Origin of the sequence: Clostridium pasteurianum (genome assembly GCF_001705235.1) — a bacterium.
GTDB classification, from domain to species: domain Bacteria; phylum Bacillota; class Clostridia; order Clostridiales; family Clostridiaceae; genus Clostridium_S; species Clostridium_S pasteurianum_A.
The window spans coordinates 1,441,788-1,557,130 of record NZ_MCGV01000001.1 but is presented as its reverse complement, the minus strand read 5'-3'; the positions used below and the strand labels follow the sequence as shown (position 1 = coordinate 1,557,130).

98 protein-coding genes, 1 tRNA gene, 1 pseudogene, 2 riboswitches and 2 other annotated features (2 of these 104 cut by a window edge) are annotated in these 115,343 nt (G+C 29.6%); of the genes and pseudogenes, 72 read left to right on the top strand and 28 right to left on the bottom strand.

The features are described 5' to 3' along the window. From ribD to pdxT, 6 genes are all read left to right on the top strand, one after another. Positions 1-953, top strand: partial view of a bifunctional diaminohydroxyphosphoribosylaminopyrimidine deaminase/5-amino-6-(5-phosphoribosylamino)uracil reductase RibD gene (gene ribD, locus BEE63_RS06785; protein ID WP_066023185.1) — the 3' portion only. Its footprint begins 130 nt before the window's first position; only the last 953 of its 1,083 coding nucleotides appear in the window; its start codon lies beyond the left edge, outside the window; it ends in the stop codon at positions 951-953. Between the two features lie 4 nt (positions 954-957). Beyond that, positions 958-1,599: a riboflavin synthase gene (locus BEE63_RS06780; RefSeq protein ID WP_066020662.1), complete on the top strand. Its 642-nt coding sequence runs from the start codon at positions 958-960 to the stop codon at positions 1,597-1,599. 58 nt (positions 1,600-1,657) lie between these two features. Next, positions 1,658-2,857, top strand: a complete 1,200-nt coding sequence (locus BEE63_RS06775; protein WP_100369874.1) for a bifunctional 3,4-dihydroxy-2-butanone-4-phosphate synthase/GTP cyclohydrolase II — start codon at positions 1,658-1,660, stop codon at positions 2,855-2,857. Positions 2,858-2,908: 51 nt separating this feature from the next. Continuing rightward, the gene (gene ribH, locus BEE63_RS06770) at positions 2,909-3,376 is read left to right on the top strand and encodes a 6,7-dimethyl-8-ribityllumazine synthase (protein ID WP_066020660.1); all 468 of its coding nucleotides are present in this window, start codon (positions 2,909-2,911) and stop codon (positions 3,374-3,376) included. A gap of 124 nt (positions 3,377-3,500) precedes the next feature. Next, on the top strand, positions 3,501-4,376 hold the full coding sequence (gene pdxS, locus BEE63_RS06765) for a pyridoxal 5'-phosphate synthase lyase subunit PdxS (RefSeq protein ID WP_175400884.1): 876 nt from the start codon (positions 3,501-3,503) through the stop codon (positions 4,374-4,376). Position 4,377: 1 nt separating this feature from the next. Further along, positions 4,378-4,938 (top strand): pyridoxal 5'-phosphate synthase glutaminase subunit PdxT, encoded by a 561-nt coding sequence (gene pdxT, locus BEE63_RS06760; RefSeq protein ID WP_066020658.1) that lies wholly within the window; start codon positions 4,378-4,380, stop codon positions 4,936-4,938. Positions 4,939-4,999: 61 nt separating this feature from the next. Here the strand turns inward: pdxT and BEE63_RS06755 are convergent, their stop codons facing one another. After that, positions 5,000-7,033: a methyl-accepting chemotaxis protein gene (locus tag BEE63_RS06755; protein ID WP_066020657.1), complete on the bottom strand. Its 2,034-nt coding sequence runs from the start codon at positions 7,031-7,033 to the stop codon at positions 5,000-5,002. Positions 7,034-7,350: 317 nt separating this feature from the next. Here BEE63_RS06755 and BEE63_RS06750 point away from each other — a divergent pair, with 317 nt between their 5' ends. From BEE63_RS06750 to BEE63_RS06720, 7 genes are all read left to right on the top strand, one after another. Next, positions 7,351-7,728 carry a GntR family transcriptional regulator gene (locus BEE63_RS06750; protein ID WP_066020656.1) on the top strand — a complete coding sequence of 126 codons (378 nt, stop codon included), beginning with the start codon at positions 7,351-7,353 and terminating at the stop codon, positions 7,726-7,728. 15 nt (positions 7,729-7,743) lie between these two features. Next, positions 7,744-8,871: a DUF1648 domain-containing protein gene (locus BEE63_RS06745; protein WP_066020655.1), complete on the top strand. Its 1,128-nt coding sequence runs from the start codon at positions 7,744-7,746 to the stop codon at positions 8,869-8,871. A 1,005-nt stretch (positions 8,872-9,876) separates the two neighbouring features. Continuing rightward, positions 9,877-11,460, top strand: coding sequence for a WG repeat-containing protein (locus BEE63_RS06740; protein ID WP_066020654.1), 1,584 nt, complete (start codon positions 9,877-9,879; stop codon positions 11,458-11,460). A 75-nt stretch (positions 11,461-11,535) separates the two neighbouring features. Next, positions 11,536-13,407 (top strand): ATP-dependent zinc metalloprotease FtsH, encoded by a 1,872-nt coding sequence (gene ftsH, locus BEE63_RS06735; RefSeq protein ID WP_066020653.1) that lies wholly within the window; start codon positions 11,536-11,538, stop codon positions 13,405-13,407. Beyond that, positions 13,356-15,539, top strand: coding sequence for a HelD family protein (locus tag BEE63_RS06730; protein ID WP_066020652.1), 2,184 nt, complete (start codon positions 13,356-13,358; stop codon positions 15,537-15,539). Before ftsH ends, BEE63_RS06730 begins: the two co-directional genes overlap by 52 nt. 102 nt (positions 15,540-15,641) lie before the next feature. After that, positions 15,642-16,307 carry an FMN-dependent NADH-azoreductase gene (locus tag BEE63_RS06725; RefSeq protein WP_066020651.1) on the top strand — a complete coding sequence of 222 codons (666 nt, stop codon included), beginning with the start codon at positions 15,642-15,644 and terminating at the stop codon, positions 16,305-16,307. Positions 16,308-16,336: 29 nt separating this feature from the next. Further along, entirely contained in the window at positions 16,337-17,200 is an 864-nt protein-coding gene (locus BEE63_RS06720) for a phosphatase PAP2 family protein (RefSeq protein WP_066020650.1), read from the top strand. 522 nt (positions 17,201-17,722) lie between these two features. Here the strand turns inward: BEE63_RS06720 and BEE63_RS06715 are convergent. Beyond that, positions 17,723-18,910, bottom strand: a complete 1,188-nt coding sequence (locus BEE63_RS06715) for a cation diffusion facilitator family transporter (RefSeq protein ID WP_066020649.1) — start codon at positions 18,908-18,910, stop codon at positions 17,723-17,725. 207 nt (positions 18,911-19,117) lie between these two features. On the opposite strand from BEE63_RS06715, the gene BEE63_RS06710 reads away from it, so the two are divergent. From BEE63_RS06710 to BEE63_RS06660, 11 genes are all read left to right on the top strand, one after another. Beyond that, positions 19,118-19,606: a DUF134 domain-containing protein gene (locus BEE63_RS06710; RefSeq protein WP_066020648.1), complete on the top strand. Its 489-nt coding sequence runs from the start codon at positions 19,118-19,120 to the stop codon at positions 19,604-19,606. After that, positions 19,587-19,934 carry a NifB/NifX family molybdenum-iron cluster-binding protein gene (locus tag BEE63_RS06705; RefSeq protein WP_066020647.1) on the top strand — a complete coding sequence of 116 codons (348 nt, stop codon included), beginning with the start codon at positions 19,587-19,589 and terminating at the stop codon, positions 19,932-19,934. Before BEE63_RS06710 ends, BEE63_RS06705 begins: the two co-directional genes overlap by 20 nt. Positions 19,935-20,123: 189 nt before the next feature. Next, positions 20,124-20,537, top strand: a complete 414-nt coding sequence (locus BEE63_RS06700; protein ID WP_066020646.1) for an NUDIX hydrolase — start codon at positions 20,124-20,126, stop codon at positions 20,535-20,537. A gap of 72 nt (positions 20,538-20,609) precedes the next feature. After that, entirely contained in the window at positions 20,610-21,413 is an 804-nt protein-coding gene (locus BEE63_RS06695) for an MBL fold metallo-hydrolase (RefSeq protein ID WP_066020645.1), read from the top strand. A gap of 203 nt (positions 21,414-21,616) precedes the next feature. After that, positions 21,617-22,918 (top strand): M18 family aminopeptidase, encoded by a 1,302-nt coding sequence (locus tag BEE63_RS06690; RefSeq protein ID WP_066020644.1) that lies wholly within the window; start codon positions 21,617-21,619, stop codon positions 22,916-22,918. Positions 22,919-23,401: 483 nt separating this feature from the next. Continuing rightward, positions 23,402-23,582: riboswitch (Lysine riboswitch) on the top strand. A 76-nt stretch (positions 23,583-23,658) separates the two neighbouring features. Continuing rightward, the gene (lysA, locus tag BEE63_RS06685; protein WP_066020643.1) at positions 23,659-24,954 is read left to right on the top strand and encodes a diaminopimelate decarboxylase; all 1,296 of its coding nucleotides are present in this window, start codon (positions 23,659-23,661) and stop codon (positions 24,952-24,954) included. A gap of 267 nt (positions 24,955-25,221) precedes the next feature. Then, positions 25,222-33,813, top strand: a complete 8,592-nt coding sequence (locus tag BEE63_RS06680) for a GH36-type glycosyl hydrolase domain-containing protein (RefSeq protein WP_066020642.1) — start codon at positions 25,222-25,224, stop codon at positions 33,811-33,813. A 144-nt stretch (positions 33,814-33,957) separates the two neighbouring features. Beyond that, entirely contained in the window at positions 33,958-35,109 is a 1,152-nt protein-coding gene (locus tag BEE63_RS06675) for a pyridoxal phosphate-dependent aminotransferase (RefSeq protein ID WP_066020641.1), read from the top strand. A 550-nt stretch (positions 35,110-35,659) separates the two neighbouring features. Further along, on the top strand, positions 35,660-36,169 hold the full coding sequence (locus BEE63_RS06670; protein WP_066020640.1) for a S4 domain-containing protein: 510 nt from the start codon (positions 35,660-35,662) through the stop codon (positions 36,167-36,169). Between the two features lie 159 nt (positions 36,170-36,328). Continuing rightward, on the top strand, positions 36,329-37,159 hold the full coding sequence (locus tag BEE63_RS06665; RefSeq protein ID WP_066020639.1) for an ATP-binding cassette domain-containing protein: 831 nt from the start codon (positions 36,329-36,331) through the stop codon (positions 37,157-37,159). 8 nt (positions 37,160-37,167) lie between these two features. After that, positions 37,168-37,875 carry a hypothetical protein gene (locus tag BEE63_RS06660; RefSeq protein WP_066020638.1) on the top strand — a complete coding sequence of 236 codons (708 nt, stop codon included), beginning with the start codon at positions 37,168-37,170 and terminating at the stop codon, positions 37,873-37,875. 718 nt (positions 37,876-38,593) lie between these two features. Here the strand turns inward: BEE63_RS06660 and BEE63_RS06655 are convergent. The 6 genes from BEE63_RS06655 to ppx form a co-directional block, all read right to left on the bottom strand. Then, positions 38,594-38,890, bottom strand: a complete 297-nt coding sequence (locus tag BEE63_RS06655) for a spore coat protein (protein WP_066020637.1) — start codon at positions 38,888-38,890, stop codon at positions 38,594-38,596. 20 nt (positions 38,891-38,910) lie between these two features. Next, on the bottom strand, positions 38,911-39,138 hold the full coding sequence (locus BEE63_RS06650; RefSeq protein WP_066020636.1) for a hypothetical protein: 228 nt from the start codon (positions 39,136-39,138) through the stop codon (positions 38,911-38,913). 102 nt (positions 39,139-39,240) lie between these two features. Then, positions 39,241-40,035, bottom strand: coding sequence for an ABC transporter permease (locus tag BEE63_RS06645; protein ID WP_066020635.1), 795 nt, complete (start codon positions 40,033-40,035; stop codon positions 39,241-39,243). Further along, positions 40,019-40,786 carry an ABC transporter ATP-binding protein gene (locus BEE63_RS06640; RefSeq protein WP_066020634.1) on the bottom strand — a complete coding sequence of 256 codons (768 nt, stop codon included), beginning with the start codon at positions 40,784-40,786 and terminating at the stop codon, positions 40,019-40,021. The genes BEE63_RS06645 and BEE63_RS06640 overlap by 17 nt, the downstream gene beginning before the upstream one ends. A gap of 19 nt (positions 40,787-40,805) precedes the next feature. After that, positions 40,806-41,822 carry an ABC transporter substrate-binding protein gene (locus BEE63_RS06635; RefSeq protein ID WP_066020633.1) on the bottom strand — a complete coding sequence of 339 codons (1,017 nt, stop codon included), beginning with the start codon at positions 41,820-41,822 and terminating at the stop codon, positions 40,806-40,808. A 68-nt stretch (positions 41,823-41,890) separates the two neighbouring features. Next, positions 41,891-43,387, bottom strand: coding sequence for an exopolyphosphatase (ppx, locus tag BEE63_RS06630; protein WP_066020632.1), 1,497 nt, complete (start codon positions 43,385-43,387; stop codon positions 41,891-41,893). Positions 43,388-43,654: 267 nt separating this feature from the next. On the opposite strand from ppx, the gene BEE63_RS06625 reads away from it, so the two are divergent. The 8 genes from BEE63_RS06625 to BEE63_RS06590 all read left to right on the top strand — a co-directional run bounded on the left by BEE63_RS06625 (position 43,655) and on the right by BEE63_RS06590 (position 55,048). Further along, positions 43,655-45,751, top strand: coding sequence for an RNA degradosome polyphosphate kinase (locus tag BEE63_RS06625; RefSeq protein WP_066020631.1), 2,097 nt, complete (start codon positions 43,655-43,657; stop codon positions 45,749-45,751). Between the two features lie 161 nt (positions 45,752-45,912). Continuing rightward, positions 45,913-47,502, top strand: coding sequence for a histidine kinase N-terminal 7TM domain-containing diguanylate cyclase (locus BEE63_RS06620; RefSeq protein WP_066020630.1), 1,590 nt, complete (start codon positions 45,913-45,915; stop codon positions 47,500-47,502). A gap of 195 nt (positions 47,503-47,697) precedes the next feature. Continuing rightward, complete coding sequence (locus BEE63_RS06615; RefSeq protein WP_066020629.1) at positions 47,698-47,889, top strand: DUF1858 domain-containing protein; 192 nt, start codon at positions 47,698-47,700, stop codon at positions 47,887-47,889. A gap of 18 nt (positions 47,890-47,907) precedes the next feature. After that, positions 47,908-48,534, top strand: coding sequence for a hypothetical protein (locus BEE63_RS06610; RefSeq protein ID WP_066020628.1), 627 nt, complete (start codon positions 47,908-47,910; stop codon positions 48,532-48,534). Positions 48,535-48,538: 4 nt separating this feature from the next. Continuing rightward, entirely contained in the window at positions 48,539-49,093 is a 555-nt protein-coding gene (locus tag BEE63_RS06605; protein ID WP_066020627.1) for a hemerythrin domain-containing protein, read from the top strand. Between the two features lie 396 nt (positions 49,094-49,489). After that, entirely contained in the window at positions 49,490-50,188 is a 699-nt protein-coding gene (locus BEE63_RS06600) for an ABC transporter ATP-binding protein (protein WP_066020626.1), read from the top strand. Positions 50,189-50,197: 9 nt separating this feature from the next. Beyond that, on the top strand, positions 50,198-52,456 hold the full coding sequence (locus tag BEE63_RS06595; RefSeq protein WP_066020625.1) for an ABC transporter permease: 2,259 nt from the start codon (positions 50,198-50,200) through the stop codon (positions 52,454-52,456). A gap of 879 nt (positions 52,457-53,335) precedes the next feature. After that, a complete protein-coding gene (locus BEE63_RS06590; RefSeq protein ID WP_066020624.1) occupies positions 53,336-55,048 on the top strand; it encodes a methyl-accepting chemotaxis protein in 1,713 nt (570 codons plus the stop codon). A gap of 564 nt (positions 55,049-55,612) precedes the next feature. Here the strand turns inward: BEE63_RS06590 and BEE63_RS22550 are convergent. Together BEE63_RS22550 and BEE63_RS06585 are read right to left on the bottom strand one after the other, a co-directional pair. Beyond that, positions 55,613-55,729 (bottom strand): annotated as a pseudogene (locus BEE63_RS22550) (IS3 family transposase); the annotation flags it as partial. A 613-nt stretch (positions 55,730-56,342) separates the two neighbouring features. Next, entirely contained in the window at positions 56,343-56,528 is a 186-nt protein-coding gene (locus BEE63_RS06585; protein WP_066020623.1) for a hypothetical protein, read from the bottom strand. Positions 56,529-56,675: 147 nt separating this feature from the next. Between BEE63_RS06585 and BEE63_RS06580 the strand changes: the two genes are divergently transcribed. The 4 genes from BEE63_RS06580 to BEE63_RS06565 all read left to right on the top strand — a co-directional run bounded on the left by BEE63_RS06580 (position 56,676) and on the right by BEE63_RS06565 (position 60,798). Next, a complete protein-coding gene (locus BEE63_RS06580; protein ID WP_066020622.1) occupies positions 56,676-57,050 on the top strand; it encodes a desulfoferrodoxin in 375 nt (124 codons plus the stop codon). Positions 57,051-57,109: 59 nt separating this feature from the next. Continuing rightward, positions 57,110-57,352 (top strand) — a binding site (T-box leader). Between the two features lie 70 nt (positions 57,353-57,422). After that, positions 57,423-58,430, top strand: a complete 1,008-nt coding sequence (gene trpS, locus BEE63_RS06575; RefSeq protein ID WP_066020621.1) for a tryptophan--tRNA ligase — start codon at positions 57,423-57,425, stop codon at positions 58,428-58,430. 142 nt (positions 58,431-58,572) lie between these two features. Beyond that, positions 58,573-59,013 carry a MarR family winged helix-turn-helix transcriptional regulator gene (locus BEE63_RS06570; RefSeq protein ID WP_242874714.1) on the top strand — a complete coding sequence of 147 codons (441 nt, stop codon included), beginning with the start codon at positions 58,573-58,575 and terminating at the stop codon, positions 59,011-59,013. Positions 59,014-59,217: 204 nt separating this feature from the next. Then, positions 59,218-60,798 carry a peptide chain release factor 3 gene (locus BEE63_RS06565; RefSeq protein WP_066020619.1) on the top strand — a complete coding sequence of 527 codons (1,581 nt, stop codon included), beginning with the start codon at positions 59,218-59,220 and terminating at the stop codon, positions 60,796-60,798. A gap of 39 nt (positions 60,799-60,837) precedes the next feature. Here the strand turns inward: BEE63_RS06565 and BEE63_RS06560 are convergent, their stop codons facing one another. After that, on the bottom strand, positions 60,838-61,479 hold the full coding sequence (locus BEE63_RS06560) for an HAD family hydrolase (RefSeq protein WP_066020618.1): 642 nt from the start codon (positions 61,477-61,479) through the stop codon (positions 60,838-60,840). A 125-nt stretch (positions 61,480-61,604) separates the two neighbouring features. After that, positions 61,605-62,567, bottom strand: a complete 963-nt coding sequence (locus BEE63_RS06555) for a phosphatase PAP2 family protein (protein ID WP_066020617.1) — start codon at positions 62,565-62,567, stop codon at positions 61,605-61,607. 596 nt (positions 62,568-63,163) lie between these two features. Here BEE63_RS06555 and BEE63_RS06550 point away from each other — a divergent pair. Further along, entirely contained in the window at positions 63,164-63,721 is a 558-nt protein-coding gene (locus BEE63_RS06550; protein ID WP_066020616.1) for an ECF transporter S component, read from the top strand. A gap of 81 nt (positions 63,722-63,802) precedes the next feature. On the opposite strand, the gene BEE63_RS06545 is transcribed toward BEE63_RS06550, so the two are convergent. Further along, positions 63,803-63,973 (bottom strand): zinc-ribbon domain-containing protein, encoded by a 171-nt coding sequence (locus BEE63_RS06545; RefSeq protein ID WP_066020615.1) that lies wholly within the window; start codon positions 63,971-63,973, stop codon positions 63,803-63,805. A 307-nt stretch (positions 63,974-64,280) separates the two neighbouring features. Between BEE63_RS06545 and BEE63_RS06540 the strand changes: the two genes are divergently transcribed. From BEE63_RS06540 to BEE63_RS06520, 5 genes are all read left to right on the top strand, one after another. Then, positions 64,281-65,369, top strand: coding sequence for a sensor domain-containing diguanylate cyclase (locus tag BEE63_RS06540; RefSeq protein WP_066020614.1), 1,089 nt, complete (start codon positions 64,281-64,283; stop codon positions 65,367-65,369). Positions 65,370-65,400: 31 nt separating this feature from the next. After that, the gene (gene tyrS, locus BEE63_RS06535; RefSeq protein WP_066020613.1) at positions 65,401-66,621 is read left to right on the top strand and encodes a tyrosine--tRNA ligase; all 1,221 of its coding nucleotides are present in this window, start codon (positions 65,401-65,403) and stop codon (positions 66,619-66,621) included. A 287-nt stretch (positions 66,622-66,908) separates the two neighbouring features. Continuing rightward, a complete protein-coding gene (locus BEE63_RS06530; protein ID WP_066020612.1) occupies positions 66,909-68,816 on the top strand; it encodes a hypothetical protein in 1,908 nt (635 codons plus the stop codon). A gap of 68 nt (positions 68,817-68,884) precedes the next feature. Then, complete coding sequence (locus tag BEE63_RS06525) at positions 68,885-69,157, top strand: EscU/YscU/HrcU family type III secretion system export apparatus switch protein (RefSeq protein WP_066020611.1); 273 nt, start codon at positions 68,885-68,887, stop codon at positions 69,155-69,157. A gap of 4 nt (positions 69,158-69,161) precedes the next feature. Beyond that, entirely contained in the window at positions 69,162-69,851 is a 690-nt protein-coding gene (locus tag BEE63_RS06520) for a metallophosphoesterase (RefSeq protein ID WP_066020610.1), read from the top strand. 86 nt (positions 69,852-69,937) lie between these two features. Here the strand turns inward: BEE63_RS06520 and BEE63_RS06515 are convergent, their stop codons facing one another. Then, a complete protein-coding gene (locus BEE63_RS06515) occupies positions 69,938-70,819 on the bottom strand; it encodes a DUF2225 domain-containing protein (protein ID WP_081312481.1) in 882 nt (293 codons plus the stop codon). A 196-nt stretch (positions 70,820-71,015) separates the two neighbouring features. Between BEE63_RS06515 and BEE63_RS06510 the strand changes: the two genes are divergently transcribed. Then, on the top strand, positions 71,016-71,795 hold the full coding sequence (locus BEE63_RS06510; protein WP_066020609.1) for a GTP pyrophosphokinase: 780 nt from the start codon (positions 71,016-71,018) through the stop codon (positions 71,793-71,795). 532 nt (positions 71,796-72,327) lie between these two features. Here the strand turns inward: BEE63_RS06510 and BEE63_RS06505 are convergent. Next, positions 72,328-73,425 carry a GerAB/ArcD/ProY family transporter gene (locus tag BEE63_RS06505; RefSeq protein WP_242874712.1) on the bottom strand — a complete coding sequence of 366 codons (1,098 nt, stop codon included), beginning with the start codon at positions 73,423-73,425 and terminating at the stop codon, positions 72,328-72,330. Positions 73,426-73,520: 95 nt separating this feature from the next. Between BEE63_RS06505 and BEE63_RS06500 the strand changes: the two genes are divergently transcribed. Both BEE63_RS06500 and BEE63_RS06495 read left to right on the top strand, forming a co-directional pair. Further along, positions 73,521-74,924 carry a spore germination protein gene (locus tag BEE63_RS06500; protein WP_066020607.1) on the top strand — a complete coding sequence of 468 codons (1,404 nt, stop codon included), beginning with the start codon at positions 73,521-73,523 and terminating at the stop codon, positions 74,922-74,924. Beyond that, a complete protein-coding gene (locus BEE63_RS06495) occupies positions 74,921-76,033 on the top strand; it encodes a Ger(x)C family spore germination protein (protein ID WP_066020606.1) in 1,113 nt (370 codons plus the stop codon). The genes BEE63_RS06500 and BEE63_RS06495 overlap by 4 nt, the downstream gene beginning before the upstream one ends. 891 nt (positions 76,034-76,924) lie before the next feature. On the opposite strand, the gene leuS is transcribed toward BEE63_RS06495, so the two are convergent. From leuS to BEE63_RS06465, 6 genes are all read right to left on the bottom strand, one after another. Next, the gene (leuS, locus tag BEE63_RS06490) at positions 76,925-79,363 is read right to left on the bottom strand and encodes a leucine--tRNA ligase (RefSeq protein ID WP_066020605.1); all 2,439 of its coding nucleotides are present in this window, start codon (positions 79,361-79,363) and stop codon (positions 76,925-76,927) included. Positions 79,364-79,482: 119 nt separating this feature from the next. Beyond that, positions 79,483-79,680: a binding site (T-box leader), on the bottom strand. A 96-nt stretch (positions 79,681-79,776) separates the two neighbouring features. Further along, positions 79,777-79,853, bottom strand: a tRNA-Gln gene (locus BEE63_RS06485). A gap of 68 nt (positions 79,854-79,921) precedes the next feature. After that, positions 79,922-80,428: a hypothetical protein gene (locus tag BEE63_RS06480; RefSeq protein ID WP_066020604.1), complete on the bottom strand. Its 507-nt coding sequence runs from the start codon at positions 80,426-80,428 to the stop codon at positions 79,922-79,924. Between the two features lie 17 nt (positions 80,429-80,445). Further along, on the bottom strand, positions 80,446-81,039 hold the full coding sequence (locus BEE63_RS06475; RefSeq protein ID WP_066020603.1) for a J domain-containing protein: 594 nt from the start codon (positions 81,037-81,039) through the stop codon (positions 80,446-80,448). A 27-nt stretch (positions 81,040-81,066) separates the two neighbouring features. Beyond that, entirely contained in the window at positions 81,067-81,918 is an 852-nt protein-coding gene (locus BEE63_RS06470) for a DUF5685 family protein (protein WP_066020602.1), read from the bottom strand. Continuing rightward, positions 81,918-82,463 (bottom strand): class IV adenylate cyclase, encoded by a 546-nt coding sequence (locus tag BEE63_RS06465; protein ID WP_066020601.1) that lies wholly within the window; start codon positions 82,461-82,463, stop codon positions 81,918-81,920. Before BEE63_RS06465 ends, BEE63_RS06470 begins: the two co-directional genes overlap by 1 nt. A 180-nt stretch (positions 82,464-82,643) precedes the next feature. Here BEE63_RS06465 and BEE63_RS06460 point away from each other — a divergent pair, with 180 nt between their 5' ends. The 15 genes from BEE63_RS06460 (at position 82,644) to BEE63_RS06390 (ending at position 99,519) form a co-directional block, all read left to right on the top strand. After that, a complete protein-coding gene (locus BEE63_RS06460) occupies positions 82,644-83,684 on the top strand; it encodes a nucleoid-associated protein (protein ID WP_066020600.1) in 1,041 nt (346 codons plus the stop codon). Positions 83,685-84,012: 328 nt separating this feature from the next. Continuing rightward, positions 84,013-84,759 carry a LytR/AlgR family response regulator transcription factor gene (locus BEE63_RS06455; protein WP_066020599.1) on the top strand — a complete coding sequence of 249 codons (747 nt, stop codon included), beginning with the start codon at positions 84,013-84,015 and terminating at the stop codon, positions 84,757-84,759. Between the two features lie 922 nt (positions 84,760-85,681). Then, positions 85,682-87,244 (top strand): radical SAM protein, encoded by a 1,563-nt coding sequence (locus tag BEE63_RS06450; protein WP_081312646.1) that lies wholly within the window; start codon positions 85,682-85,684, stop codon positions 87,242-87,244. Between the two features lie 11 nt (positions 87,245-87,255). Beyond that, positions 87,256-88,602, top strand: a complete 1,347-nt coding sequence (locus BEE63_RS06445) for a M16 family metallopeptidase (protein WP_066020597.1) — start codon at positions 87,256-87,258, stop codon at positions 88,600-88,602. Between the two features lie 91 nt (positions 88,603-88,693). Next, positions 88,694-88,888, top strand: coding sequence for a CA_C0660 family putative sactipeptide bacteriocin (locus tag BEE63_RS06440; protein WP_066020596.1), 195 nt, complete (start codon positions 88,694-88,696; stop codon positions 88,886-88,888). Between the two features lie 81 nt (positions 88,889-88,969). After that, complete coding sequence (locus BEE63_RS06435) at positions 88,970-90,814, top strand: ABC transporter ATP-binding protein (RefSeq protein WP_066020595.1); 1,845 nt, start codon at positions 88,970-88,972, stop codon at positions 90,812-90,814. A 199-nt stretch (positions 90,815-91,013) separates the two neighbouring features. Continuing rightward, entirely contained in the window at positions 91,014-91,202 is a 189-nt protein-coding gene (locus tag BEE63_RS06430; RefSeq protein WP_066020594.1) for a CA_C0660 family putative sactipeptide bacteriocin, read from the top strand. 187 nt (positions 91,203-91,389) lie between these two features. Then, complete coding sequence (locus tag BEE63_RS06425) at positions 91,390-92,061, top strand: response regulator transcription factor (RefSeq protein ID WP_066020593.1); 672 nt, start codon at positions 91,390-91,392, stop codon at positions 92,059-92,061. Next, a complete protein-coding gene (locus BEE63_RS06420) occupies positions 92,049-93,248 on the top strand; it encodes a sensor histidine kinase (RefSeq protein WP_066020592.1) in 1,200 nt (399 codons plus the stop codon). Before BEE63_RS06425 ends, BEE63_RS06420 begins: the two co-directional genes overlap by 13 nt. A gap of 230 nt (positions 93,249-93,478) precedes the next feature. Further along, entirely contained in the window at positions 93,479-94,843 is a 1,365-nt protein-coding gene (locus BEE63_RS06415; RefSeq protein WP_066020591.1) for an extracellular solute-binding protein, read from the top strand. Between the two features lie 13 nt (positions 94,844-94,856). After that, the gene (locus BEE63_RS06410; RefSeq protein WP_066020590.1) at positions 94,857-95,345 is read left to right on the top strand and encodes a hypothetical protein; all 489 of its coding nucleotides are present in this window, start codon (positions 94,857-94,859) and stop codon (positions 95,343-95,345) included. A 64-nt stretch (positions 95,346-95,409) separates the two neighbouring features. Then, positions 95,410-96,264, top strand: coding sequence for a carbohydrate ABC transporter permease (locus tag BEE63_RS06405; protein WP_066020589.1), 855 nt, complete (start codon positions 95,410-95,412; stop codon positions 96,262-96,264). 12 nt (positions 96,265-96,276) lie between these two features. Then, on the top strand, positions 96,277-97,104 hold the full coding sequence (locus BEE63_RS06400) for a carbohydrate ABC transporter permease (RefSeq protein WP_066020588.1): 828 nt from the start codon (positions 96,277-96,279) through the stop codon (positions 97,102-97,104). 8 nt (positions 97,105-97,112) lie between these two features. Next, positions 97,113-98,261: an efflux RND transporter periplasmic adaptor subunit gene (locus BEE63_RS06395; protein ID WP_066020587.1), complete on the top strand. Its 1,149-nt coding sequence runs from the start codon at positions 97,113-97,115 to the stop codon at positions 98,259-98,261. Beyond that, entirely contained in the window at positions 98,248-99,519 is a 1,272-nt protein-coding gene (locus BEE63_RS06390) for an ABC transporter permease (protein WP_242874710.1), read from the top strand. Before BEE63_RS06395 ends, BEE63_RS06390 begins: the two co-directional genes overlap by 14 nt. Before the next feature lie 105 nt (positions 99,520-99,624). Here BEE63_RS06390 and BEE63_RS06385 read toward each other — a convergent pair whose 3' ends face one another. From BEE63_RS06385 to BEE63_RS06375, 3 genes are all read right to left on the bottom strand, one after another. After that, positions 99,625-99,849, bottom strand: coding sequence for a (2Fe-2S)-binding protein (locus BEE63_RS06385; protein ID WP_066020585.1), 225 nt, complete (start codon positions 99,847-99,849; stop codon positions 99,625-99,627). A 99-nt stretch (positions 99,850-99,948) separates the two neighbouring features. Beyond that, positions 99,949-100,329: a DUF4363 family protein gene (locus tag BEE63_RS06380; RefSeq protein ID WP_066020584.1), complete on the bottom strand. Its 381-nt coding sequence runs from the start codon at positions 100,327-100,329 to the stop codon at positions 99,949-99,951. A gap of 2 nt (positions 100,330-100,331) precedes the next feature. Continuing rightward, positions 100,332-101,018, bottom strand: a complete 687-nt coding sequence (locus BEE63_RS06375) for a YetF domain-containing protein (RefSeq protein ID WP_066020583.1) — start codon at positions 101,016-101,018, stop codon at positions 100,332-100,334. Between the two features lie 151 nt (positions 101,019-101,169). On the opposite strand from BEE63_RS06375, the gene BEE63_RS06370 reads away from it, so the two are divergent. The 4 genes from BEE63_RS06370 (at position 101,170) to BEE63_RS06355 (ending at position 105,055) form a co-directional block, all read left to right on the top strand. Next, positions 101,170-102,831, top strand: coding sequence for a nucleoside kinase (locus BEE63_RS06370; RefSeq protein ID WP_066020582.1), 1,662 nt, complete (start codon positions 101,170-101,172; stop codon positions 102,829-102,831). A gap of 218 nt (positions 102,832-103,049) precedes the next feature. Beyond that, positions 103,050-103,733: an L-serine ammonia-lyase, iron-sulfur-dependent subunit beta gene (sdaAB, locus tag BEE63_RS06365; protein WP_066020581.1), complete on the top strand. Its 684-nt coding sequence runs from the start codon at positions 103,050-103,052 to the stop codon at positions 103,731-103,733. A 1-nt stretch (position 103,734) separates the two neighbouring features. Further along, a complete protein-coding gene (sdaAA, locus tag BEE63_RS06360; RefSeq protein ID WP_066020580.1) occupies positions 103,735-104,607 on the top strand; it encodes an L-serine ammonia-lyase, iron-sulfur-dependent, subunit alpha in 873 nt (290 codons plus the stop codon). Between the two features lie 73 nt (positions 104,608-104,680). After that, positions 104,681-105,055, top strand: coding sequence for a hypothetical protein (locus BEE63_RS06355; protein ID WP_242874708.1), 375 nt, complete (start codon positions 104,681-104,683; stop codon positions 105,053-105,055). 43 nt (positions 105,056-105,098) lie between these two features. Here the strand turns inward: BEE63_RS06355 and pssA are convergent, their stop codons facing one another. Continuing rightward, complete coding sequence (gene pssA / locus BEE63_RS06350) at positions 105,099-105,638, bottom strand: CDP-diacylglycerol--serine O-phosphatidyltransferase (RefSeq protein WP_066020579.1); 540 nt, start codon at positions 105,636-105,638, stop codon at positions 105,099-105,101. A 179-nt stretch (positions 105,639-105,817) separates the two neighbouring features. Between pssA and BEE63_RS06345 the strand changes: the two genes are divergently transcribed. The 5 genes from BEE63_RS06345 to BEE63_RS06330 all read left to right on the top strand — a co-directional run bounded on the left by BEE63_RS06345 (position 105,818) and on the right by BEE63_RS06330 (position 108,903). Further along, a complete protein-coding gene (locus tag BEE63_RS06345) occupies positions 105,818-106,492 on the top strand; it encodes a TVP38/TMEM64 family protein (protein ID WP_066023183.1) in 675 nt (224 codons plus the stop codon). A gap of 90 nt (positions 106,493-106,582) precedes the next feature. After that, positions 106,583-107,011: a CBS domain-containing protein gene (locus BEE63_RS06340; RefSeq protein WP_066020578.1), complete on the top strand. Its 429-nt coding sequence runs from the start codon at positions 106,583-106,585 to the stop codon at positions 107,009-107,011. Beyond that, positions 106,977-107,177 carry a hypothetical protein gene (locus BEE63_RS21620; protein WP_175400815.1) on the top strand — a complete coding sequence of 67 codons (201 nt, stop codon included), beginning with the start codon at positions 106,977-106,979 and terminating at the stop codon, positions 107,175-107,177. Before BEE63_RS06340 ends, BEE63_RS21620 begins: the two co-directional genes overlap by 35 nt. Before the next feature lie 139 nt (positions 107,178-107,316). After that, the gene (locus tag BEE63_RS06335) at positions 107,317-108,204 is read left to right on the top strand and encodes a YegS/Rv2252/BmrU family lipid kinase (protein WP_066020577.1); all 888 of its coding nucleotides are present in this window, start codon (positions 107,317-107,319) and stop codon (positions 108,202-108,204) included. A gap of 48 nt (positions 108,205-108,252) precedes the next feature. Further along, on the top strand, positions 108,253-108,903 hold the full coding sequence (locus BEE63_RS06330) for a hypothetical protein (RefSeq protein WP_066020576.1): 651 nt from the start codon (positions 108,253-108,255) through the stop codon (positions 108,901-108,903). Between the two features lie 128 nt (positions 108,904-109,031). Here the strand turns inward: BEE63_RS06330 and BEE63_RS06325 are convergent, their stop codons facing one another. Both BEE63_RS06325 and BEE63_RS06320 read right to left on the bottom strand, forming a co-directional pair. Beyond that, positions 109,032-109,397 carry a P-II family nitrogen regulator gene (locus BEE63_RS06325; RefSeq protein ID WP_066020575.1) on the bottom strand — a complete coding sequence of 122 codons (366 nt, stop codon included), beginning with the start codon at positions 109,395-109,397 and terminating at the stop codon, positions 109,032-109,034. Positions 109,398-109,504: 107 nt separating this feature from the next. Next, positions 109,505-110,722 carry an ammonium transporter gene (locus BEE63_RS06320; protein WP_066020574.1) on the bottom strand — a complete coding sequence of 406 codons (1,218 nt, stop codon included), beginning with the start codon at positions 110,720-110,722 and terminating at the stop codon, positions 109,505-109,507. A 393-nt stretch (positions 110,723-111,115) separates the two neighbouring features. After that, a riboswitch (M-box (ykoK) riboswitch) is annotated at positions 111,116-111,281 on the top strand. Positions 111,282-111,548: 267 nt separating this feature from the next. On the opposite strand from BEE63_RS06320, the gene BEE63_RS06315 reads away from it, so the two are divergent. Further along, positions 111,549-112,820, top strand: coding sequence for a magnesium transporter (locus BEE63_RS06315; RefSeq protein ID WP_066020573.1), 1,272 nt, complete (start codon positions 111,549-111,551; stop codon positions 112,818-112,820). A 13-nt stretch (positions 112,821-112,833) separates the two neighbouring features. Beyond that, positions 112,834-114,060 (top strand): Nramp family divalent metal transporter, encoded by a 1,227-nt coding sequence (locus BEE63_RS06310; protein ID WP_066020572.1) that lies wholly within the window; start codon positions 112,834-112,836, stop codon positions 114,058-114,060. 246 nt (positions 114,061-114,306) lie between these two features. On the opposite strand, the gene BEE63_RS06305 is transcribed toward BEE63_RS06310, so the two are convergent. Beyond that, positions 114,307-115,083, bottom strand: coding sequence for a methyltransferase domain-containing protein (locus tag BEE63_RS06305; protein WP_175400834.1), 777 nt, complete (start codon positions 115,081-115,083; stop codon positions 114,307-114,309). Between the two features lie 167 nt (positions 115,084-115,250). On the opposite strand from BEE63_RS06305, the gene sleB reads away from it, so the two are divergent. Beyond that, a protein-coding gene (gene sleB / locus BEE63_RS06300; RefSeq protein WP_066020571.1) for a spore cortex-lytic enzyme crosses the window boundary here: on the top strand, positions 115,251-115,343 show its 5' portion. It continues 612 nt past the right edge of the window; the window shows 93 of its 705 coding nt (coding positions 1-93); it begins with the start codon at positions 115,251-115,253; its stop codon lies off the right edge, out of view.

Here is a 115,343-nt window from a genome sequence, read left to right as displayed (position 1 = left end):
ATGCTGAGATAAATGCTTTAAATTCAGCTGGTGAAAATGCCAGAGGGGCAGAAATTTATGTTACTTTAGAACCATGTTCTCATTTTGGCAAAACTCCACCATGCGCGCGGACTTTAGTTAAAGCAGGATTAAAAAAAGTAATAATTGCAATGAAAGATCCAAATCCAATAGTTAGTGGAAGAGGAATAAAAATATTAAGGGAAAATGGCATAGAAGTTGTTTTAGATGTTATGAAAGATGAAGCAGAAAAATTAAATGAAGTTTTTATAAAATATATAACAACTAAAAGACCTTTTGTACTTATGAAAAGTGCTGTATCTTTAGATGGTAAAATAGCAACAACTTTAGGTGAATCTAAGTGGATAAGTGGGGAAGTTTCAAGACAATATGTGCATAAGTTAAGAAATAATTTTATGGCAATAATGGTTGGCATAGGTACAGTTATTTCTGATGATCCACTACTTACAACTAGAATTGAAAACAAAAAATCAAAGAGCCCTATAGCCATAATTCTGGATTCAAAGCTTAAGGTTCCACTAAATTCTAGGATCTTTACCACATTAAGTGAAAGAAAAATTATAATTGCAACTACTGAATATTCAGATAAAGCTAAAATGGCAGAATTAAAAAAGATGGGCATTTTAGTAATTGAAATTCCAAGTAAATGTGGACATGTAAATTTAAAGTATCTTATGAATGAGATTGGGAAAATGGGCATAGATAGCATTTTGCTTGAAGGGGGAAGTAAGCTTAATTTTTCATGTATTAAAGAAAATATTGTGGATAAAGTAATGTATTTTGTGGCGCCTAAATTAGTTGGAGGAGAAAAGGCTAAAACTTCAATTGAAGGTGAAGGAATAAAAAGTTTAAGTGATGCTGTTAAAGTAAATAATATGAATTCTGAAAAAATAGGACAGGATATTCTTTTAACAGGATATGTAGAGAAGGGATGATTTAATGTTTACGGGACTTATAGAGGAAATCGGTGAAATTAGGACTGTAAAAAAGCACAGCGATTCAATAAGATTATCTATAAAAGCACCTAAAATAATAGATAAAGTTAAATTGGGAGACAGCATAGCTATAAATGGTGTTTGTCTTACTGTTGTATCTTGTGAACATGGTGAGTTTGATGTTATGCCAGAAACCTTTAAAGTAACTAACTTAAGAAATTTAACTGCTGGAAGTAAGGTGAATCTTGAAAGAGCTTTGGCATTAGGAGATAGATTTGCTGGACATATAGTGAGTGGACACATAGATGGCACAGGTATTATACAGAGTATAAAAGAGGACAGCATAGCCATTGAATACATCGTAAAAGCAGACAAGGAAATTATAAATAATCTTGTTTATAAAGGATCTGTTGCCGTGGATGGGGTAAGCCTTACATTGGGTGAAGTAAAAGAAAATTATTTTAAATTTTATCTAATTCCACATACGCAAGAAAAAACTACGCTAACTGAAAGACGAGAAGGGGATATTTTAAATATAGAGTGTGATATTTTAGCGAAATATATTCGGAATTTTATGAATATAGAGACTATTAATAATGGTAACCAGATTACAGACGTATTTTTAAGAGAAAATGGTTTTATGTGAGTAAAAGAGTTCACAAGGTATAACCTAATAGCTCAATTGTGAACTATCTGAGGAGGAGATTTATATGAAATTTGATAGCATAGAAGAAGCAGTTAAGGATATTAGAGATGGGAAAATGGTTATTGTGGTTGATGACGAAAACAGAGAAAATGAAGGCGATTTAATAGCAGCAGGTGAAACTATAACTGGTGAGACAATAAATTATATGGCAAAATATGCTGGTGGGCTTATATGTACCCCTATGGATGGCAAAACTATGGACAGACTTAAAATAAATCAAATGGTGGAGAAGAATACAGAATATTTTGGGACAGCTTTTGGTGTTTCTGTAGATGCAGCAAGTACAACCACAGGAATTTCGGCTTATGAGAGAGCAGAGACTATAAAAAAGCTTTCAGATAAAAATTCTAATGTAAATGATTTTGTAAGACCAGGTCATACATTTCCGTTAAGAGCCAAAGAAAATGGTGTTTTAGAAAGAAATGGGCATACAGAGGCTACTGTTGATATGGTGAGATTAGCTGGTTTTAATCCTCCAGTTGGTGTGTGCTGCGAAATTATGAAGGAAGACGGTCACATGGCGAGATTACCGGAGCTTATTGAATTTGCAAAGGAAAAAAATATAAAAATAATAAGCATAGAAAAGTTAGCCGAATATAGAACAAAAAATGAATTTTTATTGACAAAAGAAGCGGAGGCAAAGCTTCCAACTAAGTATGGATGCTTTAAAGTTGTTGGTTATAGAAATAAGATAAATGGTAAAGAAAATTTAGCAATAGTTAAGGGAAATATTCAAAATGAAAAAGAGGTACTTGTTAGAGTGCATTCTAAATGCCTTACGGGTGATGTATTTGGTTCACTTAGATGTGACTGCGGAAATCAACTTTCTGCTGCGCTTAAGGCAATAGAGAAGCATGGTAGTGGTGTGCTTTTGTATATGGATCAAGAAGGTAGAGATATTGGGCTTTTAAACAAGTTAAAGGCTTATGAGCTTCAAGAGAAAGGGATGGATACTGTTGAAGCAAATCTTGAGCTTGGATTTCCACCTGATTTAAGAGATTATTGGGGAGCTGCGGAAATACTCAAGGATTTGGGTGTAAAAAGAATAAAACTCATGACAAATAATCCTGATAAAATAGAGAAGTTACAAAAGTATGGAATTGACGTAGTGAAGAGGGTTCCAATTAATACCGAACATTACAGGGAAAATGAATTTTATTTAAGAACTAAAAAGGAAAAAATGGGACACTTGATTTAAGTGATTTTTGGGGTAATGAAATTATAATTATTAAAAGGAGAATAAATTATTATGAAAATATATGAAGGTAAATTAGTAAGTGAAAATTTAAAATTTGCGATTATAGCAAGTAGGTTTAATGAATTTATAGTATCAAAATTACTATCTGGTGCTATAGATGCGCTTAAAAGGCATGGAAGCCAGGAAGAAGATATAGAAGTAGCATGGACGCCTGGAGCTTTTGAAATACCTTTAATAGCAGAAAAAATGGCTTCTTCAGGTAAATATAATGCTGTAATTTGTGTTGGTGCAGTTATAAGGGGAGCAACCCCTCATTTTGATTATGTAGCTTCTGAAGTATCAAAGGGAATAGCACAGACTTCACTTAAAACTGGATGCCCTGTAATATTCGGAATACTCACAACAGATAATATTGAGCAAGCAGTTGAGAGAGCTGGGACTAAATCTGGTAATAAGGGATTTGATGCGGCAGTAACTGCAATTGAAATGGCAAATTTAGTTAAAAATATAGAAAAATAAGTCAAAACATATATTAATGTATCCATACACTTTTCAAATTGCTATAGTTAGATTATTATAAAAATATATTATGAGATCTCAGATATAATTTTATATTTTAAAACAAAGATTTTTTAAAAGGAGAATTAGTATGGATAGGGTTAATATAAATAAAAATCTTGCTCAAATGTTAAAGGGCGGGGTAATAATGGATGTTGTAAATAAGGAGCAGGCTATAATTGCTGAAAAGGCGGGAGCATGTGCAGTTATGGCGCTTGAAAGGGTTCCAGCTGATATAAGAAAACAAGGTGGAGTTGCAAGAATGTCTGATCCTAAGATGATAAAGGAAATAAAAGAGGCTGTATCAATACCTGTTATGGCAAAGGTTAGGATAGGACATTTTGTAGAGGCTCAGATACTTCAGCAAATAGGAATAGATTTCATAGATGAAAGTGAAGTTTTAACTCCAGCAAATGATTCATGTCATATAAATAAAAAAGATTTTAAAGTTCCTTTTGTGTGTGGAGCAAGAAATTTGGGAGAGGCACTTAGGAGAATTGGAGAAGGTGCTTCCATGATTAGGACAAAGGGAGAAGCAGGTACTGGAAATATTATTGAAGCTGTAAGACATATGAGAACTGTTATGGGTCAAATTAGAAGGGTTAAGAATTCACCTAAAGAAGAGCTAATGAGTATGGCTAAGGAAATACAGGCTCCATATGAATTAGTTAAGTATGTTTGGGTTAATGGAAAATTACCTGTAGTTAATTTTGCAGCAGGTGGTGTTGCGACTCCAGCTGATGCAGCTCTTATGATGCAGCTTGGAGCAGAAGGAGTATTTGTAGGTTCTGGTATATTTAAATCTCAAAATCCTGAAAAACGAGCTAAAGCAATTGTTATGGCTACAACTTATTATGATGATGTAAAAGTTCTTGCAGAGGTATCAGAAGATCTTGGAGAGTCGATGCTTGGTCTTGAAATAAGTGAGATAAAAGACAGATATGCAGAAAGAGGTTTATAGCATGAAAGTTGGAGTACTTGCTTTTCAGGGTGGAGTAATAGAGCATGTAAATCACATAAAAAAGCTTAAGCAAGAAGTAATAATGGTTAAGAAAGCTTCTGATTTAGATGAGATTGATAGACTTATAATTCCAGGCGGTGAGAGCACAACTATAGGTAAGTTTCTAATAAAGACAAATATGATTGAACCTTTAAGAAAAAAAATTAATGAGGGAATGCCTGTATGGGGTACTTGTGCGGGTATGATAATTCTTGCAAAACGTATAGAAAATAGCGAAGTTAATTATATTGGTGCCATAGATATAACTGTTAGAAGAAATGCTTATGGGAGTCAAATTGATAGTTTTACCTCAGAAGCTTTAATTCCGGAAGTGTCACCACAAAAGATACCACTTGTATTTGTAAGAGCTCCTTTTATAATTTATATTGGAGATAAGGTAAAGTGTTTGTGCAGGGTACAGAATAATATAGTTGCAGCTAGGTATAGAAATGTTCTTGTAACGGCATTTCATCCTGAACTTACAGATAATTTAGAATTTCATAGATATTTTTTAGAAATGTAAAATAAACTTTTATAGTTAAAGGTATTTTCCCAAGTTTTAATGGGAAAATACCTTTAGTTTTTTATAAATTAAACTTGTTAATTATTTCTTGTAATTTTTGAGCATTAACTTCATTTTGCTCGGCAGATTGAGAAATTTCCTTAAAACTTTCAAGCATATTAGAATTTTTTTCTGCAATATTGGATAAACCGTAAGCACCATCACTTGAGGTTTTTGCTACATTATTAATTGCAGTAGAAATTCCTGTAATAGATGCATTTAATTCTTCCGAAATGGCACTAAAATCCATCATAATGTCGCCCATAGTTTTAGCATCAATATCATATTGTTTAGCGGTGTCCATAAAACTTTCATAGTTAGGTAGAACATCCTTATCTATAAAATCCAATATTTTTTTTGAATTTAGGGTCAAACTTTTCACTGAAGTTATAACTATATTTACAATTTTCTGTATTTCTTTAGTGGTTTCAGAAGATTGTTCTGCAAGTTTACCAACTTCATCTGCTACAACGGCAAAGCCCTTTCCGGCTTCACCTGCTCTTGCCGCTTCTATAGAAGCATTTAAAGAAAGTAAATTTGTTTGTTCAGTAATTTCAAGTATTGACTTAGTTAAATTATTTATTTCATATACAGACGATGAAGATTTTATTGACTCCTCAAGCTCATCTTTAACTTTTTTGTAAACCTCTTTTGTTTCAATACTGGATTTACTGAAGGAAGTCATTAGATTATGAGCTCTATCTGCTACTTTATCTGCTTCATGTGAACCGTTTTGAGCTTTTAAAGACATGGAATTTACCGCTTTTGTGATTTCATTCGAGGAAGCTGATACCTCTTCAGTAGATGCAGCTGTTTCTTCCATGCCGGCAGAAAGAGTTTCTGTTTCACTACTTGTTTCTTCTGAAAAACTTCTGAGTTTGCTAGTTAACTTTTTCACTAAATCAGCATTATTATTTAAGTCGGAGGAAGATTCACTGAGGAGATTAACAACGTCTCTTAAAGCAGATCTCATAGAGCCTACGGACAATGCTATATCTCCAACTTCATTATTTAAATGTAATAAATAATCATATTTTGAATCCTGTTTAAAGTCTAAAGAAGCAGTTTTATTTACAAGTTCTTTTAGTTTGAGTATAGGTGTAGTAATGGTTTTTGATAGTATAGTACCTATTATAATGGCTATGATAGTTAATAATAGTGATATTAGCACTATTTTTAAAATCATGTTGCCTATAAAAGAAGTTACATCATGTTTGTCAACAGATACTACTAGTACCCAATGTGTACTTGGAATTTCACCATAATAAGATAGTTTTTTAGCACCATTAAAAGTATATTCTATAGAAGAAGCAGGTATATAATCACCTTTTTTAATTCTATTAATTACGTTTTTTATTGCATCATTTTCTACTGGTTTGCCTATTTTGGATTTTGTAGGATGATAGATAACATTACCTTTTTCGTCAACTAAATAAATATAACTTGAAGCTAAATTTTGAAGTTTAGTACTTTTTATGTACTTTGAAAAACTTTCAGCACGTACAGTAGAACCTACAAAACCGATTACACTACCGTTATACTTAATTGGACTTGCAAATACTATGGTTTGTGCGCCTGTGTCTTTTGAAATAAGAGTTTCACTTATAGCATCATTTCCGTTAAGTGCTTCTTTGCAATAACTTCTATCGGCTATGCTTTTGCCAATAAGTTTTTGGGAACTGTCTGAATAAATTGTTGAATTTGTATCAACTATAAAGGTATGTTCTATATAATTGTGTTCTTTTACATATTGAATCAAAGTATTATTCATTTCATTAGTTGAATTATTGTAATCCTCACTATTATTTTGAGTTTGTCTTTTTAAAGCTAATTCAACAACATTTTTACTTTGAGCAAGTTTCTGTATTTCTGATTTTTCCTTTTCTATCATGCTACTTATAGTGTCATTAGAGCCTTTTTCAGATAAATACATTTCTGAATTAACTTGTTTTAGCATAACATTGTTTGTTTCATAATACATGATTGCGCAGGTTATAATTGTTGAAATTATAGTAATGCTTATTATTACTAAAGGAATTTTTTTTGTAAGTTTCATACACTCTCACCTCTGTGTTTTATTATTGTATTAATTATATCGTTTTAATTGGTTCACATATTAGAATAATATTTAAAAAAGTTAAAATATTATGAAAATTGTCTAGCTTTTTAGGATAAATATAAGAATGTTCAAAATTTAAGTGCTTTTTGTATGTATATTGTATAATAAAAAAATATGTATTAAAATAATGTAGCAGCATAAGAGATTAATTAATGTTGAAGTAAATATTGACAATTTAAAAAAAATGTTGATTTAAAAAATTCCATTTGTTATATTATAAGTATAATAAATCAATCTATGAAGAAGGTGATTTTTTGTTAATAAAAATAGATTTTGATTCAGATACGCCGATATATGAGCAATTAAAAAACCAATTAGTTAAAGGTTTAGCCAGTGGTGAAATAAGTAAGGGAGAGAGTCTTCCTTCAGTTAGACAAATGGCAGAGGATATAGGAATAAATCTTCATACGGTTAATAAAGTATATAATATATTAAAACAAGAAGGATACCTTAATATAGATAGAAGAATTGGGGCTGTAATAAATGAAAATATGCCTCAAGATACTGAAGAATTTAGAGAAAAATTGCAAGATACGCTTGAATATATTATTGCTGATTGCAAATGTAGGGGTATTGATAGAGAAAAATTTTTGTATTTGTGTAGTAAAATTTACGATAAGTACAATGTATAAGTTGAGGTGATTTTTATGCAGGATGAGTTGATGTTAAGCTTATTTTCTTTCATATTTATGATAATTCTTATTGCATGTCAGGTAGTGTCATTATACGTATCTAGAAAAGATATATATTTAGGTATTAGAATTCCACAAGATGAAAGGAAAAGCTCTGAGGTTAAAGCTATTGGCAAAAGTTATGTAAGAGCCAATTTTATTATTGGAGTACCCACTGCTATCATACTTTCATATTTAGTATATAAATTCATGTATACATTTGTTTATACAGCAAGTATATTTGTGTTTATTTTTATAGATTTTATTATTTACTATTTTTATAATAGAAAGATGGCAGAACTTAAACGAGAAAAAGGATGGCTTAAGACAAAAAAGCAGATTGTTGTAATTGATACTTCGTTTAGTAAATTGAATGGTGAAAAAATAATTTCAGGTTCTAAATGGTTTGCTATATCGATTATTTTCATTATTGTATGTATAATTATCAATATTAAACAGTATCCAAGCCTTCCCAAGGTTTACCCAACACACTGGGCTATGAATGGAAAACCTAATGGATACACATATAAGTCTTATATGTCAATTTTTTCTGTTCCAATACAACAAGTTGTTTTAACTGTAATTATGTTTATTTCGTATAAAATGATAGTTTGGAGCAAACGTGAAATAGATGCTAAAAATCCAGAAGAATCTAAAAATAAAAATATAAAATGTAGAAACATATGGATAATGTACACGGTATTAGTTACATTTGTAATGCAAATTATATTTATGATTGAAGATTTTCAAGTTATGCAGATAGTTAAAGTAAATACTGTATTTATAACTATTTTTGTTCTTGCAATTTCATTTGGAATAGGAATAGTTTCTATAATTATAGCTATAAAGGTTGGTCAAGGAGGAAGCAGGCTTAAGGAGAAGCCAAGTGATAAAAATTTTGAGACCAATGTAAGAGATGATGACAAATATTGGAAGCTTGGAAATACAATATATTATAATAAAAATGATCCTTCTATTTTTATTGAAAAGAGATTTGGAATAGGATGGACTGTAAATGCTGGAACTAAGATAGGAATGCTATTTTATATAGCAACAGTTGCGATAATTATTGTAGCTATTGCTATGAGTATTTTTGAAAAATAATTTAGAAAGCTGTCCTTTAAATGTAAGTATTGGTTACAATTTCAGGACAGCTTTCATGTCTAAAAGAACCTAAAGCCATCTTAATTATGACCTACATACATAGCTGCGTACCCAAGTAAACCTTCTATTTTGTTACATGAGCATTTTGTTACATACATAAGTTTTCATTCGATTTATTAATATATTTATAAGAACCATGCCAATATCTCAATTAACATGACCTAAATAAACAAACCAATAAATCTTCGCTCGACTATTGTAAATACATATATAACCTTTCATAGTTTATCCTATAAAAAGCTGTATACAAACTTATAACAGCCTTCCTCCGACATACATAGAACCGCGCGGTCAGAGTTAAAGACGATTGTGATCCTATATACATCTTTGGTCGAATAATTTTGAGCCCGTGTGTTAATAAGACCCTCATTACTCTTCGCTCAACAACTTTAAATCCTTCGACAATATTTATAATGCCCCATAAAAATTTTTATATGCATTAAATATAAAAAAATTGCGAAATAATAGTATTTTGAAACATTAAATAAAAATCATAAGACTAAGCCTCAAATTATAAAAAGACTAAGGAATTTTAATAACTCGCTGAAAAAAAACTCAGACAAATTAAAATTTCTAAGTCTTTTTATAATTTGAAGCAAGTCTTATTGAATTTTATTTAAATCGTTTCCAAAATACTATTACTCCGCTTAGAATAAAAGTAAGGTAAATTTTTCTCCGATTCTCTGCGAAAAATAATATATTAACTTATTTAAAGATCAAATAATATAGATATTAAATTAAATCAATTATTTAAATTTCGCAAGCTTTGCGAGTTATTAAAACTCTTAGGATTTTATGATTTTTTTACCTTAGCTTTATAGAATTTTTTTAATGTTACTTCATCGATGTTAATTCACAAATGTATAAAAAAGGAATTTTAATAATAGTATATAAAGACGAATAAGATATTCACTGTAGTATTTATTTAAAATGGGGGATGAGAGAATGATGGATAGTAAAATCGAGCTTAGTAAACTTCAGGAATCGCTCAAAAGAGATGCTTTTGAAAAATATGATGATTATGAAAAACGCATAAAGAGTATAAAGTCTGTGAATATAGGAAAAGCTGCGCTTGAGGAGGAAAGTTATGACAGTGAATACGGTTTTTGCTATGTTAAAATTGAGTGGTATGGCATTGATTCAGTAGAAAAAATGAAAAGTCAATATTTTTTTTGTATGATAAGTAGCAGTACTTTAAATGGTAACATTGATTTTAATGACAAATATGATGTGTACTGTAAATTTGTTTCTATAGGTGAGAAAGTATATATTGATAATGAAAGTTTAAATATAGGCATTAATGGAGAGAATTATAAAATATATTGTGTAAATTTATATAGACAAGCATTTGAAAGTTGTGATGAGTTCAAAAACAGGATAACTAATATAAAACCTATTCCTCTTGGTAAAATTAAATTTAGCAAGGATAATTACGATATAAAAACATCTTCAATTATATTAAACAATGATTGGAATATAATAAAGGAAATAAATGTGCCTAAAGTATACGGATTATTTTCAATCATTGATAATTTACATGTAAAAGAGATATGTGAAAAAGATAGGGAATATGTTTTATATGGTAAACTTATGCTAATGGATAAAATTATAAGCATTGATATGGGGAGTTTATTTATAATGGCAGATGACAATTTTATGCCCATTTATTCAATTTGTGTTAATAAATTTGATTTTCATGATGAAGATAAATTTAATGAAAATATTAAAAACATTTCACTAATTAGTGCAGGAAAAATAAGATTGAATCCTAGTAAATACGATTTTGAAAAAGAAATATTTCTGGCAGATGTTATATGGAAAAAGTGGGCTGTACGATTTACAGCACAGTTATGTTCATTTTCAATTAATGTGCCGAGAAATGATGCTAAGGAATTGTATAGAGGAGGAGGAATTTATGACACATATATAAGTTTTTTAGTTGATGATGATAAGGTTTCTATTGATAAAATAAAGGCTATTACTTTTAACAAAACTATAAGTTTAGATTATAAGTCACAAAATAGCGAGGTAGTTATTTCTAGGGTAACAGAAAACGACAATTCAAACGATATGAATTTTGATACTAATATGGAACTTAATCTTATGAGATATATAAGTGATAAGGGTAAATATGGATATATGGATAGTTCAAAGCGAAAAATTATTATAGAACCAAAGTATGATTATATAGGAAGTTTCTATGATGGAGTTGCACGAGTTAATATAAATGGTAAATGGGGATTTATAAATTTAAATGGTGAAATTGTAATACAGCCTAAATTTAATATGGTAAAAGACTTTCATGATGGTCTTGCAGCATTTAACGTAGGAAAATTTGGAACTAAAAAATGGGGATATGTAGATTTAAGTGGTAAAATTGTAATTGAGGCTAAGTTTTCTGAGGCTGGTGATTTCTACAATGGAATTGCTAATGTTAAATTACATGGCTTTTTAGCGGCTAAAAAAAATGTTTATATAAACAATGTAGGGAAAGTAATTAATTATAAAAAGGTTATTGTTGCAAAATAGTATAATTTTAAAATTATTAATAACTTTTGGACGTAAATTGTGTTATTATAGTATAACAAGCAAGGAGGAAGTGGGATGTTTGATAATAAAGATTTTAAAGATAAAAAATTTAAATATGCCATTTATTATACATTAGGTGTGATAGTTTTCGTTTTATTGTTTAATTATGCGGCATCCTCTATAAGAACAGAAGAAATAAGTTATAACAAATTTCTTGATTTACTTAAGGCAAAAAAGATTTCGCAGGTTAACGTGTCGCAGCAGAAAATAGTGATAGTACCTAAGGATAATGCAGGATATCAGAAAAAGATTCTTTATACTGGAAGAATAGACGATTCAGATTTAAAGAATGAGCTTAAAGATTCTGGGGCAGAAATTAAGCCTCAAATACAGAATGATGATCCTATAAAAAGTTTTGTTATTAATTGGATTTTGCCAATAATTTTATTGACATTTTTGGGGAAAATATTATTTGGAAAGCTTGATAAAAAATTTGGCGGCGGTGTCATGTCATTTGGCAAAAATAATGCAAAGCTTTATGCTGAAAATGAAACCGGGAAAACCTTTGATGATGTTGCGGGTCAGGAGGAAGCCAAAGAATCTTTAATTGAGATTGTAGACTTTCTTCATAATCCTAATAAATATACTGAGATAGGTGCTAAACTGCCTAAAGGAGCACTTTTAGTTGGACCGCCAGGAACAGGTAAAACCCTTTTAGCTAAAGCAGTAGCAGGAGAAGCTAAAGTACCATTTTTTTCAATGTCGGGTTCTGATTTTGTTGAAATGTTTGTAGGAATGGGAGCTGCAAGGGTAAGAGACTTATTTGAGCAGGCTCAAGAAAAGGCACCATGCATAATATTTATAGATGAAATAGATGCAATAGGTAAAAGTAGGGAAAGCGCAGTTGGTGGCTCAAATGATGAGAGAGAACAGACTTTAAATCAACTTTTGGCTGAGATGGATGGTTTTGATTCGTCAAAGGGAGTTGTAATTTTAGCTGCAACTAATAGACCAGAAGTACTTGATAAAGCTCTCTTAAGACCTGGCAGATTTGATAGAAGAGTTATTGTTGATAGACCTGACCTAAAAGGTAGAGAGGCAATTCTTAAAGTTCACTCTAAAGATGTAAAAATGTCCGAGGATATATCTCTTGAAGATATTGCTAAGGCAACTTCAGGTGCAGTTGGAGCAGATCTTGCTAATATAGTAAATGAAGCTGCACTTTTAGCTGTAAAGAGGGGCAGAAGTAAAGTTATACAGGAAGATTTAGATGAGGCAGTTGAAGTTATAGTTGCAGGCAAGGAGAAAAAAGATAAAATATTATCAGATCAGGATAAGAAAACTGTTGCATATCATGAAGTTGGTCATGCACTTGTAGCTGCTCTTTTAAGACATACAAATCCAGTACATAAAATAACGATTATACCTACAACAATGGGAGCCTTGGGATATACTATGCAGCTTCCAGAAGAAGAGAAGTATTTAGTAACTAAGGAAGAGATGTCAGATCAAATATGTGTTATGCTCGGTGGAAGGTCTTCAGAAGAAGTTGTTTTTGGAACTATTTCTACAGGAGCATCTAATGATATAGAAAAGGCTACACAAACAGCTAGAAATATGGTCACAATATATGGAATGACTGATAAATTCGATATGATGGCACTTGAATCAGCAGGCAATAGGTACTTAGATGGAAGACCGGTTAAAAATTGCAGCAATGAGGTTGAATATGAAGCTGATAAAGAAGTATTAAGAATAATAAAAGAAGCACATAATAAGGCAAAAGATATTTTGCAGACTAATAGGGAACTTCTTGATAATATTGCAGAAATTCTTCTTGAAAAAGAAACATTAAGTGGGGATGAATTTATGAAAATTGTAAAGGAGAGTTCGGCGTGGAAAGAAATGATGAGCGAGGAAACAGAAACACAGAAATTAACAGAATAGTAGAAGAAAAAAATAAAGTTGAAGAATATGAAAAGGAATCCTTAAAATTAAAAGGTGTTCTTGATATTATAAATAGGGAAATAATTCAGTGTGTAAATAAGAAAAAAGAAATTTCTGAGTACATAGTTAAAGAGAGAGAGAGGAAAGTAGAAGATTACGAGGATGATGAAGATAAGGTAATAGACTACTTTGATCATGAAACTTATGTAAAAGAAGAAACTTATAAAATAATATACAAAAAGCTTAAGGAAATGAATGTTTTATTGGGATCACCTTACTTTGGAAGAATTGATTTTGATGAAAATGATGAAGCTAAAGACACAATATATATTGGTAGATTTGGTGTAACGCCAGTAGACAGCTATGAACCTCTTATAGTTGATTGGAGAGCTCCCATAGCATCAATTTTTTATACTTCTTCTTTAGGCAAAGCTAAGTATAAGGCACCTATGGGTGAGGTAGAGGTTAATATAGATAAAAAAAGGCAGTATGTAATAAAAAAAGGTATACTTCAAGGCTTTTTTGATTCAGAAGTAGATGTTAAGGATGAAATACTTCAAATGGTTCTCAGCAAGAACTCAGGCGATAAGCTTCGTGATATTATAATGACAATACAGTCAGAGCAGGACAATATAATAAGACAGGGAAGAAATAAAATTTCGGTTGTAAATGGAGTTGCAGGAAGTGGAAAGACCACTATAGCTCTTCATAGGGTTGCATATCTTTTATATAATTACAGGAATATACTTCAGGACAAAGTTTTAATTATAGGACCAAATCCTGTGTTTATGGAATATATAAAGAATGTACTTCCAAGCCTTGGAGAAGAAAATGTAAGGCAGGAAACTTTTTTGGATTTTGCCCTTGAGATGCTTCCACTAGATACTTATGATGTTATGAGTACTAAAAATTATATGGAGAAAATTCTGCAAAATAATAGTGAGTTTATAGAAGACATTAAGTATAAAACTTCTGATAGATACATAGAGGTTCTTAATAAACTTATTTCTGAAGTAGAAGAAAGCTATAAAAATAATATAAAAGATGTTTTTTATGGAGATAGAAAGGCCTTAAGCCGTGAAGAAGTGATGGAACTTTTTACTGATTATTATGGATATATGTCCCTTTATAGAAGAAATAACAAGATAAGAAGAATAATCTTTGGAAAGCTTAAGGATATAAGAGATGAAATATTTAGAAAAATACAAAAGGATTATGAAGAAGCAGTCAAAAATTGTTCTAAAGAAGAACTTAATGTAAAGGGAAATGAACTTATTTTCCAGAGAAAGTTGAAAATACGTGAAACTATAAAGAAACTTATGGAAACTAAAAAAGAATTGACATGGCTTGATAATATGAATATTTTAGAGGTATATAAAAAGATTAATGGTGACAAAATGTATACAATAGACGATTTAGCACCTCTAATATATATAAAGATAAGGTTAGATGGTTTAAAATTTGAACATGAAATAAAGCATGTTGTAATAGATGAAGCTCAAGATTATAGTAAATTACAGTTTATTATAATAAGGAAATTAACAAAATGTCTTGGGATGACTGTGGTTGGCGATACTAATCAAAGACTTATACCTAAATTTCAAGATAAACTTGCAATGGAAGAAATAGATAGTATATTTGATGATATTCCTGTTGAAATGTTTAAATTGAATAAAAGTTATAGGTCTACAGCAGAAATAATGAAATATGCTAATGATTTTATAAATGAAGACAGCTCAGTTCCAATGGTTAGAAGCGGTGATAAGGTTGAGAGAACCTATGTTAGTAGCAAGGAACAATTTATAGATACAGTAGCTGATGAAATATCTAAGATGAAAAAAGAAGGACTTGAAACTATAGGTATAGTTTGTGAAAATATGACTGATACAGAATACTGTGGTAAACTTCTAAAAACGAAGATACATGTAAATATAATAGATAAGGAAAACCAAATTTATACTGGTGGAGAGACTGTTATGCCTTCATATTTTGCTAAAGGACTTGAGTTTGATGGCGTAATTATTGTAGATAGAGGTAAGCGAGAAAAAGAAGATAGGACTTTATATGTAATGGCAACTAGAGCGCTTCATAGGCTGCATGACATCATTCTGCCGGAAAAATTTGAAGATTAACTAAATATAACGAATTAAAGTTCTAACATTGTGTCTTATAAAATATTCCTCTAGAATAATTTTTATTTTGAACGGTAAAAATAATTCTGGAGGTGTTTTTTGATGAAGAAATTATTGTATATTTCCGTAAATAGTAAGCCTGAAAATATATCTGTAAGCAAAACTGTTGGAAGAGAATTTGTAAACAGATTTATGAGAAAGTATCCTGAATATCAACTCATTGAAAGAGATATATGCAATGAATATATTCCTGAACTTAATCATAAGTATTTTAAGGAAAAAGGAGATATTGTATCTGGAAAAGATTATGATTCTCTAGATGAAAATGATAAAAAAGCTGTAGATAAAATAAATGAGCTTTGCAGTGAGTTTATAAGTGCAGATGTGTATGTCATTGCGTATCCAATGTGGAGTTCTCTTTTTCCACCAAGACTTAAAATGTACATTGATTGTATTATGCAAAACGGTAAGTCTATTAAAATTTCTGAGGATGAGGCTCATGGTCTTTTAAATGATAAAGAGAGAAGTATGCTTTGTGTACAGTCTTCTGGAGGAGCGTATCCCAAAATAATTTCATGGAAGCTAAATCATGGAATAAATTATCTTCATGATATTTTTAAATATGTAGGAATAAAAAAATTTGAGAAACTACTTGTTGAAGGAGTAGATACAGCTGATATAGGAAAACAAAAGGCTATGGCAAAAGCTTTTAATGAACTAGATGATTTAGTAAGCAAAATGGAAGTAAGAGAACTTATAGAGCGTTAATTTTTATAAATAGGATGGAGGATTGAAGATTGTTACTTAATATTTTAACTGCACAATTTAATATAACTACAATAAAGTTTTTGCAGCAATTCTCTAATCCTTTTTTAGATAAATTAGCACAAGCTATAACAATGACTGCGGAGGAATACTTCATAATTATATTTATAGGGATAGTGTATTTATGTATTGATAAAAAGCTTGGGTACTTAATGGCTGTAACATTATTATTTAGCAGCACTATTAATTATTTTGTAAAATGTATTTTTAAAGTCAAAAGGCCAATAGGAACTCCAGGGGTGCGTTCTCTTAGACTTCAGACAGCAGACGGATACTCATTCCCAAGTGGACATACCCAGGGAGCTGCTGTTTTTTGGTGCTCCCTTATGAAACGTTTGAAAAAGATGATTGTATATATAGTTGGGGCTGTTATGATAGTTTTAGTTGCACTTTCTAGATTATATTTAGGAGTGCATAGACCTGTTGATGTTGTGGGAGGATTTGTATTTGGAATAATTTGTGTAATAGTTTTGAATAGGATATTTCAATATGATGGATATAAAAAGAACTTAATTGTGTTTCTCTTTATTATTTTGCCAATGATTGTAATTACAGTGTATATTAATGATTCTAAGTTATACAAGGAATTAGGAGCCATAATTGGTTTTGTAATTGGATACAATATAGAAAATAAGTACATAAAATTCAATCCTAAAACCAGTGTGTGTAAGAACCTAATAAAAGTCATTATTTCTGTTTCAGGCCTTTTAATAGTAAGTATACTTTTCAAAACATTTCTACCACATGGACATGTACTTGATTTAATTACATATTTTTGTGGAGTATTGTGGTTTACTGCTGGAGATGGCTTAATTATAGTAAAGTTAAGCTTGTAAATGAGAAAAGATAGTGAAGAGTATGTGCTATTTTGTATCTCATGGAGTAAAAATTGGAGATAGTTGTGTAATTGGTGATGGAAGTGTAGTTACAAAAAATATACTAGATAATCTAACAGCATAGTGAAATCCTGCGAGAATTGTGGATAAGTAGAGCTGAAAATACATCAAGATTAGGCGCTTTGTTTATGTGATATAGCATTTTATATTTGAAGAATGCTAATGGTTGATAAGGTAGGATAATAGTATATATATATAATAATGGGGGAAAGCTCTTGATCCTAGATTTTCGGGAGCAAAGCAGAAGAAAATCATCATTGCTTTTATTAAATTAAACGAAGTAATAATATTATGGAAACGATTTAAATAAAACTCAATAAGTCTTGCCCCAAATTATAAAAAGACTTAGAAATTTTAATTTGTTTGAGACCAAAGTCGAGTTATTAAAATTCCTTAGTATTTTTATAATTTGGGGCTTAGACTTATGAGTTTTATTTAATGTTCCATAATATTATTACTTCGTTATGCGCCGGTATAGTCTCTGTCTACTGTAATTACGCAGTTGTAATGAGGGTGTTCTTTTTGTATGTCATTTTTTATAGCATCGACTAAATCATCAAATTTTTCAGGCGTTATTTTTTTATCAAAAGGAACTACTACATCAAAAATTAATTTTTTGTCCTCGCCGCTTCCGACTATTCTAAAATCATGAAATGAACCTACAGCTGGAAAATCATTTTTTAATATTTTTGATACGTATTTTTTGGCTTCATCAACTTCAGGAGATCCAATTAACAGAGGATCCATATGAACTACTACAAATATTCCTAAAGTTTCAGAAATCTTGTTTTCGACTTCATCTATTTTACTATGTAAAGTCATAATTGGAATATTGTATGGAACTTCAGCATGGAAAGAAATCATAATTCTGCCTGGTCCATAATTGTGTATAATTAAATCGTGTATACCTAAAATCACATCACATTCAAGTGCCATTTTCTTTATGGCCTTTACGAGAGCAGGATCAGGAGCTTGACCTAGTAGTGGATCAATAGTTTCTCGCATTGATGATACACCAGACCAGATTATCATTGCACCTATGAAAATACCAACATATCCATCTATAGATATTGTAGAAAAAACAGATACTAAAAGTGATAAGATTACACTTGAAAGTATGTAAACATCGTTTAAAGCATCAGCACCTGAAGCTTTTAGAGCTGAGGAATCGATTTCTTTCCCGATGGTTTTATTAAAATAACTTAACCATAATTTAAGAGGTATTGCAATTAAAATTATTATAAATGAAATCATATTAAAATTAACTGCTTCTGGTTTTAAAATTCTTGAAAATGAAGTTTTAACGAATTCAACACCAACAAGAATTATTATTGCAGATATTAATAGCGAAGATAGATATTCTATTCTGCCATGACCAAAAGGATGTTTTTTATCTGCTGGTTTATTTGATAATTTAAACCCTATAAGTGTTATAACTGAAGCACTTACATCTGCAAGATTATGAAAAGAATCGGCTATTACAGCTATACTATTTATTAAAATACCAATAGTAAGTTCTATTATAAAAAGAATAGAGTTTATTATGAGGCCCATTATACTGCTGAGGATTCCATAATTTTCTCTAACTTTTTTATTATCTATATTGCTATAATCTTTTATAAATTTTGAAACTATAAATTTTACAAGCATTGCGTTCACTCCCTATACTTTTAAAAGCATAATTGAAAATTGCAAATCAAATATATTATATCATATCTTACCAATAGTGGTATTAACATTATTATTTCTTTTGTATTGCGGTTAAATATATTTAATTAAGTAATTGGCATTTGACAATAACTAAATTTAAATATATAATAATGGCAAATGCCAATTATATTTTAAGGAGGGATTTAAGTGCCAAGGCCAATTAAATTTAGGAAAGTTGAAAGCTTGCCGAAATATACATATTTTGTGCCAGAGGGAATAAGGAAATGTGAACTCCATGAAATACTTATAAAGGTTGAAGAACTTGAAGCTATGAGACTTAAGGATATAGAAGAACTAAATCAAGAAGAGTGTGCGGAAAAAATGCATGTTTCAAGGCAAACCTTCCAAAATATAATAGATAGTGCAAGAAAAAAAGTTGCTTTAGCACTTACGGAGGGAAAAGCAATAAATATAAGTGGTGGAAATTATACTAGAAATTTGTGTAAGTTTAAATGTATAGCTTGTGGCAATGTTTATGAAATAAAGTATGAAGAAGATAAAAGTGTGTGTCCGGTATGTGGTTCAAATAAAGTCATGTGCAGCAAAAAAAGTGATTTTTGTCGTAAGGTGTGCCATAAGAAGTGCAAAAATAATAAATGTATTGGAGGAGATTTAAATGAAAATAGCAATACCTAATAATGGAACTGAATTAAATCACCATTTTGGTAAAAGTAAAAGTTTTATAATTGGAACAATAGAAAATAGCAAAGTTGAAAAAATGGAGGAAGTATCTACAGATCAGCTTGCACATCAGCATGAAGGCCTTGCAGATTTACTTGTTAAACATAATGTAGATGTAGTTATAACTGGAGGAATAGGAATGGGTGCGCTTGAAGCTTTAAAAAGCAAAGGTTTTAAAGTTATAAGAGGAGCTCAAGGTGAATGCAAGGATGTTATGGAAAGTTATATTAATGGTAAATTGGAAGATAAAAATGTAATGTGTAATCATCATTGCAATCACTAAAGATAAACATTTTTATTATAAAAGTTTCTAGGATATATAAATTTAAAGTTAAATTTGTATATCCTAGAATTTTTTTATATAAAATTATGGCAAATGATATAATATTAATATAGAACGTGGGAGATTGAAATTGTTAATAACAAATTTATATTGGTAAGCCAGACCATAAAGTAAGGGTGATGATTTTAATTGAAAACTGAAGTATATAATTTAGGAATTATTAAAGATGAAGAATTAAAATTTGCGGTTATAGTTTCAAAATTTAATGGAAAATTTGTATATGCAAAACATAAAAAGAGAGAAACGTGGGAAATTCCAGGTGGACATAGAGAATTAAATGAGGATATTGATAAGACGGCAGAAAGAGAACTTAAAGAAGAAACTGGAGCGATTAAATTCACAATAAAACCTGTATGCGATTATTCTGTAAAAAATGACGGACAGTCACAGGATTATGGTAGAGTATATTATGCACAAATTGAAGAACTTGGAAAACTTCCTGATTTTGAAATTGGAGAAATTAAACTATTTGATTATATGCCAGAAAAACTTACATATCCAGAAATTCAACCAATTTTATTTAAATATGTTCTAGAATATTAAATAATAGCTCTGATTTTAATCTTCCCTATATAACATAAAAAAAGAAAGATAAAATTTAAATTGGAGGATAAAATGAGTTATACTGAAATTAAAAATTCAAATGATAATGAGTGGTTTACGATTGAGAAAATAGACAATGAAACTTATGCTATAAGTGAATATGGACATTGGGAAAAAGCTCACTCTTATTTACTTATAGGCAAAAACAATGCTCTTTTAATTGACACGGGGTTGGGAATTGGAAATATAAAAAAGAAAGTTCAAAAGTTAACGGATTTGCCTATAATAGTGGTTACTACTCATATTCATTGGGATCATATAGGTGGTCATGATTTATTTAATACTATTTATGTTTATAAAGATGAAGCAGATTGGTTGAAAAACGGTATAGGTATACCTCTTAACGTTGTTAAGAAAAATATTATGGCTCGCCCTTTTACTAAACAGTCTCCAGCTGAGTTTAATATTAACAATTATAAAATTTATACAGGAAATCCAAGTAGAATATTAAATGATAACGATATAATAGATATTGGATCAAGAAAGATAAGAGTTATACATACGCCAGGACATTCTCCAGGACATATTTGCCTTTTTGAAGAGGATAGAGGATATCTATACACGGGAGATTTAATTTATAAGGGAACTTTATATGCCTTTTATCCAACTACAGATCCTGTGCTTTTTAAAGAATCAGTTGATAAAATTAGTAGGCTTAAAGGTATATCAAAATTATTGCCAGGACATAATGAAATAAGTATACAAGTTGATTTTATATATAGAGTAAAGGAAGCATTTCAAAACATTAAAGACAGAAACATGTTAAGGCAAGGTAATGGAGTATTTGACTTTGATGAGTTCAAAATAAAATTGTAATTGTATATGAGGTTTGGCTTAAGGCTTATTATTCTTCTATTAATAATTTACTGGAAAAAAATAAATAAGTTTTGTATACTATAAAATGTAGAATTATAAACTCAACTTTAGCATACAAAAATTAGCTTTAAGGTCTTGATTTTTAATGAATATTTGGCTAATTCATAAGTTGAGTTAAATATTTATAATTGGAGGAACAACTAATGCAAAATGAAATTAAATTTGCCAAGGAACTAATAGATTTTATATATGATAGTCCATCACCATTTCACTCAGTTAGAAATATTGAAAAAACACTAAAAGATAGTGGTTTTACTGAACTAAGTGAGGAGAATAAGTGGGAGCTTAATAAAAATGGAAAATATTTTGTTAAAAGAAATGACTCAGCTGTAATTGCTTTTAACGTAGGAAGTGGTTTAATAGCTAAAAAAGGATTCAAAATAGTAGGGGCACATACGGATTCACCTACGTTTAGGATAAAACCAAATCCGGAAATTATTTCTGAAAATTCATATATAAAGTTAAACACAGAGGTATATGGTGGACCAATATTAAATACATGGTTTGATAGACCACTTTCTATAGCTGGAAGGGTTATGATAAAGGGCAACAATGTACTTTTTCCGCAAACAAAATTAATTAATATAAAAAGACCTTTAATTATAATTCCTAATTTAGCCATACATATGAATAGAAGTGTAAATAGTGGTGTAAATATCAATCCTCAAATTGATACTTTACCAATTTTGGGGCTTATAAGTGAAAAGTTTGAAAAGGAAAACTATCTTCTTAAAATTATTGCAAATGAACTTCAGGTTGATGTTTCTGATATACTTGATTTTGATCTGTTCCTGTATGAGTATGACAAGGGATGCATTATGGGAGTAAATAATGAATTTATATCCAGCAGTAGACTTGATGACATGGAAATGGTGCATGCTGGTCTTACGGCTATGATAAATGCTAAAACTTCCGAATCCACTAATGTTTTAGCATGCTTTGATAATGAGGAAATTGGAAGTGCAACTAAACAAGGAGCTGATTCTCAGTTTTTATCTGATACCTTAGAGAGAATTGTTTTAGCATTTGGAGGAGATAGGGAAGACTTTTTTAGAGCTCTTTATAAATCCTTTATGATATCAGCAGATTCTGCACATGCAGTACATCCTAATAAAGGAGAAAAAGCAGATCCAGTTTTAAGACCACATATAAATGAAGGACCAGTTATAAAAATAAGTGCTGCTCAAAAGTATACCTCAGATAGTAGCTCAATAGGTGTATATGATGAAATATGCAAAATGGCAGGAGTACCATGTCAAAAGTTCACAAATAGATCAGATGAAAGAGGTGGAAGTACCATAGGACCTATAACTTCTACTCACACTGCAATAAGAACTGTGGATATTGGTACTGCACTTTTGGCTATGCATTCAATAAGAGAATTGTGCGGAGTTTCAGATCATGTTTATGTAGAAAAATCATTTGAAGAATTTTTCAATTTGTAAACGAATCTAAATAACAATGCTTTGTAACATTATTTATTAGAGCTTTTTTAATGTTACAAAGCACTGTTATTTAGATTTAGGAGTAAAGCAAGGAAAAAATTCCTCCGTACCTACGGAATTTTGGACATCAATTACATAGAGTTAGTTTGATGTCTATACTATTTTTCGCAGGGAAGCGGAGAAAAATTCACCTTGCTTTTATTTTAAGCGAAGTAAATAGTATTTTGGGAACGATTTAAATAAAAGTCAATAAGACTTGCTTCAAATTATAAAAAGACTTAGAAATTTTAATTTGTCTGAGCTTTTTTTCAGCGAGTTATTAAAATTTATTAGTATTTTTATAATTTGAAGCTTAGTCTTATGATTTTTATTTAATGTTTCAAAATACTATTACTTCGCAATATTATTAGATTATGAATGAAGTTAAAAAAACGTATTGTATATTTATGCATTGTGTGGTAGAATTAAAAACAATAGAAATAGACCTTTTGTAGAGGTGCTTTAAGTTAAGAGTAACTGTTTGGAGTTGGCAAATTATGATAAGCAGTGAAAGGGACTTTTAGCCGAAGCAAATAAATTGGCAAATTTATTCGCTGGCTTTTCACAAAATATGTGAAGGGTTGTCACTTAATTGTCATTAGGTAAGTGGAGCGCTACAAGGTACACAAGATTGCAGTTAAGACGGCAAGGGTGTTCCTTTGCCGTTTATTTTTATATAAAAAAATAAAGAGGTGTTTTATTTGAAATTATTTGGAAGTATGAATGTTGAAAGTAATGAGTTATATATAGGGGGCATAAGTTGTAAGAAACTTGCAAAAGACTATGGTACGCCTCTTTATGTAATTGATGAACAATTAGTGAGGGAAAATTGTAGAAGATATTATAAAAATTTTAAGGCAGAAAAAGATGGAAATAGAGTTGCATATGCTGGTAAGGCATTTTTACCTATTGCAATGTGTCAAATTGTTAGTGAAGAGGGGCTTAGTCTAGATGTAGTTTCAGGGGGAGAACTTTATACCGCTTACAAAGCTGGATTTAATATGAATAATATTTTATTTCATGGAAATAATAAAACAATAGATGAAATGGAAATGGGGATAAAATTAAACGTAGGAAGATTTGTAGCAGATAATTTTTATGAAATAGAAAAAGTAAATGAAATAGCTGAAAGAATGGGTAAGGTTCAAAAAGTATTTCTTAGAATAACTCCTGGAATAGAAGCACATACACATGAGTATATAAAAACAGGACAAATCGATTCTAAGTTTGGATTTACTTTAGCTAATGGAGATGCACTCAAAGCTGTTAAAGAAGTTCTAAAATTTAAAAATGTAGAGCTTGTAGGTATTCATGCACATATAGGTTCTCAAATTTTTGAAATAGGACCTTATGAAGAAGAAACGAAGGTTATGCTTAAATTTGTTAAGACTATTAAAGATGAGTTGAATTATGAAATAAAAGAGCTTGATTTAGGTGGTGGCTTTGGAATTTACTATAAAGAAGGAGATAAACCAAAATCAACTGAAGATTTTTGTAATGCCATATTAGAAGAAGCTCAAAGAAGTGCTGACGAATTTAATATAAAACTTCCAAAGCTCATAATAGAGCCTGGTAGATCTATAATAGGAAATGCAGGAACAACTATTTATACTGTAGGTTCTATAAAAGAAATACCAGGAATAAGAAAATATGTATCCGTAGATGGTGGTATGACTGATAATATAAGACCTTCTCTTTATAAGGCCGAATATGAATGTGAAATTGCAGATAAATTTAGAAATTCAAAAGAAACGGTTACTGTATCAGGTAAGTGCTGTGAATCTGGAGACATACTTTTAAATGATATAAGCATGGCGAAGGCAGAGAGTGGTGATATTTTAGTTGTAGCTACTACTGGAGCTTATGGCTATTCCATGAGTAATAATTATAATAAGATTCCTAAAGCAGCAGTTGTTTTAGTCAATGATGGAAAAGCTAAGTTAATATGCAAAAGGGAAAGTTATGAAGATATGCTCATGAACGAAGTTTTGCTATAAAAATATTTAGGGGGCTCAATATAAAGGCTGATTTTATTGATCAGCTGCTTCTAAGTTAAATGTGGGTTATTGGTAAAAGCACTTGATCATGTTGGGGCACAAGGTCATGTTTTTACTAATAACCCACGATTTTTTTTGATGGTAAATTTAAATAGTTAATATAAATCTGTAATTTGTAACTTTAAAATTTTGTTTAAAAAAATATATATGTGGGAATAATAATCGAAGTTAAATTAATGAGTATATTTGCTGAAAGGATTGATTATTATGCTTTATGTATATATTTTTCTTCTATGTTTAGTTATTGGTTCTATATACATGTTACGTTATGTTGGTAGAAGAAAAAGTTATCATTATCATGAAAACATTATAGAAAATGATGATTTAAGTCATGATAAAAGCTACTTTGAAATACCGAGGGGAAGCAGAAGAGGAATTCTTATAAAAAAGCTGGATAGAAGTTATAATAGGATTCTTAAAGGATATGAATACTTCGACAGGGAAATAAGAAATAAGAGAGAAATACCAGCTGCATCCGAGTGGCTTCTTGATAACTTGTATCTCATAGAAAAAGAATATAAGGATATAAAACATAATATGTCCGGAATATGCTATAGAAATATGCCGGTTATAAGTAAGGGGGCATTTAAGGGCCTTCCAAGGGTATATTATCTTGGAACTAAAATAATAAATAAATTGGATGGAAGGATAAATGAAGGGGCTTTAGTTTCGTACATAGGAGAATATGAAAAGAGAGCTGTCTTAACCAGTGCAGAGCTTTGGGCACTGCCTACTATGTTTAGAATGGCGGTTATTCAAAATATAAGTAAAATCACTGAAAGTATAGTATTTTCTCAAATTGAAAAGTCGAAAGCAGATAAGTATGGAGATGACATAATAAATTCAGAAAATATTAGTTTTAAGAAGGTTAAAAGAGCATTAAAAAGTGAAAAAATATTAACCTCACATTTTGTAGAAAGATTTCTTAAAATTTTAAGAGACAGCGGCGTTGATAATAAAGAAATTTATGATTATATAGATACAAGGCTTGAAATGCAGGAAACTACAAGCAATGAAATGATAATATTGGAGCATCAAAGACAGGCCAAGTTTCAGGTATCTATGGGGAACTCAATAAATGCTATAAGGGAAATTGAAGCCTTAAATTGGAAAGAATGTTTTGAAAGGCTTAGCTCCGTAGAGAGCATATTGAGAAAAGATCCATCTGGAATATATAATCACATGGATTTTCTATCAAAAGATTATTATAGACATAATATAGAGAGAATTTCAAACGGAATGAACTTGCCTGAGTCTTATGTTTCTAAGATGGCGGTTAAATGTGCAGAGGAGTATTCGGGAAAGGGTATAAGAAAGCATGTTGGATATTACATTGTAGATTGTGGAATTGAAGAATTAAAAGATAAAATTGGATTAAGGAAACGTGTAAATAAGTTATTATGGAAAATTTTAAATGAAAATAAAGTTGGATTTTATATAGGTGTTAATGTAATTGGAACTATTATGTTAGATGTCTTTTTGCTATACCTTATTTTTAGAGGAAGAAATTATAGTAACCTACCCCAATACGTAATAGGATTTTTTGTTATTTTAATTCCATGCTCAGAAATAGTGAATTCTATTGTTAATTGGAGTGTAAATAACTTAACTATACCTAAATTTGTACCCAAGATTGATTTATCAAAAGGTATCCCGGATGAGGCTAGAACAGTAGTAGTAATTCCAGCAATTTTGAATAATGAAAAAGAAGTAAAAAAATTAATTAGCGATATGGAAATTTATTACCTTGCTAATAGAGAAAAAAATCTTTACTTTGCACTTTTAGGTGATTTTAAGGACAGTAAAAATGAGACACAAGATGATGATTATAAGATAAATAGAACTGCACTTAATAGCGTAAAAAGGTTAAATAGAAAATACTGTGATAATGAAGAAGAAATCTTTTTCTTTCTTAATCGAAAAAGAAAATTTAATTCAAGTGAAAATATGTGGATCGGCTGGGAAAGGAAAAGAGGAAAGCTAATTGAATTCAATTCACTTTTAAAAGGTGATAAGAATACTAGTTATAATGTGATAAGTGGCAGCTTAAAAAATCTTTATAATGTTAAGTATGTTATTACACTTGATGCGGATACTAAGCTTCCAAGGGATACAGCAAAAAAGCTTGTAGGTGCTATGGTTCATACTTTGAATAGAGCTGTCATAAAAAATGATAGAGTTGTAAGAGGTTATGGGATTATGCAGCCTAGAGTAAGCATAAATTCTCTTAGCGCTAATAAAACGATTTATTCTAAGATTTTTTCCGGAGAAGCAGGTATTGATACATATAGTACTGCTGTTTCAGATGTATATCAGGATTTATTTGGTGAAGGAATCTTCGCTGGAAAGGGAATATACGATATCGATGTTTTTCAGAGTATGTTGAAAAATCAAATACCTGAAAATACTATATTAAGTCATGATTTATTGGAAGGATCATATGTAAGAACAGCGTTAGTTACGGATGTTGAATTTATTGATGGATATCCTGCATATTATAATTCAAGCTGTAAAAGATTGCATAGATGGGTTAGAGGAGATTGGCAGCTTTTGCCTTGGATATTAAAAAAATCTCCTATAAACGCTTTGTCTAAGTGGAAAATTTTTGACAATTTAAGAAGAAGTATGATAGCACCTTCAATCATGCTTTTAATATTTTTATCTATAACCATACTTCCATACAATATAGATAAATGGCTTTCTATAGCTTTTTTATCATTAATATGTCCATGGCTTTTCGATATATCCGAAATGGTAGTATCGCCTATAAGGGGTATGAATTTATCAGGGAAAATTGATAGCAGTAAGGTTGTAATAGAGCAGATGTTTTTAATATTTAGTTTCCTTCCGTATAAAGCATATCTTATGGTTGATGCTATAGTAAGAACGTTATATAGATGTTTTATAAGTAAAAAGAATCTACTTGAATGGCAAACTTCTGCGGATTCAGAGGCTTCTAGTAAGAGAGAATTTAGAGATTTTGCATATTCTATGTGGATAGGAAGTTTGATTGCAATTATTGTATGTACTGAGGCTTTTTATAGGGAAACAGCAATTGGATTCATAATGTTCCCAATGGCAGTACTTTGGTTTATAAGTCCATTTACAGCATACTTTATAAGTAAAGAGAATAAAAATAATATAAGTATAAAGAGCATTGACATGAAATTTCTCCGAATGATGGCAAGAAAAACATTTGCATATTTTGAGGATTTTGTGAATGAAGAATCAAATTTTCTTCCTCCAGATAATTATCAAGAATATGGAGATAAGGGAGTTGCTTTCAGGACTTCACCAACTAATATGGGAATGGGATTAACTTCAAATTTGTCTGCATATGATTTGGGGTTTATAGGTATAACTGAATTTCTAAGTAGAACGAACAAAGTGCTTTCAAGCATGGAGTCACTTCCTATGTATAGAGGGCATTTTTATAATTGGTATGATATAAAGACTAAAAGGCCGCTCAAACCGGAATATATATCAACTGTAGATAGTGGAAATCTTGTAGGATATATGTGGCTTTTAACCAGTTCTATTGAAGAATTTAAAAAATCTTCGGTCTTTAATAAAAATTTGATAAGAGGATTAATTGATAATATAAATTTAGCAGAAAAGGAGCTTAAGACTACTGATATAAAAAGAGAAAACTACTATGGAGAAATAAGAAATGTACTTCAAAATGAAAAAATCAATTTACTGTTATTTCATAAAATACTTTGGGGTCTAATTGAAAAAGAAGAATTAGTGGAAAGTGAGGAAGACAAATCAAGAATATATTGGAATCTTAAACTTAAAAATGCTTCTTTGAATTTAAAAGATGAATGTAATAAATTAATGCCGTGGATAAATACATTTATGAAAAATGTAGAAAGCGAATATTATATTTTTGAAACGCTTAATACGGCAATTTTTGAGGTACCTCTTAGTGTTCTTCCTAAAAAGTTAGAGGAAATAAAGGTATTTATTCAAAATAAGATTAATAGCAGTGACAGAATAGATAGAGATATTTATCGAAAACTAATTAAAGATATCAGTGATGGAAAAGCTGAAATTGAAAAACTTATATATGGTTTAAATGATTTGCATAATAGGCTAAGTAGGATTATAGATAATACTGATTTTAGAATGCTTTTTGATAATAAGAGGGAATTGTTCGCTATTGGTTATGATATAGAAAGTGACAGTTTGGGAAAAAGTTTTTATGATCTTTTAGCATCTGAAGCTAGACAGGCAAGTTTTATAGCTATAGCTAAAGGTGAGGTTAATCAAAATCACTGGTTTAAACTAGGAAGGGCAATAACAAATGTCTATAAAAGAAAATGTCTAGTTTCCTGGAGTGGAACTATGTTTGAATATCTTATGCCAATTATAATAATGAGGAATTATCCAGAAACGCTTTTAAGTCAGACTTACAAGACAGTAGTTGAAAGTCAGAGAAGATATTGCAAGAAAAGGAAACTTCCATGTTGGGGAATTTCAGAATCAGCATTTTCAAGATTAGATGCTGATAACAACTATATGTATAAAGCTTTTGGCGTTCCAGGTATAGGTCTTAAGAGGGGGCTTTCAGATGAATTTGTAATAGCACCTTATGCTTCAGTTATGGCACTTCAGATTGATGCTAAAAATTCTATAAGTAATATGCATGAACTTGTAAATCAAGGTGCTGAAGGTAGATACGGTTTTTATGAGGCAATTGATTATACTAAGGTAAGATTAAAAGGTAATAAAGAAAAAGAAGTTGTAAAGTGTTTTATGGTTCATCATGAGGGAATGAGTTTAATGTCTCTTGATAATGTTATAAATGATAATGTGCTACAAAAAAGATTTCATTGTATACCGGAAGTCAAGGCAACAGAACTTTTATTGCAGGAGAGAGTGCCAAGGAGAATAGTATACAATGAAGAAAAGGCATTTGAGGTTCCAGAATTTAAGGATGAGAAACAAAAGATAATAGAAAGAAGATATAAAACAGCAAAAACAACAATTCCTGAAGTTCAGCTTTTATCTAACGGAAATTACTCTATTATGATTTCTAATAGTGGAAGTGGATATAGTAAAAGAGATAAACAGTATATATATAGGTGGCGTAATGATTCTATAGAAGAGAATAAGGGAATGTTTTTCTATATAAAAGATTTAGGAAGTAACAAATGGTGGAGCGCAGGGTATGAACCATGCCAAAGTGAAGGCGATTATTATGAAGCCATATTTTCTGAGGATAAGGCAAAATTTAAAAGAAAGGATGAAAATATAATAACCAGTACAACTGTTGTTGTTTCTAGTGAGGAAGATGCAGAAATAAGGAGATTAGATATAACCAATAATGGAAAAACTGATAAGATTTTAGAGGTAACAAGTTATATGGAAATTACTATTGCGCCATTTGATGCGGATTTAGTGCACCCTGCTTTTAGTAATTTGTTTGTGAGAACAGAGTTTAATGGAGAATATGGATGCTTACTTGCTTCAAGGAGAAGGAGAAGTGAAAAAGAAAATGAATTATGGGTTATGCACTATATGATTGTAGAAGGAGAAGCAAAAGGAAATGCTGAGTACGAAACTAGCAGAAATAATTTTATTGGAAGAACGAGGGATGTTCATAACCCTGAGGCGATGAATTCACCACTTAAAAATACAGTTGGAGATGTCTTAGATCCTATAATGAGTCTAAGAAGAAGAATTAAAATTAGACCAGGGAAAACCATTAGAATATCTTATATTACAGCTGCTGCTGATTCTAAGAAAAATGTGCTTGCAATTTGTAAAAAGTACTCTTTCTATGGAAGCATAAAAAGAGCTTTTGAAATTGCAGCTACTGGAGCACAAGTTTCCATGGGATACTTAGGTATAAAATCATCAGAAGCTAATGTATATGAGCTAATGGCATCAAAGATATTATTTTTAAGCGATAATTTGAAAAATAGAGATTATTATATCAAAAATATAAATAAAAATCAGCCCGCACTATGGGGTTACGGTATTTCTGGGGATTTGCCAATATTACTCCTTATTGTAAGATATGAAAGTGATATCGGAATTGTGAAACAGATGATTAAGGCACATGAATATTTTCAAACTAAAGGTTTAGGTGTTGACCTTATAATAATAAATTTAATGGATAATTCCTATATTCAAAATTTTCAAGATACTATAAATGATTTAATAAATAGAAGTAATGTAAGATTGGATAGATATAAGTCAGGAAAAACTTTTCTATTTAATAAAGCATTGATGCCAGAAGAAGACATGAAGTTTTTAATAGGTATAGCAAAATTGGTTATAGACTCAGATAAGGGACTTTTAATAGCACAGCTTAAGACTAAAGATCATGAGAAGGATGAAATGCCAAATTTAGAATCTCACGAAATTAAATATGATATTAAACCATATAAATTTTCAATTAATGCCCTCAAGTTTTTTAATGAATATGGAGGATTTGATGAAAAAAGTAATGAGTATGTAATAATTCTTAATGATAGTAAGAATACACCTGCTCCGTGGATTAATGTTATATCTAATGAGAAGTTTGGATTTCATGTATCAGAAATAGGCTCTGCATATACATGGAGTGAAAATAGTAGAGAGAATAAGATAACTCCATGGGATAATGATCCAGTTTCAGATACTTTAGGTGAGGCACTTTATGTAAGGGATGAAGTTACAGGTAAGTACTGGAGTATAAGTCCAGAACCTGTGCGTGATAATGACGATTATATAATTAAGCATGGTTTTGGATACAGCAGCTTTAGCCATTACAAAGAAGGCATAGTGGGCAATATGACTATGTTTGTGCCTATGGAAGAAAGTACAAAGGTAATAATTTTAAAGCTTAAAAATAATACAGAGGTTGAAAGAAAATTATCAGCTACGTACTATTCAAGACTCGTTTTAGGAGTGACACCTGAGCATACTAAGCAGTATATTTCAACATATTTAGATATGAATAGTAAAGTCATTTACGCTAGAAATCCTTACAGCACAAGTTTTGGAAATTTGTATGCTTTTCTCAAAATTTATGGTGGTTATGATGAGAGTTTTACTGGAAGCAGAAAAGAATTTATTGGTAAGGAAAATAATATCCATGGTCCTGCTGCAATTAAAAAGATTAGGCTGTCTAATGAGGTAGGAAGTGGAATAGAAGCCTGTATGGCGGAAAATGTAAAAATTAATTTGAATCCTGGGGAAGAAAAAGAAATTGTAATAATGCTCGGGGAAGAAAAATCTCTAATAGAGCTTAAAAATTTAACAGATAAATATTCTTCAGTTCAAAATGCTGAAAATGAATTATCTAAGACAAAAGAGTATTGGAGATCTATGTTAACTTCAATAGCTGTAAAGACTCCGGATGACAGTATGAATATTATGATGAATGGATGGCTTATGTATCAGCTTGTTTCGTGCAGATTGTGGGCTAGAACTGCATTTTATCAGTCTGGAGGAGCTTATGGTTTTAGGGATCAGCTTCAGGATACAATGCCTCTTAGTTTTGTTAAGCCTGAAATGACTAGAAAGCAGATACTTATAAGTGCATCAAGGCAATTTTTGGAGGGTGATGTTCAGCATTGGTGGCATCCTGTAGTAAATAGCGGTATAAGAACTAGATTTTCAGATGATTTATTATGGCTTCCTTATGTAACTTTAGATTATATAAGAAATACTGGAGACTATTCTATTTTAGACGAAATAGTTTCGTATATAGAAGATGAACCTTTAAAAGAAGGTGAAGATGAGAGATATAATCTTACAAAAACATCTGACAAAAAGGGAACTATATATGAGCACTGTATAAAAGCTATAGATAAAGCACTTAAATTTGGAATTCATAACATACCGCTCATGGGTAGTGGAGATTGGAATGACGGAATGAATACCGTAGGAAACAAAGGAAAAGGTGAAAGTGTATGGCTTGGATGGTTTTTGTATTCTATACTCAAAAACTTTAAAGATGTGGCAAAGATGAAAAAAGATGAATATAGAAGTGAGAGGTATTTGGAATTAAGCGATTTTGTAAGAGAGAGTATAGAAAAGAATGCGTGGGATGGAAATTGGTATAGAAGAGCTTACTTTGATGATGGAACACCTCTTGGTTCCGCACAGAATGATGAATGCCAAATAGATTCTCTCGCTCAATCATGGGGATTAATATCTGGAGGAGCTAAGCATGAAAGAGCTAAAGTAGCAATGAAGTCAATTGAAAAGTATCTGGTAAAAGAAGATAAAGGTATGGTATTACTTTTAACTCCGCCATTTGATGATTCTAAGTTAAATCCCGGTTATATAAAAGGTTATGTGCCAGGTGTAAGAGAAAATGGAGGCCAATATACTCATGCAGCAACCTGGGTAATACTTGCTATGACAAAGTTAGGTGATGGTAAAAAAGCCTGGAAGCTATTTAATATGATAAATCCAATAAATCACACAAAATCATTTTACGATTGTCAAACTTATAAGGTTGAACCATATGTCATGGCAGCAGATGTTTATGCAAAGGAACCTTATGTAGGTAGAGGTGGATGGACCTGGTATACAGGTACTGCAGGTTGGATGTACAGAGTCGGAATAGAAGGCATACTTGGTTTAAAATTAAAAGAAGGAATGGGTTTTACAATCGAACCATGTATTCCTGATAAGTGGAGCAGTTATAGTATGCAGTATAAAGTTAAAAATAATATCTATAATATAAACATACACAGAACAGGAAAGAAAACAATAGTACTAGATGGTGATAATGTTACTGGTGGTATAGTACCATTTTTAGATGGTGGCGAGCATAATGTTGAGGTGACTATATGATGCAAGTGTATTGACAGATATAGAAACAATGTTGTACTATATATATAATATAAATCAACTAATCCTATATGATTTATAGGTTTACCTGGGCTATTTCTTATAAGGGATAGCCTTTTTGGTATAATATAGTTAGGAGATGATAAAATGCAAAAATTGAGCAGAAGGCTGGATGGATTTACTGAATCAATAATAAGAAAAATGACGAGGATAGCTAATAAGTATGGAGCTATAAATCTTTCTCAGGGTTTCCCTGATTTTGATCCACCAAGGGAAATAATGGACGAACTTAGAAAAATTTCTTTCGAGGGACCTCATCAATATGAAATAACCTGGGGGTCAACGGAATTTAGAAAAAAACTTGCTCGAAAGCAGGAAAGGTTTATGGGAATTGATATTGATCCTGAAAAAAATATTGTTGTTACCTGCGGAAGTACAGAAGCTATGATGGTTTCAATGATGTCAGTTTGTGATCCAGGAGATAAGGTTATTGTATTTTCACCATTCTATGAGAATTATGGAGCAGATGCTATTTTAGTTGGGGCAGAGCCTATATATGTCCCTTTAGAACCTCCAGATTTCAAATTTAATAAAGAAACTCTAAAAAAAGCATTTGAACAGAAACCAAAAGCATTAGTACTCTGTAATCCATCTAATCCAACAGGAAAAGTTTTTACAGAAGAAGAACTTTTTTATATAGCAGATCTGGCAAAGAAATATGATACATATATAATAACTGATGAAGTATATGAACATATAGTATACAAACCTAATAAGCACATATATATGGCGTCACTACCGGGAATGAGAGAAAGAACTATATCTTGTAGTTCACTTTCAAAAACTTATTCAATAACAGGTTGGAGATTAGGGTACATAATAGCAACCAGTGAAATTATTGATAGCTGCAAGAAGGTACATGATTTTCTTACAGTGGGAGCAGCAGCACCACTTCAAAGAGCAGTACTTGCAGGTCTTGATTTTAGTGATGAATATTATGAAAATTTAACTAAGCTTTATACTAGAAAAAGAGATATATTTATAAATGGACTTGATGAGATAGGGCTAAAATATTTTGAGCCACAGGGTGCGTACTATGTTTTAGTTGATATATCTGAATTTGGTGAGAAGGATGATTATAAGTTTTGCGAATGGCTTGCTAAAGAAATAGGGGTTGCAGCAGTTCCGGGTTCAAGCTTTTTTAAGGAGAATGTAAATAATTATATAAGATTTCATTTTGCTAAAAAAGATGAAACTCTAATTGAAGCTGTAAAAAGACTTAGAAAGTTAAAGCAATAGTATTTTGAAGCATTAAAGGGTTTACATTTAGATATTAAGTCATTGAATCCAAATAAATTTTACAGATGCTAAATTTTTGTATATAATGATAAAGGAAAGAAATTAAGGAGGTAAGTAAGTTTATGGAACCATCAAATTGCTAGTATTTATTTTATATGAAAATAAATATATATTTTAAAGGTACTAATTTTTTGCCTAATTATTTTGGGCTTATTTGTTGTGCTTTTATGAAATTAGCAATTTTTGAAGGTAACTTACTTAATTATAATTATAAATTTTAATTGAATTATTAGGTTGTAAGTGGATACTGTCTTCTTACGACCTTTTTTATTTGTAAACCTTCAGTATTTAATTATATAATTTCATATAATGTGCATCAGGTTAGTACGTAAGATTGGTGGTGATTATATGGAACCTATATTTAAGGTAATGTATTTAAATCAGTAAACGGAAGGAGTATTTTAATAGTTTATGATTTACGCATTACCATGTAATAAAAAATATATTTTATATTCCTTACCGTGTATTAAATTTGTTGGAGGTAAGGAATATGGAAAAGAAATTAAATTTAAATTGGTATATATACAAAAACGAGACTGATCATGAAATTAGGTATTGTCACAACTGTGGTACAAAGGTTGAATTTAAGGATTCATTAAAGAGAAGACAAAATGCAAATGGCAAAAATATATTTTATTACGCTATTTATAAGTGCCCTAATGGACATACCTGGAATAAGAAAATTGATACGTTTAAAACTACTGCAGGACTCAAAAATAATTATAAAGAAAATAATGAAAAGGAAAATATATATGAAAATTTCAGCATAGCTCAAGTTTTACAGGATGGAATTGATGAGGTACAAATTTTTCTTAAAGAAATGTGTACAAAGGAAAGATTGGATAAATTTCTAGCAGAAAAGATAGTTGATTTTACTAGAGGACAAGTTGTTAAGGCAATTGAGAAAGGTAAAATAAAAGTCAACGGCTGCATGGTGAAAGCAAATGTTAGACTTAGGGTTAATGATATAATCAGTCTTGAATTAAACGATATAAAATAATTTTAATATAAGAGTTGCATTAGCAATTTCTGAAATTACTAATGTAACACTTTTTCAATATTCGGTAAATTTTATATTAATTTAAGACACATTTCATTGTTTTAAATTGTGAAAAATATTACAATTAGTATAAATATAAGGAAAGGTTATAAGCGTATTATGGAGGAATTAATCAAATTAGAAGATGTCAGTAAAAGTTATAGAAATAAGAAAATTTTAAGCAATATAAATTTAAGCATTTTTAAGGGGCAGACTTTAGCTGTTATTGGTAAAAATGGTGCAGGAAAAAGTACTTTACTTAAAATAATAGCTGGACTTAGCAAAGTATCAGGGGGAAGAAGAATTGTTAAAGGAGATAGACTTAAATTAAATATTGGTTATGTTCCAGATAGATTTCCAAAACTTAATTTTACTCCTCATGAATATATATTACATATGGGAAAGATTGAAGGCTTATCTAATAATCACATAGATAAGGTGGAAAAAGAGCTTTTTAACGATTTTAATTTAAATTCAATGAAGGATACACAAATAAAATATTTATCGAAGGGAACCATACAAAAGGTCGCAGTTATACAAGCTATGTTGTCAAAACCAGATATATTATTGTTGGACGAGCCACTTTCAGGTCAGGATGTTGATTCACAAGAAAAAAATATTAGTATATTAGAAAAACTGAAATCAGAAGGAATTGCAATGGTTTTAGCCTGTCATGAAGCGTATTTAGTTGAAAAATTAGCGGATAAAACTGTGAAAATACAAAATGCTAAAATGTTATGCTTTTCTCAAGATACACACAAAAATATGTTTATAGTTTTTAAAATAAGTGAAGATTTTGACTTAAATTTAGTCAAAAGCTTTAAAGGATTACTTAATGCAAGTCAGAATGGAAGGCTAGCTAATATATTAGTAGACCCAAAGTACAGTGACAGCAGCATAATGCATTTAATCAATATGGGATGCAGCATTGTTTCAGTGAAGGAAGGGTAAATTATATTATGAGTATTAAAAGTTTAATGATATATTTTTTCAAAGATTACAAAAGGTCTAATAAGTATATACCTCCACTTTTAGCTTATATGATTTTAATGGGTGTTGTGTATGCGGTTAAACCATGCTATGTAATGACATCTTATACTGCAACTTGTATAATAATATATATAATTGCAGCGTGGATTTCGGTTACTTTTGTAGATAGTGAAGACATTGTTCAGCAGCAGCTTACAATTTTGCATTTTAAAAAAGAAAATTTATATTATTTGGGTAAGATAGCTTTTGTATATTTTTTAATACTTATATTATCAGTTATTACGGTTTTTTATCCGATTTTATTAGGATGTTTTATTAGAAAAATATATACTTTAGATATTGTTATTGCTTTTATGAGTCATGCTGTTATTGGACTTTTGGGGACAGCACTTGGAGGCTTGTTTAATTCTAGAATAATTAAAGATAAAAAAATTGTAGTGCTATTTTTGAGTGCTATTTTACTTGTGTCTATTATTAGAAATCCTCTTGTTCAAGTCTTACCTGTATTTAAGTGGATAACTGTAATTTTGCCACCAGTATATTTAACAATAGACAAGCTTAGTTCAATAGACTATGTGAATTTGCAGAATTCAGTTGGGGTTATGTATACTTTAGCTGCAGCAGTAATTTATTCTATTATACTAATTTTTGTATTTATAAAAAGGTGTGTGAAGTAACAGTAGTTTGAAACATTAAATAAAACTCATAAGACTAAGCCTCAAATTATAAAAAGACTAAGAAGTTTCAATAACTCGCTGAAAAGAAGCTCAGACAAATTGAAACATCTAAGCCTTTTTATAATTTGAGGCAAAGTCTTATTGAATTTTATTTAAATCGTTCTCAAACTACTGTTACTTCACATAAGAGGTAAGGGCAAGGAAGATTTTCTTCCGCTACGCTACCGAAAATCTGAATTAAAAGTTTATGCATGAATGAACTTTTAATAACTTGCTGAAAAGAAGCTCAGAGAAATTGAAACTTCTAAGTCTTTTCATTATTTTAGGCAAGGTCTTATTGAGTTTTATTTAAATTGTTCTCAAACTACTGTTACTTCACATAAAGGGTAAAGACAAGGAAGATTTTCTTCCGCTCCGCTGCGGGAAATCTGAATTAAAAGTTTATCCCTGCATAAACTTTTAATAACTTGCTGAAAAGAAGCTCAGACAAATTGAAACTTCTAAGTCTTTTTATAATTTGAGGCAAAGTCTTATTGAGTTTTATTTAAATCGTTTTCAAACTACTGTTACTTCACATAATGGGTAATGGCAAGGAAGATTTTCGTCTGCTCCGCTACCGAAAATTTGAATTGAAAGCTAATAAATGAGAATAATAATTCAAAAAGACATGTAATCGTTCATATTAAAATATAACGGTTGCATGCCCAAAAAAATAAAATTATCTATTTAAATTTAATGCAGTATCAGTTGATTTCATATCAACCTTATATTGTTCCTGAGTATTGTAAGGCTGATAATAGCCATTTGTCATCATATAGTTTAAAATTCTTTCATGAAGACTAATAGCTTCATCAAGATGCCTTTTTAACGTTGTTCTTACTTCTGGTGTAACTGATTCTGTGATTGCTATAGCATAATTTCTTATTGCAGATTTAGAAGCAATTAGAAAATCTGATGCAATAACATGGTCGTTTAGTATATCCATTTTATGTGCATTTTCTAAAACTGTATTCATAATAAATCAATCTCCTTTGTTTAGCTATTCATGAAGCTTGGTGAATCCATTTTCGATTTTTGGATAAGACCTTTGAGTTCGCCAATTTGTCTCTTAGTTACGTTTTTATCATCTTCTAAAATCGTTCTTAGATTGACATCAGAAACTAATTCTGATACAGCAGTTGTTTTTGTTAAGCATAGGTTTTTAAAATTTAAAAGTTCGTGTAATTCCATTGTTTCATGCATTCCAAGTTTAGGTTGCTGCATAATGATACCTCCTTCATTTATTTCAAAATTATAGTTTGCATATTAAATAAAAATTATACATTATGAAAGAGGTTCATTTTAAGCAGCAATTTATTCACTATATTAGTATCTTTTAGCCAATTTTTTATCTAAAAGAGCTACACATAAATACATTAGATAAGCTAAAATAGATAGAATTATTATGCTCATCATTACCATATCTAGCTCTGAAATTTGACCACCATAAACTATTAGAAAACCAAGCCCTTCTTTTGCAACTAAGAACTCTCCCATGATTACACCAACCCATGATAAACCAACGTTTATCTTTAAGGCAGACATAAGAGTTGGAATTGAAGACGGAATTATTAGATTTTTTAATATTTGAAATTTTGTTGCACCGAAGGTTTTCAGGAGCTTGATTTTTTCCTCATCAACTGCCTTAAAGCTATTTAAAACTGATATAATTGTTACTACAATTGATATGAGTACAGCTATTAATATTATGGCTTTTATACCGTTGCCCATCCAGAAGATTAATATAGGAGCTAAGGCTATTTTAGGCAGAGAGTTTAATACTACAAGGTAAGGATCTAAAACCTTTGAAGCAAAATCTGACCACCACAGAAGAATTGCTATTATTGTGCCTAAGACAGTGCTTAAAAGGAAACCTACTATTGTTTCAAAGCAAGTTATACCGATGTGTGTAAATAAAGTCCCCTCACCATATATTTTTATCAGACTTTGAATCATTCTAGAAGGAGTACTTATTAAAAATGGATCTACTATATTTAAGTCACCAACTATTTCCCAAAGTACAAAAATGAAAATTAGTATTAAAATTCTTGTTATAGTGACTTTCTTCTTATCACTTTTTAGTTTTTTCATATAATTAAGCTGTTCAGTGCTCACTTTCATTATCGTCCATCTCCTTCCAAACAGAGTTGAAATAGAATGAAAAATCAGGACATTCCCTTCTTTTTATAGGGGAGACTGCTGGAAGGTTTATTTGTACCTCTTTTTTTAGCACAGCAGGACGTTTTGAAAACACTAGAATTCTTTCTGAAATTGAAACTGCTTCAGCTATATCATGAGTTACCATTATAGCTGTTTTACCTTCAGTTTTAATAATTTGGCAGATTTCGCTGCCTACGTTTAGTCGGGTCTGGTAATCAAGTGCTGAAAATGGCTCATCGAGAAGAAGTACTTCTGGTTCTAAAACTAGTGTTCTTATAAGAGCAACTCGTTGCCTCATACCGCCTGATAATTCATTTGGATAATGATATTTGAAATCTTTTAAATCATATTTTTCCAGTAAATTTTCTAGTTTGATCTTGGTAGTATTATTAAATTGTTTTTTTATTTTAAGACCCAAAGCTACATTATCCCATACATTAAGCCATTGAAATAAGTTGTCTTTTTGAAACATATATCCTATTTTAGGAGAGACACCTTTTACAGGAACATTATCTATATAAACTTTTCCAGAAGAGGGCTCAAGAAGTCCTGCAATTATATTTAAAAGTGTGGATTTTCCACATCCAGATGGTCCTACTATACTTACAAAATCACCATTTTCAATTTTAAAGGTTATGTTCTTTAGTGCTTTTGTCTCTGCTTTTACCGAGTGATAATTAACAGATACATTTTTTACATAAACCTTATCCATTTTATCATCTCCATAACTACTACTTTATTTTTTTAACAGCTTCTTTAGCAAATTTTTCATTTGTTATGGTATTAAATGGAGGCCTAGTTTTAATTAAATCTTTGTCATAGCCTTGAATTATATTCATAAGACTATCCATTTCTCCTTTTTTAAGCACTGGATCAGAAGCATAAGCATTTATACTCTTATAATTTTTTATAGAGTTTTGTATTAAAGAAGTAGTGCCTCCAGGAAAAAAGGACTTTATAAGTTCTGCAGTTTCCTTGTCCGAATGCTTATTCATCCATAATTGACCTTTATAAATTGCGTTGGTGAAATTTTGTATTATTTTTGGGTTTTTGTACATGTAAGATTTAGTAGTAAAGAAACAGGTATAAGGGAGTAAGCCAGCAGCTGAGCCAACAGAAGCATTGATATATCCAGATTTACTTTGTTCTAAGAGACTTCCTGTAGGCTCAAATAAAGTTGCATAATCACCGGTGCCGCCTTTAAAAGCTCCACCTACAGTGGAAAAGTTTATATTGGTTATTATATTTACGTCCTTGCCTGGAGTTAATCCATTTTTTTTAAGAGCATATTCAAATGCCATTTCAGGAACTCCGCCAGGTCTGCCGCCGATTACTGTTTTACCCTTTAAAGATTTCCAGGTGAAATTTTTATCAGCATGCCTTCCCACAATAAAAGAACCATCCTTTTGTGTGAGTTTGGCAAAAACTATAGGGTAATCTTTTCTATGTTTGTTATAAATATATATAACCTGCTCAGGACCGCAAAAACCTATATCATCATTTTTACTTAATACCTGCTGCATGGTTTTATCAGCACCTTCGCCAGTAGAAAGCTCAATATTTATGCCGCTATCTTTAAAGTAACCGTTTTTTATTGCAACGTACATTGGAGCATAAAAGATAGAACGGGTAACTTCATTAAGTCGTACAGTTGTAAGTGATTTATCAGTTGATTTCTTGCAGCCTACAAATGAAATGCATAATATTAAAGTAAACAATAGTAATATTTTTGGAAAGCTCTTTTTCATAAATCCTCCTAATTAATTACAATGTTTACTTTATATTATGAAGTTAGATATATATAAGTTATTGAATTTTATACTATATAAAGAGATTTATTAAAAATATTTTTAAATAATTCTGATGAAGTTTGAGCTTCACGTATTAAAAACTCGCACGGCTGTTTGGAATAAGTTTTAATTATTACAGTATCATCGTTTATTGTACAGCTTAAATCTTTAATTGATCCAGATAGATCTTTGTCAAGGTTTTCTGCAATTCTTAATAATAGACCAATTACTTTTATTTTATAAATATCTGATTTATCTATAATATTTCTATATTCATCAAGCATTGACTGTATGTTTTCACTTCTTTGATATACTGCAGCACAGGCACTCATTACACGTTCTTTATGGGAGATGCCGTACAAAGATGAATTTAATATTATGTATGCAGAGTGTTTATGATAGTAGTAATAAGATACATTTATTCCGGCATCATGAAACATAGCTGAGGTCTTTATAACGTTATTAAGATTTTCTTCTATTTTATGAACAGATTTAAGTGAAGAAAAAAGCAAGTTTGTAAGCTTATATACATGATTGCTATGATTAATATTTGTGTTGCTCATAAGTACGTTATTTATTGAAAAATCGAGTATATTTTCTATAGGTTTTTTATTGAAAAGCTCTGACAATAAAAGTCCTTCTCTTATTCCGTTTCTGCAGATTGTAATCTTTTTTATTTTACACAAAGAGATTATGGATTTAACTGCTCCAGCGGCACCTACGAATATATCTGCTCTATCCTTTGATAATCCTTTGATTTTTCTTCTTTGAGCATTAGTTTTAATTTTAACTTCGTCATATATATCTTCTGCACATTTGGAAGACATGGTGTAGTTATGTATTAAATTAAGAGGATAATTTTTTTTCTTTCTTGATATTTTACCTAGGTTTCTTATACTTCCGCCTATGCCTATTAAAGGCAAAGAATCTAAATTTTTAAGCCAGGGGATTTTAGAAAAATTTTCGAGTAGAAAATCATTTAAAAGTTTTTCCTGTTCACTATTTATTGAATTTTCAAGTTTGAATTTTTTGGTTAAGGTTATGGCACCGAAAGGAAGACTTATACATTCCTTTAAGTCTCTATCTTTTATCCATATGAGTTCTGTACTTGCACCTCCAATATCCATAACAAGTCCGTCTTTTAAATTTAAGGTGTTTATTACTGCAAAATAATCGTAATATGCTTCTTCCTCTCCAGAAAGTATTCTTATGTCAATATTAAGTTCATCTTTAATTCTTTTTAAGATGAAATCCCTGTTCTTGGCCTTTCTGAAAGCTTCAGTGGCAGTTACAAGCATTTTGGTGTCTTCAAACATGCTGCAAAAGTTTTTATATAAATTTAGTACTCTAATGGTAGAAATTATTTTTTCGTCATTAATATTACCGTCCTCATCAAAACCAGCACCGAGCCTCACATATTCTTTGAGTTCAGTTATGATTTTAAAGGAATGTGGACTGGTTATTTCGGCAAATAGAAGTCTTACTGAATTGGATCCTATGTCAATTATTCCAATATGTTTCAAAGTATCATCACCTCGAATAATGTAGATTAAATATTCAATAATTATATCATACTATTACTAAAAATTTCTATGTATTATGATTGGTAATTTCATGATATAATAATAACAAAAAATAAGCTTAAAACTGTCGAACTTTCAGGCATATTGTCATTAATACAAGCGGGGATTTAATATCAATATTTTTTAAACAGACTTAAAATTACTGAAGGAAAGATTATTTTTGAGTGTGTAGAAATAGCATATATTAAAATAAAAATGGGGGCATTTATGGAAAAGTACAAGAGTGAAAATTTTATAAATAGGGAATTAAGCTGGATTGAATTTAATAGCAGAGTGTTAGAAGAAGCAGAAGATAAAAGTAATCCACTTTTTGAGAGACTTAAGTTTTGTTCAATTGTTAGCTCTAATTTAGATGAATTCTTTATGATAAGGGTAGCATCCATAGTTGAGCAGGTGAATGCCGGATTTACAATGGCGGATATTGCAGGGTATACGCCGTTTAAGCAGCTTCATATGATACGGGAAAAGGTTCACTTAATGATTTATGAGCAGTATTTATGCTTTAAGGATTTAATGGAAGAACTTAATAAGCAGGAATTAACTTTAGTCAAGGCTGAAGAACTTAATGATAGACAAAAAAAATATATAACTAACTATTATTACGATACAATTTTTCCAGTAATAACTCCAATTGTGGTTGATAAAAGTAGGCCATTTCCACTTATACTTAATAAAAGTCTTAATATAGCTTTATCTATAGAGGGAGATGATTATTCCAGTATATTTGGAACAGTTCAAGTGCCATCTGTAATAGGCAGAATCGTAAAATTCCCCATGGAAAATAAGTTTATGCTTTTAGAGGATGTAATAAAGATGTTTGCCCAGGACTTATTTAGAGGTCATAAGATTTTAAATATGAACTGTTACAGGATAACTCGAAATGCAGACTTAACTATAGATGAAGAAGGGGCAGAAGATTTACTTGAAACTATAGAGCAGTCTATAAGAAGAAGAAAATGGGGAGAAGTAATAAGAATAGAAGTTGAAAAGGACATGGACAGAGAACTTCTAAATATACTTAAAACAGAAGCAGAAGCAGATGAAGCTGATATATATAAAATAGATGGACCTATTGATTTAACGTTTTTAAGCAAAATTGCTGATACTAAGGGCTATGATTATTTGGAATATCCTAGATTTAAATCTCAAATAGTACCTGAATTTAATGTTAAAGACAAGGATATGTTTCAGGTTATATCTGAAAGAGATGTACTTTTGAATCACCCTTATCAATCTTTTGAGCATGTGGTTGATTTTGTAAAGGATGCAGCTAGAGACCCTAATGTGCTTGCTATAAAACAGACGCTTTATAGAGTTAGTGGTAATTCTCCTATTGTAAAAGCACTTATGGAAGCAGCTGAAAATGGAAAGGAAGTTACTGTACTTGTAGAATTAAAGGCCAGATTTGATGAGGAAAATAATATAGTATGGGCTAAGAAACTTGAAAAGGCAGGGTGCCATGTTATATATGGCCTTGTAGGACTTAAAACTCATGGTAAAATACTTATTGTAGTTAGGAAAGAAGAGGATGGCATAAAGAGATATGTACATATGGCTACTGGAAATTACAATGATGTAACTGCAAATTTTTATACTGATCTTGGACTATTTACTTCAAGCAATGCTATAGGAAGAGATGCTTCCGCACTTTTTAATATGCTTTCAGGATATTCAAAAATTGAGGGTATGAATAAGCTTTATATAGCACCTTTAAATTTAAGAAAAAAAATCAGTTCACTTATTGAGGAACAAATTAAAATTGCTGAGAGTGGTAAGAGTGTAAGGATAGTAGCAAAAATAAATTCACTTGTGGACAAGCAAATAATAACTAAACTTTATGATGCTTCTGCGGCGGGCGTTAAAATAGATTTAATAGTTAGAGGAATATGCTGTTTAAGACCTAATATGCCTGGTGTAAGTGAAAATATAAGAGTAATAAGCATAGTTGGTAGGTTTTTAGAGCACAGTAGAATATTTTATTTTTGCAACGAGGATGAAGAAAAAATATATCTTTCAAGTGCAGATTGGATGACTAGAAATTTGGATAGGAGAGTTGAAATACTATTTCCTATTGAAGATAAGAAAATTAAAGCTAGAATAAAAGATGAGCTTAAAATATATCTTATGGATAACGTTAAGGCAAGAGTTTTAAATAGTCAAGGTTCATATGAAAGAATAGAACGTAAAGATGGTGAATTGTTAAGTTCCCAGAAGTATTTTGAGGATAAATTTAAAAGGCTTGCTAGGAAGAACAACATAAGAAAAAAACGCAGAAAATTCAAACCTATAATAAATGTAAAATAGTAGTAAGATTGCTACACCTAAAAACAAATTTTTGAAAGAATCTTTGAATTGGTATAACGTCAATTTAAAGGTTTTTTTTATTTCTAATTATAAATGTTTCATTGTTAGTTTATATATATTAAAATAAAATTAGTATATTTAATAGAAAGTGGGTAAAATTAATGCAAAGACTAAGTAATCTTTTAAGCAGTTTTCTTTATATTGAAACATTCAGTATTCTTATTATTGCTTTTTATTCTTGGAAAAGAAAAAAGGCCGTCGGTGCATTCCCACTTTTTTTACTTTGCTTATGTTCAGCTGTTTATTCATTTGGATATGGGATGGAGATAACATCCAGTTCACTTTTTTATGTGAATTTTTGGAGTAAATTTGAGTATTTTGGTTTATCATTTGTTCCGGCGCTTTGGATTATACAAGCTCGTTCTTTATCAGCTAAAGATAAAAAAATAAGTAAAGTATTGATAATAGTTCTCTTTATAATTCCTGCACTTACATGTATATTTAGGTTTACTAATGAATATTTTCACTTCATGTATGCTAATGAAAGATTAGTTAGTAATGGATATTTTTATATTATATCTTATGAAAAGTGCTTTTGGTATTATTTGTATTATATTTTTTTCTTTGGGTGTATGATAATTTCAGATGTAATGTATTATAAAGCCTTCTTAAAATCATCAGGACTTGCTCGCCGTCAACTTAAGATTATGATCTGCATATCAACCAGTGTCTTATTCTTTGAAGGGCTTGATCAATTCCAGATAGTACCTCTAAAAATGGATTATGGAGCTTTTATAATGTTTTTTGTCTATGCAATGTTTGCATATGCTGTTTATCCTTTTGATATGATGCATATTGCTCCTATATCAAGGGAAATAATATTTGACTGGGTTCATGACGGTGTAATTGTTGTTGATACTGATTTTAATCTTAAAGATTTTAATTATGCGGCTAAAGAAATATTTAAATCTTTAGATAAAAGCATAATTGGCATGAAAATAGAATTTTGCACAAGGGAAGCTCCTGAGTTTGAAAAGCTATTAAAAATGTGGTATAAGCAAGACAAAAAGTGCGCAGAAGAAAGTTTTAAAGAAGATGTTTTTGAATTTAATATTGCGAAGGAGGAAAATATTAGCTATTTTAAAGCAAGGCTAAAAGCTTTGTATTATAAAGAATATAAAATAGGGAGTACTATATTAATTTCTGATATTACAAAGGAAAAAAATATGGTGCTTGAACTGCAAAAAATGGCTAGGTTTGATCAGCTTACAGAAGTATTAAATAGAAGATATTTTTTAGAGGTTGTAAGTAATGAATTAGATAAATTAGCAAGGGAAACTTATCTTGGCGTAATATTTATGTTTGATATTGATCATTTTAAACAAATCAATGATAATTATGGTCACCAAATAGGAGATTACATTTTAAAGGAAATGTCATATATAGCTAAAAATATAATTAAAAATAGAGGATTTATGGGAAGATATGGTGGTGAAGAGTTTATTGGGTTTTTGCCTAAATTATATTTAAAAGAGGCAGTATCTTTAATTGAGTGCATTAGGTCTGCTTTTGAAAATTATAATTTTGTTTATGATAATGTATCTATTAAAGTTACTGCCAGCTTTGGTGTAACAGAATGTTATAGAAATAAATGTGGAGAAAAATTTTCATATAAAGACTTGATTAAAAGGGCTGATGTTGCACTATATGAAGCAAAGGGAAATGGAAGAAATCAGGTTGCTGTAAATTAAAATTTGATTTTTTAGTATGAAAAGTTTCATAGATTTATGTAATAGAAAGAAAATGTATTATAGGATGATTTAAATAAAATTAATATCCTGTAATACATTTTCTTTTTATTATTTTTGTATCAAATGGTACCGAATAAAGAAAAAATTCAGTATATAATTAGGCCATAAGTTAAAAAATAATGGAGGTAAACATATATGAAAATCACAAGAGAAATGACAATAGGTGAGGTTGTTAGAAATTATCCAGATAGTGTAGAAATTTTATTTAGTTTCGGAATGGGCTGTGTAGGATGTCCATCAGCTCAAGCTGAAACAATAGAAGAGGCATGTGCCGTTCACGGTATAGACGCAGAACAGCTTGTTAAAGTCTTAAACGAAGCGATTTAATTTAAGGAGAGGAAGTAGATGAGTGCATTTTTAGGGAAAATACATTATTTGTTATACAATAAAATTCAATTACATGAAAAACTAATAGAAGATATAGCAGAATTAGCAAAAAAAAATGGTTATGATAGTAATAATCTTTTAACCAGAAGTTTCTTTAAGTACGGATATCCTATAAAAGGTTCGCTTGAAGAAAATATAGAACATAGTAATATTCATGGATGGCTGCAAGAAAGAATAATAAGTGTAGAAAGCCGATTAGCGTATGTTGCAACTGAATTATTAAATAGTAATGTTATTAAAAAAGAAGAAGTTTCTGATGTTTTTTATCAAAATGGAGTAGAGGCAATGAAGAAACTTGAAGTAATTGGTGGTTCACCAAAAGATTTTTTTAGCCTAATCTTTAATTATATGCTTGAAGGCATGCCATGTGATAGAGTGAATGAAGTAATTGAAGATGATGAAAATAAAATTGTATGGAGAACGACAAATGATCTTCATAAGGATTATTGGCAGCAGGTTTCTGGAGATGTTAATAATTTTAATTATTTTGTAGATGCATGGATTAATGGATTTTTAAATGAAAGTGGCACTGGGTATAAATACATTAGAGAAGAAAATGGTATAAAGACTATAGGAAAGAAGTGATTTTATGGATGGAATTGTATTAATGATTGACGAGCATAAAAATATAAAAAGAATGCTTAAAGTTATTAGAAAGGCCTCCATAGGAATTGTTAAAGGAGGAGAAATTGACTACAAGGATTTTGAAGTGATGATTGACTTTGTGAGAAATTATGCAGATAAGCATCATCATGGAAAGGAAGAAAAGTTTTTATTTAATAGAATGATAGATGAAATTAGTGGGCCAGCTGAAAAGTTAGTTAGGTATGGAATGCTTGTAGAACATGACTTTGGAAGGTTATATATTATGGAACTTGAAGAAGCTATAAGCAAGGTTAAAGCTGGTGAGGATGAGGCAAAAGTTGATGTAATAGCTAATGCTGTAGGGTATGCTAATTTGTTAAATAGGCATATAGATAAAGAGGATAATGTCGTGTATTCTTTTGCCAAGAGAGAACTCAGTAAAGAAACATTAAATAAAATAAATATGGAATGTAGTGAATTTGAGAAGGAAATGGATGAAGCTGGAGTTCAGGATAAGTATATTGAAATATTAAAAACACTTGAACAAAAGTATAATTAGTGCCACGATAGATCACAGTTAGTAATTTTGGTATCGGGAGAATAGCATAAATATAAGAAGAACTAAGTAAGCTTTGAAAATTAATTTAATAAGTAAAAATAAAAACATTTGTATTTTATGTATTTGAGTGAAATATGAGTGTTTTTATTTTTACTTATTAAATATAAAAATGTGTTGAGAATAATTATCAATGTATTTATTGACAATCATTCTCAATAAGAGTATACTAATTCATGTACGAGAAAATGATAATCATTATCAAATATGGAAATCTTAATAAGGATTAAACAAAAAAGATTTGGATTTATTGACAAGGTTATGCTATTTGTTTATAATACATATGAATAAGAGCTCATATGTTCATATGTTGATTATATATAAAAGGGGGAAGGAAGTATGTACTTAGAAGTAAAAAATTTAATCAAATATTATGGAGAAGATGGAAGTAGGATTCAGGTTTTAAAAGGAATAAATTGTTCGGTGGAAAAAGGACAAATATGTGTTTTGCTTGGACCTTCTGGTTCAGGAAAATCTACTCTTCTTAATATCATAGGTGGTATTGAAGGATTTGATGATGGTGAAATAACTGTAGATGGGAAATCAATGTTACATATGAGTAAAAAAGAAATTTCACTTTATAGAAGAAATAATCTTGGCTTTGTATTTCAATTTTACAATTTGATACCAAACCTTTCTGTAAAAGAAAATATAGAGGTTTGTGAATATTTAAGTAAGTCACCTCTTGATATTGATGATTTGATTAAAACTTTGGGGCTTTGGGAACATAAGGATAAATTCCCTAATCAATTATCAGGTGGACAGCAGCAGCGATGCGCTATTGGAAGAGCACTTGTTAAAAATCCAGGAATTTTACTTTGTGATGAGCCAACAGGAGCCCTTGATTATAGTACATCAAAGGAAATATTAGAACTCATAGAAAATGTAAATCAAAAGTATAAAAATACAATTATAATAGTAACTCATAATGACGCTATAAAAAATATGGCTCATAAAGTTTTAAAGCTGCGTGATGGCAAAATAATTAAAGAATATGAAAATGAAAATATAATGCCAGCAAGCAAGCTAGAATGGTAGGTGATTATTATGAGAAATCCATTAAATAAAAGACTTATTCGTGATTTAAAACATAATGCAGGAAGGTATATAGCAGTAGCAGTTATAATGATAGCCTCAGTAGCTATGCTTTCAGGTTTTCTATCAACAGCAGATGGAATAAAAGAAGCCTTTGAAAACAACAGAGTGAATTGCAAGGTAGAGAATGGACTTTTTACTTCTTATTTTAAAATTCCTAAAGAAACAATAACAAAAACTGAAAAATTAGGGGCTAATATTTATGAAAATTATTATTCCAATGAACCAATTTTGAAAAGCACAAAACTTAGAATTTATGAAAGTAAAAAAGATATTGATATTCCAACAGTTATTGAAGGAAGGCTTCCGGAAGGCAAATATGAAATAGCACTAGACAGGCTTTTTGCAAGAAACAATTCTCTTAAAGTTGGTGATAAGCTTAAAATTAAAGGAAAGTACTATAAAATAACGGGTACAATTTCGCTTCCAAATTACAGTTCCTTATTTGAAAAAAACTCAAATCTTATGATGGAAACAAAGTACTTTGGCATCGCTGTTGTGTCAAAGGAAGATTTTAAAAACTTTAATGACAGCAATTTAGTTTATAACTATTCTTATTATTTCAAAAATAGAAATTTAAATGAAAGAAAAAGCAAGGATTTATCAAATAAAATTGAAAAAAGTTTAGTGAAAAATGGAGCAGGTTTAACGGATTTTTGTACTGCAGCTAATAACCAGAGCATTTCCTTTGTGCAGGAGGATATGGGTTCAGATGTACCGTCAATGAAGGTTTTTTGTTACATTACAATTGCAATTATGGCATTTGTATTTGCAATTATTGTCATGAGCACTATTGATGAAGAATCACAGATAATAGGAACACTGCTTTCTAATGGCTACAGCAAAAGAGAAATATTAGGCCATTATATGAGGATGCCTATATTTGTTACAATAATAAGTGCTGTTATAGGCAACATTATTGGATATTTTGTTCTCCCTCCAACCTTTAAGGCTATGTATTACAATAGCTACAGTCTTCCACCATGTACAATAAAATTAAACAGTGAAGCACTTATGCTTACCACAATTATTCCTATATGTATTATGATTTTTATAAATATATCAGTAATTTCATTAAAGTTAAAAGCATCTCCACTTCAATTTCTAAAGAAGGATTTAAAGAAACATTCTAATGGCAAGCCAGTGAAATTACCTCCTTTTAAATTTGTAAAAAGATTTCGTCTTAGAGTTATACTCCAAAACAAAGCAAACTATTTTATGCTCTTCATTGGCATTTTTCTTGGAAGTGTTATTTTACTATTTGGACTCGCCATGATGCCAATAATAAATCATTATGTAGAAGATATTCAGAATACCAGCGTATCTAATTATCAGTACATTTTAAAAGCTCCTGAAGTTGTTAGGAAAAACAGTGCAGAAAGTTTTACGGTTTATTCACTAAAAACATATTACAAGGCAGGAAATAGAAATTTAGATGTTTCTTTTTATGGAATAAGCAGTAAATCTAAATATTTAAAAAACTTATCCTTAAGTGACAAAGAAAAAGGAATTTACATGTCTGATGGGGTTATGAAAAAGCTTGGTAATAAGGTTGGCGACAGAGTAAAATTTTTAGATCCATATACTAACGATACTTACTATTTGAAGGTAATTGGAAGTATACATTATTCATCTGGATTTGCAGTATTTATGAATAACAAACAGTTAAATAGGTTGCTTAAGTACGATGAAAGTTATTATAATGGATATTTTTCAAACAAAAAGCTTAATATTAGCAGCAAGAATTTGGCATCTGTCATCACTTCTAAGGATATGGTTAAATTGGGGCAGCAGATGACTTCTTCTGTTGGCAGCAGCGCTAATATGTGTATTATTGCAGCAATACTTATTTATATAGCACTTATGTATATACTTACAAAGATAGTAATTGATAAAAATTCTCTGTACATTTCTTATATGAAGGTGTTTGGATATGAAGCAAAAGAAATAAGGAGTTTGTATCTTAATGCAACAACCATTGTAGTCATTCTGTCACTTATTTTAGGGCTTCCACTTGATTATTTAGCACTTAAATATTGTTTCTCATTTGCACTTAACAAGGTAAATGGGTATATGGAAATATGGATACCGTCATATTTATTTGTAGCAATTGTTGCAGTTGGAATTGTAACTTATTTAGTAATAAATTTGCTGCATGTAAAAAGAATAAATAAAATTAGTATGGCAGAAGCACTTAAAAATAGAGAATAAGGGAGAAGTAATAGTGCTTTGGAACATTAAAAAGAATTCATAAATCTAAGGTATGAAAATCACAAAATCCTAAGATATTTCAATAACTCGCTGGGAAAAAGCTCAGACAGATTGAAATATCTAAGTATTTTGTGATTTTCATACCAAGATTTATTGGATTCTTTTTAAATCGTTCCAAAGCACTATTACTTCTCCTTCTACAGTGGTGCAAGGAAAAAATTCCTCCGTGTCTACGGAATTTTGGGCGTAAACAATGTGTATCAGTCATAATTAAGCTAAGGAGCGCTGACATTGCTTTGCTCGTCAGCATGTTATAGGTTTAGCTTAAATCTTGTGTATGATAACGGTAAAATATCTAAGTGTTTTGCCATTTTTCTACCAAGACTTATTAGGATTTTTTAAGATTGTTCTTTCAGCACTATTACTTCTCCTTATACAGTGGTGCAAGAAAAAAATTCCTCCGTGCCTACGGAATTTTAGGCGTAAACAATGTGTATCAGTCATAATTAAGCTAAGGAGCGCTGACATTGCTTTGCTCGTCAGCATGTTATAGGTTTAGCTTAAATCTTGTGTATGATAACGGTAAAATATCTAAGTGTTTTGCTATTTTTCTACCAAGACTTATTAGGATTTTTAAAATTGTTCCTTCAGCACTATTACTTCTTCTTATATGGTGGTGCAAGGAAAAAAATTCCTCTATGTATAAGAAATCTTGGATATAAATTTTTATAATGCATTATCTATAAAATATTGTTTAATGCTGAATTGTAAGGTAAAAGGCCTATAACTTACATTTAGTATTTGGCTTAAATTTTAGATATAATATTTTTATATGTTGTATAAATTTTTACGGAATTAAATTATGGGGGAATGAAAATTATGAGGTGGTTTAAAAATCTTAAAATAGCAAAAAAATTAGTATCAGCTTTTATTGTGGTCGCGGTGTTAGTAGGAATTGTAGGAATGCTTAGTTTGTTTGATATGAATAAAATTAATTCTAATGCAAAGTCCATGTATGAGTATAATTTAGCTTCTGTAGAAACTTTGACTAGTATAAAACAAAATTTTGCTGATATACGTGCTGATTTATTAAAGCTTGTGTATCAAAGGAATATTAATGAAAAAGATACTATAAAGAATGACATTAATAAGTTGTTTTTAAGCAATAATAAACTTATAAATACATATGAAAAATCATCACTTAAAGAATCAGAAAAAAGTAATTTTTCTGACATTAAGAAGGATTATAGTTTATATATGGAGCTAAGTAATTCAGTAGTAAAATATGTGGATGAAAATAATTATGCAGCTGCTTCTGATAATTATTTTAAGGTTACCGCAACGAGAAAAAAGATATATTCAGATATGGACAAGTTAATAAAAGATAATGTAAATCAAGCTGATCAAGCTTATGAAGAAAGTAATTCAACGTATAAGAGTTCTTTCATTATTACAGGATTTATAGTGATATTAAGTTTTGCAGTAGCTATTTTACTGGGTACATTTATAGCAACTATGATTTCAAAACAAGTTAAAGAAGCGCTATCTTTTGCTGAGAACTTGGGCAAAGGTGATTTAACTAAGTCTATTCAAGTGACTTCAAAAGATGAAATTGGCAATATGCTAAGAGAATTAACTGGAGCAAAAGATAATATAAAGAAGCTAATAATTGAGATAATGAATAGTGCAAATGACATAAGTGCTACCAGTGAGGAACTTTCTGCAACTACAGAAGAGATATCAGCTAAAATGGAATCAGTAAATGAATCTACAGGTCAAATATCTAATGGAGTTCAAGATTTAAGTGCAACTACAGAAGAAGTAAGTGCTTCTGCTGAAGAAATAAATGCTACGGCAGATGTGCTTTCAAAGGATGCTAATTCAGCTGAAAATTCGGTGCAGGAAATAGCAAATCGTGCTGTTAAAATAAAGAATGAAGCTTCAAAAAGTATAGAAAAAGGTAATTCAATTTATGACGAAAGTCGCTCTAATATTTTAAAAGCAATTGAAGAATCTAAGGTTGTTAAAGAAGTAAAAACAATGGCTGATTCTATTGGAAGTATTGCTGAGCAAACAAATTTACTTGCTTTAAATGCGGCAATAGAAGCCGCAAGAGCGGGAGAACAAGGCAAGGGCTTTGCTGTTGTTGCTGATGAAGTGCGCAAACTTGCAGAACAAGCAGCGGATGCTGTTACTAATATTCAAAATATGGTAGTGCAGGTTGAAGCAGCAGTTCAAAAGCTTGCTGAAAGTGGACAAAATGTTTTGGAATTCATGGATAATAGTGTAAAACCTAGTTATGAACTTCTTATGAAAACAGGAATTCAATATGAAAAAGATGCTCAATTTATGTTTGAACTCATAAAAAGATTTGGAACATCTTCAAGTCAGATGAATGAAGCAACTGTCCAGATAAGTGGTGCTATGCAAAATGTATCTGCAGTAGCAGAAGGATCTGCTAACGGTACGGAAGAAATACTTTCTAGTGTTAAAGAAATTACCGCTGCCATTACTGAGGTTGCAAAGTCTTCTCAGAGTCAAGCGGAACTTTCACAGAAGCTTAATGTGATGATACAAAGATTTGAAATATAAAAAAAGGGCAAAATAATAGTGCTTTGGAACATTAAAAAGAATCCATAAATCTAAGGTAGAAAAATGGCAAAATCCTAAGATATTTCAATAACTCGTTGGGAAAATACTCAAACAAATTGAAATATCTAAGTATTTTGCTATTTTTCTACCAAGATTTATTGGATTCTTTTTAAATCGTTCCTTCAGCACTATTATTTCGCCTTATATGGTGATACAAGGAAAAAATTCCTCCGTGCCTACGGAATTTTGGGCGTGAAGCGTTGTAGTGCATAGTTGGTTTTATCCATAAATCAAGGGTATGAAAATCATAAAAACCTAAGATATTTCAATAACTCGCTGGGAAGAAGCTCAGACAAATTGAAATATCTAAGTATTTTCCAATTTCTTTACCAAGATTTATTAGGATTTTTTTAAATCGTTCCTTCAGTACTATTCCTTCGCCTTCTATGGTGATGCAAGGAAAAAATTCCTCCGTACTTGCGGAATTTTCGTCATTGTGTAACAAAGGAAACCACCGGCTAAGTGAAGTTGTCAAACTAAAGTAGACAACTATAAAAACCACCATTATCGAAATCTATTTTTTACCTTGTATTCAAATGGGCTTAAGTATCCTAATGTATATGCTGGTCTTTCATTATTGAAATATTCAACATATTTATTTAGAAAATTAGGAAAGTTCTTTTTTTCTTCAAAGGTTCATTTTATTTTTTTGTTCCTTTAAGTATTACCATAAACATCACATCATTCTCTTATATTTTATATTAAAAAAAGTAGACAATTGGTGGTTAAATCCAATGTCTACTTTTATCTTACAACTTCACTAAGCCGATGGTTATGATTAAATTATTTGATTTTTAAATAAATTAATATATTATTTTTCGCAGTGAAGTTGAGAAAAATTTACCCTGCCTTTTTTTAAAGCGAAATAATAGTATTTTGGAAACGATTTAAATAAAATTCAATAAGACTTGTTTTAAATTATAAAAAGACTTAAAAATTTTAATTTGTCTGAGCAATTTCTTCAGCGAGTTATTAAAATTTCTTAGTATTTTTATAATTTGAAACTTAGTCTTATGATTTTTATTTAATGTTTCAAAATACTATTATTTCGCAATTTTTATATATTGAAAGTTATTTGTTATAGGGTATTATGGCTTTATAATATATACTTAATCAGTTGTGTGTAATTAACTTATACAAGTACCAAAATGCTTTGGTATCAGCATTTCGGTACATATATAAGTTAGGTGTTTAACTATAGAAACCATATAGTTAATGTTTTGGATGATTTAAATTAAATATCGTCGCCGCCATTGTAAGTGTAATCAAATTCTGAGTATGAAATATTATTACTTACTATAGGATCGACAACAGGGTCTGGTAATTCTGTGTGATCTTTTTCTGAATAAGATCTTATATTATGGGGTTTTTGTTCAAAATAGTTCCTCATATGAGGAGCATAAATCTTTTTGTTTTTCAAATTGACTCCTCCTCACTTATAGGATTTTTGTAACATTAATAGTGTGTGTGAAAAATGAAAATTAATTCATAAAACTAATAGGGAATAAATACATGATTTGCCGCTCATAATAAAAATAAAAAATACTTTTTATTAAGGAGAATAAATATGGCTGAAGAAAAATGTATTTATAAATGTGATATATGCGGCAAAATGGTTGAAGTTTTGAATGATGCTAAAGGAACGCTAGTCTGTTGTGGAAAACCAATGTCAAAACTTATAGCAAATAGTAAGGAAGCAGCTGTAGAAAAGCATATTCCTGTTATAGAAAGAGATGGATATAATATTATAGTTGAGGTTGGAGAAAAAGAGCATCCAATGTTGCCAGAGCATTACATACAATGGATTGAAGTTAACACAAAAGATAAAGTTTATAGAAAATATCTAAGTCCTAAAGATAAACCTAGGGCAGAATTTAAAATTGATGAAGATATAATTTCTGCTAGGGAATATTGCAATGTACACGGATTATGGGAAAAATGATAATATTTATATTGACAAATTTCAATATAAATATTATCATTTATAGTAAATGTAACAACAAACAATCGATGATAAGAAGTAAGTAGATTTAAAGACAAAATTAAAGAGAACTGCAGTGTGGTGAGAGTGGCAGTATTTATGCTTAAATCGAATGGATCTTTGAGATTTAAAGTGAAAATATAAATTCTTATATTAGTAATTTTGAACGTAATATCTACGTTATAAGATATGTGTATACAGCTTTTGAGGGGAGTTTTGCTCCTGAAAATAGGTGGTACCGCGTGAAGATTTACGCCCTATGAAATAAATTAATTTATTTCATAGGGCGTTTTTATATTTTTTGAATTTGAATTTTATAGGAGGAATTTTATTATGGGTGAAAATAAGAAAGTTATATTTAGTGGAATACAACCATCAGGTGAACTTACAATAGGAAATTATTTTGGTGCACTTAAAAACTGGGTTAAACTTCAAGATGAATATGAATGTTACTATTGTATTGTGGATTTACATGCTATAACAGTAAAACAAGAGCCAAAAGATTTAAGAAGAAGAACACTTCAGCTTATTGCAACATATATTGCAGCAGGGATAGATCCAGAAAAGAATACCATTTTTATTCAATCACATGTTCCAGCACACGTTGAAGCAGGATGGATTCTAAATTGTATGACTTATGTAGGTGAGCTTTCAAGAATGACACAATACAAGGATAAATCTAAAAAGTATGAAGCAACTGGTATAGGTGCAGGTCTTTTAAATTATCCTGTTTTGATGGCGGCAGATATACTTATATATCAAGCTGATTTAGTGCCAGTAGGAAAAGATCAAACTCAGCATATAGAAATCACAAGAGATTTAGCTCAAAGATTTAATAATATGTATAGCCCAACATTTAAGCTTCCAGAAGGATATATACCAAAGGGTGGAGCAAAAATAATGAGTCTTCAGGAACCAGAAAAGAAAATGTCAAAATCAGCAGATAATCCTAATAGCTTTATACTTATAATGGATCCACCTGATGTTATAAGGAAGAAGATTTCTAGGGCAGTTACTGATAATATAGGAGTTGTAAAATATACTGATGATCAACCAGGAGTTAAGAACCTTATGAATATACTTAACTGCTGTACAGGAATGAGTGCAGAGGAAATAGAAAAGAAATATGCAGGACAGGGATATGCTAAATTTAAAGAAGATGTTGCCGAAGCACTTATAAAAGAATTGGAACCAATTCAAACGAAAGTTAATAAACTATTACAGGATAAAGAATATTTACAAAACATATGTAAAAAAGGAGCAGAGAAAGCTTCTTATGTAGCTAATAAAACTGTATCAAAAATGAAGAGAAAAGTTGGATTTATTTTGCCAGAAAAATAGATAAAAAATTAAGTTTTGCTAAATTATATAACGAGGCTATGGAAATTAAATAAGATTGATGGTATTATTATTTAGTATAAGTTATAGTATGTAGTCTGGTTATATAATATTGTAGTATACACTTAATTGGGGTGATGTAATAGTGTCTCAGAATAAATCATGTGCTGTTAGAGTTTTACAAATAATGTTGGATGAAATAAGAATAATAGAAGAGCAAAAGTCAAATGAATTTGAGATTCCTGTTGTACAAGTTCATGCCATTTTTGAAATAGGAAAATCTAATGATATTTCTATGAGTGAGCTTTCTAGAGCGGTGTATTTGGACAAAACTACTACTAACAAAATAGTAAATAACCTTGTAGATGAAAAATTTGTTTTAAGGCATATACATCCTGAGGATAAGAGGCATGTAATTATAAAATTAACTGAAAATGGTCAGAAGATATATAAAGGCATCTGTGAAGATTTTAGTTTTTATTGTAAAAATATTTTAGACTCTATTCCAAAGGAAAATAAAAGAAGTATGATGGAAAACTTTGATGTTTTAATGGAATCTATAAAAAATAATAGTAATTCATACTAACCTATTAGAAAATGCTAGTTTAAGAGTTGAAGTTATATGTCGCTTTTAAACTAGCATTTTTTATTGTTTTGGATTAAGCATGTATACTACCTGTGTTGAAAAATATTATATAAACTGATATAATTACTTTGTTTTATATTTAAAATTGAATAAAATTAGTATAGTTTTATTATATAAATTATGTCTATGTAGAGGAGATATAAGATGTCAGATTTGATTAGTGAAATAGAAAAAAGACGTACTTTTGCTATAATATCCCATCCAGATGCTGGTAAAACAACTCTTACTGAAAAGCTTTTGCTATATGGAGGAGCTATAAGGCTTGCTGGTTCTGTTAAAGCAAGAAAGGCATCAAAACATGCAGTTTCTGATTGGATGGAAATAGAGAAGCAGAGAGGTATATCCGTTACTTCATCTGTTATGCAATTTAATTATGAAGGATATTGTATTAATATACTTGATACTCCTGGTCACCAGGATTTTAGTGAAGATACATACAGAACACTTATGGCTGCTGACAGTGCTGTTATGGTAATTGATGCTGCTAAGGGGATAGAAGCTCAGACCAAAAAACTTTTTCATGTATGTAGCTTAAGAGGCATTCCTATTTTTACTTTTATAAATAAGATGGATAGAGAAAGTAGAGATCCTTTTGAACTATTGCAGGATATAGAAGATGAACTTGGTATAAAATCTTATCCAATGAATTGGCCTATAGGGTCAGGAAAAGATTTTAAAGGTGTTTATGATAGGGCAAAGAAACTTATTCATGCGTTTAATGGTGGAAATCACGGACAGACAGAGGTAGAAGATATTGAAGGTGATGTAAATGATCCTTCGTTTACTGAAATTTTAGGTGAAGAGCTTCATCAAAAGCTTATAGAAGATATAGAACTTCTCAATATAGCAGGAGATGAATTTGATATAAATAAAGTTAGAAAGGGAGAAATAACGCCAGTATTTTTTGGAAGTGCTCTTACTAACTTTGGTGTAAAACCATTTTTGGAAGAATTCTTAAGGCTTACTACACCGCCTACACCTAGAAATTCAGATAAAGGAACAATAGATGTATTTGATGAAAAGTTTTCTGCATTTGTATTTAAAATACAGGCAAATATGAATAAAGCTCACAGGGATAGAATTGCCTTTATGAGAATATGCTCTGGTAAATTTACTAAGGGCATGGAGGTTTTTCATGTTCAAAAGAATAATATTATAAAACTTACACAGCCGCAGCAGTTTTTGGCTCAAGATAGAGAGATAGTTAATGAAGCGTATGCAGGTGATATAATAGGTGTATTTGATCCAGGTATTTTTAGTATAGGAGATACTCTTTGTGAAAGTTCAGATAAATTTAAGTTTGAGGGAATTCCTGTTTTTGCTCCAGAACATTTCGCAAGAGTTAGAACTTTAGATACAATGAAGAGAAAGCAGTTTATAAAGGGAATAACTCAGATAGCGCAGGAAGGTGCTATTCAGGTATTTAAGGAAATAAATATAGGAATAGAAGAACTTATAATTGGAGTTGTAGGTGTACTTCAATTTGAAGTTTTAGAGTATCGACTTAAAAATGAGTATAATGTAGATATAAAAATGGATAGATTACCATTTAGATATATAAGGTGGATAGAGGAAGGAAATGCTGAAGAACTTACACTAACATCTGATAGTAAAGTTGTTAAAGATATTAAAGATAGAAGCATTTTATTATTCCAGAGTGAATGGTCTATAAGTTGGGCATTAGAACATAATAAAGGACTTGTTCTTTCGGATATAAGTAAATAAAAATAAGTGGCTACTGTATTAATGCAGTAGCCACTTATTTTATAGATTGAATATATCTATTTCGCGAAAGGAACTTATTAGCATATCTGCTTTTGATAAATCTTGTTTACCTGAATGTGGATTTTTAAATCCTATGCATTTCATCCCAGCATTTTTAGCTGCGAGAACGCCATTATGTGAGTCTTCAATGACAACACATTCTTCAGGTAAAACATTAAGTTTTTTAGCAGCATATAAGAAAACATCAGGATTTGGTTTGCTTTTACTAACATAATCCCCAGTAACAAGCTCATTAAAATAAGTTTCTAGTTTAAAGCTTTTTATTATAAACTCTATAACATTTATAGGTGAAGATGAAGCTACTGCAGTTTTGAAATTATTTTCATTTAGTTTGTTTAAGAGCTCAGGTATATAGTCTATAGGTTCTATGTCTACTGAGGATAAATATTTAAAGAAACCTTCTCGCTCCATTTTTATTAGCTCATCCACAGTGTTCTTTAGAGAATATCTATCTTTTATAACACCCCACATATATTTAGAGGTAGTTCCTACAAACTTACTATAGTCTTCAATGCTCATTTGTATTTGGAGTTCTTTAAAAAGTTCTTGCGAAAATTGTAAGTGCAATGGTTCACTATCTATAAGTACACCATCCATATCAAATATAAATGCTTTTATCATAACTGTATCTCCCATCCTTTGTTCTTAATTTCTAATGTGGTAGTGACTTGAAATCCCCTATAAGGTTATAAATTAAAGTGCCTTATAGGGGATTTTTTAATAACATAGAGTTATATCAATATTCTTTATATAGAAACTGAATTTCCATTTGATACTACTTCATGTGAGTTTACGTAATAGTACTTATTTATTAAAGATTGAAATTTTGGTTGGAGTTTAGCAAATACAAAGTCAGTTAATTTTACAGTGCAGTAAGCTAAAATTAATCCTCCAATAACATCTAGTGTCCAGTGTATCTCAAGGTACATTGTTGAGAAAATTACGCTTAGACAGAAAAATCCCCATACAACCTTAAAGATTTTATTTTTCTCTCTAAGAATTAGCAAAAAGGCTGCAAAAGCTATAGATGTATGCATAGATGGGAAGCAATTTAATGTCCAACCATATGCTTGGTTATAAGTAAGATGTCTAAGAAGCCTATCAGGATGTCCTGAAACAAACCATACTTCTTGAAGATGAAAAATAGCATAAAAAGGACTTATTAAAAATATTTGAAATACGTGAGCACTACATATATATTTTAACATCTTTTTAAAATCCTTACATATTGCAGAACGATAAACGCATATTAAAGGTGGCAGTACAAAGCCATTATTATATACGAGACGTAAGAACCAGGTTAAATTATCGCTCTGATATATTCTTGCGAAAGAAGCATCATTAAACGGTATACTAGCAAATAAAGGATTTAGATTGATTACTATTTTTGCCTTTGTTTCAAATCTTAATACACTCCCCCAAAAAGAATAACCGTACTTGTTTAAACAAGCTAAAAATCCTAAAAATGGTATACTTAAAAGTATAAATGTAATCCATCGAACATCTTTTCTCATATCCTTAAAAGCTGTTAGGAATATAAAAGGATATATAAGTAACGTAAGCTTGTACCCAGGAGAACTTGCGCCGATATACGTATGGTAACGATAGACTAAAAGACCTATTCCAATTATAAATGGATAAAAGTTATTGAGAAAATCAATAAATTTTTTAAAATAAGGTTGTAACGTTTTTATGCTGAATTGTTTCATTTAACTACCTCCATAATAAGTCTTATTATAACATATTTTGTTTATAAGATTAAATGTAAATTAATTAAATGATGGATAAAGTATGCTCAAAAATCAGATTATGCATTAAAAGAAAACTGATAAGTATTTATGGGGGTATTATGTCTATATAATTTGTGAAAAAGAAAGGTAAATAGAAAGCAAAAGCTACCCGATTACAGGGCAGCTAATGAAAAAATAAAATTATGGATTGTTTAAAAAATTTTTATTCTATTTGAAATTATATCAAAGGCAAAAATGAAAGTTGATAATCCTATTAGAAAGTTTATTCCAGTTAAGCCGGTTTTGAAAATTACCATTGATAGAAGGATGAGAATGAATAATCCACATAACCATCTTAAAAAATTCATATAAATCAGCCCCCAATTATAGTAGAAAAAATTTTAATATGTTTTGGATTTTGAGATGTTTCACTAAATAGTATTTGATATATAAATAAAATTATTCTTAAATTGTATGGATACATTTGCATAAAATATACTATTATATATAATTTAATTTAAAGAAGCTTTTATGCGCATATTAGTAAAATATAATTTCTAGGAGGATTTATTTATATGGAGGGAAATTCAATAAAAACTAAATATGATGTTAAAGATATAGTGCAGATAGCACTTATGGCAGCAGTGATTTTTGCAGCTACCAAGTTAACAGGAATACCTGTTGGATTAGGATATAAAGGAGTTGTACATGTTGGAGATAGCATGGTATTTATAGCAGCCATTATACTTTCAAGGCGTAATGCTTTTTTTGCTTCTGCAATAGGAATGAGTCTATTTGATATTCTTTCTACTGCACCCATGTGGACACCTTTTACATTTGTAATAAAAGGAATTATGGCTTATATAGCAGCATCAATAGCTTACAAAAAAAATTATAACGGAAATAATATAATTATTAATTTAGTTGGATGCATTCTTGGCGGAATATGGATGATTGGAGCTTACTATTTTTCAGGAGCTTTTTTGGATCATTATCTTATGAAATTTCCATGGAATCAATGTTTTATTCTTCAAGCAACACATATAGCACCAGATGTAGCTCAAGTAGTTGTTGGGATTATTATAGCTTTACCTATAAGTAAAATATTAAAAAAAGCAAATGTTATAAGATAAAAGTATCATGGAATTATTTTCCTTCTAATTTTTAGAAAAGTATTATATAATAAAAGAGAGGCTAAATCCTCTCTTTAATTTCTACCTAAAATCTTTGTGAAAGTTATTTCTCTTTGCTTTTCTAGCTTTTCTGCATTCAGGACATCTTACAGGATCGTTTTCAAATCCTTTTTCTTTATAGAAAGCCTGTTCACCCTCAGTAAATACGAATTCTTTTCCACAATCTTTACATACTATAGTTTTATCTGGCACGATAAAAACCTCCTTAAACATAGGACTAATTTATCTTGGATAAAGTTTTATCTCCTATGCCTGAGGAGTAAACAAGACCTTGATAATTAACCTAATTTATAAAATATTGAGCTTACACTCTATATGTAATTATAGCATAAATGGTGAAAAAAACAATATAAATATTTCTTGTATAATGCTGATGTAATCGTATATAATTTTGGTGATTTGTAGAAATTATTGTAGCCAAAATGGGAATATAATTATATAATAATTATAAAGATATAGCTAAAAATAAGGTTTTAATTTATAGGAAAAGTGGGTATGTATGGATAATAATTATAGTGATTTATATGATAAGTATAAAAGGTTAAAAAACGAATTTAGTACGTATCAAAATTTTGCAGAAGCTCAGATTCAGCGCATGAATGGAAAAAATACTGAACTTGAAAAAAAGTTAGATATTTTGACAAATGTTATTGAAGTAAGTAATTATATAAATTCTAATATAAGTGATGATAATTTAATACCTATGATAAATGATATGATTATAGGAATACTTGGAGCCACATATTCTACAATATACTTACTTGGGGAAAATGGAAAACTGATTGTAAAAGCTTCAAATGTAATGGATAATTATGATATTATACAAAATGAAGTTTTTTCAACATTTAGTAATAAGAAACCTGTTATAATTAACAGTAAAAAGCCTATGTTTGAAGAATTCGAAAAAAAATTAAAGGTGCATTCAATTATAGGTGTTCCAATAACTTTAAGTGACAAATTTAAGGGATATATCATAGTTGAACATACACTTTATGATTTTTTTGTTAATGGCCATATAAAATTTATATCGGCAATAGCAAATCAAATAGCTATTGCTATTGAGAATAATGTTCTTTATAAAAAGGTTAAAGAATCTTCTATAAAAGATCCTCTTTTAGTTGGAATTTATAATAGAAAACATTTCTTTGATATTATAGAAGATAAAGTTAAAAGGAACCCTAATAAAAGTTTTGCTATGGTTATGGTGGACATAGATTATTTTAAGAATTTTAATGATTCTTATGGTCACCAATTTGGTGATAAAGTTTTAATTGAAACGGCTAGAGTTCTATCTCAAAATATTGATGGTAAAGATGAAATTGCAAGATATGGGGGAGAGGAAATAGTAATTTATCTTGATGATGTTGAGAATCATAATGAGGTATTTGACATAGTTGATGAAATAAGATATAAGCTTAGTAATAATTCAGTAAATTATGGTGGTATTGAAAAAAAGGTTACGGCAAGTTTTGGTATAAGTTATTATCCTAAAGATGGAGATACGGTGCAGAAAGTTTTAAGTGTTGCTGATGCTATGCTTTACGAAGCGAAGAACAGTGGCAGAAACAAAGTGGTTTCGTCAATATAAAATAAAAAGACATTTTAAGGAGGAACATTTAATGGCAAATGTTTTAGATGAGTTAATAGAGCGTGGATACGCCAAACAATTTACGCATGAGGAAGAAATAAGAGAACTGCTTGAAAAGGAAAAGATAACTTTTTATATAGGATTTGATCCTACTGGTGATAGTTTGCATGTAGGACATTTTATAGCACTTATGCTTATGGCACATATGCAGAGAGCAGGTCATAGACCTATTGTGCTTATAGGTGGAGGAACAGCTATGGTTGGTGATCCTACAGGAAAAACAGATATGAGAAAAATGCTTACAAGAGAACAAATTGATCATAATGTAGAATGTCTTAAAAAGCAGATGTCTAGATTTATTGATTTTAGTGATGATAAAGCAATAATCGCAAATAATGCAGATTGGCTTATGAATCAAAATTACATAGAATTTTTAAGAGATGTAGGTGTTCATTTTACAGTAAATAAGATGCTTACAGCAGAGTGCTTTAAGCAGAGAATGGAAAAAGGCTTATCTTTCCTTGAGTTTAATTATATGCTTATGCAGGGATTTGATTTTTATAAATTAAATCAGATGTATGATTGTAAAATGGAACTTGGTGGAGATGACCAGTGGTCTAATATGATAGCTGGTGTAGAACTTGTAAGAAGAAAATCAAATAAAAAAGCCTATGCAATGACAAGTGCCCTTTTAACAAACAGTGAAGGAAAGAAAATGGGTAAGACAGAAAAAGGTGCTGTATGGCTAGATCCTAAAAAAACTTCTCCATATGACTTCTTTCAATATTGGAGAAATGTTAGTGATGCAGATGTTGAGAAGTGTCTTGCAATGCTTACGTTCTTACCAATGGATGAAGTAAGAAGACTTGGAGCATTAAAGGATCAAGAGATAAATAAAGCTAAGGAAATCTTGGCTTATGAAGTTACAAAGCTTGTACATGGCGAAGAAGAAGCAAATAAAGCGTTGAATTCTTCGAAAGCTCTTTTTGGTGCTGGACAGAATATGGATAATGTCCCTACAGTTTCAATACCTGAGGGTATGGTTTCAGCTTCAATACTTGATGTATTAGTCTATACAAAAATAATACCTTCAAAAGGTGAGGGAAGAAGACTAGTGCAGCAGGGAGGCATAAATTTGAATGATGAAAAGGTTGATGATTTCAAATATCAAATGAAAAAGGATGACTTTGAAAAGGGATTTGCTCTTATAAGAAGGGGAAAGAAAAAGTATTATAAAATTGTAATAGAGTAAAATTATTGTAAGGTTAGTCTCTACATTAATTAGAAGAAAATAAAGCCCCAGATCTTTTGTGTTATTCATGGAAAACCAAGGATAAATTTAAGTTATATATGTATTAAAACCTAGTATAAAATTGTTATGGTACATGTATAACTTGGTAGTTGAACTGGTTTCCATATAGTATATAAATGTAGTACATAAAAGATTTAGGGCTATAATAATATGTTAAATTTATTCAGAAAGGCTTAAATATAACCGATAATAAGATTATATGATGAAATTTGTAGAGGTGATAAGTTATGCCAGGCATATCTAAAGTTAATAGTAATACGTCTAGTGGAAGTTCAGGGATATCTAAGAAGATTTCTTTTGATGTAGGAGATACTTTTTCAGCAAGAATAGTTTCAGGAGAAGATGGTGGAAGTGAGGTTACTTTAAAAACTTCTGATGGATGGAGTTTTAAGGCTAGAGTAGAGAATTCTAATGATATAAATGATAATAATGGACAACCTGCCAAGTTTGTAGTTACAGGTTTAGAAGATGGGCAAATTAAGATAAAATTTGTTTCTGAAGAAACTATTAGTGATAATACAGCTAAAAGCAAAGATTTTATTGGTGATTTAATTAAAGAATTGGGATTAAGTAAGTCTGATGTAGATGAAGACGTATTGAAGCTTATGATTAAGTATAATATGCCTCTGACAAAGGAAAATATATCAAAAATGGAGACAATTGTAGACTTTAATGAAAAGCTATCTGGTGATTCTGAACAAACTAATGAATTTATAGCAAAATATCTTAGTAATAAGAATATAGCGCAAGATAGTGAAGAGGGTATACAAATAACAAATACTTTGAAAAGCTTGGCAGAAAACTTAAAAGGCATGACTGCTGAAGATATGTTTACACTCATGGAAAATAATATTGATATAACTCCAGAGAACATTGAAAGTTATAAAAAGTTATTTAAAAGTGATAGTTCTATCTATGATGAGTTAAAGGAAATAGAAAAAAATTTGCCACAGAATAGTAAATCAAATAATGTTAATAGTAATAATGTTAATAGTAAAATAGCTGATATTGATTTAAAGGGTGAGATGTCTTCTAGCATAGGTATAAAAGAGGCAATACAGAAGCATAATGATGAAGCAATTCAAAATGAGAGCGAAGAAGATTTAAGTGGAGTAAAACTTAAGTCACAAGATGAGAATATAGATAAGCTTCAAAGTAATCTTAAAATGCTGGATTCTATGAAAGAAGTTTTAAATAGGAATGGTTTAAGTGAAGTAACAGTGTCAGGACAAAAAGTTAATACTAATGATATTATAAGTAAGTATGTGGCACAAAACTGGAAAGGTGTAGTAAATGATACCAAAGAACAAACTATAAATAATCTTATAAATAAAATTTCTGAACAAACTGGTATTTCCAAGGAGAGGTTATCTTTTGTACTTAAGGATTTTATAAATGACAATAAAAATGTTGATACATCGCAAGTGAAAGATACTGAGAGTAAAATAGCTTTAGATGATGCTGTGATAAAAGCTCAAGATGAAAACTTACAAAATTTGGTTAAAAATGCTGATAGCGAAAAGCAAAATGGAGTTCTTAATAAAAATATATTAAATGAAGATGTTCCTAAAACAGTTGCTGATAGTGTAAAAGAGCAAATAAATTTGAAAATAAATGACATGAAGGATATTATAAATAAGCTTTTGACTCCTAGTGATAATAAAGATTTAAATATTCAACAGAAAATATCCTTAATGCTAAAAAATAATATGAATGATTTTAAAATGTTTAATTCTATAAGCGGCGAATATTATTATATGGATGTTCCTGTAAATAATAATAATCAAGATTATCAATGTAAGCTTATAATAAAAGATGACAGAAAATCAGGTAAAAGAATTGATAGTAAAAATGTAAAAATTGTGACTTCTGTTAAGACTATTAATATAGGTGTTGTAGATGCCTACATAGCAGTGCTTAATAACAATATGAATGTTAATATTAAGTGTGATAAAGAGTGGGTAAGTTCTTTAGATAGAGCCAAAATAGATATTGTTAAAAAGATATCTGAGATGGGGTATAATATAAATATGACTGTTCAGAAGAAAAAAAATGACAGCGAAGAAGTTAATTTAGTTGAGTGTAGAGACTTTTTTAATGATAATAAGTATTTTAAAATAGATACTAGAGTATAAATTTTGTATTAAGTTCATTTTTAAAGAGACCTCAATATGTAAAAAAATTTGATACTGGGAGTGATTTTGTGCCTAAGGAGAGGAAAAAAGCTGCCGCTTTAAAATATGAGGTCGGTTATGAGGCACCAATTGTAACAGCGGTAGGTATGGGTAAAATTGCGGATAAAATCGTAGAAAAGGCTTCTGAAAATGAAGTACCTGTTGTATATAATAAAGAACTTACAGATTTATTAACTAATGTAGATGTTGGTTCGAGTATTCCTTATGAATTATATGATGTAGTAGCAGAAATACTTTCGTATGTAATGAAAGTAGATGACACAGCGAAAAAAAGAAGGTGAACTTTTGGGTTTATATGCTATTTCAGATTTGCATCTGGCTTTTAAATTAAATAAACCCATGGATATTTTTGGTGCGGAATGGTTAAATCATGATGAAAAAATAAAAAGAAATTGGATTGAAAAGATCACTGAGAAGGATACCGTACTAATAGCAGGAGATATATCATGGTCTATGGATATAAAAGGCGGAGAAGATGATTTAAATTGGATAGAAGAACTTCCTGGAAGAAAAATAATAGGTAAAGGAAATCATGATTATTGGTGGAAAAGTATAACTAAATTAAATCAAATGTATAATAATGTAAGTTTTTTACAAAATAATTTCTTTGTTTATGAAGACTACGCTATTTGTGGAACTAGAGGATGGATAGATAAAAGTTTTGACAATTTCGATGAACATGATAAGAAAATATATAGAAGAGAAATTATGAGATTAAAATTATCCCTTGATAGTGCAGTTAATGAAGGATACTCTAAATTTATAGTGATGCTTCATTATCCACCTTTTAAAAATGAAAAAAGTGATTCTGAATTCACACAGATTTTAGAAGATTATAATGTTTCAAAAGTTATATATGGACATCTTCATGGTCCATCACTAAAAAATGTAAATGGAAACATTGTGAGAAATGGTGTGCAATATATTTTAACGTCTTGTGATTATCTTAAATTTGATCCAATAAGAATAAAATGAAATAAAAAAATAAATCAGGGTTTTAAGTGCAATTGTATTTGTATTAATACGATTACACTTAAAACCCTAATTATATATAAAGTAGATTAGATATTAAATAATTTTGAAAGTAATCCCTTTTTCTTGTGATTTTCGGTGTCAGTATTGCTACTGTTGTCATCAGATTTTTTTTCGGCTTGAATTTTATTTCGTTGATTTTCACGTATTAGATCTTTTTGATTTCTTGCCATGTCCTTTATTTTTGAAGATGCTAAATTGTTAGTTATTACATTCCCAAACCAAAGAAGAGCTTTGTCTTCCATATCGAGACGTCTATAAAGTTCACCTAAAAGATACATTAGTGAAAATCTATTCATTCCGTATATAGGAAAATCTTCATTGGAATATGCATCGATAAAACCATCCAAAGCATTCTTTAAAAAAGTTTTTTCTATTTTTTCATTTCCATCAAGTCTATACATCCATGCAAGTTTTAGGCAATTCATAGCTTTTTTACTTGAATGAGATTCTGATGCAACGTAATTTAGAAGTGAAAGTTTGTATCTTTCAATTGCTATGCTTAAATCATAAATCTTAGGATACTGTTTACTATGCCATTTTAATGAAATATTTTTTTCAATTAATTCTTTTTGATAAGATTTAATTTTATTAAAATCAGATTTCATTGCAGCATAGCCACATATGGGACATAGCCATACATCATAAAAATAAGGATTAATATTTTTATAATTAATGAAAAAATCTGTATCCTTTTTTGAAATTCTTATAGATGAAGTTTTTACTGCACGTACTTTAAAAGTATTACCGCATATAGGACAATTTACTGTTTTATCATATAAAAAATTATCGACACTTTGTTTTTTTTCCTCAACCATTTTTTTCACCACTTTATTTTTACCATATATATCAATGTTACTAACATCATCAAATCCTAAATCCTTGAGCTCGGAAAAGATATCTTTATCCATAAAATTCACCTCAATTAAAACAGATATCAAACTTATTATATCAAAGAATTATTGTAAAGTATACTTTTGTTACCTATAATAATTGAAAAAAGGATGCTGTGTAATTATAATTATAGTAGTAGAAAGCATATATTATATATTGCTGACTATAGTGTTAAATTATTTATAAATTAAATATGGCAAAGGAAGATAAGATATGTCTACAATTGAATGGAAAGCTTTTTTAATACCATATGAACAAGCGGTGGAAGAATTAAAAGTTAAGTTTAAAAGCATAAGAAAAGAATATAGAAAAAAAAATGAATATTCTCCAATAGAGTTTGTTACGGGGAGAGTAAAGGAAATTTCAAGCATATTGGAAAAAGCAAATAAATTTAATATACCAGACGATAGAATAATGTTTGAAATGGAAGATATATGTGGGATACGTATAATGTGTCAATTTGTTGATGACATAACAAAGGTAGTAAACATAATTAGGTCAAGGAAAGATATGCAGATAATGTATGAGAAGGACTATGTTACAAATGTTAAAAATAGCGGATATAGAAGTTACCATATTATAATAAAGTATCCTGTAAGTATGGCGGAGGAACAGAAGGAGATAATAGCTGAAGTTCAAATCAGAACACTTGCTATGAATTTTTGGGCTACCATAGAACATTCTTTAAATTATAAATACAAACATGAAATACCTGAAGATATTAAGATGAGATTAAAAACCGCAGCTGATGCAGCCTTTCAACTTGATGAACATATGCTTGGAATAAAAGATGAAATTAAGGATGCACAAAAGCTCTTTGAGGTAAAATCAAGTATTGTGTCAAATATTATAAGAAATATAATGGTAATCACTTCTATTGGAAAGTTATCTGATGCTGAGGTATATAAAAGTAAACTTAACCAGTTAATTAACGAAGGAGAAGTATTTGAATTGAATAATTTACTTGATAGTACAGAAAAAACTTTGAAATGATATTATCATAACTGAGGTTTGGGCAATTTAGAAAGTGATAATACAAGGTTAAAGGGAAATTAAGAATTAAAAATTAAGAATGAATGATGATTTTCCGCCGCTTTGCTCTGGAAAATCTATATTTTAGAAAAGAACATTCCAATACGTGGGAATGGAAAGATGTAAGTTTGTAAATTTTTCGTAGTGAAACGAAGAAAAAGTTACCTTGTTTTTATTCTAAGCAAAGTAACAGTATTTTCAAAACAGTTTAAATAAAATTCAATAAGCCTTGACCCCAAATTATAAAAAGACTTAGAAATTTTAATTTGCTTGAGTATTATTATATGAGAGGTTTGGGCTTTGCCCATTATCCTTCTTAACCAGTACAGGCGATTTTTAGATAATACAAGGTTTGGGTCGCATTATGTTACCAATATAATATTAAGAATTACCTAAATAGGCACTCTCATAATATAGAGTGCCCATTTTAAGTAAAGAAGGATAATGGGTCTATGACCCAAGCTCCAGTAACGATAAGACTTATGAGTTTTATTTAATGTTTTAAAATACTGCTTCTTCGCGATTTTCTATTTTTAATTATAAATATTATTGATGCAATAAGCGGAATTATCATGAAGTTGACACAAGATATATATGTATAGTAATTGAAAAAATTAAATAAGTTGAGTACGTTTTTATTTATAAAGAATGATACAATTCCAGCCAGAACTGAAATTACGTAAAATGCATATTTTCTCTTTATGTTTAATTGTTTTAAGATGATTAAAAATGCATAAAAAGTTAATATGTATTTTATTAACCAGCCTCCAATTACTTGAAAGATGACATAAAGTTCTCCACTTTCTATAAAATCAAAGTAATTAACTAACTGTGTTTGAAGAAGTCTTGGGTAATACATAGCATTAAGACGATTGGCAACAAAAATCATATTAAGTCCTGATGTAGCGAAGACTTGCATTTGAGCAGCAATTGCCCAAGCTATTATAATTGGTTTCCAGAGTTTATCACTTGATTTTACTTTATAAATAAATGGAAGAAGTATGCCGAAACCTGAATACATTGCAAAGCCTTTAAATACGCAGGTGAGAAAGTTTCGAGTGACTCCATTTTTCATAATGGGCAGCATGTATTCAATTTTTCTATATTTAAATAATAAGGTTGATAGGTTTATTCCAGAAATCATTATAAAAAAGATGCCTATAAGAGTTACAATAAGCATTGCATTTTCTCCCTGTAGAATTATGTATGATGCAGGAATAATAAAAAACAGTAAAAAATACCATATGGGAGTCTTATCTAACATATTCACATGCATCATGCTGCTTTCACAAGCAGAACATTCTATTAATGTTAAAATCAGAGTTAATTCAAAAACCCATATAAAAAATGCACCTAGATATTTACCAAAAGATTTATAATATATAGTTTTTAATTCTAAATTATCTTTTACTGAAAATGCTTTTGCAATAAAAAGTAAAAATATAAGTAATAAAATTGATGAAAAAATTAGAGCTAGCCAGGTGTCCCTTTCACCATATTGTGTTAACAAAGTAGGATAACTTTTCATGGAGACAATTGAGACTCCTAGTGCTATAAAAACTAAATAATTTTTATTTAAATATCTCATCATAAATACTTCCTTTATGTAAAACTGTAATAATATTATTTTCTTAGTTTATGAATATTATTCACATTTAAAGAAAACAATAATTTTGGGTGGTAAACATGAATGAAGAAAATTTGAATTATATAAAGAGTAAGCTCAAGGATAATGTTGATGTGAAGTATAGGACTATAGAATCGCAAAATGGAGAGATTAATTTAATATTTATAGATAATTTATGTGACTCAAAATTTATAAGTGAGTATATAATTGGGCCTATAATGCGTGGGAAAGATTTTATTAAAAGTGTATCTGATTTGGAAAGTAATGCACTGCTTGCAAATTCTATAGGTAATGTTAAGGATAAGCAGGATATGCTTCTTCATATATTATCAGGTGATGTTGTAATATTAACAAATTTTTATGATGAAATTATATTTTGTGAAGCAAAGGGATACGTAAGAAGGTCTGTGGCAATACCTATAACAGAGCAGGTAATAAAAGGACCTAGAGAGGGTTTTACCGAGGCATTTGTTGACAATATATCTTTAATAAGAAGAAAAGCTAAAAATGCAGATTTAAAGTTTGAGAGTGTATATCTAGGGGCTAAATCTCAAACAGTAGTTGTCATCGTATATTTAAAGGGAACTACTCCAGATAAATTAGTTGATAATGTTAAAAAACAGATAAATGACATAAGTACAGAATATGTTCTCGATTCAAATTATGTTGAAGATAAGCTTAGAAGTAAAAAGACTGCATTTGATACAATTGGATACAGTGAGAAGGCTGATATAGTTGTAAATCATCTGTTTAGAGGAAAGGTAGCAGTTATAGTAGATGGAACGCCGTTTGTTGCAATTGCACCGTACTTTTTTTATGAAAATTTTCATATGCCAGATGATTATTACTTAAATAAGATAGTTGTTAATTGTACTAGAGTACTTAGATGGCTGGGATTTGCAATTTCAACTTTTATTCCGGGAATATATATATCCATCATAAGTTATCATGTATCATTAATTCCATCCGTTTTTGTACAGAGACTTGCTATATCTAGATCAGGTGTTCCTTTTCCGACCATTGTTGAGCTTATATTGATGATGTTTTTCTTTCAAATTTTACGTGAGGCTGGAATTAGACTTCCACAGCCAGTTGGTCAGGCAATGAGTATTGTTGGAGCACTTATTCTAGGGCAATCAGCAGTTGAAGCTGGCTTAGCATCAGAAATAACTTTAATAGTGGTGGCTTTAAGCTCTATAGCGTCTTTTTTAACACCAAGTTTATATGGACCTATTTCAATTTGGTCTGTAATAATAGCAATATTCTCAGGGTTTTGTGGCCTTCCGGGATTTTTTGCTGGAGTATTTATTCTTATAGGTCATGTTGGTTCACTTAAAAGTGTTGGATACTTATATGCTTTTCCAATTGGAACATCCAGGACAATAGAACACACAGATAGGGTACTGAGGGGAGATCTAGACAGTGCTGATGAGAATATTCTGCAGGAAGAGGATTTAATATGAAAAAGAGGATAGTTAGTTTAATTTCAATATTAATGTGTAGTATTATGCTTACTGGATGTTTTAATTATAAAGATATAGATCATATTTTATTTGTTACAGCAATAGTTTTTGATATAGACCAAAACAATAATGTAGTTACATATATTGAAGCTTTTCAACCTATTAAAAGTGCAGTAAAGAGTCAGCAGGGTCAACAGAGACTTATATTTAAGGGAACAGGAAAAACTGCTTTTGAGGCATTAAATGATATAAATCTACATTCTAGTTTTGAATTAAATTATACTCAGGTTAAGGCGTATATATATTCTGAGAAGGCTGCTAAAAAGGGAGTAAAACCATTTATAGATTTAGGGCGTAGAAGAATACAACTTTACTTAAGACCATATGTTGCAACATATTTTGGAAGCGTTGAAGAACTTATGCAGAGTAAATTTAAAGAAAATGAATATGTTGGATTTCTATTATCTCAGCTTATAATGAATTCAGGTACAGCATCAAGGTCAGTAGAGCTTCAATATAATGATTTCTTAAATAAAAGAACCGAAAAAGATAGAGGAGTTGTAATGACAGCTATAGATCTTAAAGAAAGCAAGTACAAAAATTCAGTGCAGCTTGATGGAGGAGCAGTTTATCGAGATGATAAATTAATTGACAGAATGGATATAGCTGAAACAGAGGCCTATAATTTTATGATAGATAAAGTAGGCAGCGGATCTATGGAAGTAGTCAATCCCGTTAATAAAAAGGATTTTATTTCTCTCTGGATACTTAATAGCAAAACAAAAACAAAAACAAAATACTATGGTGGAAAATTTCACGTCAAAAAAATCATAAAAGTTAAAGCTGCAATGATGGAGAGTCAGGATTATATAAATTACAATAAAGCTATGCAAACAAGAATAGAAGAAAATGCTGAAAAAAACATAATAAACAATTGCAATAAAATTTTTAATAAGTATAAGGATAAGAATGAGGATATATTTAGCATAGGTGATCAATATGAAAATCAATACAAAAAGCGTAAAAAAGATATAATTAAAGATACTGTGCTTGAGGTTGAGCCAGATGTACAGATCGAGAGAAGTGGCAAATCATCTAGCTTCCATTAATAGTTTTTCGAGACATTAAAAAAAGAGCATAAATCTAAGTATCTAAAGGCTAAAGGTCTAAGAAATTTTAATAACTCGCTGAAAAAAAGCTCAGACAAATTAAAATTTCTAAGCCCTTTAGCCTTTAGACACTAAGATTTATTGCTCATTTTTTAAATTGTCTCGAGAAAACTATTTCTTTTAGATGGAGTAAGGCAAGGAAGAAATTCCTCCGTGCCTACGGAATTTCAATAATGTGTCTTTGGTCTAAATAGATTACACTAGGTTAACAGGATAACGCGCATAAAGCAGATATAAGGTATTCTTAGTTTTTAACTGCTGCCATCACACCTACTGACAAGCGAAGCAATGTCAGCACTAAGCGTCGTACTATTAAAGAGTACTTATTAGGAGCAAAGAAAGATAATAGCTTCAGCCAAAGCCCTGTATAATAATATTCCGTAGGCACGGAGAATATTTTCTTTGGTTTACTCATGAAGTGAAATAATAGAATTTTGGGAACAATTTAAATAAAGCTCAATAAGTCTTGCTCTAAATTATAAAAGGGCTTAGAAATTTTAATTTTATCATACATTAGGTTTAGACTTTAGCACATTATCCTTATTTAACATGCATTAATTATTGATTAATGCATAAATTAGTTTAAAGTAAACTAGGTTTATGCCCAATATTCCGTAGGCACGGAGGAATATTTTCCTTGCCTTACCCATAAAGTGAAATAGCAGTGATTTGTAACGATTAAAAAAGACTCTAATAAATCTTGGTGAAAAAATCGTAAAATACTTAGAGGTTTCAATTTGTTTGAACGCTAGTGAGTTATTGAAAGCTCTTAGGATTTTACGATTTTTTTACCTTAGATTTATAGAATCTTTTTTATGTTACAAATCACTGCTATTTCACAACGATATTTACAAGACGTCCTTTTATAACTATTACTTTTACTACATTTTTTCCACTAACTGCATCTTTAATTTTTTCATCATTTAAAGCGGCAGATTTTATTTCATCCTCGCTTAAACTAGTTGAAATATTGATTTTATTTTTTATCTTTCCATTTACTTGAATAGCTATTTCAACTTCATCTTTTACAAGTGCTTTTTCATCAAATTCAGGCCATTTCTGATTAAAGATTGAATAGCCCATCTCCATTACGTTCCACTGTTCTTCAGCAAAGTGAGGTGCAAATGGTGCTATTAATTTTAATATGTCGATAGTGGCAGCTTTAAGCAATTCACTGTTTTTGTTATTTACATTTAAATATTTTGATAGTGCATTTGTGTATTCCATAAGTCTAGCTATACATGTATTGAATTGGAATTTATCCATGTCAGTTGTTATTGATTTAATTGAATGATTTCTAACATAGTTTAATTCTTTTTCATCTTTTTCCATATCAGTTTTTGTGTTTTTAGGATTGCTTATTTCCTCATGGGAAGCTTCAACCATTCTTCCGAATCTATCTACAAATTTAGCCATTGCCTTAACGCCGTCATCGCTCCATGCTCCGCCTTCAGCATAGTCGAAGCCAAACATTAAGTACATTCTAAATACATCAGAACCATATTGTTCTATAATATCATCTGGTGAAATTGTGTTTCCTTTTGATTTACTCATTTTTTGACCATCAGGTCCCAAGATTAAGCCTTGATGTCTTAGCGATAAAAATGGTTCATCAAAATTAAGATATCCCATATCTCTTAAAGCTTTTGTTATGAATCTAGCATATAGCAAATGCATACATGCATGTTCAGGACCACCTACGTATTTATCAACAGGAAGCATTTTATCTATTTTTTCCTTGTCAAAAGGTTTATCACTGTTTTTATTATCTGCATATCTTAAATAATACCATGAAGAACATACAAAGGTATCTAATGTATCTGATTCTCTTCTTGCAGGACCACCGCAGTGAGGACAAGTCGTATTCATAAATTTATCTGAAGTTGCAAGAGGTGATTTACCAGTAGGTTTAAATTCAACATCATAAGGAAGTTCCACTGGAAGATCTTTTTCAGGTACAGGAACTATTCCACATTTATCGCAGTATACTACTGGAATTGGAGCACCCCAATATCTTTGTCTTGAAACAAGCCAGTCACGAAGTCTGTAATTTACTTTCCATCTGCCAAGGTTTTCTTTAGCAAGTTTATTTACGATAGCTTCTTTTGCTTTGTTTCCTTGAAGACCATTAAATTCATCACTATTAACAAGTTTGCCATATCCGGTATAAGGAAGCTCATCTCCACCTTCAACGACTCGTATTATTGGAAGATTGTATTTAGTTGCAAAGGCAAAATCTCTGTCATCGTGAGAAGGAACAGCCATAACTGCACCAGTACCATATGTATATATTACGTAATCTGCAATCCATATAGGTACTTTTTTATTGTTTATAGGATTTATTGCATAAGATCCTGTAAATACTCCGGTTTTTTCACGTGTTAAAGACTGTCTTTCAATTTCAGATTGTTTTTGAGCTTGAATTTTGTATGCTTCAACGTTTTCTTTATATTCTGGTTTTGTAAGTTTGTCTGCAAGAGGGCTTTCTGGTGCAAGAACTACGTAAGTTACACCACATAGAGTATCTACTCTTGTAGTAAATACATCAAAGTTAATATCACTATCAGCTACCTTAAAGGTTACTTCAGCACCTTTAGATTTACCAATCCAGTGTTTTTGCATTGCTTTTGTTTTTTCAGGCCAATCTAGCTCATCTAATTTTTGTAAAAGTTCGTCAGCATAATTGGTTATCTTAAAGAACCATTGAGTTAAGTCCTTTTTAACAACTTCTGTTCCGCATCGTTCACAGCAGCCATCTACTACTTGTTCATTAGCTAATACGGTATTGCAACTAGGACACCAGTTTGCGGCAGCTTTTTTTCTATATGCAAGACCGTGTTTATATAGTTCTAGGAATAACCATTGAGTCCATTTATAATAATCGGGCATGCATGTTATTACTTCGTGATCCCAATCAAACATTGCTCCCATAGATTTTAGTTGCTTTTCCATAGTTTCAATATTTTTTAAAGTAGAATCTTTAGGATGAATTCCTGTTTTTATAGCGTAATTTTCAGCTGGAAGACCGAATGCATCAAAACCCATCGGCTGAAATACATTATAACCAGTCATTTTCTTGAATCTTGCCCATGAATCTACTGGTGCATAGTTAAACCAGTGGCCTGCATGAAGTCTCGCACCAGAAGGGTAGGAGAACATTTCTAAAACATATAGTTTTTTCTCTAAATTATTTTCATCAAACTTATAAACATTTGTTTCTTTCCATTTTTTTTGCCACTTTTTATCAATTTCTGTACTGTAAGTACTCATTTAATAAACCTCCTATAAAATAATATAACTAGAAATTTTACAGGGCATTAAGCCCATTTTAAGATTTAGATACATTTCTGACAAAATCATTTAAAATAAAAAAAGCCTTCGTCTCTTAATATTGAGACGAAAGCATTACTTCCGCGGTACCACTCAAGTTAGGAAATACCCCACTTAGAAAATTAACGGCTTTAACCGTATTTGCTTTTCTGCAAATAAGCTCCCAAGCGAGTTCACACTTTTCTATGCTGTTTTTCACCAAACAACAGCTCTCTTAAAATAGAAGAAATGCTAATATTCTTGTTCAAAGCTTTTATTTATTAAAATATAATTATAAAATATTATAGATTAATTAAAAATTATTGTCAAGTTTTAAAATAAATAAAAAGCTTCAACATTTACGTTGAAGCTTTTGGCTGCCCTAGCAGGACTCGAACCTACACAATGCCTGAACCAGAATCAGGTGCCTTACCAATTTGGCTATAGGGCAATATTAAATTGCTATACTGTTAACAGCAACAATTAATATTATAGCAATTTTTTAAAATATGTCAATGCCTATTTTAAATTTTTTATAATATGTTTATTTATATAGACTACATAAAGTGAGACTGCATAGTCATAAATTAAAAAAATAAATTCTAAGATTATAAGAATTATATATAATGGAAGATCATAGTGAGAGCCGCTTAAAAACAGAGTTTTATACACTGCATATATTATAAAAATATCCACATTAAAATAAATTAATTTGAGGAAAATTTCTACAGGTAACTTTCTTAATTTTTCTATATATAATTTTACAAAACCAAAATTTCCAAAGAGTATAATATAAATTAATACATTTTCTCTAAAACCAAGAAGCAATATACTTAAGACTGATGAAGCTGCGTAAACCATTAGTGAATTCCTTATTCCAATTGTAAGTATAGAAAGAGGAATCACGAGTGCTGCTGCTGCTAAAAATGAAAGTTTGCTAGCAGGTATAATTGTAGATAAATAAATTAGTATTACGCATATAGCTGTGTATATGCTGCCTCTTGTTAGGCTTTGAGTTTTACTCAAGATTACACCTCCTTATATTAACATCCTCCACCCATACAGTTACATAATGTATCAGCGCACCATAAACTTACACACAAGTCACAAAATGAGGAATCTCTATCGGAATAGCCACGCATATTATAAGGTCTTCTATAAGAGTTATTCATCATTTGTAAATTTTGAAGTGCAGCCATATACTCACGATTTCCTGGATTCATATTACATGCTTTTTGTATGTAATTTAAGGCATTATCGTACCAGCCTTTTCTAGCATAAACATTTCCCATTAGAAAAAACCATTCTGCATCCTGACTGTTTATGCTATTTAATTTTCTTTCAGCTGAACTTACATCACCGCGATTTAAGTCATTTCTTATAGAGTAATAATCTGCACTGCTGTTATTATTAGCATAACTACTTCCACTATTTGAATATGTGCTATTTTGAGAATTTTTTGTTAAATAATCATAGGCTTCATTTATTTCTCGCATTTTTTCTTCTGCTAGATTTTTTAAAGGATTATTTACATATTTATCTGGATGGTATTTTTTAACAAGTTCCCTGTAGGCTCTTTTTATCTCATCTTGTGATGCATTTTCATTTACACCAAGTACTTTGTATGGATTATCCATTATTATCACTCCTTAAGCACAATTGCATTATAAATTAAGATTTTTCATTTTATCCAGCAAACCATATTGAAGAATATTGAAAAGTATATCCTGATTTGTTTTGAGTGGAAGCTTATTTAAGTTGTTAAGACAATTTTGACCGCACATTGATAATATAAAAGATATTTTAGGAGATATATCCTTTACTAAATCTTCAAAAGGTTCATTATTTTTATTCATAGTTTTATTTATAGCATTAAATTTTTTCGAGTTCATATCATCTTTAAGATCATCAAAAGCATCTATTATGTATATCCACTTCCCTAAATTATACCCTAATTGATATAATATGTCCCTATAAGATTTATTATCTGCATAAGAAGAAATTATAAATCCTGTTAAATCTGAAAAGGGATGAGAAATTTCATCAATATTTAAGGGTTTACTGCTTTTTTCAAGGTGATTTAGTTCCGAAAGCCTCTTTTTAATATAATTACCATAATTTTTAAATTCACCGGGAAATTTTTTAAAGTACACTTTAAGAAGAATAGATTTTAATTTGCTCATTAAATTTTTATCATCATAAGCATCATCTACTAGTTTATAATAAACTAAGCATATATTACAAAAGGCAGCATAATCAACTGCTTTGTTACTTACTATAAAGTATTTCTTTTTAACGGGATGTGCAATGCATCTTCCCGTTAAAAAACTGCATTTTTTATCCTCAAGTGAGTCCAAAAGAACAGCCAAAAAAGTCATATCGTAATTTAATACAAGCCTAGGTAAATTTCCATAATTATTTTTTATGGATAAGCATAGACCACAGTAGTATGATTTAAATTTTTCGTAGTCTTTTATTTTTAGTTCTCCTTTTAAAGGAAGGACATATCCAAACATTATAAACCGCGAGCTCCTTTTTCACCAAGTATTTCATATATTGTTTTAGAAGTTGTATCTTTCATTGAATAGCCTAAAAGTTTAACTATTTCTTCTAGTTCATTTTCGAAAGCAGTTTCTATTTCTATGTATGGAAAAGGACAGAAGGATTTATCATTTATATCTATTTCTATGAGTGAATGTTTATACTCATAACTTTCCCTATATTTTTTTATAGTTTGATTTTTTATAAGTCCTAAAGCTTCGAAAATTTCGGATCCTTTTGAAGGACTACTTATTTCTATTTCATGTTCTTCCATTACTTTAAATTTTTCTTGGCTTAACATTTTCTTAACAGTCATATAGTAATGCATAGAATTGTCGAGCATATTTTCAACAGTTCTTATTCTTGCATAACCTTTTTCGTTTAAAAGTTTTCCGTCAGGAAAGTCATATATTTCATTTGTCTGGTTTTCTTTTTTTACATTTATTATATTTGAATTTTTTAATATAGTTCGTACTTTAGTTACGTCTATATTTATAATTCTTGTTTCAGCTTCTTTCAATGTTTTCACCCCATAAATAAAGTGGTTTATTATATATTATGTATTATATCATAATATAGGATTTTAATATTGGTAATTTTAAAGAATTTAACAGTATGTTATAATATTAATTCAAAAGGCATTATAAATTATGATGCTTAAATTATAAGATATAATTAATTATTAAAGTGGTGAGAATAATTGGAATATGTAAATGAAGTGACTATAAATGAAGCTGTTATCCATATACTAGATAATAGTTCAGATGAGGTCGTCTTTAATGAAACTAAAATGGAACTTAATGATGAAACTTATGAATATATACTGAAGCACATACAGAAATGCTTGAAGGATGAAGAACTTAAATATGCTGTTTTTAATTCTGAAGAAAATGTCATAAAAAAATTAGCTGATGATTGTTTAAATGGGAGAAATGATATAGTAAGTGTGTCAAAGGATCTAGCAGTAAAACTTTTTGACATTATGAAATTAAATGGGAGTATACCTTCCTGTGATCTTTTAACAGTATCTATATCCACAGAATATGGTAAAATGTTAGCTGTTCTAAAGATGGATTATGTGAAAAATTATACTCATAATGTTGATGTTATAGATGACAAAGTTGAAATAAATATAATACCTCAGTTTGTAGGTCTGCCTGCAAGCGGACAAAAGATACAAAAGTGTGTTTTTATAAAACCAATTAGTAAAGATAATAATTTTGATTTGATGATAATAGATAAAAGAAACAGTAAAAAAGAAGAAGACGAATATGTAGCTAATTATTTTATGGATAAATATATTGGATGCAGGATAATAGACAATGAAAGAGATTTAACTAAAAAGTTTGTTAAGTCTGCTGAAAAGTGGACTCAGAAGAATTTTAAGGATAATGCTGATGAAGCTGAAACAGTTAGAAGAACCATTAAAAAGAAACTTAAGGAAGACGATGCTATTGATATAAATGAAGTATCTAATGAAATTTTTGGAGAGAACCAAGAAGCTAAAGATGATTTTGTTACATTTATTAAAAAGCAGGGAGTAAATGACGATAAAATAGAATTAGATAAACATTGGGTAGAAAACAAAATGAAAAGAACAAGGCTAAAAATTGATAGGGACATAGATTTGTACATAAATGAAGAAACCTATAATGATTCATCGAGATTTGAAGTCAAAAGAAATGGTGATGGCACAATAAACATGATTATAAAGCAAGTAAAAAACTATGTGGAGAAGTAGAGGGTGCATTTAGAATTTTATGCGCAAATTTGATTTATTATATGGTGTTTTACATAAGGAGTTAGTGTGATTTAAAAAGAGTTTGATAATTCAAGTATTTATAATTATTATAAGTTGCTAATAAAAGAAAGAATGTAGTTTTTGGTATGGTATATATTAAAAACTACATTCTTTTTATGATCTTAGGAAACTTATGGTTTTGAAAAACGATAGAATAAATTTAAAATATAATATATTAGCATATATAGGCAAAAATTGAATAATTGTAAAATAAATGGTATAATAAGTGCAAAAAATTAATAATAAATTAAGGTTGGTGAGGGTGTTTATGGATGTTATAATTTGTGAAGACAATTATATTCAAAAAACTAAGATTGAGAATATCATTAAGGAAGAAATAAATAGATTTAATTTAGATATAAATATTACATGTAGCACATTTGATCCTAAACGCATAATTGAGTATGTATCAAGAATAGAAAATAAAAATTCTATATATTTTTTAGATGTTGAATTAAATAGTGAACTTAATGGAATTCAGCTTGCTCGTATTATCAGAAAATATGATACTAGTGGATATATTGTATTTGTTACAGCTCATGCAGAACTAGTTATGTTAACTTTTAAATATAAGGTAAGAGCAATGGATTATATATTTAAGTTTGATGCTAAAAATTTAGAACCTAAAATTTGTGAATGTTTATTAGAGGCATATAATAATTATAAAAATAGTGAAAATACTAAAAAAAAGTATGCTTTCGTAGATGTTGGAAGCAAAGTTGTTAAATTAAATTTTAATAAAATCCTATTTTTTGAAACAAATAAGAATCACAGGATTAAAATTCATACTTTTGATGGAGAGATTGAATTTTACTCATCATTAAGAGAGATAGAAAAATTAATACCGATATATTTTTATAGGGTACATAGATCATATATTGTAAATATAAGAAATATAAAATCAATCGATAAAAATAAATTTATAATAAATATGGTAAATGGGGAGAGGTGCTATGTTTCAAGGAGATATATGAAAGACTTATTAAGTACTATACGAAATAGTGAGTGCAATTAATTAATAATTAAAATCATGTGTACTTAGTTTAGATTAAATAAGTTGATTATTTTATTAAATATACTATATAGACATATATAATACAATACTATTCTAAAAATTGTCAATAGTTGTAAAAAATAATTCATAATAAACCTAATTATCCTTTGTACAGAGTAGTTTACTTGTAATAAGTTGACGGGTAAAGCCCCTTATATTATTTGTGATGTAAATTAATATTCTTAATGCCTCAGTATATTTAAAACACGTAGATTTGTCTAATGCTAATGCCATGATTTACTGATTGTAGTATATTTACTATCCTATTTATTATCATATGCTTTTATTTTGTACCATAGATAAATATATCATTTCACAGTACTTCTCCAATTTCATAAAAAAAATTTGAAATTGGAGCTATGATTGTTTTTGCACATGGTGCAAGGTGAAGACTGCGAAATCTTGCAAAAGTAGAATGATCTGATACCGAGATTTGTAGTTTTATACAAATTTTAAGACGTACCCAATAATTAGATTATTTATCCGCTTTATAAAGTTACTATTAAATTGTTTAGGGTCATCAATACTAAAACTTATTTTCGATTTCTGCCCTGATATGTTATGAATCCAAAATTATTTAGTAATGTGTTATTTTTAACAATGATAATTTATTTTTACTTATTTATACCTTAATTTTACTTAAATAGCATAAAAGTTTACTTATAAGTAATATAATACAAAAAAGGTATTTATAGGTCAAATAAGCGTAATATTAAGGAAAACCTATTGAAATAAATATTGTCTAATACTATTATATTAGTAAAGGGTTAACCCAGTAAAAACCATATTAAGCATTTAATTGAATAAATAGGCGGAAATAATTTTGTAAAGTAATTAAAAATAAAAAGTATAAAGAAACTTCAAGGAGGAATGAAATTTGGAAATGAAGATGGAATGTTCACTCAGCAAAGAGGATGAGTATATTGAATATTTTAAAAAAAATACGAATAGTCCAAGAGTATTAGCCAAGCTTTTTAAAACAGATTCACTTTGTTATATTTATGATACTGGAACTAGTAAAGTTTTAAATTGCAGCGAACTTGAATATAAAATTTTGAAAAAAATCATAACAGGGAAAATAGATGAAATAGCAAATTTAAAGAATGAAATTAACGAAGAAGAATATTTTGAGGCAATGGCAAATATAAAGGATTCTATAGAACAAGAAGATATTTTAAAAGGCGGTAATGAATTTAAGTTTGTGTCACCAGGTCATTTTGAAGAATTAGATGATGAGTTAGATAATAAGGTAAGACAAATTGTATTAGAGTTAACAGGTAAGTGCAATTTAAGATGTTCGTATTGTATTTATTCTAATGATTATACAGAAAGAAGAAATTTTAACGAAAACGACATGACGGAAGATGTTGCTAAGAGGGCAATTGATTATATTAATTTACATGGAGATAAAGAAAAAGGTGTTGCTGTAACGTTCTATGGAGGAGAAGCACTTATAAAATTTGATTTGCTGAAAAAGTGTGTAGATTATGCAAGAAAAACAATTACAGATAAAGAAGTTACCTTTTCAGTTACAAGCAATTTAACATTAATGACAAAAGAAATAGCTGAATATATAGCATCTGTAAAAGGATTTAGTTTAACTGCTAGTATAGATGGACCTCAAGAAATTCATGATAGTTCAAGAAGAGATATTAATGGTAAGGGAAGCTTTGAGAGAGCAATAAGAGGTTTAAGGTATGTAGTAGATGCGTTTGGTGAGGATACAGAAAATAGATTAACGTTAAGCATGGTTTTTAATAGGCCATTTTCATTTGAGAAAATTAAAAAAATAGATAACTTTTTTAAAAGTTTGGATTGGTTGCCTGAAAAAATCAATAAAAATGTAACATACCCAACTGTAAGTGATGTTAATTATGATGAAGTTGAGAAAATGATTGAAAAAACTGGAGGCGTTACTGACTATTTGAGGATTTGGTCAGCAGAAACGTATTTAAATAAAGTGAAAAATTCAGAAGATAAGGAGTTTTTCTTAAGAGGAGCTGTTGAATCACCATTCATAAGAATTCATAATAGACCAATATTGATAAAGCATATTAAGGATAATAATTTAAATGCATGTTGTATTCCTGGTGGAAGAAAGATATATGTTTCCACAAATGGGGATTTTTTAGTGTGTGAGAGGATTGACGGGTCACCAGTAATAGGGAATGTATATGATGGAATAAATAAGAAAAAAATAAAAGAGTTATTAGTGGAAGATTATGCAAATAAATCGATAAATGATTGTAAAAATTGTTGGGCATCTAGACTGTGCCAAATATGTTATGCTATGAGTTTTAAGGATCAAAAAGTTAATATGAGGAAGAAAAGATACTATTGTAACTTTGTTAGAGAGAATATGGAAAAATATTTGATATTATATCATAAATGTTTAGAAATTAACCCCAAGGAATTAGAATATTTAAATAAAATTAAAGTGGAGTAGTAATTATTATTATGAGATTAAATAATGATTTAAATTATAATAAAGTAGATCAATTAGAATCAGGAACTTTGAGAAATGGTATTAAATATTATATATATAATAATGATGTTAAAGAAAAATTAGTAAGAGTATCGTTAGTGGTTAAAGTAGGATCCTTAATGGAAAAGAGCAGCAAAAATGGAATAGCTCATTTTGTTGAACATATGTGTATTTATAATAGTGATTTTGCATTTAAAAATAAATCAAATAAAAATAATTTAATGTTAGGTTATACTGATTTTGAAGAAACAGTTTATTTTTTGAATTGTGAAGTGGATGCAATTGAAGATGTTTTAAATAATTTTAAGAACATATTAAATGGACGTAATATTGTGAGGACAAGCATGAATTCAATAAAAGAAGAATTGAAAATGGAAATAATTAATGAAAGCAAAACATCAAAAATTAAATTACAGCAAGCTATTTTACCTGAACTAATTAGAGTTGAAGATATAAAAGATAAACTGCCTTTAGGAAATTTAGAATGCATTCTTAATTTGAGTTTTGAAGAAGTACAAAGGTTTCATAATAATTTGTACAAGCCAGAAAATAGTGCTGTTTTCATAGTAGGTTCAATTGAAAAATACAAAGTTAAAAAATTATTAGAGAAAATATTTTTAACTATTGAAGGATGTGATTTAAATTATTTAAAACCAACAGTTAAGCACAGTATAAGTTCAAAAAAAGTATTACTGAACATTGTTGATAATATTAATTATGATGAAATGCAGTTATATTATTTAAAACCAAACTTGAATTATAAATCCATGGAAGATTTAAAGTTAAAAATAATAAATTATTTTGCTTTGATATTGATTGAAGAATATATTGAAGAAGCATTAAGAAATAACAAAGTGGATTTTAGTAATTTAAAATTTGTTTCAGAAATGTTGTTAAGTGAATTGAATTTTAATATTTTAGAATTAAAAGTTAAACAAGGTATTCTTGAGAAAGCTAAGCATGTACTTAATATTATAAGAAAACTAAAACTTTATGGAATTTCAGAAAAACAATTTACAGAATATAAAGAAAATTTTTTATATGAGCTAACAGAATATTATAGTAATAATAAAGTGGCTAGTAATAAAATTATAACTAAAGAATGTATAAATAATTATTTATATAATGAGCCATTAATTTCTGTTAAGCATGAATATGATTTATGTTGTTCTATTATTAAAAAAATATCATTTAGGGATTTCAATATTATCATAGAAAAGACTTTAAAAAATGAGAATATGCTAATATCACTAAATTGTAAAGAAGGTTTATCTAAAGATAAAGATGAACTTGATAGAATATTCAGATTAAATTGCTAATAAAATTAATCTTTCTAAAGGCGCCTAATGTACATAAGGGGAGATTGATATTTATTATAAATTATTAAAAGAAAATGGGGAGGAAAAAATTATGAAATTAGTAAATCCAGCAGGAAGAGATATTACAACATTTTCAACAGAGGTAAACCGTTGTGCATGTATGTGCGCAGGTTCATGGTCATCAGGATATAACAGAGCAGATGATGTAACATGTGGATGCAACTGCCACTGGTATAGCAGTGATAATGAAAATGCAAATTTAAACTCAGCTAATGCTGCTGTATAAAAATTAGTATAAGGTATCTCGCATAATTTTTATTATGCGAGAAATCTTATTTTTTGTTGTATGGGAAGGAATGCTAATAACATGGTAAAAATTAAAAAATATATTAATAAAACAAAAAAGGTAGTTATATTTATATTAAAAACAATAAAATTATTATGGGATAGTTCAAAGATAAGCTTAATAATTACACTTTTAGTTGCTATTATTAATGGTGTAACTAGTCCTTTAAATTTAATAATTTCTAAATATTTGATTGATAGTGTTGTTACAGTTTTAGGTAATCCCAATAATCACAAATATTATAATGTAGTATTTTTGTGGTTAGGTGTAGAGTTTGCAGTTGCTATTTTCTCTCAATTAGTTCAGAGAGTAAATACATATTACTCAACAATTCAAGTAAAAATTGTAAATAACCACATAGTGAAACTTTTGTTGAAAAAATCAAATGAATTAGATCTTTCTTTTTTTGAAAATAGTGAGTTCTATAATAAAATTGAAAAAGCAAATAATCAATCAGCATATTCTGCAATGGCGATTATAAATGAATTAATGGAAGTTGTAAAGAGTTTCACCACTTTGGTAGGGTCTATAGCAATTGTAATTCAATTAAGCCCTATTATGCTGATTTTGTGTATAGTAACATCTGTTCCTATATTTTTCTTAAATGTAAAAATATCTCGATTTAGATATAATGTTTATAGTTCGAGAATAGAAAAAACTAGATTTGCACAAAATCTTCAGAAACTAATGCTCCACTATAATAGTGTTAAAGAAATAAAATTAAGTAGACTAAACAAATATTTTGAAAAACTGATCTTGTCTATATATAAGGGGAATATTGATAAGGATAAATCTGTTGAGAAACAGAGACTTGGGTATTTAGGTGTTGCTGATTGTTTAAGTGTGCTTATTTCGTATGGTTATAAGATCTATATAATAATTACTACTATTACTAGAAGATTAACTATAGGATCAATGAATATGTATATGTCTGCAGTAACTAGTGTAGATAATTCAATTAAAAGTACTTTAGATAATGTGGCAGAGTTGTATTCAAATAATCTTTATGTAGAAAATTTGTTTTATGTATTAGATTTAAAACCAATAATAGTAGAAAAAAAAGAAGCAAAAACGTTTAAGAACAATATAGAAGATGGTATCGAATTTAAGAACGTATCTTTTAAGTATCCTGGTACAGATAAATATGTGCTGAAAAATGTTAATTTTAAAATAAAGGCAAATCAAAATTGTGCGCTTGTTGGACTAAATGGATGTGGTAAAACAACAGTTATTAAACTTTTATCAAGGCTGTATGAACCAACAGAAGGTGAAATATGTATTGATGGAATAAATATTAAGGAATTTAGCCTACAGTCATTATATAAATGTATAAATGTAGTATTTCAAGATTTTATGAAATATCCATTTACAGTTAAAGAAAATATAGGGTTTGGAAATATAGACGAACTTAATAATATGGAAAAAATAGAGTGTGCAGCTAAAAAATCAAACGCTTATAATTTTATTCAATTATTAAAAAATAAATTTGATACAAAGTTGGAAAAATTATGGTCAAATGGAGTGGAATTATCACTAGGTCAATGGCAAAAACTAGCAATAAGTAGGGCGTTTATGAGTGATTCAGCACTATTAATTTTAGATGAGCCAACAGCTTCGGTTGATGCTGAAACAGAGTATGAATTGTTTAAAAATTTCAAAGAATTAATAGGAGATAGAACTAGCATATTAATATCTCATAGATTCTCTACAGTTAAAATGGCTGATTTGATAATAGTGTTAAATGAAGGTACAGTTGTTGAGCAAGGAACTCATAATAGTTTAATGTTAAAAAATGGACTTTATTCAAAGTTATATAATATGCAAGCAAAAGGATATTTGGACAATTCTGTTGATATAGTTAGTTAAGGTGAAATTTGATTTAATAATATTTGATTGTTGAAGATGATAAAGAGTTAAGTGGGGCATTAGTTAGAATGTTAACAGATAGAACAGATACTGAAAATAAGATACTTGGGTTAAATAGTGGTGCAGATGACTATTCATAATGTACATAAGGGGAAATTGATATTTATTATAAATTATTAAAAGAAAATGGGTGAAAATTATGAAATTAGTAAATCCAGCAGGAAGAGATATTACAACATTTTCAACAGAGGTAAATCGTTGTGCATGTACGTGTGCAGGTACATGGGCATCACAATCGGTTTCGGGAGATGATGGAACATGTAACTGCCACTGGTATAGTTCTGATAATCTAAATGTAAATTTAAACACAGTTATTTTTGGTGTATAAAAATTAGTGTAAGGTATCTCACATGATTTTTATTATGCGAGAAATCCTTTTTTTATTGCGTGGGAGGAAAATACTAACTTGATTTAATAATATTTATTTGGTATAATTATACACAAAAGAAATATAATGGTGAATGAAAACTGTATTATATTGATACCTTTTTCAAGGAAAGTTAAAAGGAGTAAATATGAAATTATTAATTGTTGAAGATGACAAAGAGTTAAGTAGGGTATTAGTTAAAGGATTAGAAAAGTATGAATATGTATCTGATGTTGCGTTTGATGGAGAGGAAGGCTTATATTACATAGAAACGAATGTATATGATGCTGTTATTTTGGATATTAATCTTCCTAAAATAGATGGAATAACTCTTTGTAGAAATATTCGAGAAAAGTTTATAAATACACCTATAATAATGTTAACCGCTAGAACAGATACTGAAGATAAGATACTTGGGTTAGATAGTGGAGCAGATGACTATTTAGGAAAACCTTTTGAATTAAAAGAGTTAAGTGCAAGGCTTAGAGCATTAATCAGACGTAATTACAATAAGTCATCTAATGTTGTGAAAATAGGAAATTTAACTGTAAATGGTGAAGAAAAAACTGTAAAGGTGAAAGATGATATTATTGAGCTGACAGCACGAGAATATGATATATTAGAGTTACTAAGTTACAGCTATCCTAATATAGTATCTGCTGAAAAAATTATCGAACATGTATGGGATAGCAGTACAAATGAATTTACAAATGTAATTAGAGTGCATATTGCCAATTTAAGAAGAAAATTAAAACATAAAAATGGAGAAGAGTTAATTGAAACTATAAAAGGAAGAGGGTACAAGATATGCTCAAAATAAGGAGCAGAATTGCAGTATTGTATAGTTTCCTTACAATACTTTCAATTATTTTTTGTATAGTTTTATTTTTCTCATTTTTAAAGTTTAATATATATAAGAATCCTATTATATCAAGTATTATTTTTAATGGTGAAAGTACAGGAAATACAATATCAGCACCCAAAAAGAGGAGTATTAAAAATTCTAATAGAAATATTGTTATTTTAAGAAAAAAAAACTCAAATAAGGATTTTAATAATACGATTCCAAAAGGCATAGTAAATAATAAAGTTACAAGTTTTTCTGAAAATAAACTTGAAAAAGTAATTATTACAAATTTGTATAGTAGATTTTTTATAATTATAGGAATAGTGATAATTATAATTTCATTTGTTAATTTTATTTTAAGTAAAAAATATGCCTCATTTGCTTTGAAACCATTAATTGAATTTACAACAATGGTTAAGCATCAAAGCAATCTTAAAACTATAGAACTTATTGCCCCCCAAAAAGTTAAAGATGAGATTTATGATTTGACAGAAGCCTATAACGATGCTTTGAAAAAAATAAAGTCATCTTATGAAAACATGCAGCAATTAAACTCTTATGTATCTCATGAATTAAGAAATTCTTTAGCTGTTTTAAGAGGCAAAATTGAAATAGGGGAAGATAGTAGTGAAACAACAAAATACATAGATAGATTAAATTGTATTATAAGTGATATATTAGCTATGTCCACTTCTAGTTTATCTACTAATAAAGAAAATGTAGATTTAGCATTGGTTTGTGCAAAAATTGTTGATGAGTATTCTGTAGTATTCAAAAATTTAAAATTTGATATACCTGAGGATGGTGTTGAAACAATTAAGGGAAGAGAAATTTGGATAGAAAGATGTATTGTTAATCTTATTGATAATTCTATAAAATTCATAGATAAAAATAAAGATAGCAATGAAATAGATATTAAGGTATATGAGAATGATAAAAATGTTGTTGCAGAAATATATGATAATGGTATTGGTATTGAGGAAGATGAATTTGATAAAATATTTATACCATACTATGGAAGTAAAAGTCGAACAAGTACTGGAATTGGTCTTGCTTATGTAAAGCACGTAATGAATTTACATGGAGGCGAAGTTTTAGTTGAAAGTAGAAAAGGAGAATATACTAAATTCTCTTTAGTATTTAGAAAATATGAATGTTAACTTTAATTAAAAAGATTGATCTGAACTAATATTAAAGTGAATTTCACCCTATCAGATAGGTATGGAAAAATGGGCCGTGCTTAATCAGATAGGGTATTTTTATTGAATCTGGGTTTAATAAAAAATTGTTTAACAAAGTAAAAAAGTTAAATATTAGTATCTTAACGATATCTTAATGTTGGTTTTGATATGATATATATGGTAATTAAAAATGTTAGTGGGGTGTATTGATGATAAAGAGGAGAGCTGTATTAGTTATACTTTTGATAGTTGCTGTGTTAATTATTGGATTTTATCCTGTTGTTTTTAAACATAAAGTAGATGCCCAAAAAAGTAATGTTTTGAAACTCTATTTAGCTGGAGATGGTGAAAATTATGATAAAAGAATGGATGCAATTATTAGAGAATTTCAAAATAAATATCCTAATATAAAGATTCAAAAAGTGATGTTTGATACTAATAAAAATGGTGGAATAGAAGGATATGTGAAAAAAATGCTTACAGATACTTTAGCTGGAGACGGTCCAGATATATTAGTTTTAGATAATATGAGTACCAGAAAATTGGAGAAATCAGAAATGCTTCTTGATTTAAAGCCTTTAATCGAAAAAGATAAGGATTTTAAGAAAAGTGACTATAATATGAAGGTTATGCAAGCTGGTTTATATAATGGAAAACAGTTAATAATGCCAATTGATTATTATGTTAATCAATATATAACAACAAATAAGCTTTTAAAAGATAACAATATTAAGTTAAAAAACAGTTGTTCACAAAACGATTTTATGAATGAATTAGACGAATATATTAACTCGACTAATGAAGATAAAAATAAGTATCTCTTCTCCACACCCATGGATATAGAAGATTTTTTGGTTAGCAGCGGTGAAAAATTTATAGATTATGATAATAAAAAAGTGTATTTTGATAAACCAGAGTTTAAGAGAATAATTGAAAACTATAAAAAAATATATAATTCATCTAAAAAGGAATCAGACCTTGCAGGTATTTCTGGCGTTAATGGTCTAGAGGATTTAAAAAATGGAGATGTTTTATTTTCAAATGATCCTATTGATATGCGTGATACTTTTTTTATATATGAATCTTTGGTTAATCAATATATAGGAGAAAAGGAAATTATAAATGCAATGCCAAGCTATAAAGGAGGTGATAAGATTACGGCTATTGTAGGTAATTCATTAGCTATAAGTAAAAATGCTAAGAATAAGCAAGCAGCCTATAACTTTATAAAGATTGCTATATCTCAAGATATACAAGGATCACGTAAATTACCATCATATATACCTATTAATAAAAAAGCTGCAAGAGACTTAGAAAATAAGTATATGAAGGATGAAGTTAATAGTGCATATGAATACAGCAAGGATGTAACAATTGTAAAGCAACCTTTATCAGATAATTTTCAAAGATATTACAATAATGTACTTGATAATTTAAGTGGTGCACAAGTTACTGATTATGAAGTGGAACAGACAATGATGAAATGTTTAACACCATATTTTGAAGATAGGTCATCTTATGAAAATTGTGTCAGAATTTTAGAAAATAAAATTAAATTATATCTTAATGAGTAGAGGAGTGTATGTAATGAAAAGTAAAAAAAATATTAAAATCGCTATAAGTATAGTTAGTTTAGTTATTCTCATGTTTACAGTAGGATGTTCAAATGTAAATGGAAATTCTAATGATAAACAATCAACAGTTGCAAGTGATAATTCTAAAAATAAAGCTTCTAATCAATCATCCTCAGAAGTCTCAACAAGCAAAGGAGATTTGAATGGAAAAGTAGCAAAAATAGATGGAAACAATATAACAATTATAAAAACAAACGAAAAGAAAGGTTCAGTATCAATGCCTAAAAAAGGTTCAGCAGCAGCTACTCAAAATATGACTACATTTCAAGTTAGTAACGATACTGCTGTAACTGTTAGAACATCCGCTAATAAAGGAATGGATAATAAAGATGCAGCTGGTACAATATCTGATATTAAGGAAGACTCAATGCTAATGGTATGGGGAAAAAAGGATGGAGATGTTTTTAAGGCTACTAAAGTATTGGTATATGTATTTAAATAGACAGATTTAATTTGGTATATAAATCTAAATAAACACTATTCTGGCAAGGAAGGAGGGATAACGGGTGAAATACAGCAAGAGAGAAAATATAAATGGATATATTTTTTCAGCACCATCAATAATAGGATTTCTCTTATTTTTTGGTATACCTTTTATAATAAGTTTATTCTATTGTTTTACAAAAGGTGTAGGTGATGTAGAGTATGTAGGTTTTCAAAATTTTATTGATTTGTTTAAAAATAGTTCTTTTAGGTTAGCTGTTAAAAATACAATATTATTCAACTTAGTAAGTGTACCACTGGTTATGATAGTTTCTCTGTTAATTACATTGATTTTAAATAGTAAACTGAAGGGAGGATCTTTTTTTAGAACAACATTGACAATACCACTTGTTATTCCAGTAGCATCTGTAGCATTGATATGGCAAATTATATTTGCACAAACTGGGTTTTTGAATCAGGTATTAAAGAAATTTGGCGTAATTGGACCGGATTACCTCAATAGTAAATGGGCATTTGTAATCCTTGTTCTATTATATATATGGAAAAATTGTGGTTACAATATGATTATATTTCTTGCAGGATTAAATAATATACCTAAAGAATATTATGAAGCTGCATCTATTGATGGATGCAGCAAGATTGGTGCTTTTTTTAAGATAACACTACCACTATTAATTCCTACAATATTTTTTGTTTTTATAATCTCAATAATAAATTCATTAAGAATATATAGGGAAGCTTATATTCTCTTAGGAGAGTATCCAGATTCTAGTGTGTATATGCTTCAGCATTTTATGAATAATAATTTTACTAATTTAAACTATCAAAGACTTTCTACAGCTTCTGTTATAGTTTTTGTTTTTATAGCGCTTGTACTTGGTTTATTATTTAGATTACAAAAAAAGTACGAGGTATAGGGGAGATAAAGTATGACAAAATATGGTAAGATTTTAAAGCTAATCCAGTATGCAATACTAATTTTATTTATGCTTTGCGTGATTGTGCCAATAATTTATATAATTTCTAGTTCGTTTATGGGGCAAGCTGAAGTCAAAGATACGGTTGAAAACTATAAATTTCATGTTATTCCAGATTCATTTACTTTAATCCAATATTATGAAGTCCTTCTTAGAAAACCAGATTTCTTATTAAAATTTTGGAATTCTATAATATTAACAATGCCTATAATTTTGGGACAGATAGTAGTATCGGTTTTAGGAGCGTATGCATTTGGCAAAATAAATTTTCGCTATAAGAATAAAATATTTTTTCTGTTTATTTTACTTATGGTGATGCCATATCAAGTTACACTTGTACCTATTTATATAATGTTAAAAAAGATGAATTTGGTTGGAACTTATAGTTCAGTTATATTGCCAAATATTTTTTCTACATTTGGTGTGTTTTTATTGACACAATTTATAAAGGGTATTCCAGATGAACAGTGCCAGTCAGCTAAGATTGATGGAGCTAATCATATACAGATATTATTAAAGATTATTGTTCCTCAATGCAAGGGTGCTATAGCTTCACTTGCAATTCTTTGCTTTGTAGATAATTGGAATATGATAGAACAACCTTTAATTTTACTTGATGATAAAGAGCAACCTATGTCTACTTTTTTATCACAAATAAATCAGACCTCTATAGCTTTGGCTTTTGCTTGTGGAGTATTGTTTATAATACCGGCAATGTTGATTTTCTTAAAGGGTGAAAAGGCATTGCTAGAAGGAATACAGCATCTTGATAGTAAGTAGGAGGGTATATGAAAAGAAAAAAAGTTATTAATATAATTATTATTGCGTTTGTTGGTACGTTGATTTTTTGTACGTACTTTTCTAAAACGATAAAGAATATGTTGTTACCTAAGGTTACAGTTGTAAATTTAAAATCTGGAGCAATAGGAGATGTTTTTGAGACACAAGGTACTCTAAATTATGAAAATACTCATAAAATATATTCAGCAAGTGATTGGAATGTCAAAGAAATTTATGCAAAGGTGAATCAAAAAGTTAAGAAAAATGATATTATTGGGAAAGTAGATAATGACTCAATAACACTAGAGGAAAGAAAAGAAGAAATAGATATAATGAAGATTCAGGATGAATTAAAAAGTTTAAATACAACACCTAATCCAGATAAGGATAAAATTCAAGAAGATGAGTATGAATTAGAGACCGAAAATCTCAAAAAGAATCAGCTTCGTCAAGGCTTGGATAAAGACGGAAATATACTTTCGGATATTGATGGCACGATTATAGGTATAAATTCACAATATTTATCTCAAAGTCCAGGTCCAGCTTCAGGTCCAGCTTCAGGTTCAGACTCAGGCTCAGACTCAGGCTCAGACTCAGGCTCAGGTTCATCTGCTTTATTTGAAATTGTAGGGGATAATCCTAAGTGTTTGGTTAATTTTGAAGTGCCCTCTAAGAGTGCAGATCAATTTTCTATAGGAGGAACAGTAAATGTACTTATGAAGGCAGATGAAAAAAGTGACAAACAAAATAAAGTTCTTGCAACAATAACACAGAAAAATTATAATTCGGAAAAAGATATGTATACATTTTCGGCAGAAATAAATGATGCAGTAAATTTTAAAGAAGGAGATAAGGTAACAGTAAGTTCTGTAGAAGATACTAAAAGATATGATAATGTAATACCTAAAAGCTGTTTGAGCGAAGACGGTGGATTAGATTATATTTTTGTTGTTAATATGAAGGATGATGCATTAGGTGGGGAAGACTATGTTCAGAAAGTTCAAATACAAGTGATAGCTTCAGATGATAAAAGCTGTTCAATTAAAGCACCAGCTGGACAATCAATTCCTAAAAACTATGGTATTGTAATGAGCACTTCAAAGGAAATTCAGGATAATTCTGAAGTTAAGTTAGATAATAAAAATGAATCAAGGTGATTTTGTGAATGCAAAAAAGATTATAAAATTAAATTTTATAATATGGTTAATTGTATTTATAGCAATATTAGTAGGAAGTGCTTATTTTAATTACATGCTAAGTCTAGAGGTTCCTAATATGGTAGAGTACAAAAGAATAAGCAGTAATGGTATAACGTTTCAAGAACTCAATAAAGTAAAAGAAAAATGTAGTAATTTAAATTTTACTGGATATGCTGAAAATACTTGTAATGTGAAAAATAAATACGAGGTTATACCTAATAAGGATATTAAAACAAAAGTAGTTTTGACAGATGAAAACTTTTTTCAATTATACCCATACAAATTAATAGATGGAGGGAAACTTGATTATTTATCAGTTAAAAATGGAAATAGAGTAGCAGTAATTAGTGATAATTTAGCAAATGCTCTGTATAAAACAACTAAAATAGTTGGAGATATAATTATTATTAATGATGAAAAGTATAAAATCATAGGAGTTTATAAAACGAATAAATCTTTTACTTACAGTATGTCAGATGATGGTTATGAAAGGATAATGATTCCATACTCTTCCTATAGGGTGTCGGATAAAAAAGAAAGTTTATCAGTTGATGTGTTTACAATTAGGGATACAGTTCAAAATAATGCAAGTAAAATAAATAATAAGTTAATAGAAGTAGTAGGAAGTAAGTTATCCTTATATAGTATGCTAAATTATACAATATCAAAAAAGATAAGTTTTCAGTATACATTAATAATGTGCTTTTTAGTTGGAAGTTGTGGGATAATATATTTTATAAAATTACTTATAAAATATATTAAGGAATTTAATCAATTAATTAAAGATAACTTAAAAAATAAGTATTTTTGGTGCTTAGTAAAAGAAAATACCAAAGAGATTTTAATTAATATTGGAAAAATTACTATATGTTTAGTATGTATTGTTCTTATATTTAAATTGATAAAATTTAATATAGTTATACAAGATAGCTACTTGCCAGCAGATAATATTTTTGATTTCGAATTTTATAGAAAGGCTATAGTAAAAAATGTTCAGTTAGTGAATGCTAAGGAAAACGGATTTAGTAATATTTATAACAGGTATTTAACTAATATTACTGGAATAGAAAAAATAGCATTAGTGGAAGAAATCTTAGCGTTTATTTTTGCTTTAATAAATGGTGTTGCATTGATAAAATCAAAATATAGCTATTCTGTAAAATATAATTTTAATTTATTAAAAAACGATACAGTTAAAAAATTTATAGGAATGTAACTGATGAATAAGGGTGCAGTTTCATTACATGAAAAGCACTCTTATTTAAATATAATAATAATCAAGAAGATGTTTATATCAAAAAACGAATCTTCTAAATAATATTTAATGACATTTATTTTTAGTATAAGAATTTATGAGCTCTTCTATTTTAGGAATGCATCTTTTTCCACAGCAGCCGCCGGAACCAGCACCCGTAGTTTTTTGAACATCTTCAACAGTTTTTGCCCCGTGTTTTATTGCTTTTTTAATAGAATATCTTGATACAGCTTTACATACACATACTTTAGTCAATTTATCCATAATTTCTTCATTGGTATTATTCATAATAATGACTCCTAACTATAAAATATTTTTGAAAATAAAGATATTAGATTGTTTCTATTTTAATATAATTAATAACTATTTTCAATAAATATTATTTATTATTTAAAAAATATTTTGAATGTTTATTTTTTCAAGATTTACTACATGCTTAATTAAAAAGTTTAAAGAATGTGTTGATTCCATAGCATCCTTTTTTTCTTTATATTTAATGGATTGAGAAAGCTTTTCAATTTCCATGCTTATATCATCAGTCTCAGCGTGATGAATGTAGACAGATAATGTATTTGATTTTTTATCCCAACTATTTTCAAATGTTTTTAAGTAGGAAGTAGCTTTATCATATTCTCCGCTTTTTAGCGAGTTTTGTATTTTTGCATTTAAATCAAGAAAATAACCACAGGTTTTATTTATGTATTTTATTGAAAAGAAACTCATTAAAATTATACCTATGAATAGAGACAAGGCTATAACTATATTTTTCATGTTTAACTCTCCTTAGTATCATCATATTTTTGATAATAAAAGTCACCTTTTGAATTTATAAGCGCTATAAAAACATCTTCTGGAGAATTTATCTTGTTTTTCTCAAGCTGTTTCATAAGCCACTCTGCATCTTTTTTTATATACTTAATATTTTTAACATTTACTTTCCCATCTAGTATAAGGGTTACAGGTACCACTTCCTGTTTAGTTTTTAATTTTAAATCTTCCTTAGTGGCATTAGTGAGTTGAGTTTTTGGTATTAAAGATATTTGACCGCTAGTTTCAAGTATGGCAAATTCAATATCTTCTACATTGTAATAATTTTTAAGTCGCAATTCTTCCATTAAATCATTTATGTTGAGCCTCTGACTTTTTAGGGCGCTAACATCAATTTTACCCTTATTTATTAAGAGAGTTGGTTCACCACAGAGTAAGGTTCTTGCTTTTTCACTTTTTAGCTGAATAAGTGATAGAGATATTTCTAAAATCAGCAGGGTTATTATAGGTATTATTCCATGTATAAGTGGAATTCTTGTGTCCTGCATTGGCAAAGATGCAAGTTCTGATATCATTATTGCAATTACAAGTTCAAAAGGTTGAAGCTGACCTATCTGTCTTTTACCCATTAATCTCATTGTTAGTACGACTAAAAAATATAATATTATAGTTCTAATCATAATAATGAACATAGTATCAATCCTTTTTAGATATATTTATTTTATATGATTATAGTTTCTCAAATAAGCAAAAAATATAATTATAAAATGATACATTTTTGATAAATTAAAGTATAATATTATGGTAAAAAGTTTTAATTTAAGGTATAAGGGGATGTTATAGTTGAGTACTGTTAACATTAAATTAAAAAATGGAGAAAATTTTTCAGTAAGTAGAGGAACTAGTTTTTATGATTTTATTAAAAAAAATAATTTGGAGACTGATGCTCCGGTTGTGCTTGGAAAGTTAAATGGTAATATTTATGAGCTTACACATAAATTTAATTATTCAGGTACATTTGAAACTATAGATATAAAAGATTCAATTGGCATTAAGGTCTATGAAAGAACTCTTCAGTTTATTTTAGTTAGGGCTGTTTCAGAAATATTTAAAGATGCTGTAGTAACAATTGAGCATTCAATAAATAATGGTATATTTGGCGAGATTCATAAAAAAAATGGTGATTTAACTGAAGACGACATAATTAAAATAAAAAATAAAATGATGGAGATAATTAAAAAAGATATACCAATAAAAAAGATTACTATAAAAAAAGAGGATGCAATTAAAATATTTGAAGGCTATAATATGCCTGATAAAGTAAAACTTTTAAAATATGTTAAGGTTAAGAACTTAAAACTTTATGAGTTAGATGGTGTTTATGATTATTTCTATGGAACTATGGCTTATTCTACAGGTATATTTAAAAAATTTGACTTAGTTTATTATAAACCTGGATTTATTCTTAGAATACCTTCTGAAAAAGATATAAACAATCTTCCATCATATCACGATCAAACTAAACTTTATAATATATTTTATGAAACAGAGCAGTGGGGTAACATCTTAGGAGTAGGAGATGTTGGTTCTTTAAATGATAAAGTAATGCATGGTGATGTGCAGAATATAGTAATGGTTTCAGAAGCACTTCATGAAAAGAAAATTGCATATATAGCTGATATGATATATCAAAGAAAAGATGTAAAAGTGGTACTCATAGCAGGACCATCTTCATCGGGGAAAACAACATTTTCAAAACGACTTGGAATACAGCTAAGGGTAAATGGGCTTGTACCTGTAGCTATTTCTCTTGATGATTACTTTGTAGACAGGAAGCATACTCCAAAGGATGAAAATGGAGATTATGATTTTGAGTCTATAGATGCCTTGGACATAAATTTATTTAATCAAAACTTAAAGGACTTAATGAATTACAAGGAAGTTACTCTTCCAAAGTTTGATTTTAAAACAGGATCTAGAAAGTGGAGCAGCGAAAAAATCAGGCTGCCTAAAAATGGAGTTATAGTTATAGAGGGTATACATGGACTTAATGAGAAATTGACACCTTCAATAGATAGGAAAAATAAATTTAAAATATATGTAAGTGCTTTAACCCAACTTAATCTTGATAATCACAATAGGATTGCAACAACAGATGTAAGAAAAATAAGAAGGATTGTACGAGATTACCTTTCAAGAGGATATGGGGGAGAAGAGACACTTAAAATGTGGCCATCTATAAAGCGCGGAGAGGAAAAGAATATATTTGTATTTCAAGAAGAGGCCGATGTTATGTTTAACTCCACTTTGGTTTATGAGCTTGGGATACTTAGAAAGTATGCATTGGTGGAACTTTCCAAAATAAAACCTTCAAGTAGTGTATATTATGAAGCTAGAAAGCTTAGAAGTTTCCTTAACTTTTTTAAAGATATAGATGAAAAATTTATCCCACAGAACTCAATATTAAAGGAGTTTATAGGCGGAAGCTGTTTTTATAACTATTAAATAAGTGAAATCATTACGAAACTTAAATTATATATGTACCAAAATATCAATTATCAAGATATTATGGTACATATATAATTGGTAGTTGAGTTGATTTCACTGAAATCATTGCGAAACTTAAGTTATATATGTACCAAAATATCAATCATTAAGATATTATGGTGCATATGTAGGTCGTAACTGAGCTGATTTCACTATACAAACTTAGGAGGCAAATAATGAAAGAATATAGTGTATTTGATATACTAGGACCCATTATGATTGGACCGTCAAGCTCACATACAGCTGGAGCTGTTAGACTTGGTAAAATTGCAAGGGCAATAGCTGAGGAAAGCAAGTTAAAAAAAGTTGTTTTTATGCTTCATGGGTCATTTTCAGAGACGTACAAGGGACATGGTACAGATAAAGCATTGGTTGCAGGAATATTAGGAATGGAACCGTGGGATGCTAGAATAAGAGATTCCTTTAAGATAGCTAAAGAGCAGGGAATAGACTTTGAATTTAAGGGAGCCGATCTTGGAGATGTACATCCTAACACTGTTAAGTTTTTAATCACAAAGTCTGATGGAGAAACGGTAAGCGTAATGGGGTCATCAATAGGTGGTGGCAATATAAATATAATTGAGATAAATGGCAGCAGCGTGGATTTTAAAGGAAATTACCCAACATTAATAGTATCCCATAAGGATGTACCAGGAATGATATCAAAAATTACAACTATGATTTATGAGAATAACATAAATATAGCATTTTTAAAGGTATATAGGAACAGCAGAGGATTTTCAGCTAAAATGATTATAGAAACTGATACAGTAGTATCAAAGGAAGTTATAGATAAAATACAAGGTGTAGATAATATAAAGAGTATTATAGCAATAAATCCAGTTACAGAAGGTGAATAGAATGTTTGTTAACAATGGTGAAGAACTTATAAAAGAATGTAATGAACGCAAAATAAGTATAGCAGAGTACACTATAAACGAAGAAATTTTAAAAAGCCAAAAAGACTATGATTATGTATTTTCAAGAATGAAGAAAAATTTAAAGGTTATGCAGGATGCTTCTGATTATGGTACTAAGAATAAAGTGAATTCCATGAGTGGACTCATAGGAGGAAGTGGATTTAAATTAAATAATTATGCAGAAAGTGAAAATACTATTACAGGTAAATTTATGGTTAAAGCAATGGCAAGAGCAATTGCTTGCTCGGAAGTTAATGCTTCAATGGGAAAAATAGTGGCTGCGCCAACAGCGGGCTCTTGTGGAATACTTCCGGCTGTTATCTTAACAGTAGGCGAAAAATTTAATAAAACAGATGATGAACTTACAAAAGCATTATTTACTGCTTCAGGAATTGGAATGCTAATTGCTAAAAATGCAACTTTATCTGGAGCGGAAGGTGGTTGTCAGGCTGAATGTGGTTCTGCGGCGGCTATGGGAGCGGGTGCAATTGTAGAAATGCTTGGAGGAACACCAGAAATGGCACTAGATGCAGCGGCTATTGTAATTAAAAATGTCTTAGGACTTATTTGCGATCCTGTTGCTGGTTTAGTTGAAGTGCCTTGTGCAAAGAGAAATGTCTCTGGAGCTGTAAATGCACTTACAACAGCAGATATGGTACTAGGAGGAGTATCAAGTGTAATTCCATTTGATGATGCTGTAGATGCTATGTACAAAGTAGGAAAACAGCTTCCATGTGAACTAAGGGAAACAGCACTTGGGGGACTTGCAGTTACTAAAACAGGCCAAAAATTAAAAAATAAAATAATGAAGTGATAAATTATTTAATCATATATAAAATTTATATATAATATAATTCAATGATAGCTATTATTTGGGTAGTAGGGATTTGGATAGCAAGAAGTCAATAGATGGGTATTGTTGTGATTTGAATAGATTATCGGATTTTTTAACTAAATATGTTAATTCATATAGACTATTAATAGGTGGTGCATGTGAATTAAATCAGATTACACCAGCACGGCGGAGTGATGTCAAGCATGCACTTGAAAGGGTTAATAAACTAGGTGATATAATAGATGATCTTCTTGACGTAATTGATGAGTGTCAAGATGATTATATAGATTATTGTAAGATAAAAGCTTGTATTATTAAGTGTAAGATAAAGAAGAAGAATATAGAAGATGAGATATGTGGTAAACGTGATTGTGACTGCCGGGAAGAACCTAGACCGAAATCACCGCTGCCGCCAAAAAATAAATGAGGATGAGGCTCAGTATGTATATTTTAAAGTCCTCATCCTTATTTTATAATTTCTTGATTTTTATGTTACATATCATTAAATACGATAATATAAGCATTAAAATTATTGTAAGTACAGCGTTTGGATATTGATTTAACATAGTATATACAAGTAAATACAATGCCATTAATATACCAGCGACTGTGATCGGAATTCCGCGGAATGAACCATCAAAAGTTGATAGGTTATAACGTGCTAACCTATAGGCTCCAGCTATAGGAAATATTAAAACCAAAATATAACCTGCGAATCTAAAGTTAGAACTAAAATTACATAAGTTGTATGCTAGAATTGATGGTGCTACGCCAAATGAAACGAGATCAGCAAGAGAATCGAGTTCTTTACCGAGTTCACTTGATACATTTAAAGCTCTAGCAACTCTACCATCGTACCTATCTATAATTGCAGCGATAATTATAAATAAACAAGCTAATTTGTAATATTCTTGATTATTGGATGAAGCAGCCAAAGTCATAACTAATGATAACAGACCGCATGATAGGTTACTAAAAGTAAAAATATTTGCTACTGAACTTTTAGCCATAAAAAATCACTCCTAAAAAGTTAATGAAAACAATATAACAATCTATATTATAGCATATAAATTCTATTTTGATAATAAAATTTAAACTAAAATAAAACTTATTTTTTTGGTGTGTCATTTATTGCACTAATATGTTATTATTATTAAGTATTTATAGTAGGTGGTTTGAGGTGAATAAAATGAGTCGTAAAATGAAGAAAATTTTATTAGGCATTTTGACTATTTTAATTGTGTTGATTGTAATTCTTTTTATTAAAGAAAATCATATATTCCGTTTCCACAGAGGTGGAATCTTTCATATAAGTCCTAGAATGATAAGAAGGTACATATTAAGCTATGGAAAATACGCTTCGTTAGTTTTTGTAATAATGTATTCATTGAAGCCATTTTTACTTGTTATGCCAGTATGGATATTTTCAGTAGTGGCTGGAAGTGTTTTTGGTCCATGGAAGGCATTTGCATTAAGTATGATAGGGTGCTATTTTTCTGGAACCATTGCTTTTATGCTTGCGAAAAAACTTGGAAGGCCTTTTGTAACTAAAATTTTAAAAGGAAAAGTTATGAAACTAGATGATAATATAGATAAGCATGGATTAGTTATAATACTTCTCATGAGATTATCATTTATTTTTCCATATGATGCTTTAAGCTATGCAGCAGGACTTACTAAGATGAAATACAGTGAATTTATTTTGGGAACGCTAATTGGTGTGGCACCTGAAATGCTTGGGTATTCATTTATAGGAAAAGGTTTTGGAGGAAAAATGTCACTTGCTTCTTTTCTTCCAGTATTATTAGTGGTATGTATAGCACCAATTGCATATTTTGCGCGTAAAAAATTAAATAAAAAATAAATATAAAACGCTTTCCTGGTTAAACTATATGTAAGGCATAATATAATAGAATTTATGCGCTATATATAATGTTCTAGGAGGCGTTTTTTTATGAAAGTAAGTGAAATAATGACTAAGGCTGTTGTTACTATAAATAGTGAGGATAACGTAAAAGTAGCAGCAGATCTTATGAAGGAACATGATATAGGATCTATTCCTGTATGTGCTAGTGGAAAAATCATAGGAGTTATAACAGATAGAGATATAGTATTGAGAACAGTGGCTGATGGAAAGAATGGCACAGAGCAAAGCGTTAGAAGTATAATGACATCGACACCTGTAGTTGCAAGTCCAGATATGGATGTAACTGAGGCTGCAAGGATAATGAGTGAAAGACAAATAAGAAGACTTCCTGTTGTTCGAGATGGAAAGCTTGCCGGAATAGTTTCACTTGGTGATTTTGCAGTTGAGAATAACACAGATAATTGTGCCGAAAAAGCTTTAAGTGGAATTTCAAGTCCTTGTTGTCCTAGAGTTTAAAGAAAAACTAAGAATTAAGAAAGAAGAATTAAGAATTAATGATGATTTTCCTTCGCTTTGCTTTGGAAAATCTACATTTTATAAAAGAACATTTCCACTAGTAGAAATGGAAGAAATTATAAGATTAAGAGTTTTTCATAGTGAAACGGAGAAAAAGTTACAATAATTATTAATTTTATTTTTCCCCTTGTGTATAATAAATCCATAAGATGCTACCATAATCTTGTGGATTTATTTAGATTAATGATATAATAATATTATTATAATTGGTAAAATTTATTGCAATGAGGGGAGAACAGATAATTATGAATAAAGTAAAATTTATATATAATCCATTTTCAGGTGAGAATTTAATTATAAATAATATAGATAAAGTTATTAAAGTGCATCAAAAATATGGCTATACCATAGTTCCTTATAGAATAGAAATGAATTGCAGCATAGAAGAAGCTTTTGAAGATATAGATGATACATATAAATATGTTCTTATAGCTGGTGGCGATGGAACAGTAGATAATGTGGTTAACGTTATGAAAAAATGTAACGTAGATATTCCTATTGCAATATTACCTGTAGGTACTGCTAACGATTTTGCTAAATTCATAGGGATGCCATCAGATATTGAGATGGCATGTGAGCAGATTTTAAATAGTGAAGTGAAAAAAGTTGATTTAGGAAAAATAAATGATAAGTATTTTATAAATGTTGCTAGTGCAGGTCTATTTACTAATGTTTCTCAACAAACGGATATAAATATGAAAAACACTATGGGTAAACTGGCTTACTATGTTAAAGGTATAGAACAGATTCCTAATTTTAAAAGAATTCCACTTAAAGTAGAGTCAAAGGAAAATAACTTTGATGGAGAAATGATTCTTATTTTAATATTTAACGGTCAAACTGCAGGTAACTTTAAATTTGCGTATAAGGCTATTGCAGATGATGGTATGCTTGATGTAATAATAATAGAGGGTGGAATGGTTAAAGACCTTGTAAATATACTAATAAAGATGTTTAAAGGTGAACACCTTGAAGATGTAAATGGAATAATATATTTTAAAACAGATAATCTTAAAATTGATTGTAAAGAAAATATAGTTACTGATATAGATGGAGAAAGAGGACCTGATTTCCCAATTGAGATTTCTTGCATAAAAGGTGGACTCGAAATTTTTGGTGTAAAGAATATTTAAAAGATTTTAATAGTAATAATAAGTAATATTATTTGTTGGAGGGGTAAAGTGTTTTTTTATGCCTATATTTTAATGCTATTACTTATTATTTTTATGTGCATAAATTTAATATTTGACTGCTTTAAGTGTCCTGTAAAAATAAGGAGAATTGTTATAGTATTAACGGTCTTTCTTGCAATAAGATACGCAGTGATGCTTTGTATGTGTTTAAAGAAAAGTATAGATTATATTTATTTTATAAGACCTTTTATTTTATTGGATTTAGTGTGCATACCATTACTCATACTAATTATGATTTTTGTTTTTACAAGAAAAGTAAAGTTCAATTTTTTGCATGCCTTAGCGATGATTTTTATATTCGTAGGCTTATATGGTGTTTTGCTTAGCAAGATTTTAAAAACAGCAGTTCCATATTATAATTATAATTTTGGGTATTTAATAGATTTTAAGGGTAATGAATTAACTATAACTATAATTAGAATTATCATGTATGTTTTGTTTCTTATATTATGTGGATTTTTTATTGGTGGGAAAAATGCACGGAAAGCAGGTTTTTGCTTTTTAATGATTGTTCTTCTAATTAATATAGTAGAAAATATATCAGTTATAGTTGTGCCAAAGGTTATGCCGGAGTATTTATGTGGTGAAATTTTATTTCTCATCTGCTTAAATTATATGGTAAGACTATTTAAAAATTAGATTAATATTTTTTAAAACATAACCTAAAAAGCTTTGTTATGATAAGCAAAGCTGCAAAAACAAACATAAAATTAAAAGGCTGCCTATAATTAGAAAGGCAGCCTTAACTTTATGAATTATTTTAATTACTATTCTTTATCGTCTTGAAGTGCGTTATAATCTTCTTCGCCAGTTCTTATTTTAACTACTTTGCTTACATCATATACAAATATTTTTCCGTCTCCTATTTTCCCAGTTTTAAGAACATTTTTGGCAGTTTCAATAACTTTTTCAACAGGAACAGAACATATAACTATTTCAACCTTTATTTTAGGATTTAAAGTGATTTCTACAGGATTTCCTCTATAGTATTCAAGAGTTCCATTTTGAAGTCCACATCCCAATACATTAGTAACTGTCATACCAGTAACTCCAATTTTATTAAGTGCATTTTTTAATTCATCAAACTTTTCTGGTCTTGTAACGATATCGACTTTAGTCATTTTATAATCCACAAATAGTCATCTCCTTAAAATATAATAGTCTATACATAAAATATACTATTTTGTAAACAAAATTTCTATATGATAAGCAAAAAAATTGAAATAATATTTTATAATTACTACTCTATGTGATAAGCTCTTTCACCATGCATTGTTATATCAAGTCCTAATGTTTCTTCATCTTCGCTTGCACGCATCTTAAATATTAAGTTTACTACAAAAATAATAATTATTGTTCCTACTATTGAATAGGCATAAGTAGCAATAGTAGCTTCTATTTGTTTTAAAAGTAGTGAAGCATTACCGTAAAGGAGTCCGTTTGCTCCAGTTGAATTGACGGCTTTTGTTGCAAATATTCCAGTTGCTATACTTCCCCAGGTTCCGCCGATACCATGACATCCAAAAGCATCTAAAGCATCATCATAACCTAATTTTCCTTTCATATAAGTTACTGAGAAATAACATATAATTCCGCCAATAAGACCTATTACTATAGAAGAACCTACAGTTACATATCCACATGCAGGTGTAATTGCAACTAGACCAGCAAGTGTACCTGTTAATGCACCAAGTATTGTTGGTTTTTTACTTAAAGCCCATTCACATGCAATCCATGCAACTGTTGCTGCAGCAGCTGAAGTATTTGTAGTTAAGAAGGCATTCATAGCCACACCATTTATTGCAAGGGCGCTTCCAGCATTAAAACCGAACCAACCAAACCATAAAAGAGTTCCACCTATGAAGGTTAAAGTTAAATTGTTTGGAGAGGTCTTTAAAGACTTTCTCTTTCCAATCATTATGGCTGCGACAAGTCCTGAAACTCCGGAACTTATATGAACAACAGTTCCGCCAGCAAAATCTAAAGCACCAAGATTTTTAATCCAGCCACCGTTACCCCATACCCAGTGAGCAAGTGGATCATAAATTAGAGTTGTCCACATCAATATAAAAAGTATGAATGCTGGGAATTTTATTCTTTCTGCAAATGCACCTGTTATTAAGCCTGGAGTTATTATTGCAAACATTAATTGAAACATCATAAATAAAACATGTGGGATAGTAGCTGAATATGGGGCAAATGGTTTAAAACCTACATTGTGCAAAAAAGCATAATGAAAATTTCCGAAAAGCCCTGAAATATCAGGACCAAATGCTATAGAATAACCTATAAGTATCCATTGAAGAGATACAATAACCATGCATGCATAGCTGTGCATCATAGTGCTTAGCGTATTTTTTGTTTTAACCATACCACCATAAAACATAGCAAGACCCGGTGTCATTAGCATGACTAGAATTGTTGATAAAAACATAAAACTTGTATCCGCTGAGTTCATAATAAAAATAGTCTCCTTTGATTTATTTGTAATAGTTTAATATGCTATAATAATATCAAACATTCAAAAAAAATTCAAGTTTATCAAATAAAAACATCATTAAATGTAAAAAAGACAATAAAACCACGTAGAAATTTTAAATTTATATTTTTAATGGATAAAAATGTTTGCCCCAAATATGAGCTATATATTCAATTTGAACAAGGCCTATATTTTTTAGGTTGAAAAATTCACAATTTATACTATAATTAAAGGTGTAATGCAATTTAAGGAATGTATACTGGTATAATGTGTGTTTTTTTACTTTAGTTTAATGAAGATATGTTAGTTCTTTGTTGAAATTTTTAAAAGTTAACAGTATATATTTTGTGTTTTGATAAATAATATAATAATGGAAGTTTTAGTTAGGTGAGGCTCCTATATAGATATACGCTACTGCCCAGAAACATCGAGAGATGCCAAAGCGGGTCAACAGGTATTGCCGGTTAAGGTTCTATCTAATGTAGCTGGATTTTAATCTAAGCTGTATAGTGCTAAAGCTCTACTGTCTAATTTATATTAGAATTTATGAGTGAGCCTTTAAAGGCTCTTTTTTATTTAAAATAAGGGGTGAGTTTTTTATGGAAAGTGGCCCTCATTTAGGCAGGGACAATTTAAAGTGTATATCTGAAGAGAAAATTGAGGATTATCTTTCATACTTAATCTGACATATCCTATTCCAATATTTCTCTTCAGTACTTAATCGACATAGTAATATTAATTACTGCACATGTTGAATTTTATATGAAGTTGGGTACTTAAGCGAAGTATGAAAGGAATGATTGATATGCAGAAATTATTGAATAACTTTTTTCTGAGTGAAGTTCTTGGTAGAAAGGTATATGATGAATACGGTGAATACGTTGGAAAATTATGGGATATATATGTTACTGCTGATGAATCCTATCCTAGAGCGATTGGATATAAAATTAAAAAGGATGGAGAATATATAAATTACGAGTTCAAAACAATAGATTTTTATAAAGATGAAGAAGGACGAAGAATCGTAATAAAAGTTAGGGCAGTAAAAGATACTATAATGAGGAAATATTCTTATTTGTTGTCTAAAAATTTATTAGATAAACAAATTGTTGATATAAATGGTAAAAAGCTTGTTAGGGTTAATGACCTTAGAATAGCTAAGATGAGTGGCGAGCTTAAAGTTATAGCAGTTGATACTGGCTTTATGGCACTTAGCAGAAGGCTTGGAATAGAAAGGCTTGTAGGTGGAATTTATAAACTAACTGAAAAGAAGCCTTCAGAAAATTATATAATGTGGAATGATGTTGAATCACTTGAAATGGTAAATGATAATCTTAAATTGACGGTTCCTTATAAAAAGCTTTCTTCGATGCATCCGGCAGATTTAGCAGATATACTTGAGGATATGGATTTTAATTACAGAAAGAAAGTATTTGAGAGTCTTGATGAAGATTTAGCAGCAGATATACTTGAAGAGATAGAACCTGATATTCAAGCGGATATACTTGAAAATTTAAGTAATGATAAAACTAGTGAAGTTTTGGATAGTATGCCAATTGATGAAATTGCAGATATTTTGGATGAAGTTGATGAAGAAACCGCTGAAAAAATATTACTTAACATGGGAAAAGAAGATGCTGAAGAAGTTAGAGCACTTATGGGTTACAGTGATGAAACAGCAGGAAGCATAATGAATAAAGATTTTATTTCATTTAATGTGAATATAACTTTAAATGAAACTTTAGATATAATGCGTGAAATGAGTCCAGAGGATGAAGTGGTAAATTATATTTATATAACGGACAATGAAGGAAAATTAGAAGGATTTGTTCCACTTAAGGACTTAATCTTTATGCCTCAAGATAAAAAATTAAAAGATGTTATGGATAAGAATTTTGTATCAATAAAAGATTCAGATAAACTTGATGATGCTGTGGAGATATCTTCAAAATACAACCTTATCTCGCTTCCAGTATTGGACAAGGAAAATAAATTATGTGGTGTTATATTGATTAATGATTTGATTGATGAGGTTTTATTGCCAGTTTGGAAGAAAAAATTCAAAAAAGTAGGCTAAAGAAGGTGAATGTATGAAGAAGAAATTTAGCAGACTTATGTTTGTTTTAAGCATAGTAGGACCGGGAATTATAACTGCTAATGCTGGTAATGATGCAGGTGGAGTAACTACCTATTCGGTTATAGGCTCTAAATATGGATATTCAATGCTTTGGGGTCTATTCGCCATAGGTATAGGGCTTGCGGTTGTTCAGGAAATGAATGCTAGGATGGCAGTGGTTACAGGAAAGGGATTATCTGATTTAATAAGAGAAAGATACGGAGTGAAATGGGCTTTCTTTGCAATGTTTGCCCTTATAATTGCAAATCTAGGAGTATGTATAGCTGATTTTGCTGGAATAGCTGCCAGTTTGCAATTATTTAATATAAGTAAATATATATCGGTACCAATACTTGCAATTATGATTTGGTTTATAATGACTAAAGGCAGTTATTCTAAGGCTGAAAAAGTTTTTTTGTTATTAACTTTGACATTCTTTGCATATGCTATTACAGCTTTTATGCTCAAACCTAATTGGGGCAGTGTATTTTCACGCATAGTTAATCCACAGGGAAAGCTAGATAAGGGTTACTGGCTTGCCTTAATAGGTATGGTAGGAACTACGATAACACCATATATGCAATTTTATTTACAGTCATCAATTGTAGATAAAGGAATTTCCCTAAAGGATTATACGTATGAGAAATTGGATGTATATTTAGGAACCTTGTGGGGAGTTTTAACAGCTCTTTTTATAACAGTATGTACTTCAGAAACACTTTTTAAGGCACATATTGCTATATCAAGTGCTGAAGATGCAGCTTCTGCACTTAGACCTCTTGCAGGGCAATATTCATTTGTACTCTTTGGTGTTGGACTTTTTGGGGCTTCATTTTTAGCTTGCTGCATCATACCGTTATCTACATCTTATGCAGTATGTGAGGCTTTTGGATTTGAAAGTGGAGTTGATAATAAAATTAAAGAAGCGCCTGTATTCTTTGGACTCTTTCTATTTATGATAATTACAAGTGCGGTCGTAGTACTCATTCCTAATTTATCCCTTGTAAATATTATGCTTGTAACCCAACAACTGGCAGGAGTGCTGTGCCCTATAGTGTTATTATTTATGATAAATCTTGTAAATGATAAAGAAATAATGGGAAAGCATGTTAATAATAAATTTCAAAATGTAATAGTAAAGTGTACAGTAGTACTTATAATAGCACTTACAGTGCTGGCTTTTGTAGGAAACATTTTTTGAAAAATTAAGAATGAAGAATTATGGATGATTTTCCGCAGCGGAGCGGAAGAAAATCTTCCTTGCTTAGAGGTAACAGTATTTTGGAAACAATTTAAATAAAACTCAATAAGTCTTGCACCAAATTATAAAAAGACTTAGAAATTTTAATTTGTCTGAGCTTCTTTTCAGCAAGTTATTAAAATTTCTTAGTATTTTTATAATTTGGTGCTTAGACTTATGAATTTTATTTAATGCTTCAAAATACTGTTACCTCGTTGGCGTTGCGATGAAGAAAAATCTAGGAAATCTAAAAATAATTTCTCCATTTTTCTGTGATTTATATCTTTTAATCACTTCTTTAAAAATATCATTTTCAAAAGATATCTTCTTTTCCTCTGATAATTGTTCAAGATATGGTCTTAAGCCTGTGCCTTTATACCACTCCATAATATCTTTGTGAGATTTTAATCTATGACAGTATGTTGTGCTCCAAATACAAAAATCTTGAGATATATCTGACAATAAATCAAAGTATTCCTCCTGCTTAAGTGTATAAAAAATTCGTGGATTATCAAATTCTTTTTTCCATTTGTCATTTGTTGAAACTTCTGATATTATTCTGTGAATCGGTTCGTTATAATTCATTGGTATTTGAATTGCCAAGATTCCATTTGGATTTAAGAGTGCCAATAAATTTTTGAGCAAGCTTTTATGGTTTGGTATCCATTGGATACAGGCATTAGAAAAAACGACATCAAAATTGCAAGATAATTTTGACAATTCTGTGCTTACGTTAAGCATTTTAAAATCTAATAAGGGATAATTTTTTTTAGCTGTATTAATCATATCTTTAGAATTATCTACTCCTAATATATAAGCATTAGGAAATTTTTTATATAAAATTTCTGTGCTGTTTCCAGGACCACAGCCTATATCAAGAACTTTTTTAGGTGCAGATATAGTTAGACGGTTAGCTAAATCTATAGCAGGTTGGGTTCGTTCATTTTTAAACATTAAGTATTGATTTGAATTCCATTCGGGCAAGACTATCACTTCCTTTATATATACTAATGTAATTATATCACAAAGGCATAAAAAAGCATTTAGTGAAAATATAAAACTTTTAGTATTAAAATTTTAATTTTGAACAAAATATACTTGAAATGATTTATGGTTAGATAAATATATTTAATTTTGGCGGAGGTATATTTATGAAGCAAATTTTAAAGTATAAAAGAAGTATAGCTATGTGTATGGCTGTAATTTTATCGTATTTTAGCATATATGTCTGGCTTCTGCCTTAT

Bases quoted from the DNA above. Each gene is read 5' to 3' on its own strand.
- BEE63_RS06780 (WP_066020662.1), top strand. From the start codon at position 958: ATGTTTACGGGACTTATAGAGGAAATCGGTGAAATTAGGACTGTAAAA.
- ribH (WP_066020660.1), top strand. From the start codon at position 2,909: ATGAAAATATATGAAGGTAAATTAGTAAGTGAAAATTTAAAATTTGCG.
- pdxT (WP_066020658.1), top strand. From the start codon at position 4,378: ATGAAAGTTGGAGTACTTGCTTTTCAGGGTGGAGTAATAGAGCATGTA.
- BEE63_RS06755 (WP_066020657.1), bottom strand. From the start codon at position 7,033: ATGAAACTTACAAAAAAAATTCCTTTAGTAATAATAAGCATTACTATA.
- BEE63_RS06745 (WP_066020655.1), top strand. From the start codon at position 7,744: ATGCAGGATGAGTTGATGTTAAGCTTATTTTCTTTCATATTTATGATA.
- BEE63_RS06740 (WP_066020654.1), top strand. From the start codon at position 9,877: ATGATGGATAGTAAAATCGAGCTTAGTAAACTTCAGGAATCGCTCAAA.
- ftsH (WP_066020653.1), top strand. From the start codon at position 11,536: ATGTTTGATAATAAAGATTTTAAAGATAAAAAATTTAAATATGCCATT.
- BEE63_RS06725 (WP_066020651.1), top strand. From the start codon at position 15,642: ATGAAGAAATTATTGTATATTTCCGTAAATAGTAAGCCTGAAAATATA.
- BEE63_RS06715 (WP_066020649.1), bottom strand. From the start codon at position 18,910: ATGCTTGTAAAATTTATAGTTTCAAAATTTATAAAAGATTATAGCAAT.
- BEE63_RS06705 (WP_066020647.1), top strand. From the start codon at position 19,587: ATGAAAATAGCAATACCTAATAATGGAACTGAATTAAATCACCATTTT.
- BEE63_RS06695 (WP_066020645.1), top strand. From the start codon at position 20,610: ATGAGTTATACTGAAATTAAAAATTCAAATGATAATGAGTGGTTTACG.
- BEE63_RS06690 (WP_066020644.1), top strand. From the start codon at position 21,617: ATGCAAAATGAAATTAAATTTGCCAAGGAACTAATAGATTTTATATAT.
- BEE63_RS06680 (WP_066020642.1), top strand. From the start codon at position 25,222: ATGCTTTATGTATATATTTTTCTTCTATGTTTAGTTATTGGTTCTATA.
- BEE63_RS06675 (WP_066020641.1), top strand. From the start codon at position 33,958: ATGCAAAAATTGAGCAGAAGGCTGGATGGATTTACTGAATCAATAATA.
- BEE63_RS06670 (WP_066020640.1), top strand. From the start codon at position 35,660: ATGGAAAAGAAATTAAATTTAAATTGGTATATATACAAAAACGAGACT.
- BEE63_RS06665 (WP_066020639.1), top strand. From the start codon at position 36,329: ATGGAGGAATTAATCAAATTAGAAGATGTCAGTAAAAGTTATAGAAAT.
- BEE63_RS06660 (WP_066020638.1), top strand. From the start codon at position 37,168: ATGAGTATTAAAAGTTTAATGATATATTTTTTCAAAGATTACAAAAGG.
- BEE63_RS06655 (WP_066020637.1), bottom strand. From the start codon at position 38,890: ATGAATACAGTTTTAGAAAATGCACATAAAATGGATATACTAAACGAC.
- BEE63_RS06650 (WP_066020636.1), bottom strand. From the start codon at position 39,138: ATGCAGCAACCTAAACTTGGAATGCATGAAACAATGGAATTACACGAA.
- BEE63_RS06645 (WP_066020635.1), bottom strand. From the start codon at position 40,035: ATGAAAGTGAGCACTGAACAGCTTAATTATATGAAAAAACTAAAAAGT.
- BEE63_RS06640 (WP_066020634.1), bottom strand. From the start codon at position 40,786: ATGGATAAGGTTTATGTAAAAAATGTATCTGTTAATTATCACTCGGTA.
- BEE63_RS06635 (WP_066020633.1), bottom strand. From the start codon at position 41,822: ATGAAAAAGAGCTTTCCAAAAATATTACTATTGTTTACTTTAATATTA.
- BEE63_RS06625 (WP_066020631.1), top strand. From the start codon at position 43,655: ATGGAAAAGTACAAGAGTGAAAATTTTATAAATAGGGAATTAAGCTGG.
- BEE63_RS06620 (WP_066020630.1), top strand. From the start codon at position 45,913: ATGCAAAGACTAAGTAATCTTTTAAGCAGTTTTCTTTATATTGAAACA.
- BEE63_RS06615 (WP_066020629.1), top strand. From the start codon at position 47,698: ATGAAAATCACAAGAGAAATGACAATAGGTGAGGTTGTTAGAAATTAT.
- BEE63_RS06610 (WP_066020628.1), top strand. From the start codon at position 47,908: ATGAGTGCATTTTTAGGGAAAATACATTATTTGTTATACAATAAAATT.
- BEE63_RS06605 (WP_066020627.1), top strand. From the start codon at position 48,539: ATGGATGGAATTGTATTAATGATTGACGAGCATAAAAATATAAAAAGA.
- BEE63_RS06600 (WP_066020626.1), top strand. From the start codon at position 49,490: ATGTACTTAGAAGTAAAAAATTTAATCAAATATTATGGAGAAGATGGA.
- BEE63_RS06595 (WP_066020625.1), top strand. From the start codon at position 50,198: ATGAGAAATCCATTAAATAAAAGACTTATTCGTGATTTAAAACATAAT.
- BEE63_RS06590 (WP_066020624.1), top strand. From the start codon at position 53,336: ATGAGGTGGTTTAAAAATCTTAAAATAGCAAAAAAATTAGTATCAGCT.
- BEE63_RS06580 (WP_066020622.1), top strand. From the start codon at position 56,676: ATGGCTGAAGAAAAATGTATTTATAAATGTGATATATGCGGCAAAATG.
- trpS (WP_066020621.1), top strand. From the start codon at position 57,423: ATGGGTGAAAATAAGAAAGTTATATTTAGTGGAATACAACCATCAGGT.
- BEE63_RS06565 (WP_066020619.1), top strand. From the start codon at position 59,218: ATGTCAGATTTGATTAGTGAAATAGAAAAAAGACGTACTTTTGCTATA.
- BEE63_RS06560 (WP_066020618.1), bottom strand. From the start codon at position 61,479: ATGATAAAAGCATTTATATTTGATATGGATGGTGTACTTATAGATAGT.
- BEE63_RS06555 (WP_066020617.1), bottom strand. From the start codon at position 62,567: ATGAAACAATTCAGCATAAAAACGTTACAACCTTATTTTAAAAAATTT.
- BEE63_RS06550 (WP_066020616.1), top strand. From the start codon at position 63,164: ATGGAGGGAAATTCAATAAAAACTAAATATGATGTTAAAGATATAGTG.
- BEE63_RS06540 (WP_066020614.1), top strand. From the start codon at position 64,281: ATGGATAATAATTATAGTGATTTATATGATAAGTATAAAAGGTTAAAA.
- tyrS (WP_066020613.1), top strand. From the start codon at position 65,401: ATGGCAAATGTTTTAGATGAGTTAATAGAGCGTGGATACGCCAAACAA.
- BEE63_RS06530 (WP_066020612.1), top strand. From the start codon at position 66,909: ATGCCAGGCATATCTAAAGTTAATAGTAATACGTCTAGTGGAAGTTCA.
- BEE63_RS06515 (WP_081312481.1), bottom strand. From the start codon at position 70,819: ATGGATAAAGATATCTTTTCCGAGCTCAAGGATTTAGGATTTGATGAT.
- BEE63_RS06510 (WP_066020609.1), top strand. From the start codon at position 71,016: ATGTCTACAATTGAATGGAAAGCTTTTTTAATACCATATGAACAAGCG.
- BEE63_RS06505 (WP_242874712.1), bottom strand. From the start codon at position 73,425: ATGATGAGATATTTAAATAAAAATTATTTAGTTTTTATAGCACTAGGA.
- BEE63_RS06500 (WP_066020607.1), top strand. From the start codon at position 73,521: ATGAATGAAGAAAATTTGAATTATATAAAGAGTAAGCTCAAGGATAAT.
- BEE63_RS06495 (WP_066020606.1), top strand. From the start codon at position 74,921: ATGAAAAAGAGGATAGTTAGTTTAATTTCAATATTAATGTGTAGTATT.
- leuS (WP_066020605.1), bottom strand. From the start codon at position 79,363: ATGAGTACTTACAGTACAGAAATTGATAAAAAGTGGCAAAAAAAATGG.
- BEE63_RS06475 (WP_066020603.1), bottom strand. From the start codon at position 81,039: ATGGATAATCCATACAAAGTACTTGGTGTAAATGAAAATGCATCACAA.
- BEE63_RS06470 (WP_066020602.1), bottom strand. From the start codon at position 81,918: ATGTTTGGATATGTCCTTCCTTTAAAAGGAGAACTAAAAATAAAAGAC.
- BEE63_RS06455 (WP_066020599.1), top strand. From the start codon at position 84,013: ATGGATGTTATAATTTGTGAAGACAATTATATTCAAAAAACTAAGATT.
- BEE63_RS06450 (WP_081312646.1), top strand. From the start codon at position 85,682: ATGAAGATGGAATGTTCACTCAGCAAAGAGGATGAGTATATTGAATAT.
- BEE63_RS06445 (WP_066020597.1), top strand. From the start codon at position 87,256: ATGAGATTAAATAATGATTTAAATTATAATAAAGTAGATCAATTAGAA.
- BEE63_RS06440 (WP_066020596.1), top strand. From the start codon at position 88,694: ATGAAATTAGTAAATCCAGCAGGAAGAGATATTACAACATTTTCAACA.
- BEE63_RS06435 (WP_066020595.1), top strand. From the start codon at position 88,970: ATGGTAAAAATTAAAAAATATATTAATAAAACAAAAAAGGTAGTTATA.
- BEE63_RS06430 (WP_066020594.1), top strand. From the start codon at position 91,014: ATGAAATTAGTAAATCCAGCAGGAAGAGATATTACAACATTTTCAACA.
- BEE63_RS06425 (WP_066020593.1), top strand. From the start codon at position 91,390: ATGAAATTATTAATTGTTGAAGATGACAAAGAGTTAAGTAGGGTATTA.
- BEE63_RS06420 (WP_066020592.1), top strand. From the start codon at position 92,049: ATGCTCAAAATAAGGAGCAGAATTGCAGTATTGTATAGTTTCCTTACA.
- BEE63_RS06415 (WP_066020591.1), top strand. From the start codon at position 93,479: ATGATAAAGAGGAGAGCTGTATTAGTTATACTTTTGATAGTTGCTGTG.
- BEE63_RS06410 (WP_066020590.1), top strand. From the start codon at position 94,857: ATGAAAAGTAAAAAAAATATTAAAATCGCTATAAGTATAGTTAGTTTA.
- BEE63_RS06400 (WP_066020588.1), top strand. From the start codon at position 96,277: ATGACAAAATATGGTAAGATTTTAAAGCTAATCCAGTATGCAATACTA.
- BEE63_RS06395 (WP_066020587.1), top strand. From the start codon at position 97,113: ATGAAAAGAAAAAAAGTTATTAATATAATTATTATTGCGTTTGTTGGT.
- BEE63_RS06390 (WP_242874710.1), top strand. From the start codon at position 98,248: ATGAATCAAGGTGATTTTGTGAATGCAAAAAAGATTATAAAATTAAAT.
- BEE63_RS06380 (WP_066020584.1), bottom strand. From the start codon at position 100,329: ATGAAAAATATAGTTATAGCCTTGTCTCTATTCATAGGTATAATTTTA.
- BEE63_RS06375 (WP_066020583.1), bottom strand. From the start codon at position 101,018: ATGTTCATTATTATGATTAGAACTATAATATTATATTTTTTAGTCGTA.
- sdaAB (WP_066020581.1), top strand. From the start codon at position 103,050: ATGAAAGAATATAGTGTATTTGATATACTAGGACCCATTATGATTGGA.
- sdaAA (WP_066020580.1), top strand. From the start codon at position 103,735: ATGTTTGTTAACAATGGTGAAGAACTTATAAAAGAATGTAATGAACGC.
- pssA (WP_066020579.1), bottom strand. From the start codon at position 105,638: ATGGCTAAAAGTTCAGTAGCAAATATTTTTACTTTTAGTAACCTATCA.
- BEE63_RS06345 (WP_066023183.1), top strand. From the start codon at position 105,818: ATGAGTCGTAAAATGAAGAAAATTTTATTAGGCATTTTGACTATTTTA.
- BEE63_RS06340 (WP_066020578.1), top strand. From the start codon at position 106,583: ATGAAAGTAAGTGAAATAATGACTAAGGCTGTTGTTACTATAAATAGT.
- BEE63_RS06335 (WP_066020577.1), top strand. From the start codon at position 107,317: ATGAATAAAGTAAAATTTATATATAATCCATTTTCAGGTGAGAATTTA.
- BEE63_RS06320 (WP_066020574.1), bottom strand. From the start codon at position 110,722: ATGAACTCAGCGGATACAAGTTTTATGTTTTTATCAACAATTCTAGTC.
- BEE63_RS06315 (WP_066020573.1), top strand. From the start codon at position 111,549: ATGCAGAAATTATTGAATAACTTTTTTCTGAGTGAAGTTCTTGGTAGA.
- BEE63_RS06310 (WP_066020572.1), top strand. From the start codon at position 112,834: ATGAAGAAGAAATTTAGCAGACTTATGTTTGTTTTAAGCATAGTAGGA.